Raw genomic sequence first — 115,343 nt, forward strand, 5'->3', positions numbered from 1 at the left:
ATATGTGGTGAGCCGGGTATCCGGAAAGCTCCGGGGTGTCGGCTGCGTTATTCGTAAATCTGGTCACCCGCCTACACCCCGCGTCCCTGAATCAGACGCAGAACAATCGCTATAATCGCAATTACCAGCAGCACGTGGATAAGGCTGCCCAGTCCAAAGCTGTTGAAGCCAAGGAAGCCTAAAAGCCAAATGATAATTAGGATCACAGCAATTGTATACAGCAGGTTTCCCATAACGTTTGTGAGTAAATCAGAATAACTTATCTCGCATCTGTCTTTCTAAGTAGAAAAAGTTGTGCCAAAGGTTGGTAACTCCTCTAAAAAGAACCTTTGTGGCCGGTATACGCTTGGAAATGAGGTTTAAATCAGTAACCTTGTTTTTAAGAACTAATAAAATCCACAGACTTTATAAATTATAAAGTGTAGAGTTTTTTCCACAGGTTGGTGAATAAACGTGGAAAAAAGACGCGTTCAAGCTACTGGCTCTCCTCAAACCGGAAAGGAAGTACAAAGAATGTATATACAGTTTAACGACTTAACTGATTCGTTGTTTGGCTTTTACTCTACAAAAAGGCTCATTTCAGCAGTTTACGTGCAGATTCGGCATTATATTTTATAGTAATACGCTATAAAGTTAAACAAGTAGAAATACTTCCGACCGTGGTAGGGACGATAACAGGCATTAACGCGGAGCAGCAATTCAGACCGGCCGTAATGAATACAGCACCAACTGTCAAGCGAGTATTAATTGTAGATGATGAAACAGATATTTGTCTGTTATTATCAGGATTGCTTCGGCGGTTAGGTTACCAGCCAACCTGCGCGCACTTTATTGAGGAAGGACGGCAATGTCTGAATACGCAGCATTTTGATGCTGTCTTTCTGGACCTGAATTTGCCCGATGGATTGGGCTTTGACCTTCTGCCTTACATCAAGCAGGACCAGGCTGAAGCTAAAGTTATTATGATCAGCGCATTTGATGGGCAGGCAGAACGGCGTCGGGCCACCGAACAGGGAGCAGACTTCTTTATAGGGAAACCATTTACCCGTCGTTCGGTGGAGCAGGCTTTGCAAACCATTTAGGTTTGAGTAACTTTGTTTACGCGGCCAGTTTGACCTTACTTCTTTAAACGTACGTCATTTGTCTGGCTTAGGTTACTCAAACCGGCTGCATCTGCTTCATGGAAAAGATTTTAATCGTTGACGATAATAATGACATTTGCCTGCTTCTTGAACGATTTCTCAGCAAGCAGGGGTATAAAACTGCGTCTGTACAACGGGGAGAAGATGGTCTTGCGCTGATTCGGAAAGAATCATTCGAATTGGTTATCTGCGATTTCAAACTGCCCGATATTGATGGACTGGAAATGCTGCGCCGGATTAAGGTACTTAACCCATCTACGGCTGTTATTATCATTACCGGTTATTCAGATGTTCGGGTGGCCGTGCAGACGGTTAAGCACGGTGCCTACGATTACGTAACCAAACCGCTTTACCCAGACGAGATTCTCTACACCATCAAGGGTGCCCTGGAGCGCCGGAGTCAGTCCCTGCACCAGGTGGTAGAATCCACGGGCGCGGCTGCTCCTGCCAAAACTACCGGAGCTAAATCGTCATCCAGTAAAACCATTCTGGCGCCCGATGGCAAACGGTTTATATTTGGTAAGAGCCGGGTAGCTGAACAACTCCAGAAACATATTGATCTGATAGCCCCAACGGATATGTCGGTCATTATTACCGGCGAAACCGGAACGGGTAAGGAGTTTGTGGCCAATGCTATCCACGTTAGAAGCAAGCGGGCCGATAAGCCGTTTGTCGCTATTGACTGTGGCGCCCTGAGTAAAGAACTGGCAGGCAGCGAACTGTTCGGTCACGTCAAAGGAGCTTTTACCGGCGCAATGGCTGATAAGGCCGGCAGCTTTGAGTTCGCTAACGGCGGCACTCTGTTTCTGGATGAGATTGGCAACCTGAGCTACGACAATCAGATTAAGCTGTTGCGGGTACTTCAGGAGCGTAAGATTCGCCGGATCGGTTCCAATCAGGATATTCCGGTTGATGTCCGCATTATTGTTGCTACAAATGAAGACCTGCGCGAATCGGTGCGCCAGGGCCGGTTCCGGGAAGACATTTACCACCGGATCGATGAGTTTGAGATTCATCTGTCGCCCCTGCGCGAGCGGAAAGCCGATATAATGATCTTTGCTGAACACTTCCTCGAACTGGCTAACCGGCAGTTAGAAAAAGATATCATTGGCTTTGAAGACGAAGCCAAAGAAAAACTAAAAGAGTATTTCTGGCACGGTAATCTGCGGGAACTGCAAAATGTGGTGAAACGGGCCGTGCTGCTTACTCAAGGCGAATACATTGAAGCCGACGTATTACCACACGAAATTATTTCGCCCCAGTACCTGAGTGCAGATGATGCTAGCGGCTCAGTTCAGGTAAGTTACGACCCGGCCCGACCCGGTATTCCCGTCCTTAGCCAGTCGGCAGCCAATCTGAAATCAGTGTCGGAGAATGCCGAACGGGCCGCCATCCTGAAGGTGCTCGAAAAGACCGGCTACAACAAAACGAAGGCGGCTGAAGTGCTTAATATTGACCGCAAGACGCTATACAACAAACTGAAAGCATACGACATTCATCTGTAAGCTGCAGTAATGCAACAAAATACGAATCGGGTGTACGGTATCCTCTGGATATATGTACACCCGATTTGCATTATCTCCGATTAATTGAAGCTGAAACCTACGGATACCAGTCCGGTACTGTTCTTGGCGTTTCCGAGTAACGTGCGGGCAGGACCACTGTCGGCAATACGTTGCAGCCCCTGCTCATAGCGTGCGCCGATAAAGGCCTTGCCAAAATAAATGTTCAGACCACCCGCCAGACCGTAGTCAACTTTGTTGAAGTTGTCACGATTGATTGCACTGGAACCGGTGCCAAAGTCGCCGTTTGAATTCACGTTTGAATTCAGCAAATAAGAGACGTAGGGACCGGCCTGTAATTCAACCGTTTCCCCTAATTTGAACGTCGCTAAAACAGGCAACTCTGCGTAATTAAGCTTGAATGTATTGCGGCCATTGATAAAGCCCAAAACGTTATAATCAGCAGCAGCCCCTTTGGTAATGTAAAGCAACTCCGGCTGAATGGCGAAAAATTCACCTAGTGGAGCCTGAGCAAATACACCAGCGTGGAAGCCGATTCGCTCGTTTTTATTGCTGGCGCCCTGTGTATCATAAAATAAGGAACTGGCACTCAAACCACCTTTCAGACCGGCCCGTACACGACCCTGCGCAAGAGTATCTGTAGAGGTTGCAACGAATGCACCAGCCGTTAACAGAGCTGCCGCAATTAAGGTTTTCATTGGTTGTTTCATAGCGTTGAATGTTGGATTAAACCCGGAAAATATCTCTGTTTGCTGGACTTACTGTAACAAATTCGTGCCAGAACACTGGCGATATAATAGAAACAGGCGCTGCCGACTGTGTACCAGCGTTTTTCGAGTAACTCAATTGATTTATTTACCCAGTCAATCATTATGTAAGTAGTCAAAAATTGCGGATTGATTTCCACATATTGAGGAATATCATTCAGGGTAATTTTAACTTTTCTTAGGTACTACCTTTCTGGCTAGTCGGAGCGTAGGTGATGCACTGAACAAAACAAAGTTTAGTTGTAACGGCTCGCTTTCAGACAATCAACGGGCATCAATACACATCTGTCATTGTTTTGTCAGACCGAATTTCTTTTCAGTTGATTTAATCCGGTATGAAGTTCTGCTTATACGAGAAGCATACCGCCAGTAAAAATGACCTATTTATTAGATAGATATACAACTTATCGGACTTTCAAGTATGCATTTAAACAACTTCTGTAATAAACCAACAATTGTTGTTGTAATGACCTTACAGGCAGTGTAGTTTCGGGCTTAATTGTTTAATTTTATCGTGACAATTGCTAAAAACAGCTCTGTAATTGAGTTTTGTGATTTGCAACTGGAGGCAAAGAATAACATACCATTTGGTAAGAATTGCCCAAAAATAACAACAGCCGTAACTTTTAAAGACCGTATGCACCGTAAGCTTACAGCCATGACTATTTTAATTGCCGACGACGACACGGATGATCGCATGTTTCTGGAACAGGCCATGCGACAGAATGGCTATACCCAGACAATCCGGTTTGTTGAAGACGGTGAAGAGTTAATGGAGTATCTGCGTCGCGAAGGACGTTATGCCGAAACGAGTGCACCCTGGCCAAACCTGCTGATCCTGGATTTGAACATGCCCCGTAAAAACGGCTTTCAGGCACTGGAAGAAATTAAGGACGACCCGAAGCTTCGCCGGCTGCCTGTTGTAGTTATGACAACTTCCTCCGCCGACGAAGATGTGATTAAAACCTATAACCTTGGGGTGAACTCGTTCGTAACGAAGCCTTTTAATTTCAATCGGCTGGTCGAAATGATTGGTGCTCTGAAAACCTATTGGATGGACACCGTAAAATTACCTTAAACCTGACTGAGGAATAGCCAGCCGACTGGCCGATCCGATGGCAAACGGCTGTTCAACAGTCCAGATGCCCCGCTAGTATTATCACAAACTACCTACTGTTATGATTCCCGCTACTGCGACACTCAACGTAACTGAAAAAAAGAATACGATTCGCGTCCTGCTGGTTGAAGATGACGAGGACGATTATATGCTGACCCGGGCATTGGTGTCGGCAAAGGAAAACGCCAATATTAAGCTCGACTGGGTAGATAGCTACGACCGCGCGCTGGAAGCCGTTCAACGTAACGAACACGACGTCTATCTGGTTGATTACCGGCTGGGTCACCATACCGGTATCAATCTGATTCAGGAAGCCTTTCAGATTGGTTGCCGGTCGCCGATGATTCTGCTAACGGGGCAGGATGACCTGACCGTGGACCAGTCGGCCCTTGAGCTGGGCGCGGCTGATTATCTGGTAAAAGGTCGTATTGATGCGCAGCTTCTTGGACGCAGTATCCGATATGCCCTTCGCCAGGCCAGCGTACTGGCTGAAGTTGCCGAAAAAGAGAACAAATACCGCTCTCTATTCGAGCGTTCAATCGACGCCATCTTTGTTGCGGATAACCAGCTTCGTTTTCAGGATGCCAATCCGTCGGTAGAACGGCTGTTGGGATACAGCCGAAATGAACTGCGTAAACTAAACCCGGCCCGGCTATTCAGCGATCTGAATTATTTGCGGGAACTGCGCTTCAATGTTCGTGAATACGGCCAGATCAAAGATTTCGAGACGACGCTCATCAGCCAGAGTGGCCGCAAACGAATTTGCCTGATTTCCGTTTGGGCCGTTGAAGATGGGGCGGGGCGCACAGAATGGTATCAGGGTATTATTCGGGATATTACGGATCAGAAGCGGGCGCAGCAGGATTTAATCCTGGCTGAAAAACTGACGATGACCGGTAAAATCGCCCGCAGTATTGCCCACGAAGTCCGCAATCCGCTCACGAATCTCAGTCTGGCACTGGAGCAGCTAAAAGATGAACTGGCGACGGACGACGAGTGCGTAACGATGTTTACGGACATCATCGGACGTAACGTCGATCGGATTGGTCAGCTGATTACGGAAATGCTTAATTCGTCGAAGCCCCGTGAGCTGGAACGCAGACGGCAGGATTTCAACGAAGTAGTGAAAGCAACCGTTCAACTGGTGAGTGATCGCATCAAGCTAAAGCGAATGCGGCTCATTACCAGTTATTCAACCAGCGACTGCCATGCGCTGCTCGACCGGGAACAGGTAAAAACAGCGCTGCTGAACATCCTGGTCAACGCCGTTGAAGCAATGGAAGAGGGGAAGGGCGTATTGATTGTCCGGACAATATGCACCGAAGACAGCCGGGTTTGCGTTGAAGTAACGGACAACGGCGGGGGGATCAGTGAAGCCGACCGGCAGCGGTTGTTTGATCCTTTCTTCACAGGTAAATCCGGCGGCATGGGGCTTGGCTTAACCGCCACTCAAAATATTATTAATAGCCATAAGGGCTCCATCGAAGTAGAAAGTCAGGTAAACCAGGGAACCACATTCCGGCTTTATTTCCCTAAATAATCAACTTTTTGGAGTATAATCTGTCTTTCAGATAGGTAAAATCCCAAAGCAGCTTCGATGAGGCTGCTTTTTGCATTGTAGTGGGTAAAAATATCTACAGTCGCCCGTCTGATTCCACAATTTATTAAGTAAGTCGACTTAGAACGGATGACCGTAAAGCAAATATGTGATTAGGTAAATTGTTGATAGGTAGGAGATTAAGTGCTGTCTGGATAATCCTCTATGGAACTGGCATAGTATCAGCATAACCTTGGGTATGATGACTGCAATGATGTGGACTACTACTCACTTTCCGGCGGCAATGCGGTCGCTCAACCCCAGTACGCGGGCTAAAGCGATTGAGATTGCTAATCATTTATTAGAACAGGGCCAGTTAGACAAACAACGTATAGTGGCAATCAGTGTTGATGAGGCCCGGCGATGGGCGCGTCAGATGCAGTCTGAATCCAGCATGGCTACCCGGCCTTATGCTTAATAATCTCCTAACCCTTACGCATTAATCGTTATGATCTGGAAGAAAAATATCTACGACTCTCTGACAGGCTGCGCGGCACTCTGCGATGAGTTTGCAACGGAGTGCTCCCGCTCGGAAGATATCGAATGCTGGTATCGCAGCATTTTTCTGAATCTGGATTGTGCCGATATGTGCCGTCAACTGGCCATGCTTTACGTTCGTGGTTCAGAAAACACGCGCCTGCTCGCCAAGGCTTGCATTGAAGTATGCGAGAAATGCGCCCAGGAGGTCAATCAATTTGATACCGAACGTTGCCAGCAGGTTTATGCTATGTGTCAGCAAACGATTGTTAGCTGCATCGGAATTCTAGATATGGCTCACCAGACTGAAGTTGGTAATAACAATCCAGTTACAACGCCAACTTCGCTGTTTTACGGCATTGACCTGCGCGAAACATTATATAATTAGCTTTAATTTGTTAAACAGTCGGTTGGCTGGGCAGGTTAAGAGTTAGTCGCTGAAGGCTAACCAACTGCCCAGCCAACCGACTGTTTTTAATTACACTACGTTATGGAAACAAAGCCCCAAAAAAACGCTCAGTTAGAAAAAATTCGTAAGCTAATAGGCGACATTCGGATCGCGATGATGACGACCGTTGATGAGGAAGGGCGTCTGATGAGCCGACCAATGGCCGCTTTGCAAATGGACGAAGATGGCACTATCTGGTTTTTTACAAATAAAACGGCCCCAAAAGTTGAGCAGATAGAGAATCACGAGCGGCAGGTAAATCTGTCGTTTGTAAACGTAAGCGATGCTGATTACGTGTCTATATCCGGTACTGCCGATGAGGTCCATGACCAGACTAAAATCGATGAACTCTGGAATCCGCAGGCGAAAGCATGGTTCCCGAAAGGTAAAGATGATCCGGAACTGACCCTTCTGAAAGTCCATACCCATATGGCCGAATACTGGAATGCCAGCGACAGCACTATGGTGCGTTTGTTCCAGCAGGCTACGGCCGCCATTACGGGAAACCCACCAAAAATGGGGGAAAACGAAAAAATTTATAATTAACATAAGGAATATTTTCCCTGAACGAGTGAACGGGTCTGGAAAGGCTTTTCACTCGTTTATTTTTTCAAAAAAATGATTGTAACCCAAACGGATACGGGCTGGCAGATTATTAATCAACAGGCTCATGGCCTGCTGGCCGTACAGGCGGCTATGCAGTGGCGTCAGGATAAGCGGCCTATACATTGGGTCGAAACGCTTATCGCGCTGACCGAACACGACGACGGGCAGGACCCCTGGACAGAACGTAATCATCTGACAAGTGCCGGCGCCCCCCTGCATTTTAAGATTCTGGACTATTCGGTCGAGCAGTGCAAGAACTTGATTCAGATTGGTTTGCAGAAAAGCCGCTGGAACGCCCTGATGATGTCTATGCATACGTCTTTTCTGTATGAACCAAAGCGCGGCAGCGATAAGGCGCTGGATGAATTTCTGGATCAGCAGGTTGACAACCAGAAGAAATGGCGTAAACAGTACGGGACCCGCAAAGCCGAAGCGCAGTATGCTTACGATTTTGTGCAGTGGTGCGATGCGCTGTCGCTGGTTCTGTGCCTGGGGCAGGTACCGCCCGAGGAAAGACGCTTGGAGGTAAGCGTTGGGCCGGATGGCATCTCGTATTTCATTCTTCAGCGAAAAGATCGTTCGCTGCTTATGGATCCATGGCCTTTCGAAGCTGACGGTTTTTCGGTTTACGTCGAAACGTTTCAGGTCAATCAGCTGATTTTCAAGGATGATAATGAACTTTACAACGCCATTCAGGATGCGCCGATCATCATCAGCGAATGGGTATTCAGGAAGTAAGCGGGTCTAGCCTCCTAATTTTCGGCATACTTCCAGCAGCGCGGTTTCGTCGCCAACATTGCCGGGAAAGACAACGTAAAGAATACCCGGAAATTTGCTGGCTGCGTCCATTTGCCAGACGGGTACACCCGGAATCACCGGACCAAGAACCATCGCTTTTTCGGTAGCAAGTCCCTTAGAAGCCAGATCACTGGACGTGATACCGCCTTTGGCTACAATAAATTTTGGCCGGACCGTAAGACCTTTCAGAATGCTGACCAGAAAATCAGACACTAGTGCGTTAATCATCAGGCTGCTTTTCGGGTCAGGACCCGCTTCCAGTCTGCGACTGGTATAAAGCACCACATCTTCTCCATTGGCCAGCCAGCCGTCGGTTTGTTTACCGATCAGTTCGGCCCGGTTCGCCAGTTCTTCGGAATGCAGGAGCTCACCGACGTTAACCTCAACAGTTCTGTAATGCCCATTTTCGAGAAGCCAGAAGAGCTGCCGGGTTGTTTTAGGCACGTGAGAGCCAACGATGACCAAAGCGCCCTGTGCCAAGCGTGTGTCTTCTTTTCGTGGCAAGAACATTCGGCTTGATTCCAGCCCGGCCCGTATGGGAACAAACGTAGCGGAACTGCGGTACAAAAACGTTTTTCCCTGTTTCTCGGCCAGCAGCAGGCCCATCACGACCACTTCCAGATCCCGGTAACTGGCGGCATTAACAACGCAGACGGTTCCGGCTGCACAGGTAGTAAGCTGCTCACTAACGGCCTGTGGCCCGCCAATCCGAATATCTTCAATCGAAATGGAGTTTACGTCTTCAGCGCGGATTCGGCCCGCTGTTTTTTCCTCAACCCATTGTTTCAGATTCGCCTGTTTATAGCCAAACACTACGTCGTGGGCAAAGGGGGTGTCTGAGACGGGCACCAGCGTTTCGTTCTCTACAATATAATGAACGTCATTAAGGGTGAACCGGCCTCCTTCAATAAACGCCGGGATGAAGACGATAACGGCCTCCTGCATGTTCATGGTCCTGGCAATGGCATCTACTTCGGCCGGGAAGTGTCCGCGTAAGGTGGAGTCACTGCGGCTGATAACCACAATCTGACGGCCGCTTTCCTGAGCTGCTTTGTTTACATTGCTACCGACCTCCAGCGTAAGATCAACCGCTTCCTGTTCCGGCAGGCTTCGCGAATTGGTGAGGATGTACAGAATAGACGGTTTTTTACGCAGCTCTTCCGCAATCAGCGCGACCCGCCACGACGTAAGCACGGTTACGTCATAACAGGTTTGGGTGCCGGTGGGGTCATCGTCGAGCACCACAATGGTTTTTTCACTCCGGATAAACTCTTCGCGAATAGCAGGAAGCAACTCTGTCTTATAATCGGGTGGGAGTTGTCTTAGTGTTTGGATAGCATTCTCGTGCATACTCGTCTAAACGATCTTTTGGTTGAGGATAAGTAAATAAACTCTTCTGAAAGCTATTGGATATGAAGCTGCGGCTGAAGGAGGTCATGGCTCAATGAAATCAAGAGAGAGATTAAATAGCTCTAACTACTTACGGCGGATTAGACTTCTATGCAAATAATCATTACGGGCGGAGCCGGATTCCTGGGTCAGCGGCTGGCCAAAGCGCTCCTGAACAGTTCGTTAGCGTTTGACGAGTTAGTATTAGTCGATGTTCTAATGCCCACCAGTCCGGGAGCTGATAGTCGGGTGCTTTGTCAGCAGAGCGATCTGTCGGCAGAAGGGGCCGCCCAAAACTTGGTTACGTCCCGGACCGGCCTTCTGTTTCATCTGGCTGCGGTGGTGAGCAGCCATGCCGAACACGATTTTGATCTGGGCTGGAACGTAAATCTGGATATAACCCGCCTGCTTCTGGAAGCCTGCCGCCATCAGCGTCCTGGTATCCGATTCGTGTTTGCGAGTTCGCTGGCTGTTTACGGCGGCAACCTGCCTGCCCTGGTTACGGACTCAACCGCCGTGACGCCCCGATCATCATACGGAACCCAGAAAGCCATGTGCGAACTGATGGTCAATGACTACAGCCGGAAAGGCTTTGTTGATGGGCGGGTGTTACGGTTACCTACCATCTGTGTTCGGCCCGGCCGGCCGAACCAGGCGGCCTCCTCGTTTGTGAGCAGCATTATCCGGGAGCCCATCAACGGCGAATTGGCAAGTTGTCCGGTACCGCCGGAACTCGCTTTATGGCTGTCGAGTCCGGCTGCCATCATTGAGAATATCATCAAAGGCGCAACGCTGTCGGGCGAGGACTTTGGCGGCTGGCGTACGGTAAACCTGCCGGGTATTGGCGTTACAGTGCAGCAGATGCTCGATTCGCTCGAACGGATTACGAGTCCGGAGACGCGCGCCCGGGTGCAGTTCCGGCCCGACCCGGCAATTGACGCGATTGTCAGCAGCTGGCCGGGTGCTATTGATAATACCCGCGCGCTGCAGCTTGGGTTCCGGGTAGATAGCCATTTCGATCAGTTTATTACTCAGTTCATCTCCAACAACCAGGCATAGGCCCAATGGCTCCTCTTTCTGTTCCCATCCTAGGGCTGGCTGTTGCCGTTTTTGTACTCATTTTCCTGGTATTACGAACCAGAGTACACCCGCTGATTGCCATGATCACGGCGGCCTGCATCGCCGGTTTAACCGGAGGTATGTCGGTCAATGAAACCCTCGATGCCATTACGAAGGGGTTTGGATCAACTCTGGGCACCATTGGTATTATCATCGGCCTGGGGGTAATGATGGGGCGTGTTCTGGAGGTTTCCGGGGCCGCTGAGCAAATTGCTTATTCGTTTATCCGGTGGCTGGGGGCTCGCAAAGAAGAATGGGCCCTTGCCCTGACGGGGTATTTTGTGAGCATCCCTATTTTCGCCGATTCGGCTTTTGTCATCCTGTTCCCAATTGCCAGAGCGCTGGCCCGGAAAGGTGGTCGTTCGTTGTTGACAATGGGCGTTGCCCTGGCGGGTGGCCTGGTCGTTACGCATACGATGGTTCCACCAACGCCCGGCCCATTGGGTGTAGCGGGCCTGTTTGGTGTCGAGATTGGCGCGATGTTGCTGTTAGGGATGCTGTTAGCTGTTCCCTGTACCATCGCCATTATTCTCTACGCGCAGTGGTTTGGCAGAAAGTATCCCTGCTTTTCTGATGCAATAAACCCTGGCGAAACTCCCAAAGAGGTGCACGATTCTGACGTTCGTGATAAAGTAGACCGGCCCATGCCGAGTTTAATTCGTTCTCTGCTGCCTATTGTTGTTCCAATCCTGCTCATTTTTAGTAAGGCGTTGATGACCGTGTTCCTTTCAACTGGAGAGAGCGAAGCATCGGTCTGGCAAGGGTTTGTGCAGGTTGTTCAGTTCACCGGAACGCCCATCATTGCCTTATGCATCAGTACTCTGCTCGCCGTGTATACCTTAGTGCCTTATCTTAACCGGCAACAGACGGCAGCGCGGCTGGAAGAAGGACTTCAGTCGGCGGGAATTATTCTGATGGTAACGGGCGCGGGCGGGGCATTGGGGTTTGTTGTCCGGGAAACGGGCACCGGTACGCAACTGGCGGCTCAGATTGCCAGACTGCCGTTTTCGCCCATCATGATTCCGTTTCTGGTCGCTACGCTGATTCGGCTTATTCAGGGTTCCGGTACGGTGGCAATGATTACAGCTGCGTCAATTACGGCTCCTATACTAACCCAGGTGCCCGGCCTAAATATGTTGTTTGCTGCCCAGGCCGCCGTCATTGGCGCTTTGTTTTTCAGCTACTTTAATGACAGCCTGTTCTGGGTTGTGAACCGGATGATGGGTATTGCTGAAGTGAACCAGCAGATCATGGCCTGGTCCGTACCGACCAGCATTGCCTGGGCGGTAGGTGGTGTGTTGATTGCCCTGATAAACCTTGCTTTTGGTTCCGGAGGGTCACTGCTTGATCCGCTTATCCCCCTAACGGGGCTTGGCATTATTAGTCTGATACTACGTAAAAACTAAACGCCTGCATCAGCAGGCGTTAGAAGGGGAGGAGCTACTGAAATCAGATGAATCAGGCAGCCAAACCGTAAAGCTGCCTGATTCATCTGCCGGTTCTGATTTACTTGATACGTAGTAAAACCGTCGAGCGGGCTGGAACTGTGAACTCGTGACCACCCGCAACGGGTTTCTGCTTTGGTTCAATCTCACCGCTTGCCGTATCAACCACGACTTCCCACAACGACTTTTTTCGGGCAATCTTGGGGAGCATGAACTGAATATCCTCCCAGTAAGAGTTCAGAATCCAGATCAATTGCTCGTCGCCAATATCCTGCCCGTCTTCCGTCTGCTCCGTTACGCGAACGCCGTCGATAAATAAAGCCAGACAGTGCGTATGCGGATTGTGTAGGTCATCGTTGGTCATTTCGCCCCCTTCGGCTTTCAGGTAAGCGATCTGTTCATTACCAAAAAACTTACGTCGGCTCAACAGGGGTATATCCCGGCGCAGAGCGGTCAATCGGCTTGTGAAGTCAAACAGGGCCTGCTGCTTCTCGTTCCAGTCCCAGTTCATCCAGCTGATTTCGCTATCCTGATTGTAGCCGTTGTTATTGCCATGCTGCGTGCGACCGCATTCGTCACCCATAACGATCATAGGTGTACCCTGGCTAAGCAGCAGGGTTGCCAGGAAATTACGTTTCTGCTTTTCGCGCAGTTCGTTAATGGCCGGGTCGTTGGTCGGGCCTTCGGCACCACAATTCCAGCTTAGGTTATCGTTGGAGCCGTCGCGGTTATCTTCACCATTCGCTTCGTTGTGCTTTTCGTTATAGCTCACCAGATCGTTGAGCGTAAAGCCATCGTGTGCCGTAATAAGGTTTACGCTGTTCGCTGGCGACCGACCGTCATTAGCGTACAGGTCCGGACTGCCCAGCAGCCGCAGGGCTGTTTCGGCAGCCTTGCCTTCGTCGCTTTTCCAGAAGGCCCGGAGGGTATCGCGGAATTTGCCGTTCCACTCGGACCAGCGTACCGGAAAGCCCCCAACGTTGTACGACCCAATATCCCAGGGCTCGGCAATGAGCTTTACCCGCGCCAGAATAGGGTCCTGCGCGATTGTATCCAGGAACGACGATACACGGCCAGCTTCTTCATCGGTACGAATCAGCGCCGAGGCCAGATCGAAGCGGAAGCCATCGACGTGCATTTCCGTTACCCAGTAACGCAGACTGTCCATAACCAGCTGGAGCACCCGCGGGTGGCTCAGGTTAAACGTATTACCCGTGCCGGTATAATCCATATAAAACTCGGGCGTATCGCCAACCTGGTGGTAATACGCCCGGTTATCGATTCCCTGAAACGAAAGGGTCGGCCCAAAATGGTTGCCCTCGGCGGTGTGGTTATACACCACGTCGAGAATAACCTCGAGCCCGGCCTTGTGCAGATCCTTGACCATCTGTTTGAACTCCGTTACCTGCTCACCCATCATACCTGACGATGAATAGGTGTTCTGGGGCGCAAAGAAGCCAATGGTATTGTAACCCCAGTAGCTTTCGTCCGTAAACTGATGAACCGGAAGAAGTTCGACCGCCGTAATACCCAATTTTTTTAAATACTCGATGCTTTCAGGAGAGCCCAGTCCTGCATAGGTGCCGCGTATGGCCGGGTCTATCGTTGGGTGCAGAAAGGTAAACCCTTTTACGTGCATCTCGTAGATTACTGAACGATGCAGAGGGATGTCGGGAGCCGTATCATCCTCCCAGTCGAATCTGCTGTCGTCCACCACAACCGATTTAGGCATGGTTGGACCGCTGTCGATTGAATTCATGACCATATAGCGGTCGTCAGATTCATCCTGCCAATCGTAACCCAGCCAGTCGTTGTTGTGCGTAACGGGGGCACTGATCGCTTTGGCGTAAGGGTCAAGCAGCAGTTTATAGGGATTGAAGAAATGCCCTTCTTTCGGGTCGTAGGGACCATCGACGCGGTAACCGTATAGTTGACCCGGCTGTAATCCATCCAGGTAAATATGCCAGACTAGTTCGGTGCGCTCGGTAATGGGAATCGCAACGGTCTCCTGACTGGGATCGGCCGCGTCATAGAGGCACAGGTAAACGGCCGTGGCATGCTCACTGAATAAGGCAAAATTAACGCCCTCGCCATCATACGTGGCACCGCGCGGATAAGGCTTGCCCGGTTTCGATTGGATAGAATCTGGGGAGGATACTGTGCTTATAGGTTTACTCATGGTCTTCCTGTAGGAAATTTTTTACGCTAAATGTGCGGCTGGTTACACAGAAAAGTAACCCTGGGTGAAATGAGATTGTTTTATGCAGTGAGGTAACGTGGTTCTTTGGTATGGCCAATAGAAAAAGTAGAGTAAAACAAAAAAGCCTGTCCCCAACGGAGACAGGCTTTCCGATCCCACCATTCACTACACTACCAAGGCCAGACGGGACATCGAAGCATGTGCCGATTCGATGCTTTGTTTCTGGCGCAGCAACAGTTCTCGTGTGCTGGCCATTAAGTCCGTTTCCTGCAGTACAGCATTGTAGTCGTTAAGGGCTTCCTGATCGCCCCGCTGACACTCCTGTACAGTTGCTTTATCGTCATTGCTGGAGAACGTTGATTTTACGTTGATCCAGGCTCGGTGCAAATCGGCAGCCAGGCTGGTCCCATTATCCGGATCTCCACCCAGTGTCCGCACTTCGCGGTCAATTTCCATTGCAAATTCGCTTCGCTGACGTGCCTGCGTCAGAAACAAGCTTTTCAGCTCGGTATCCTTAACATTTTCAGCAGCTTCCTGATATCCTTTTTCGGCATCGTGACTGCGCGTTAGCAAGCGGTTCAACTGATCGAGGATTTCGCCCCGTGTATCTTTAACATTCATAACGTTGTTCAGTTTGGTTGTGTGATGAATTTTAACGTTTCGTTGAGTAAATCAGAAAGTCACTTTTTGGTGGGGTCATGTCCCCAATTTTTCAAGGAATATTCCCAGTTGGAATCCTCCGGGTTGCGGGGTTCCTGAGCGCTGTGGCGTTTTATATAACTGATTACTTTCCGCATGTGGGCGTAGTCATCATCCGTTAAATCGCCGGTCTTTTTGCCCAGAATAGCAATGATCTTCTCGCCCGATTTGTGGCCGGTTGATTCATCTTCGCCGTCCTTCTTCTGGCCAACCGACCTAGATTCTTCTGTTTCAAGCCACTTTTCAATCTGTGAGGCCGACATGTTCACTAACTCGTCGAACTCTTTCTTCACATCCTTCTTCTCGTCTTGATCAAGCGCCGTGGTTGCCATGAGTGCGTTATTTTTTAGTGACCTCACTGGCCGACTTGACAATTTTTTTAGTGCCTTGTTTCAGCACGAGAGCTGGCTCTTCTTTTGAGCCTTTCCGCTTGGTAGTTGACCCCTGCGTTTTTCTGCTAATATCCTCTGTATGAACTTCGGCAACGGTGCCTTTGGCTTTCCCTTTCCCGTAGTTCCATTCAACCTCATCGCCTTTCTTCACCGTTGCCATAGTTCTATTGTTTTATCTGTTAACCTAGTTTACCTATAGATTGCTAATAAAGTTAGCAATCGGGCCAGCTAGTGCAAAATATGTTTAGTCATCCCCTAGTTTACCTTCTTTAGCGTCGCGTTGCATCTGCTTATTGGCAAATACGGCAATATCGACCCGGCGGTTCTGACGGCGGCCTGACTCCGAAGAATTATCAGCTACCGGCTGGGCTTCACCATATCCTTTTTCATCAATGCGTGACGTTTTTACGCCCTGTGCTTCCAGATAGCTGGCTACTGCATTAGCCCGTTCTCTCGACAGCTTCAGATTATGGTCATCCGAACCCGTCGCATCGGCATGACCTTCAATACGAATGTCGGTATCTTCGTACTTGTTCAGCGTTTGAGCAAACTCCGTCAGCTGACGTTTGGTCTCTGGTTTAAGCTGATAGGAATCGACATCGAACAGAATATCTGAGCCGAACGTAATTTTGATTCCTTCGCCAACCCGTTCAACGGTTGCATTTGGCATCTGCCGTTTCATTTCCTCAGCCTGCTTGTCCATGCGACGGCCAATGATAGCGCCAGCTGCACCACCCACGGTTGCGCCCAGAATAGCACCCAGGGCGGTATTTCCTTTTGCGTATTTTTTGCCGATGATACCCCCCACTACGGCTCCGCCACCGGCTCCAACGGCAGCGCCTTTCTGGGTTTTGTTCATACTCTGGCCTGATTTACAACCGGTCAGTACATTACCGGACAAGATGCCGGCCGTCAGCAAAACTGCCATTGACTTTGTACTCACTGATTTGAATGAATCGTTCATAGTGTTGTGAATAATTGGTACTGCTTATAGACAGCCAAACCTCGTACCAGTTTAATCAATAATTGTTTACTGACTGGATACTTTCAGGGTAAATTGTTAATATAGAGACGGTTATGGCCTTAAACGGCAGGTTATTGAGTTAATGTTTATTAAAAGGTAATCCATTAGTCGATCAGCTATAGCGGGAATAAGATACCAACTTTGTGGAGGGAGTTCTACAAAAATCACACTGAGTTGTTAGCTGAGGTATATACGTTTTCGAGCCTTCAAACCACTAATAAATTAGTGGACAGAAAATTTTTAGAATAGCTAGGCAAAGCCTTGATAAACAGTAGATAAAATTTATTGGGTGGGGATTATACGGCCCAGATGGCCAAACGAAAAATGGTTGATTTACGTTAGTTTTATAGCTGCCCAGGGGGCATTAGCCTATTCGTCTTTCTGCTACTTATGATTTTATTCAAATCTGTTTTTTCGCTGTTTTTGCTGGTTGGTATGTTATTGGTGGCTCCAACGGGTTGCCAGCAGGTTGCCAGTAGCGACCCAACTACGCCTGCACCCGCGCGGACGCTGGTTAACAGTTCGCTGATTGGGGAATATTCAACCGAGCAGTTGCGGGGGCGTTTCACCGGATCAAGTTCGTTGTTTCAATTCTTTATCCGTTATGGTGTTAAGGCGTATCGTCTGGAATACAATACAACTAACACCGACGGCAAAACTATTAAGGCGTCGGGTGCGCTGCTTGTTCCGAATGTGCCGACGGCCGCTCCTCTGCTTAGCATGCAGCACGGCACCATTGGCAGCGACAGTGAAGCCCCGTCTTATTTCAATTCGGGTAGTGAAGCCTATACCTTTGGGTCGGTGTTTGCGTCGCAGGGCTACATCATTGCTGCCCCGGATTACATTGGCTATGGAGCCTCGAAAGATCTTCCGCATACGTACGAGCAGCGTGAGGGGCTGGCGACAGCTTCGCTCGATATGCTGCGGGCTGCCCGTGAGTTCATGAGCGACAAGAATATCAACTGGGACAAGCGGCTGTTCATTGCGGGTTATTCGGAAGGTGGCTACGCGACGATGGCCCTTCAGAAGAAAATAGAGGAAGAAACCAGTAATGAATTTAATCTGGTGGCGTCGAGCTGCGGAGCCGGAGCGTACGACAAGCCGGCATTTATGCAGGAAGTGGTGAACGAAACCACCAGCGGAATCGCCAGCATAAACCGGCTTTATATCTGGGTGCTGCTGACCTATGACCGGATTTACGGTCTGAACCGCCCGATGACGTATTACTTTAAAGAGCCATATGCGTCGCAGGTAGCCGCCCAGGGGCGTAACGCGAGCATCGGCGTTAGCTTAAATACGGCCTTTACGGATACGTTTAAAAAGTCCGTTAATGAGGGTACGGATGCCGGATTTCTGAAGGCTGTTCAGGATAATGACATCCACGACTGGAAGCCGCGTACGCCGACCCGGCTGTACCACGGCGATGCCGACAACACGGTTTTTTATCTCAACTCACAGAATACTTACGATGCGATGCAGAAGCGCGGGGCCACCAACGTAAAACTATTCCGGCTAGCGGGTCGGACTCACGCTACCGGCATCCTGGATTTCATTACCGGCACGTACGACTTCTTCGGAACCGTTCAGTAGTATCAGTTGATTGTAACGATTGTATAAGCGGCCTGGTTGGGCTGCCGAACCCGCGACCCAACGCGGGTCCGCACGCGGTCGTCATCGTGAATCAGCAGAAGCCGGTTACGATCTAAAGGCGTCAGATCTTCGGCTTTATGATTCAGGTGTAGCGGTTGACCCTTTACGTCGCGGATAAGCTTAAACGGCTTGTTGGCATACAATTCGGCGGGAGTGGCTGTCCACAGATACGCGTCCAGTTTGCCTTCAACCTCCTGCGAGGTCAGCATCCAGAACCGTTTCCGATAGGGGTCGTACTCCAGACTCGACAACCCCAGGGGTTGTGGCAGGGCTGGCTCTGCCTTGGCGGGATTAAAATCTGCGATGAGTTTCCAGTCATCAGCTAATCGAATGCGTTCACCGTCAGGTTCGGACTCGATCCGGTAGGACACGCCAATGATTTTTGTGCGGTAGTCGAACTTGTCGAACGCCTTCCCTTCTTCCCGTATTCCAAACAATAGCTGACGATCTGTAGCGGCCAGACCTTCAATTTTAAAATAAGGCATGGCTCCCGGAAACTGAGCGTTAGCCAGTACTGTAGCAATCCGCTGGCGATAGCTGATCGACGTCCGGCTTGTGTCGGTAACGGCCAGAACGCGCGGATGCTGCTCGTCGCCTTTACGCCAGTACAGCACGGTATTGTACCCGTCCCAGTCGTGACTATTCGGCTTGATCCGGTCGAACGCGGTGGTCAGAAAAACGAACTTGCCATTAGGAGTTTGGGCAAAGTCCTCGTATTTCCGGGCAGCCGCGAACGTAGGCTGCATGAAATAGGTGGGTTTCTGGAGCGAATCGGTCAGTGCATCGATCGTATTTATAAACACCGGGCTCAGACTTGCCGGCATATCCTTGTCGTTGGCAACCAGAATGCGTTTCCCATCAAACAGCACCGCCGACGCTTCGCACCAGACCGGCTGGCCATTCAGCGACGTTTCGGGCGCGAAGCAGGTCAGCAAACCCTCTTTAGTAATGGTTGCCGTTGCAGGCGAACCAAAACGGTCAAATATGGGCTGGACAATTTTACAGGCGCCAACCAACAGCGCTAAAGCTAGTGTAATTGCGGATAGCCGAAGATTCATGCGAGAAACGTATTGGGGTGTGTGCCTGCAAGCTACACAAAAATGCTTCAGGCTTTGTCTATATCCGGATGAGATGGCAGACGAATGCGAAAGAGGGTTCCGCGGTTTGTCTGCGTTTCAATATCAATGGAAGCGTTCAGTAATTGACAAAGCGATTTAACGATGTAAAGACCAATACCCTCGCTGGCCGATGAGGCCCGCACGGCTCGGGGGGCAGCCGGCTGAAGAATTTTGTTCTCGTCCGGTGGTAGTTTGACAAAAACGCTGGGTGAATCAAGCGTAGGCTTGAGCGGCTTAGTCAATGATGTGGCAAAGTCATCCGGTAGCCCCGTTCCGGTGTCCTGAACACTGATAACCCAGCGATAATTGTCTTCGCTGGACCAGGATACAGAAATAAGTCCGGAATGCGTATGTTTCAGCGCGTTCATCAATAGATTCTGAACAATCCGCTGAATCATGATGGAGTCTGTTTCGACAATCAGTTCGCTGGGGCCATCGGCGCGCAGGGTTAGCCCGCGTTCGGCAGCCATGGGCTGTGTGCTTTCGACAATTGAACGGAGCAGCGCACTTACGTCAATAGTCTGAATCGAAACAGTTTCCTGACCGGCTTCCAGCCGTGCCAGACTAGTCAGTTCGCTCAGCATGGCCTCAACCGTCAACAGGTTTCGACGCAGCATCTGGAGTCGGCTGGTTTTCTCCTGATCGGTATTGCTGGGCTGGCTCAGCAGCGAAGCCGCCCCCTGTATGACGCCTAATCCGCTCCGCAGATCGTGGGAGGTCATCCGCAGAAACTCGCCCCGTTGTCGGGTCATTTCAGTAATATGATCTAATGTCTGCCGAAGTACCTCGGCCCGCTCGGCAGCCTGATTCCGCTGGAGTTCATCGTATTGAACGACGCTGCCGCTGGAAAGCTTGCTGCTGAATTTAACCACCAGTTCATACGCCTTGGTCATTACGGCATCGTCGGTCTCTGAATAAAGAGTTTTATATTCGGTGATCTCAGCGGCCAGGCACTGGTTAAAATGGCTCAGCTCAGCCAGCAGCTCCCGCAATGAATAGCCTTTGTGCCAACGGTGCAGTCCATGCTCGCTGGCCGTTAAGGCCAGGTCGAATTCCTGGTCTTCACCGCGCAGCTGCTGTTCAAACAAATTGAGGACAGTGGGTATCTGATCGTTGAACTCTTCGCGCGAAAGATTGACGCCAATGTGCAGGGATGTATCGAGTTTGCAGGCTGTCCGCCAGATGTGCAGAAGGGCATCCCGCCGGGCAAATAAATAATCGGGTAAGGCAAGAGAAGGGCGGGCTGGTAACGGGTTCTGCATGAGTAAAGAGTACGGCCTGGACAGGTATATCCGGCTCTGGTAATGGAAACAAGGCGAAAAATTAGTACTTTGTGAGCGTTTTTCCGACGATTTGTTTAATCCTTCGGTTGATCGCAGACGTCTGGACTTACTCCTGCCTGGAACAAACGGCTTTTCGACTTGTACGACTGCTAAGCTAATGAATTCTTCTAATCGCACAAATTCATCCCGGGGCCGCATGCTGGTCGTTGAAGACAACCCCGATCATTGGGAGTTGATTCAGGCCGCCAGTCGGGAAGCTATGCCTACCGTTGATGTGATCTGGGCCACAGATGCCAAGCAGGCGCTGGCGTATCTGCAGTCCTGTTTAGCTACTCAATTGCCAAAACTCATGTTGCTGGACCTATATCTGCCGGATGCAGAGCAGTCCTGGCAACTCCTCAAGACGCTTAAACAGCGCGAATCGGCTTACCAGCGGATGCCTGTGGTCGTGTTCAGCTATTCCGATCGGCGGGAAGATATCACCGATTTTTATTCATTTGGCGGGACATCTTATATTATCAAACCAACGAACTACGAGCAGTGGGTAACGTACCTACAAACCGTCTGGCTGTATTGGTGGGATACCGTTACGTTACCCACCACCCGCTAGTTCAGCTGACTATCAATATTTCATTTCGCCCCGGTCTTTTTCTACGGCCGTGCGGCCTTCTTTCATCCAGACTGGCATAGGCGCGTCTTTGAGGTAGTGGTCAAAGAACTGGTATAGCCGGATACTCAGGTCTTTCGCATTATGCCGCTGGGTCAGGTTGTGCCCCTCGCCATTATACACGAGCATCCAGACCGGCTTATTTAGTCGACGTAAGGCCGAGAACAACTCAATCCCCTGATACCAGGGAACCGCCCCATCGGCGTCGTTGTGAGTCATCATCAGGGGCGTCTGCACGCGGTTGGCGTAAAACAGGGGCGAGTTTTCGATATAGTTCATCGGCTTATCCCAGAGCGTACCGCCAATGCGGCTCTGCGTTTTCTCATACTGGAACGCCCGGCTCATCCCTGTTTCCCAGCGAATACCGCCATAGGCCGAGGTCATGTTGGCAACGGGAGCGCCCGCTTCTGCCGCCCGGAATAAATTGGTCCGGGTAATGATATAGGCCGTTTGGTAGCCGCCCCAGCTTTGTCCCTGAATTCCAATCCGGTCCCGGTCAACAAAACCTTTATCAACCAGGCTCAGAACGCCCGGCACCACGCAATCGTAGGCGTTCGGGCCCGGCTGCCCGGTTGTATAAACGATATCAGGTACGAAGACCAGATAGCCGTTCGAAACGCAGTAGGGAATGTTGATTGTCGAGCGGCTTGGAGCTGGAACCCGGTAGTCGTTGAGCGTTTCGGCGTTACGTTCATAGAAATACACCAGCATCGGGTATTTTTTGGCTGGATCAAACCCTTCCGGTTTAAAAAGAAGCCCTTCGAGTTTAGTGCCGTTGGTGCCCATCCAGTTTACCAATTCGACGCTGCCCCAGCGAATACTATCCTGCTGCAAGTTGGCGCGCGTCAACTGAACAGGTTTGGCCAGAGTCGTATCAGTCAGGAAGATATTGGTCGGTTCCTGGAAATTGCCCCGGTGAAACGTCATTGTCGGGGCGTTCCTGGCTTTGGTCAGACCAGCGTATCGGTGGGCGCTGTGACATAATAAGCTGGGTTCCGCTACCGACAGACCGTTTTTGTTTTTTAAAATGCCGGTCGTTTTATTGCTTTCCCAGATGCCCGTCATAAACAGTGCGTCCGCCGGATTGATCGCTTCCTGGTTGCGGCTGCGGGGTGAATCATCGGGCGTGATATCGGCCCGACGAAGCCGAACCTTATTTGTCCGACCCCAGCCAGCGGTCAGATTCAACGGCTTTTCCCGGCCGGTTGGGTCAATCTGCCAGATATCATAGCGGTCATAGATCCAGACGTAGCGGTCGCCAGTTGTCCAGCCAGCGGCTCCGTAGGCACCCGGCAGGTTAGGCGTATCGTGTTCTTCATCAAAGAATTTGCTCGGCAGGCCGCGCGTTAGATCAATGCGTTTGTTGTCGGCGATGGACCAGGCCCGCCAGAGCGAGTCCCGTTCGTCGAACCAATAAGCATATTTACCGCCCGGCGACAGGCCGGGGTCAGAAGCCATGACGTCATTCGCAATCCGTTTCTTCTCACCAGACTGGGCGTCGATCAGGTACAGGTCCGTATGGCCCGGGTCCCAGGAAGCCTGAACCTGATACGGGAGATCGCTCAGGCCAATCAGGTAGCGGGTGCTGACTTTGGGGTCAAAGTTAACCGTTGGAATTTCGCGATTCGCGAGGGGAACCACCCGGTCGGCCACAACGTCGTACACGGTCAGAAAGCCGCGCTCTTTTTCTTCCTTAAGCCGCCGTTGCTGCATAGGCTGCAGACGCGTATCGGTCCAGCTCCAGACGTCTATTTTTACTTTCTCGTCGTCGGGCGTTAGCGTATCTTTTGTCGGCTTGGGCGCAATAGGCGAGGTCGAAAAATACAGCCGCCTACCATCGTCGGCAAATTTGGGTTCGCGGTACTCATTCACCGACCAGCCTTTGGGCAGAGCGGTCGTCAACGTATCGGCAAGCACCCGGTAAGCCGCTGCGGGAGCGGTCGCTTTCCGCTTTCCTTTTGCGGGAGTTGCGGGTGCCAGGTTTTTGTAATACAATGAAAACACCCGAACGTCGGCGCCGGCGCTGTCGGCGGAGGCCATCCACGCCAGTTGCTGACCGGCTTTGTCGACGGCCAGACCTTTATAGATTTTTCGCCGGGAACTCGTATCAATCAACGTCGTCTGCCCGGTGGCCGTGTTGAGCACAAATACACCCGGCACGACAGGACTACCCGTCTTCAGCGAATCATTTGCCGATTCCTTGCTGTAGAAAATAGTCTGTCCGTTATCGGAGATAACGACATTCGAGACGTAACGTATGGTCCGGCGGGTGCCATCGGCCATGTTGAACAGCGTCAAGTCGTCGCCTTTTATTTTCTTCGTCGATTTTCTGGCTACGGTCGTTGTTGAGGATGGGGGAGTCGGATTCAGCGTATCGCCCCGGGGTGTCACTTTTGCTTCACTCAGCAGCTTTGGTGCATTGGCTTCCTGCGTCACGGCCAGCCATGAACCTGCTTCTTTTCCGAGTGTGTAGGCTTTTACGTTTGGTAGCTTTGTTACTGCGCCCGTTCCCAGGTTTAGCACGAGCAGGCTATCCTTAGGCATCTCGTCGGTCTTCTTCTTTTTCAATTTTGCCTTACGCGTGTCGGCAGCGGGGACTTTAAGCCTCATCACTAAAAACTTGCTGTCGGGCGTAAACTGCGCCATGTAGCCGCGCGGAAAGACGTAGCGTTTTGGGTTGCTGCCGGCAGCAACCGCTTCCAGCCGTCCGTCGCCGTCCTGAGGGTCGATCTGATAAGCTACCCAGCGGCCATCGTTTGAGATTTTCTCGTTTCTTACGCTTTGCCAGCGGTCATAATCGGCCGACGTAAGGGGGCGTTTGGTCGTCTGGGCCAGCAGCGGTGCTGAGACAATGAATAAAAAGAACAGATAAGAGAAGCGCATCATGCTAAAAATGGGTTAGCCAATGACGAAAATACTAAAAATTGGAGGCTCTTTGAGTTAACAACCCATTGTTTTGTAAAATCACAAAAAGGCTGCTAATTATTCTGATTTATGTGCCATTTTAGGCGGAAGCTAGGGCGAAGTCACTCCGAAACAGACCAAGACAATGGTCGCTGCCTGCTTAGTTACGCTGAAGTTCGGCAACGCCAACCCCGGAATCTGCTGCGCCATAATAAACCCATACCCGACCGTCGGGCCATTGCACCCAACCGTTAGTAAAAACCACGTTCGGAAAGAAGCCTTCGCGCTCCCAGGGAAGTTCGGGCACGAGCAGGGGGCGGGTAGAGCGGTCCAGAACCTTTGACGGATCCTCTTTATCCAGAAGCGCCAGGGCCAGGGCATAAGCATTGGTTGCATCGGCACCGTGGTAACAGATAAGCCAGCCCTCATCAGTCAGGATTGGCTCGGGGCCTCCGCCAATTTTGCCTCCTTCCCAGATGAAGGCCGGGTCATCGTGGCCCCGCCCTCCAAACAGAAACTTATGGTTTCCCCAGTGAACACCATCAATGGATTCGGCCAGCCAGATGGATGGTTTGCCAATTTCCGAAGCCATTGGCCGGTGTAGCAGCTTATACTTACCGTCGATCTTGGCCGGAAATAAAGCAACATCTTTGTTGGGGGGCGGCAGAATCAGTCCAATCCGGTCAACCGTCTTAAAATCGGTTGTGACAGCCATGCCAACAGCCGGACCCTGTTCAGACACGGCCGTGTAGGCAATCCAGTAGCGACCATCCAGATACGTAATGCGGGCATCTTCGATGCCATACGACTCATCCATCCGGGCGGGAAACAAAAACGGTTTTGTATCCACCACAAAGTGAATACCATCGATACTGCGGGCTAGCCGCAAATGGCTGAGCGAGGTCAGATACTGCCGGCCGCGGAGCGTCACAACGCGCGGGTCATAATCGCCATCCGGCTCATCGAACTGTTTGACGGTTAAGGTTGGAACCCCATCCCGGTTTTCAATTAAAGGGATCTGAATCTTACCCGGCTGGGGTTTAGGCGCTTCGGCCACGCGCAGCAATAAAATAATTTCGTCGCCAAACCGACAGGCCGCCGGGTTAAATGCGCCAAGGACCTCGAAGCCGTCGATGGATGGTTTCACATCCTGCGTGCTCAGAATGGGCTGATCCGACAGGCGCCGGAGCTGATAATTTTGCATTGAGTCGAAAAGTTGTAAGTTTAGGCTGGAGTTAGCTATTCGCAGGCCCATACCTGAATTGGCCCGATAACTCACAAACTTGTAGGAGGGTGACCCGGCTCAATTTCTTAACCTTAAACGCGCCCGGCTGTTAGTACCGTTTACTCAATTAGTCGAAAAACCTGACAACCTTCCACGATAGAGCCGGGTTATGAGGCTACAAAACCTAAAACATAACGTAGACTACTTACTACCATGATTACCCAGCCCCTGTTTGATCAAGATAACGATGTGCTGATGATGAATCCAGATCCGGAAACGGCCGCTCTTGACGATGACGACGATGATTTCGACGGCGGTGCCGATTTTGATGAGCTTGGTTCAGGAGCCACCAGCGGTTATGGCGAAGAGGACATCGACGATATCGACGCTGATGAGGCTGATTTTGATGACGACGATCTAAGCGAAGAGCTGGACGACGACATCAACGACGACCTTGATGACGACAGCATGGAATAAGTGAAGGTCACTGATGCGCCCGGCAGCTTTTGACTGCAACCGCCGGACGTAGCTATTTTTCACCCAGAGTAACCAGATAACCGATGACGCCATCAGAACCATTACAGGACTCAGAAGAAAACCGGGAGGCATCCAACGGCAACAACGGCCCCGACGGAACCGCTCCCGACAGCGAGACGCAATCGTCGGCTGCCAGTGAGGACGGTGGCCGCACGAGCGAAGACGGTTCGCGCGCGCCCAATGATCCGGCCGAGGGTGCTGATTTTTAATGTTCCGGCCATTTGCCTGTTCGCTAGGTAACGCTGAACAGGCAAACCCGCCAATTGCTTAAACTGCCAGACACCGTAACAGGGTCTGGCATTTCATTTCGGTTTCCTGCCATTCGTGCTCCGGGACCGAATCTTCCGTCAGGCCAGCACCGGCATAAAGGGTGGCCACCCGGCCTTCGAGTTTCATGCAGCGAATATGCACAAACAGATTGCTGGCCGCTCCCTCGTTATTGGTATTGATGTTGACGGGTCCCAGAAAGCCACTGTAAAATTCCCGATTATGCGACTCGTGGCTTCTAATGAAATCAAACGCCACATCGCGCGGGGTGCCGCATACGGCCGAGGTCGGGTGCAGTAAGCGGAGCATTACGGTGCCCAACTGCGGGTAATGCACAGCCTGCGTATCGACCGTAAAGCGCGTACCGAGGTGCATCAGATTCCCCGCCACGATGGTTTTCGGGCCTTCTTCCAGATACTCACGCAGCCGTATCTTCTTAAAGCACTCAATGATGTAGCGGCTGACCAGAGCCTGCTCTTCAATCTCTTTCTGCGACCACATCGCTTCGGCGGGACGTTTGAGGGTGCCGTCGGGTAAGTAAGCCGACTGCGTACCCGCCAGCGATGCGGTCTGGAATATGCCCTGCGGATCAACACTCACCAGACGTTCCGGCGTGGCGCTGATCCAGATCTGGCCTTTCTCGGGAACAGAAACCGCCGACACGAAGGCAGTTGGATAGGTCTCACAGAGTTTATCAAACAGCGCAACCGCGTTCGGCGCATCAGTAAACTGCACGCGCTTGATCCGGGAGAGTACTACTTTCCGAAACTCGCCCCGCTGCATGGCCTCAACCGCTTCCGCTACGTTCTGAACGTATTGGATTTCGGCATCAGGGTCCGGCAGCGATACCAGAACCGTTGGGGCCGATTCTGGACTAACCAATCGACCGGCTGCACTGGTCAGTGTTTCCTGAAACAGATCACTTGCCTGGCCGGCGGCATACGTAACCTCAGCGGGACCGTTCTGCGGAACCACCGCATGGACGTCGGCTCGCAGAAATAGCGTTCGGGGGGGCGTATCGGTGCCAAAATCCAGGTTGTCGAATGGACTAAGCGCAAAGCCGGCGGGAAGTTCTTCCAGATCAGCCGGCACGCGGGGCAGTACCTCGTCAAACGAGACAATCAGGTGTTTGTCGTGCTGATTAGGTAATCGCCAGAGCGCGGCCGGAAACCCTAAGGTTCGCGCTGTTTCCCACAAATCAACAGCTGTGGGTTGTTCGGTTATAACGTAGTTGATGACGTGATCAGATTGCATAGCCAATAGCCGACCATCTGCGGGGCGGCTATATTGGTAACAGTTTGGAAAAGAAATTTGTGCGATACCTGGCGTAAGTTCGGGTGTAAACTGAGTTTAAGTGGTTTTGAAGTGCATTCCCGAAGGCTCTAACCTGGCTTACTGATTGGTTATTACCGCAATCGTCAGCCGGCTTACGCAAACTGTGCGGCCCTGTTCGTCGGTGATGCGAATGTCCCAGACGTGGGTTGTCCGACCGACATGAATGGGTGTGCAGCGGCCATACACCCAGCCGTCGCGCACGGCGCGAATGTGGTTGGCGTTGATTTCAACCCCAACGGCCCGTTGTTTGGTGGGGTCATCGAGCATCATAAACGAAGCGACGCTGCCGAGCGATTCGGCCAGAACCACCGACGCTCCCCCGTGCAGAATGCCGAAAGGCTGGTGTGTGCGGCCATCAACCGGCATCCGGGCCGTCAGAAAGCCTTCGCCTGCCTCCGTAAATTCAATACCAAGGTGTTTGACGATGGAGTCAGCGTGCATGAACTGAAGGTTACTTAGGTCGAAGCCGCCTTTCATACTACCGTGATTTTTACGTATTTTTGCACCCGAATACAACGAAAGACAAAGCTACGGGCTTGCAGCAAAAAACCATATACTTAATCCGTCACGGCGAAACCGACTTTAATCGTCGGGGAGTCGTGCAGGGCAGTGGTGTTGACTCTGATCTGAACACCATGGGCCGGGCGCAGGCCATGGCGTTTTTTCAGGCGTATCAGCATGTTGGGTTCGACAAAATCTATATCTCGGGCCTGAAGCGCACCTTCCAGACAGTCGAGCCATTTATTGACCTTGGCATCCCGTTCGAGAAACTTACGGGACTGAATGAGATCAGCTGGGGCGTTATGGAAGGGAAGGTGCCCGGTAATATTGATAACGAATATTACCGCAACCTGATTGAGGCCTGGGCGTCGGGCAATACAGCCGTGCCGACCGATGGGGGCGAAAGTCCCGATCAGGTGGCAGCCCGCCAGAAAACGGCTATCGACGTAATCCTGTCCCATCCCGGCGAAACGACTGTGCTGGTTGCCATGCACGGGCGCGCTATGCGGATTCTGCTTTGCTGGCTAACGAAGCAGCCCCTCTCGGCGATGGATAATTTTGAGCACAGCAATCTCTGCCTGTACAAGCTCTGCTACGACTACGATTCGCAAACATTTACGATTGAACTGGCCAATGATACGGCTCATCTGCTAACCCTGGCGATGGCCTGATTACGGGCTGCGCATCCGGCATCCGCTGATCGCGTCATTCTGGCCTCGTAGCTTGCGAATCCATCCGTTCGTGTAGTTATCCCATCGATTTGCCCCAAAATCCCGTACATTCGTTTATTGCCCTGCAAAGGGTCGTTACTGGAATGGGTATTGAAAAACAGAAAATATACTGGTTTTGTCAGCTCTTTGGCTGGACGCTCCTCATTGCGGTGGAGTACATGGCTTATGTGCTGGAAGATGGATTTGTGGCCGACGCACTGTACCTGGCCATCGCCAATATCTTCCTGGGTATTACGCTGACGCACCTCTATCGCCTGATGATCCGGCGCTGGAACTGGGTTCGGCTGCCGTTTGTGCGGCTGGCTCCCCGGGTGCTGCTGTCCATCTTTGTGCTGGCCCTGATCATGACAATGGTCAACCTGCCTTTCGATCGGCTGATTGTGCCGCAGCACCTGATTGATGAGCCCTGGCCGGTTATCGGGTATCTGCTGAGTTGGGGGAAAACAATGCTGACGTGGGTACTGAGCTATACAGTTTACCATTATCTCGAACAGTCGCGGAACGCGGAGATTGAGAAAATTCTGCTCAAAACCAGCATCCGCGAAACCGAAGCCAAGGTGCTGCGGTCGCAGCTGAATCCTCATTTTGTGTTCAATGCGCTGAACAGCATTCGGGCGCTGGTGTACGAAAATCCTGAGAAGGCGCAGAAAGGCATCACGCAGCTCTCTAACCTGCTTCGTAACTCGCTGCTGGCCGACCGCCGTAAGACTGTTGAGCTACGTGAAGAAATCAAGACGGTCGAGGATTATCTGGCGCTCGAAAAAGTTCGCTATGAAGATCGGCTCAGCTGCAACTTCGAACTGGACGCCCGGACGCTGTTCTGGCAGGTGCCGCCCATGATGCTGCAAACGCTGGTCGAGAATGCCATCAAGCACGGCGTATCGAAGGCCGTTGGGGGCGGGTTTATTGAGGTGAAATCAACGATTGTCGCCGATAAGCTGCATATCATTATCCGAAATACGGGCGTACTGGGCGATAAAGAAGCATCGGGTGGCTTTGGCCTCGCCAACACGGCTCAACGGCTCGAACTGCTGTATGGGCCCGATGCTACGTTCCAGATTTTCCAGGAGGATGATAATATTGTCTGCGCGGATATCACTATTCCTGCTCAGTCGGAGGGTCTGTTCCGGCGGAGTGAAAAAGCAAAAACCAGTTGAGTGCGTGGCTACAGCTCTCCGCGCCGGTTCGCCTGCGTTCCGGACAGGTATCTCCATTCACTCGTAACCAAGTCCCATGAAAACCCTGATCATTGACGACGAACGCCTGGCCCGCAATGAACTGCGTCGGCTGCTCGACAACTTCCCGAAAATCCAGATTGTGGGCGAAGCCGCCAACGCCGACGAAGCTCTCCCGATGATTGATGAACTGGAACCAGACCTGTTGTTCCTGGATATTCAGATGCCGGGCAAAAACGGCTTTGAACTGCTGCAGTCCATCGAAGGCAAAACCCCGGAGGTTATCTTCACGACGGCTTACGACGAATACGCAATCAAAGCGTTTGAGTTCAACGCGCTCGATTACCTGCTCAAACCGGTTGAACTGGCCCGGCTGAGCGAAGCCATCCACCGCGTAGAAGAGGAACAGCATATTCCCGAGCCCGGCGCAACGCCAACCGGACCGGCTACGAAGATTCTGGGCGAAAACGATCAGGTATTCGTCAAGGACGGCGAAAAATGCTGGTTTGTGAAACTAGGGAAAGTCCGGCTGTTTGAGTCAATGGGCAATTACGTCCGGCTATACTTTGACGACCAGAAACCGCTAGTGCTCAAATCCCTGAATGCACTCGAGGACCGGCTGAATCCCGCTACGTTCTTCCGCGCCAATCGCAAGCATATTATTAATCTGCAGTGGATCGAAAAAATTGAGCCCTGGTTCAGCGGGGGCTTACTGGTTACGTTGCGGGGGGGCGATAAAATCGAAATAAGTCGTCGGCAGGCTATTCGGTTTAAAGATTTACTAAGTTTGTAGTATATAGGGAAAGTCGGTTTCTGGATAGAGTTGACAGAAGGTTTTGTCAACCAATATACGTGAATTGGCTCGTCCCTGAGAACTACCGGCAAGCGGTCCCTATAAGCCGCTTGCTTTCCTGCATGAAGTATTTTTTTGCGATCCTCTTTTTCGGTTCAACGTTCTTCTTTTCAGCCTGTAAGCACCGCCCGTCCGGGGCGCCTGCTTTAGACAGGCAACACTATGACTTTACCGGCGCGGGGCGATGCGACACGACCAGCAATAAAGGCGTGAACGTGTCGGTGTCGTCTTTTCTGTTGAAGGAAGATTCAGATGGCGCCCGCCTGATCAACGATAGTCTGCGTCGGCTCAGCGTGGGTAGCATTGTCGACTGGCTCGACAGTGCCACCGTAGCCAGCAACCCCGCGGCCCGCACAGACCTCAATAAAGCCGCTTCCCTTTTCGCGGCCGACTACGAAACCATGCTGAAAGACATGGGCGGGCTGGGCGGCTGCTGGGAACTTAAAACCCAGGCCGATACGGTCTATGCTGCGCCGAAAACGCTGACGGTTAGATTCGAGACGTATGCCTATACCGGTGGCGCACACCCCAACTCAAACATGGCTTATTATACCTTCGACCGCGAGACGGGTCGGGTGTTGACGCTGAACGAGCTGGTATCCGATACAACCGCCCTGCTTACAGTAGTCGAGAAGGCGTTTCGGCAAGAGCAGCAGCTGCTTCCTCAGTATAACCTTGAGGAGCGGGGCTACTTTCTCCGCGATGGGCGGTTCTTTCTGCCCGCTAACATTGGGTTGAGCCGGAAAGGGTTGATCTGTTATTACAATCCGTATGAAATTGCCGCCTATGCACTCGGCCCGATTGAGGTTACGGTTCCTTATGAGCAACTCAACGGCATTCTGCGCGAGGAATGGTTATAGAGAAGGGGGGAGAAGATAGCGTTCGAAAGACATAAGTTTTACGATAAACGCACTCTGTAATCCCTTACATTCGCTTATCGCTCTGTATCGCTTATGTTCTCCCGTTCTTCATTTTTGTTCGATCCGGCCAAAAGCGGCATCTTTTACTTTTTGCTGTTCAGCGCTCTGATTACGGTCGGCTTATCATTCTATGACAGCCTCAATGGGCATTACTCCATCATTGGCAGCGTCGCTTCGTTTCTGGCGTTTTTTGTCGCTTTTCAAAGCTGGAAAGCGGCCAGCGACGCATCGCGGAAGACCGACGAGGCAATCCTGCAGATTCAGGCCATTGCCGCTGAAACCCACCGGCTGGCTCAAACGAGCTACGAGATCGACCAACGTATTCAGATGGCCGTTACTACCATTTCGGATTCAACCCGCGAATTATATCGGGGCTACGGACCAATTCTGAATGAGATAAGCTGTTTTCTGGAGCAGTGCCCTCAAAGCGAATGCCTGTATATTATTTCAGATACGGCCGCGATCGGAAAGTTTCCCGCGCATTACGATCCTGCCCTGCATAGCTCGGCACCCCAGCTCGAAGCCCTCGCCGACCGGCTGCATGAGCTGCTGCTGGAGCGCGTTCGGGATTCGCGCGAATTTTACATCGCGACGCTCAGCGACGATGAGACCTCGACAAACGGCTCCCACACCAATAGTTTGTACCAACACTACCTCCTGCCAATCTGGCAAACACTACACAAGGAGTCATTATCGGAAGACTTCTGGCAGGAGCATCTGGCGCTGCATCAGGCTACAATTCGGCAGGTTCAGGATGCATTCGATTATTACGCTGGTCATCGTGAACAGCGGGAAGCCGGGGTGCCGCCCTGTCATGAATTAACCACCCTGCCGTTTCAGGCGTTTATTCGGGTGGACCTCGAACACCATGAGCCGTTCAAGGCGTTGATTATTTTTGTGGGACAATACAACATGAACCGCATTCAGGATGCCCGCGCTATGATGACGGCCGATCCGGAACTGGTTCGTACGTTTATCAGTATGTTCGAATCCCTAACGGGTCTCGATGTCAACCCAAACTATTTACGACTCCGCGAACAGCTACCGGTGTAAGACACAGTTTGTGAAGAAATCCGGCTGGCAGAAGACCAGTATTGAACGTATCTATTTCATTGTAAGTGAAGTGCCATGACCTTAGACCAATTTAACCAGTCGCTTACCCAGGCTCAGCCGCCAGCCGACGTGCATCCGGTGCTGCAGGCACTCTGGTACGATGCCAACGGCAACTGGGCGCACGCCCACGAAATCGCCCAAAGCCAGGAGGGCAACCAGCCTTATGATCATCTGCACGCTTATCTGCATCGCAAGGAAGGCGACCGCTTCAACGCCAATTACTGGTACCGGCGCGCTGGCGCCACATTTTTCAACGGATCGCTTGACGAAGAGTGGAAGCAACTGGTTCAGAACTACTGTCGGGGTTAAGTAATAGAAGCCGGTTTACCAACCTTTCGTTTCAGAGATCAGACAACAAAAAAAGGCCGCTCCCAGAAGAGAGCGACCTGCGTCTGTCGATGAATATATAATGAGTTAATTACTGCGTCAGTTCTTCTTCCCGCAGCACTTCGCTGACAGGCGTCAGTTCGAGCCCGAACGCATCGGCTACCCCTTTATAAACCACTTTACCGTCCACAACATTCAGGCCCAGTTGCAGGTCCTGGTTGTCGCGGCAGGCCTGCTGCCAGCCTTTGTTGGCCAGTTGCAGGGCGTAAGGTAACGTCGCGTTGGTCAGGGCCAACGTGCTGGTGTAGGGCACCGCACCGGGCATATTTGCTACGCAGTAGTGAACAATGCCATCAATAATGAACGTCGGATTTTCGTGGGTTGTGGGGCTACAAGTTTCAATGCAGCCACCCTGATCAACGGCTACGTCTACCAGAACCGTACCCGGCCGCATCAGCTTCAGCATTTCGCGGGTAATCAGGTGCGGAGCTTTTGCGCCCGGAATCAACACCGCGCCAATGATCAGGTCACAGACTTTAATCATCTCCCGGATGTTGTATTCATTGGACATCATCGTCTGCACGTTCGGAGGCATAATGTCCGACAGATAACGCAGCCGCGGCAGGCTTACGTCCATAATCGTCACGTGCGCGCCTAAGCCGGCCGCCATCTTGGCCGCCTGCGTACCAACAATGCCCCCCCCCAGAACAAGTACATTGGCCGGCTTTACACCCGGCACACCCCCGAGGAGAATCCCCCGGCCTTTCAGGGGTTTTTCGAGGTATTTAGCACCTTCCTGAATCGCCATCCGGCCGGCTACTTCCGACATCGGCACCAGCAGCGGCAGGCTGCGGTCAGGCCGCTCGACGGTTTCATAGGCCAGGCAAACCGCGCCTTTCGCCAGCATGGCCCGCGTCAGCTCTTCCGACGAGGCAAAGTGGAAATAGGTAAACAGCAGTTGATTTTCTTTGATGAGGTCATATTCGCTCGAAATGGGCTCCTTGACCTTCATAATCATTTCAGCAATGCCGTAAACTTCCTGGATAGTTGGAAGCATGATGGCACCGGCCGCAATGTATTCTTCGTCTTCGAAACCGCTGCCCTCGCCGGCGTTAACCTGCACGTAGACGGTATGACCATGCTTCCGTAGTTCGGTAACCCCGGCAGGCGTTAGCGCCACGCGGTTTTCGTTATTTTTTATCTCTTTCGGAACACCAATAACCATGACGTTTCGGGTTGATTAAGTTTGTTGACTTGTGCATACAAAAGTAGAAGGCCAGGACTTATTTTCTGACCGGTTCGCCTTAATCAGGAAATTAGGCGATAAAATGGCCTTTATGGAGGAAATAATCCGGATAATGCTGTATTTGCAGCCGGGACTGCCGTAAAAATTCCGTTATGGAAATTTTAGATAAAACCGATCGTAACCTTCTTGCTCTCCTGCAGGAGAACGCACGCCTGACAATTCAGGAAATCGGGCAGCGGATAAACCTGTCTAAAACACCCGTTCATGAACGCATCAAGCGGCTTGAACGGGAAGGGATTATTGACCGATACGTAACGATTCTGGACAAGAAAAAGTTAGGAAATCTCCTGATGGTGTATTGCCAGGTGACGTTGGACAAGCAGACCCGCGATACGTTCGCCGACTTCGACGCGGCCGTGCGCGAACTGCCCGAAGTGCTGGAGTGCAACCGCGTTTCGGGGACGTTCGATTACCTGCTCAAAATCGTCAGCCGCGATATGGAAACCTACAACCGCTTTTATCAGGAGCGTCTGTCATCGATTCCCGGAACATTGCACATCAGCAGTTTCTTCGTTATGGCCGAGGTCAAGAACTCGACGGTGGTGCCGGTGGACTAACGAGCCGGAACGGAAAAGAGCAATAGATCGGCAAAGCGGTTGTTAGCTGACCGGAATAACTTCCCCATGCGTCTGGCGCATGACCTCACGCAGCACGGGGGTAAAGTGTCCGAGCGTCCGCAGGGCCGCTTCGGTAAGCCAGGGGTGTCCGAATAGTCGCTGAACGCTTCGGCCTACCCATAGTCGCCGGGCAAATCGCTCCGACCAGTCGTGCTGATAGCAGTGTTCGAGCTGCGGGCGCGTCAGCTGGCCACGCAGAAACCTGTCCGACAGGCTACTGACCAGTTTCGCGCCGTGGATAGCCATAGCCATGCCGTTGCCGCAGAGGGGCGTAATGAGCCCCGCTGAGTCGCCCGCCATCAGTATATGATTTTCGACGGCCTGTTTGGGCGCAAACGATATTTCGTTAATAACCTCGGGTTTATCGTACAGAAAATCGGCCTGCTCAAAAACCTGCTTCAGATAAGGATTCTGGTGCAGAATGGCCCGTTCCATATCCGGAATGTTGCCGAATTTTCGCAGATTTTCGCGGGTTGTCAGGTAACAGACGCAATACCGGCCGTCTTCAATTGCCGACATGCCGCAGTAGCCGTCCTGAAAATTGTGCAGCGCAATTACGTCGTCGGGAAAATCCATCCGAACGTGGTATTTGACGCCGATATAGGGCGAAGGTTGGCGCATGAACGTCCGGTCAAGGGATTTATCGAGTTTCGACCGTTTGCCAAACGCGCCAATGACCAGGCGGCTCGTCAGGATCTGAGCGTCGGTCAGCGAAACGATAAACTGGTTACTGGCGAACGTAACGGCGTCAGCCTGCGTACCTAGCCTGAACGTAACGCCAGCCGCGACGGCGATCTGGTAGAGCGTATAATCCAGCGTGTACCGGCTGATGCCAAAGCCACCCAGGTCCAGCGCACTTTCGAGCAACCGACCTGACGGGGCCGAAACCTGAAACCGACGAATCGTAGCTGCCCCTAAACTCGCCAGATCAACGCCCAGCGATTCGACGTAAGGACGCACTTCGTTGGAAACATATTCGCCACAGACCCGGTGAAAGGGATACGATTTACGTTCAACGAGCGTAACGGCATGGCCCGCCCGCGCCATCTCAATCGCGCTGACCAGGCCCGCCAGTCCTCCACCAATGATAATAACGTCTGCTTGTCTGGTCATATCCGCGACGGGCTGAGTCCGTGGGTTCAGGACAGGGCGGTTTAAATTATTCGTCCGGTTAAATGACAAAAAAGCAGGCAGTTTGGTTTTAGGAAAACCCTTTTACATTTGCTCCATGCCTACCACCCTCACGGACCTGCAAGCCGACTGGCAGAAGAACTACCTGCTTTACACGGACGAATTTCAGTCGGGTCGCTCGTCGTTCATTCCCCGGCTGCTTCCGCAGACGGCCATTGGGTTTTCGGTGTATCAGACACTAGAAATGCTGTATAAACGTCTGAGTGGCAATACGCTACGGCGGGCACTCGACCCCGACGAAGTCATCGAGAGCCCGGTGAAGGCGCAGCCGAACGGCGACTGGCTGAAGCGCAGCAACATGGTCGGTATCAACGTTCGAACCATTGGTTCATTCTGGAAGGTAATCAATTATAATCTGACCCTGCCGGCCCTGCACGATAGTATCCATCTGTTGCCCATCTGGGAACCGGGCGTTGTCGGGAGCCTCTACGGTATGGTGAGCTGGCAGATTAACCCCGAGTTTTTTGACGTCGAACTGGCCCGTTACGTGCCCGCCCTCGATACGGTCGACAAACAGCTAAAGGTAGTTGTCAACCTATTGCACGCGCTTGGTCGCACCGTTGGTATGGACGTCATTCCGCATACCGACCGGTTTTCGGAAATGGTTATTGCCTGTCCGTCGCTGTTTGAGTGGGTGCATCGCGAAGGAGCGCAGATTAAAGACCATTCCAACCTGGTGTATAAATACGTTGAAGAAGCGGTATGGCAGTATCTGAAATATGCGGGGGCGGCCGATGGAACCCCGCTGACGTTCGCCAAGGAAGATTTTTTCTCGACGGACGTCGTGGTTCTGACCGACGACCAGCGGCTGCGGATTCTCTTTGGACAGGAGCATGACTATGGCAGTCGGCTCAGTCGGCGGCTGGCGCTGATTCGCCACCTCACACAACTGGGCTTCGAGACGCTGCCGATGACTATGGCTCCGCCTTACCGGGGAATCCACATTGATCCCGAAGATTTTGTGTACGATGATTCCGGCCAGATCTGGTATCAGTACGCGTTTGACCATCCACAGCCCATGTCGCGGGTGTTTGGTCCGCTGGCGCGGTATCGGTTCTATGAGTCAAAAGACAACAACCGGAATTGGGAACTCGACTTCGACCGGCCCAACTACCCGGCCTGGGCGTATGTCTGCCGGAAGGTTCACGATTGCCAGCGTACCTACAATTTCGACTTCATGCGGGGCGATATGGCCCATGTACAGATGCGGCCGCAGGGCGTTCCGAGTCAGCCCGATGATTTTTATGATCCGCTGCGGGCAATAAAAAAATACATACAGGCCAATGGAGCACCGTATTACGGATTCTTTGCCGAAACGTTTCTGGCCCCGCCTGATACGATGGGATATGGGAATGAACCTGACCACCTTGAAGCAATCGAAGCCGAATCGACCCTCGGCGACCTGCAGTCGATGGTAGTGGGCTCCGACGAATTTAACCGGCAGTTTGCGCTGTATTACAACTATCTGAAAACGCGCCGGTTCGCGCCGAACTTTACGGTGATGACGGCCGACAAAGATGATCCGCGTTTTGATACCTTTTATCAGTCGGGGAATCTGTTTCGCTATTTTACCGCCCTGTTCCTGACCGATATGCCCAGCTACGTGGGACTGGGGTTTGAAGTGCGGAATCTGCACGAGCAGCGCGGAGCCAATGAGGAATACTCAAAGTTATACGTCTTTCAGATTGGCGACGATAAGCAGCCTGACAAAGTGACCCACGAACCGTATCAATGGGGAGAGAACGGCGAACAGTTTGCGGTCATCGAACGCATGCGGTCAACTGCCGAGCGGCTCTGGCCAGCTATTGCCGGTCAGCCGACCCGCTGGCTGGTAGCGCCGAACGACCAGCGAACGCAGGCGGGGTATATTGCCTGGACACATGTTGAACCAACCAGCTACGTATTCGCGGCTGCCTGGTCGGGACCGCTTCCGGAATCCATACCTGGGGTGGAAACCGCAGAGCTGGTTAATGTGCTTTTTAAGGAAGCCGGCTGCTGCATCTGGCAGCTCAGTCAGTGAAGCTCCAGCATCTGCCGATCATCTGTTAATTCATTCACGCACAAAAATTAACCGTTCAATAATACAGTGCCTCCCTGCACTAAGTAGATAGTAATTATACGGTAGTTTTTGTTTAAGTTTGTTTCCGGCTTATAAATGGGGCCTACCGTTTCACACTCAACTTAATTGTAGAATGATCGCAAGATTTTCCATTCAAAAATTAAGTCGCACGGCTTTTGGTCTGTTCTGTATCGGGCTGACGGCCATTTTATTAGGGTATCAGACGGTACTGCTAAACGATACCACACCTTCTGTCACCGAAAAAATAATGACCTGGCTAACGAGCCGGGGCATCCTGATTATTGCCATTGGCCACGGCTATATGGTTGCGCTTCGCTACGATAAGCTTGTGGGCCGGCCGGGCTGGAGTGCTCTAGTGCAGATGGCCCTTCAATTATTGCTGCTCATAACAATCGGTTTAGGAATCTACCTGATTACGGGCGACAGTACGTTCTTTGGCCTGGCGCTCGCCGGACTGGTGCTGATCGGCGTGTGGCGGCTACGGGGGCGCTGGGTCGCGCTGGTCATTGTTGTCCTGCTACTGAACCTGCCCGTTCAGATTAGCCGCTGGTACCAGGCAAACCGGAATCTACCCCTGCCAACTTCTGAACAGGTAAACGATTACGAGCAAAAACAACGGCAGCTTCGCCAGCAGCGCGCTAACGAAACCAGATACTGGCTGGCACGGGATTATCCTAAACTAGCCGAATATCACGCGCAGGTTTGGCCACAGCGCCTGCTGAGCGACGTACAGACGGGGCGCTGGTCGTCGCTGGTTGGCATGGTGCTCCTGGGTATGATCCTTCGTCGCTGGCGGGGACTACTGGCCATTGTGCTGCGCCACTCGTTCATTTATATAGCCGGGGTTTGTGCTCTGACAACCCTGCTGGAACTTACCTCTGGCCGGACGTATGCAACGACGCTGCGGCTCTATTTTGATAGTTTACGTTATCCGGGATATTATGTATTCGATGTGCCGGATGCCCTGTATCTGACCGTTTCAGAAGCGGCCTGTCTCAGCACAGCCATGCTGTTTGGGATGGGTATCTGGCTGTTGTCGGGCTGGACTGTGCCCGAATGGATGCTGACCAAACGGCGGGCGTTTGTCAAACGGCTCTCTGTTCTGCGCCTGCGGTCGGCTGCCTGAACGGACACTTGGTCGGGGCATAATGGCTGCCTACCTTTGAGGTATGAATCGCAACCTGCAGGATGGTTTTAATTTCGCTTCCAAACTAACCCCCAGGCGCGTAGTCAATGCGCTGAAGGTAATCTCCAGTTACTACGCATCGAGACGGGTCGGTCGGCCCCTGCAGCGGGGACTACCCATGTCTGTTTCGTTTGAGCCAACCACGTCCTGCAATCTGCGCTGCCCCGAATGTCCCAGCGGTCTGCGGTCCTTTACCCGCCCCACCGGTATGCTGGGAGAAGATCTTTATAAGCGTACCATCGACGAACTCCACGAAACGTTGCTGTACCTGATTTTCTATTTTCAGGGGGAGCCTTACCTGCACCCGCAGTTTCTGGAACTGGTTCGTTACGCTACCGACCGGAATATTTATACGGCTACCAGTACCAACGCGCATTACCTTACCGACGCCAACGCCCGCAAAACTGTAGAATCGGGGCTGGACCGGCTGATTATTTCTATTGACGGCACCACGCAAGAAGTGTACCAGCAGTACCGGGTAGGAGGGAAGCTCGAAAAAGTGCTGGAAGGCACCCGCAATATCATCCGCTGGAAAAAAGAGCTGAAATCCCGGACACCTCATGTGGTGTTCCAGTTTCTGGTGGTTAAGCCGAATCAGCACCAGATAGCGGAGGTGCGTAAACTGGCCCGCGAACTAGGCGTTGACGAAGTCGGGCTGAAAACCGCCCAGATATACGAGTACGAGCACGGGTCCGACCTGATGCCGACCCTGGACCAGTATAGCCGATACGCCCCCCAGCCCGACGGTACATACCGGATCAAAAACGGCTTCGGCGATCACTGCTGGAAGATGTGGCATTCGTGCGTCATCACCTGGGATGGTCTGGTCGTGCCCTGCTGTTTCGACAAAGACGCGCATCACCGGCTGGGCGATCTTCAGCACCAGTCCTTCCGCGAACTCTGGCAGGGACCTCGCTACAATACCTTCCGCCAGACCCTGCTTCGGTCGCGCTCCGAAATAGAAATGTGCCGTAACTGCACCGAGGGCACTAAAGTGTGGGCTTAGGTAAAAAAATGAGGCTCTGGTGGGCTGGGCGCTAAGCCCTAATTTCGCTCATGCAGGCAATCCCTCATTTGTATTTTGTGAAACATTCCGTGAAACATGTCTTGGATTCGTGAAAACTATCCGGCATATTTGAAACTGCAACGCACAGACCCATGGGTAAAGTCATTGCTATCGCCAACCAAAAGGGGGGCGTCGGTAAAACTACGACAACGATAAATTTGGCCGCCAGTCTGGCCGCCCTCGAATTTCAAACGCTCATTGTTGACGCGGATCCGCAGGCGAACTCGACCTCCGGCCTTGGCTACAATCCTAAAGAAATCGAGAACAGCATTTATGAGTGCATGGTGGAGGGCGTTCGTCCGCACGATGCCATTATTCAGACGGATTTTCCGAACCTGAACCTACTGCCTTCGCATATCGATCTGGTTGGCGCCGAGATTGAGATGATTAACCTTCAGAATCGGGAGGATAAAATGAAGCATACGCTCGACAGCATCCGCGATGAGTATGACTTTATTATCATTGACTGTTCGCCTTCGCTGGGTTTGATTACGATCAATAGCCTGACGGCTGCCGACTCGGTCATTATTCCGGTGCAGTGCGAGTATTTCGCGCTCGAAGGGCTGGGTAAGCTGCTCAACACGATCAAGATTATTCAGTCGCGGCTCAATACCCGCTTGTCCATTGAAGGCATTCTGCTGACGATGTATGACCTGCGGGTTCGGCTGTCGAATCAGGTAGTCGGCGAAGTGACGAGCCATTTCCAGCAGATGGTGTTCAGCACCATCATCCCACGGAATATCCGGTTGAGCGAGTCGCCGAGTTTCGGCGTGCCGGCTCTGGCGCAGGATGCCGACAGCAAAGGCGCTGTCAGCTATCTGAACCTGGCCCGCGAGATTCTGGCTAAAAACGGAATGATGCCCCACGAAGTGTAATTTAGGTAAGCCTGATCAGGCTGTCGGAACGTAACCTGTTACGAGCTATCAGTACGGTTTCTGTCTGACAACGTGTATCATACATCATCCATACTTGCTCATGGACAACGCGAACACCAAAGCACCGAATAAGAAGATGATAGGATTGGGCCGTGGCTTAGGTGCCCTGCTGCACGACAGCGAAGCGGTTAACCGGCAGTCGAAGCCTTCGCCGTTTGAGTCCATCAGCACGATGACCGAGATCAGTTTGTCGCTGATCGAAACTAACCCGTTTCAGCCCCGGACACGCTTCGATGAAGAAGCGCTTCAGGAACTTGCTGAATCGATTCGGGTGCAGGGAATTATCCAGCCCATTACGGTCCGGCAGTTAGGCAAGGATCGCTATCAGCTGATTTCGGGCGAACGACGTCTTCAGGCTTCCAAGCTGATCGGGATGACCCATATCCCGGCCTACGTTCGCACAGCCAACGACCAGCAGATGCTGGAAATGGCGCTGATTGAGAACATCCAGCGCGAAAACCTTAATTCAATTGAAATTGCCCTCAGCTACCAGCGACTCATCACGGAGTGCAGTCTGAAGCAGGAGGAACTGGGTGAGCGCGTGGGTAAAAACCGCACGACCGTCAATAACTATATTCGCCTGCTAAAGCTGCCGCCCGTTATTCAGGCCGCTCTGCGCGATAATAAAATCTCGATGGGCCACGCCCGCGCCATCATCAACATCGACAATCCAGATTCGCAGATCCGGCTGTTTAACCGGGCTGTTGACGAGGAATGGTCGGTGCGGAAGGTCGAAGAAGCCGTGCGCAACCTGTCGGATAAAGACGATGACTCTGCCAGTACCCGTCGTGTAACGCTGCCCAAGCAGGAGATGCGGAGCCTTCAGTTCAAGCTATCGTCGTTGTTTGGTACAAAAGTTTCGATCAAAGCGGACGAGAAACACAAGGGCGAAATCAAAATTCCGTTTACCTCACAGGAAGAGTTAACCAAAATCCTGGAGGTCCTGAACTCGCAGGCGTAACGCATTGAAACGTACCGTTTTTTTCTTGTGGATGAGTGTGGGGTTGCTGGCTGGCTGTTTACCGGCTCTGGGTCAGAACCCTGCTCCGGCCATTGTTCCTGCACCAACCCCGGCCCCTGTCGACTCGACCAGGCAGGTACGTTCAGCCGCCGATACAATTCCGGCCTTCAACGGGCCAACTATCCGCATTGGTAATTCGGAACTGACCGCCGAAGGCGACTCACTGGTTCGGGCGGCCGATACTGTGCTGGTAACCCGGGGGCAACAGGACCGCATGCACAAAATCATACCCAAACAGGCTACCATTCGCTCCCTGATCCTGCCCGGTCTGGGGCAGGCCTATAACCGACAGTATTACAAAATACCGTTTATTTACGCCGGTTTTGGCGTGATGGGGTATTTGTTTGTCCGGTATAGGGGCCTGGCCAAACAGGCGGAGGATGGCTACCGGCTGTTGCTTTACGGCGATGAGAGCTCGGGAACGGCCCAGAAAGTGGAAGAGGTCGTGATTGGCACCCAGATTGTTCGCTCCTCGCAGACAGCCAAGGCATATTATGATCTCTTCCGCCGATACCGCGACCTCAATACGTTACTGTCGGTAGTGCTGTGGGGTGTTAATGCCGTTGAGGCCAACGTAGCCGCCCACCTGAAAACCTTTGATTTATCCGACGACATTTCCATGCGCCTTGAGCCGGCCGTAATTCCCATGCCGGGAACGGGGCTGGTGCCGGGCGTACGGGTGGCGTTAACTTTTAAATAACCGTTGGCGTTTGCTTCCGCAGATGAAGCGCAGCCGTCAACCTGCTATTACTATGAATATTCTTCTCCTTGGCTACGGTAAAATGGGTAAAACCATCGAGCAGACTGCGCTCGAACGCGGCCATCAGATTGCGGGCCGGATTGATGCCGATAACCACGCCGACTTAGACCATATTCCTCAGGAAAGCGTTGACGCCGTCATTGAGTTCAGCTCGCCCGAATCGGCCGTCGAGAACATTATGTATTGTCTCGAACGGGGCTGGCCGGTGGTCTGCGGAACAACGGGCTGGCTCAGCTATCGCCCCGAAATCGAAAAGATATGCCTGGAAAAGAAAGGCGCTTTTTTCTATGCATCCAACTATAGCATCGGCGTCAATCTGTTCTTTCGGCTCAACAAGACCCTGGCGCAGTTCATGCGGAATTATCCGTCGTACCGCGTCTCAATGACCGAAATTCACCATACGGAAAAAAAAGACGCGCCGAGTGGTACGGCCATTACGCTGGCGGAAGGAGTCATGGAACACTTGCCCAATAAACGTCGTTGGGTAAGTAAAGAATCAAACAGCGAAAGCGCCCGGATCGATTCGACGGATGCCGTTGAAATTGAGTCGTTGCGGGAGGGTGCCGTACCAGGAACGCATACCGTTCGGTATGACTCCGATGTTGACCGGATTGAAATCTCGCACGTAGCCTACAGTCGGCAGGGGTTTGCGCTTGGGGCTGTTGTGGCAGCAGAATGGATTGTCGGTCGCGAGGGTGTTTTTGGCATGGATGATCTGTTAGGAAGGGATGAGTAATGGACGATAGCTGATGAATGGTTGCGTTTAGGCCGTTCATCCTTCGTACCTTCGTAGTCTATTTCTATAGCCTGAGGCCATACATCGTTTTTCATTATATCGTAAGATACCGTGTCAGAAGTAAAAACCAGAGCCGAACGCGTACCGGCTAAACCCAGAAAATCACCCGTTCGCGAGTGGTTTGATTCCGTTCTGTTTGCCGTTGTGGCGGCTACGCTCATCCGTTGGCTCTTTATGGAAGCGTTCACGATTCCGACGCCTTCGATGGAGAACAGCCTGATGGTAGGCGACTTCCTGTTTGTCAGTAAGCTGCATTACGGTACCCGTACTCCACGGACGCCCCTGCAGGTGCCGCTGACGCACCAGAAAATCTGGGGAACTGACATTCCATCATACAGCACGGCTATTCAGTTGCCGTCTTACCGGCTGCCGGGCTTTACGCACGTTAAAAACGGAGATGTGGTGGTGTTCAACGTGCCGCCCAAGTACCTCAACGACAACATCGACTATCCGGTTGACCTGAAGACGAACTATATCAAGCGGTGTATAGGTATTCCGGGCGATGTGCTGGAAATCCGCCAGCGGGAAGTGTTTGTCAATGGCAAGCCGTTTTCAAAGCCACCCCGCTCGGAGCAGAAATATTTCATAAAAACGACGGAAGTGCTCGACGCTAACTTCTTCCGGAAGTATGAGATAGTTAACGACTATCGCGATCCGAGCCAGCCGACCGAAAACTGGAAGCCGCTGGAGCAGTATAACGACTCAACCAAAACTGCCTCGATGGTTGGTTACCAGGTCAACACGACCGAAGATGTAATTGCCAAGTTCAGAGAGTTTGACTGGGTGAAAGGCATTGAGCCGATGGTCGACAAGCCGGGCGAAATGTCGCCGGGTATCTACGGCACGCCGACCTTTAAGTGGAACCATGACAACTTTGGCCCCCTGACGGTGCCGAAGAAAGGAGCCACGATCCAGATTAACCCGCAGACGATCGCGCTCTACGGGCCGGTTATTGAACTGTATGAAGGCAATACAAACGTAGAGTTTACGTCCACGGCTATTAAAATTGGCGGACAGCCCATTACGTCATACACCTTCAAGCAGGATTATTACTTCATGATGGGTGATAACCGCGATAACTCGCTCGATTCGCGGTTCTGGGGGTTTGTGCCCGAAGACCACATTGTAGGTAAAGCGGTCTTTGTCTGGATGTCGCTCGACCCGAACCCGGCTAACATCTGGAATAAAATTCGCTGGAACCGCCTGTTCAGAACGATTGATTAACAAAGCGTAACGTAAAAGGCGCCGGGCCGTGAAAAGTAGCACTTCCCCGGCCAGGCGCCTTTTACTTATTACCAGTCAATCGGCTTCAGACCATGGCTTTCGAGGTACTCGTTGGCCTGGCTGAAATGCTTGTTGCCAAACCAGCCACCCCATTGCGCAGCCATTGGCGAAGGATGTTTGGATTTGAGTACCAGGTGCTTCCTGCTGTCAATGACGGCTCCCTTCTTCTGAGCGTAAGCGCCCCAGAGCATAAAGACAACGTTCTGTTTTTCGTCCGAAATCAGCTTGATAACCGCATCCGTAAAGGTTTCCCAGCCTTTGCCCTGATGCGACCCGGCCTGCCCCGCCCGCACCGTAAGGGTAGCGTTGAGCAGCATAACCCCCTGTTTGGCCCAGCGTTCCAGATTCCCCGATTTTGGGACCGGTTTGCCCAGATCATCCTGAATTTCCTTGAAAATATTGACCAGGGACGGCGGCTTGGTAACTCCATCGGCTACTGAGAAGGCGAGCCCGTTGGCCTGTCCTTCACCGTGGTAAGGGTCCTGCCCCAGAATAACCACCCGGGCTTCTTCAAAGCTGCATTGATTGAAAGCGTTAAAAATGAGTTTTCCGGGCGGGTAGACCCGTTGGGTGCTGTACTCCTGGCGAAGAAATTCGGCGAGTTGCCGGAAATAAGGCTTGTCAAATTCGGACTGTAACCGGCTCTGCCAGGATTCGGCGATAGAAACTTTCATATGGGGAACTGATACGGGTCGATGGGCATTATAGCCTACAAATACCGAAAACCACCTCCGAAAAATATTTTTTGAAGGTGGGTCTTGCGTAACAAAACTAATCAACCTAATTTTCGTTGTAAGGTTGCCAAACGACACTAAATTTATGGTTTCGTCAGTTACAGAGGGCGTAAAAGTTAGCGTGAAGACCGAATACCAGTCGGACTACTCCAGTCCGCTGCAGGCGCATTACGTCTTCACCTACCGGATCACAATTGAAAATGCCAGCGACTACACGATTCAGTTGCTTCGGCGGCATTGGCTGATCTTCGACTCCAACGGAACTGTTCGGGAGGTCGAAGGTGAAGGCGTAGTCGGTCTTCAGCCCGTGCTGGAGCCGGGCGAAGTGCACGAATACGTGTCGGGCTGCAACCTCCGATCCAGCATGGGTAAGATGGTGGGCACCTACCTGGTTGAGCGCATCATTGATGGAAAAACGGTTCGCGTCAGCATTCCGGAATTTACCATGGTGGTGCCGTACCGGCTAAACTGATTCGCTGGACAAACGGAGCAGACTGCTAATTTTGCGAAGAACCGCCAAGCTTCAGCGGCTACTTTACAACGCCTTATACATTGATTCTCGCTTACCTTCGTTACCTGAGTCGCGCCCGCGACGAACACTCGCTGCATTCGCCTTTCCTGTTTTCGCTGTACACAACCAGTATCCGCCCCGATAATCGGCGCGAACCGGCCTTTACGTCCTTTCGGGCGTTGCGTAACGAACTATGTCGTAGCCGCGAGACGATCGCGATCACGGATTTCGGCGCAGGCTCAAAAGTAAACGGGGCAAGACAACGGACGATCGGCGACATTGCCTGCCATTCGCAGAAGCCAGCGCGTTTCGGGCGATTGCTGTTCCGGCTTATCCGACACGCAAAAGCGAACGTAATTGTTGATCTGGGTACATCTTTGGGCCTGACTACGGCTTATCTGGCCGAAGCTGCCCGGCCGCAGCATGGGCAGGTGCTTACGTTTGAAGGCTGCCCGCAGACGGCCGCCGTTGCCCGCCAGAATTTCGACCGGCTGGGGACGCCAAACGTCGAGATTGTTGTCGGTAATCTGGACGAAACGCTGGCTTCCCGCGTGGCAAGGCTTAAACCAATAGATTTCGTTTTTTTCGACGCCAATCACCGCTACGAACCTACCGTTCGGTATTTCGAGATCTGTCTGTCGAACAGTCATAACGATACCCTATTTGTCTTCGATGATATCCACTGGTCCGATGAGATGGAGCAGGCGTGGGCCTACATCAAACGGCATCCGGCCGTCAGCGTAACGGTAGATTTGTTCTGGGTGGGGCTGGTGTTTACCCGCAAGGAGCAGCCGAAGCAGGATTTTGTGCTGCGGTTCTAAAGAAAATACCGGCGATTTCGTTACCTTTCTGCAAGCTCCTCATTAACGATTGGCTTCATGAATGTCTTGACTTATACCCGGTTAGGGCTAAGCATGGGCGTGTTGGCCCTGTTGCTGAATCTGCTCGCCTGCCAGAAAGCGCCTACAGAGCCGGTAGACCCAACCGGATTAGCCTCCTTTGATCTGATTCAGCAGAAAATCCTGACGCCTACCTGCGCAACATCGGGTTGTCATGCGTCTGAACAAGACCCGGCTTTCCTACAACATGGGTTAGTACTTGCCGAGGGCGTAGCCTATCAGAATCTAGTGGGCGTTGACTCGAAAAACAGCGCAGCTAAAGCCGATGGGCTCAAACGGGTTAAGGCATTTGCATCCCTGGAGAGCCTGCTGTATCACAAGCTGAGCGTGTACGCCAGTCATCATAGCGGCAAACAATACGGTAATACCATGCCATTGGGCGGAACGCCCTTGTCGGATGGGAAGATCGAGTTTGTGCGTCGGTGGATCGACGCCGGGGCCCCCAAAACCGGCAGTGTAGCCGATGCGAAGCTGCTGGACGATGAAACCGTGACGATTGCTCCGTTTGAACCGCTGCCCGTACCGGCAGCCGGAGCAGGTGTGCAGATGAGCATTGCCCCGTTTGATATTCAGCCGAATTTCGAACGCGAACTGTTCGTACGTAAAATGGTCGGGAATACGCAGGATATTTACGTGAATCGGTACGAGATCAAGATGCGTAGCGGCAGCCATCACTTTGTGGCCTACGACTTCCGCAACCGGAACGTACTGCCTAACCTCAATGACGTCCGCGATCTGCGCAATACCGATAATTCGCTCAATCTGGCAACGGCTCTCAGCATGTCGAACCATGTGTATCTGGCGGGTTCGCAGGCTCAGTATATGGATTACACCTTTCCCGAAGGAGCGGCCCTGCTCTTACCCGCCGGTTCGTCGCTGGATCTAAATTCGCATTACGTCAACAAAACCACTACGGTGATGAAGGGCGAGGCTCTGATTAACCTGTACACGGTCGATAAATCCAAGGTGCAGCGAATCATTCAGACGCTGGATTTGGGCAATACCAATCTGAACATACCGCCTAACGGCCGCGTGACGCTGACCAAGTCGTTTACGTTCAGCAAACCACGCCAGATTCTGACGCTGACGTCGCACATGCATAAACTGGGCGAAAAGTTTGTCATCAAAATTAACGGCGGCTCCCGCAACGGCGAAATTGTTTATACCTCCACCGACTGGGAACATCCCGATATCGTTACATTCAAAACACCGATTACGCTCCAGAAAGGAGAGGGGCTGACCTCGGAGATTACGTATAACAACACGACCAATAAAACCGTCAACTTTGGCCTGACGAGCGAGGACGAGATGGGAATCATTTTCGGTTATTACTACGAAGAGTAAACCGTTCTTACTTTAACGAACGGGTGGCGCTTGCTCCGCTAGATACGTTCAGGCTGGGGGTGGTAGTGATGGTTTCCAGCCTAGTCTTCTCTAATTCAATGCTGCCGACTTTTAGCTTAGTTAATTCAGGCAGAACCAGCCCGGCAATGATGAAAAGAAGCGACGCGAAAGTTATGAGGCCATAAAACCCTTCGGTTAAGAGTCGTTCGGGCTTCTGATCTGCATTTTCAATCCAGGCTCGTTCAATGCGAACGTTTTCTCCCATTAATTGCTCCCATCGGGCAATCAACGAATCCGGATGATTGAAAGACAAACGCGCAAAACGGGTTAGCTTGACATCCCCCGCCGAATCCAGTTTCAGCAGTGGTTGAATTCGGCTGGGCTGAATATAGCATGCGACATTGGGCTGGGTTATTGCTCTGACAAAGCTCGTTTCCCGGAAAAAGAAAACGATTTGGGTCGCTATAAGAATAAAAGCGGCCATCATCACAACCAACGTACCTTTCAGACCTCGGGTGCTGATCTCCCGAACAGGCGATGTTTGTTTTCGGTACTGATTCAACTGATTAACGGCTTGCCTAGCTTCAAACCCATTGTGAGCATATTTCGATTCTGTGATTTTCTTAAAATGAACTAGAGCCTTATCAATATATCTCTGGGACTCCTGCGCAAATTGGTAACGTTGCACCAGATTGCCTTTCTTCTCACGGGCCTGTATTTGTTTTATCTGACAATAGCCGTTAAGGTATCTGACGGTATGGCTTTCGGTCGGCGTAATTTTTCGGGAGTAATTTCCGTAGGTTTCAGCTCTTAAAGCTTTATCCAAAAACTCGACGGCTGCCCTATATCGACCTTCGGCTTCAACAGCGTCCTCATTTTCATGCGCTTTGTCGCCCAGCCGGGCGTAGAGTCTTCCCGACAAGATGAGCGCGTCGAGGTGGGTTTCGTCGGTTATGCGCCGAATAAATGCGAGGTGCTCCTCGGCCGGGTTGAACTGGTCGAGTTCAATGAGCATTTCGGCCATGCTAGCCCGGGTATTCAGGTCATTCGGATCCAGTCGGCGCGCCTGTTCAAAAGCTATCAGTGCATCATTCCATTTTTTTAATTTCTGGTACACAATCCCAAGGCCCGTGCGGCCCTCAACCAGATCGGGGTTTAGCTGGATGGCTTTCTGAAAGGATAGTTTGGCTTCCTCCAGACGTGACAAAAAACTCTGAAACTCGCCTTGGTATCGGTAATCGCCGTCGTTCCAGCTCGAACGGGGTTTTTTGGCGAGGAGTTCGATGCCTTGCTGAGCGTAATTGCCCAGCTTACTTTCCTCGTTCATTGTATCGCCATTCGCCGACGTATTATATTCGATCTGTTTCTGATACAACTGGCAAAGAAGCAGGATGAAAAGTGCGCTGCTTGGGTTTCGGGACAGGGATTCGGTCAGATGAGTTTCGGCAGCGCCGAAATCATAGTCTACTGAAAACAAAATACTCCCCAGATACGCTCTGAAATCATTGGGAACATAATTATTCGTTATCATGGCTGGCAGGTTAAAGCTGATTCTGGTAGTTCATCTTAGCCTCGTTCCATTCGGCTCGGGCGAGCGCATAACGGCCTTTCTTCTCGAGCACGTGCGCCAGATTGTGCCGGGCGTAGGCATGCTGCGGGTCTTTTTCGAGCGCTGCTCGGTAAAGTCTCATCGCTTCGTCCAACTCTTTAAAATCTAGGTAGATATTGCCCGTCAGATAGTCAATTTCAGCGGTGCGGAGTTTTTTACCTGATTCATCTTCTCCCACACCGGCGTACCGGGCGTACGCTTTCTGGCTAACTGCCAGTGCATCTTCTTTTTTACGCAGGGCAGAATAGCACAGTATTAAGCTTTCAATGACGAAGTATTCGTCCGGCTTTAGTCGAAAAGCGGTGTGGAAGTTTGACTCGGCCAGATCGAACAGGCGCTCATCTATATACGTATAGCCGAGGTAATAATGGGCAAGGTATTGATACTCAGATTCAATCCGGGCCGCTTCGGTAAACCTACTTCTGGCTTCAGCATAGTGGAACAGGTAATAATGACATAATCCTAGGTTTATGAGCACGTCCGCGTCCATAAAAGGCTGCGGCATAGCCCAGCTATAAGCGGTGTAAGCCCGCTGTGCTTTGTCCCATTGGCCTAGATTGTAAAACTCATCGGCTATTGATCGGGCATTGTCTGAACCAGGGGTAAGCTGGAGTGTTTCCTGCCAGTGCGTCCATACTTCCTCTAAATCGGTATCCTGCCGTAAAATTGAATTTCCAATTTCATAGTGAAGCCTTCCCAGCGTTTGGTTAACCGCCTTGATTGGGTCTGTCTGGCCAGTCTGAATAGCGTTTAAGGAATCGCTATCGGAGTGAGGGACTTGTGGTTTATCACGCAATTCATCGACTTGTTGTCGGGCAACGTCGATGGCCTGTCGGTAAAGTTGCCGGGCCTGTTTTTCTTGTTTCCTGTGCAGATAGGTATCGGCCTGCGCTTTGATGACAAAGGCATCCGTCGGATCGAGCAATTGGGCTCGTTTGTAGGCTTCTTCGGCCTGTTCGTACCGGGCAAGCTGAAACGCCATATCGCCGATCATCTTTTCTCTTTTGAAAGGAGCAATCAGATTGGGCTGCGCAACCAGAAAATCGATTACGTCCTGATGGGAGCGTAACGTATCTCCACCAATCCAGTACAAAACCCGTTCGGCCAAATCGGGCGATGGTGACTTTGTTAGGCTCAGCTTGTATTTCTCCAGTGATTCTTCCGGCCTTTTCAGACGATGCAGTACGTACCCCCAATCTGCGTAACTTTCGGCATGATGGGGATTGAGTTGGGTTGCTTTACTAAGTAATTGTTCTGCTAGATTAGGTTTATCATTTATCAGCTTACTTGCCTGATTATACAGATGCTGGGCAATGTCAAGGACCTTGAAGGTATTCAAACCCGGATTCTTACTAAGATAGGTTTCTATAACTCCAAGAGCTTCATCTGGCTTCTCACTGGCTATAAATTCATCGAACTTTTTCAGTTCGAGCACGACCGGTAACGTGTCGGCCTGCTGAATATAGACCTGCGCTTCGTTTTCCTTGTCGAGCTGAATCAGGCAACCTGCTATGGATAGTAATACTAGAGCATCGTTAGGGAAAGTTTTGTCTGTTTCTTCAAAGACCTGCAGTGCCTTTTCATAGTCTCCCTCTTGAAAATAAGTATTACCCTTGCCAAGCCAAGCATCCCGATTTAATGGCTCCTGCCCAATAATAGTATCAAACTCGACCCGGGCTTCTGCGTATCTCTTAGATTCATAAAGCTGATTAGCTTTGGTAAGCAAATCTTTAGCAGTAGACATAAATGTATGGTTAAAGAAAGGTAAGGGGCAAAATGGTAGGCCTGTAAAAAATGTCTCGTATAACTAAATTAAATAAGTTTACCTATAAGTATTCATGCAGATTCATCCTTTGAGTTAACGGTTATATCAAAGCCTAAATACAAGTACTCCAAAACAAAAAACCACCCGACGGGTGGTTTTTTATTATATAAACGAGTTTATGATCAGCGATTATTGACTATGAACATACTCGTTGATTGAAGTTTACCGTGCAATTTCGATATTCACCCGGCGGCCTTTGATGGTGTTGCCTTCCATGGCGTCAACAACCCGGTTAGCAACGTCCTTCGGAACGTCCACGTAGGTGAACTTGTCGAAAATGTCGATGCTGCCGATGCTATTGCCCGGAATGTTGGCTTCGCCTGCAATTGCGCCGACGATGTCGCCCGGCCGAACGTAATCCTTACGTCCGATGGTCACCATCAGGCGGGTCATGTTGGCTTCGCGTTCGCGTGGAGCCCGCTGTTCGTCACGATCAGCATACGGCTTCCGGTCGCCATCACGGCCAGCACCCCGGCGATCCTCAAACCGGCCTCCGCGGTCATCGCGGCTACCGAAAGACGGCCGCTCGTTGCGGTCGTTGAACCGGGGGCGGTCGCCGAAACGGCTGCCACCCCGATCGTCACGGTCGCCAAAGCGCGAACCACCCCGGCGATCCTCAAACCGACCTCCACGCTCGCTGCGGTCGCCAAATCGGTCGTTACCCCGGCGATCATCGCGCCGACGGTCGTCTTCCAGACCCAGGTTCTGATCGGCAAATTCGTTTTTCTCCAGACCCATGCTGCGCTTCACCAGTGCGGCTACTACCTGCTCGGTCGAAAAGCCGGTATGATGAAGCTGTGTCAGCAGGTCTTCATATAAGTTCAGGTCTTTGCTTTCCTGAATGGTCTGCTGCAACTGCTCGATAAAGCGAGCCTTGCGGACACCAACGATATCTTCGAAAGACGGAATTACGCCTTTTTCAACCTTTACTTTGGTGTAGGACTGAATTTCGCGGAACCGGTATTTCTCATCGCGGCCAACCATCGAGAACGCCCGGCCCGATTTGCCGGCCCGGCCCGTCCGGCCAATGCGGTGTACGTAATATTCTTCGTCGAGTGGGATATCGAAGTTGATAACCGCATCGACATCGTCCACGTCAATACCGCGGGCGGCTACGTCGGTTGCTACCAGAATGCTGGTCGTACCCGAGCGAAACTTGCTCATCACGTTATTCCGCTGTGCCTGCCGCAGGTCGCCGTGCAGACCCTCAGCCTGATAACCCCGAATCTGCAGGTCTTCGACGATCTCGTCAACCTTACGTTTCGTATTACAGAATACCAGCAGCAGTTTCAGGTCGTACATGTCGATCAGGCGGCACATTACCTCGACTTTCGCCTTGGGTTTTACCTCAAAATAGACCTGCTCGATGTTGGTGTTGGTCAGCTCTTTCTTAACCACCTTCACCAGGACGGGATCTTTCTGGAACTTCTGGGTGATCTGCATGATCGGCTTCGACATCGTCGCCGAGAACAGGATCGTCTGCCGCTCTTCGGGCATTTCCGCCAGAATGCTTTCGATGTCTTCACGGAAGCCCATATCGAGCATTTCGTCGGCTTCGTCAAGAATCATCATCTTCACGTTGTCGAGCTTCAGCGTATTACGCTCCATATGGTCCATGACGCGACCGGGCGTACCGATAACGATATGGACACCGTTGCGCAGCGACCGGATCTGGCGCTCAATCGAGTCACCGCCGTAGATGGCTTCTACCCGAACACCCCGCTTATATTTCGACAGCTTCTTAATCTCTTCCGCTACCTGCAGGGCCAGCTCCCGCGTGGGGCAAAGAATCAGCGTCTGCACCGAGCGATCCTGCACATCCACCAATTCGAGCGCCGGAATACCAAAGGCAGCCGTTTTACCCGTTCCTGTCTGGGCCTGACCGATAACATCACGACCGGCCAGAATTGGCGGAATCGCTTCGGCCTGAATCGGCGACGGGCTAATGAAGCCCATGTCGGTTACGGCCTGCAGCAGTTCGTCCGAAATATCCAGACTGGAGAACAGAATCTGATTGGGATCGGTCTTGGGCTGATCAGGCGTGGTTTCCTGCGGAGCAGAAGCTGCGGGAGCGTCGTCAACCGTAATGACTTCGTCAACGGCCTGCGCTACTTCGGTATTGGCGACGGGGGCTTCGGTGTCGATTGTGTCCACGGTCGAAACTTCCGTAGCTGCGTTTTCCATCGTCAGAACGTCGTCCTGACCATCGGTTTTAGTTTTTTTCGTTTTCATTAACTTGGAAAATATATGGATTAACCCTCCAAGCGAAGACGAGTGTGTGCCGGTGAACGGCGCGATACTGCGAGAATTGCCCAACAAACGATTGCCCAACGACCCAACAAGGACCACCAACCGATCCAACGACCCGGACCACCCTACAGGGAGACAACGAAGATTGACGACTAGCCCACGCGCAAGTGCTCCACCCGGGAGCGTCCACACAGAAAACCCATCCTGTACATCCGTACCTTGGCTCTGTCAGACCTAACTCAGCGTGTAAAAAGGAGAAAAACAGAGACGCGACGGATGTCGCTTGTAAAATCTGGTGCAAAACTAAGAATAATAGTTTTAAAAAGCAAGCAGAACCTAATTTTAATTGTATTTATTTGGGAAGAGACCTTTAGCCAGTTTTAGTACCGTCGGCACTGACCGAGACCGATGGCCCAATGAGCCGCGAGAGGAGTTAGCAGTCCAATAGCTGTTTTGAACGCATACGTTTTTCTCAAGAGCAGCCAGACTGAACGGGAGGCACTTTCGGGCTGATGGTCAATTTGTGAGCCTATCCTGGCTAAGTATTGTAAAATTGAACATTCCGCTTAAAAAATATACTTATTCTATTTGTGCTTGGTGATTACTTTGACTGCTGAATTGAGTATTCTGTTTATCTTGATTCCCCTGGAACATGCGCTTTACCTGATACAGGGTAGTCGTTACAGCCGGCAACTTGCTGAAGAAGCTGGGAGCGCGTAATCAGCTTACCACATGGAATACTTATGCCAAAGCTCGGCTGATGATGGGCTTACTGTACGAAAAAATGGTTGCTGCAAAAGCAGCGGGCACTATCTGGATTTGACTAGAGCCGATACTAACCGCCACGCGCCGGATTCACTTCACTCTTACTTTAGCGTCCGCGGTTCTCCTGGGAACGTAACTATGTAAGAATTGCACGGCTTCGAAATACCAGCTCATCCTGGAAGACACCATCAGCCATATGTTGCTGAATATAATGTTCCCCTCAGCATTGCCTTACTCAATTTCGCTGCATACCCTAAATCCGCTAGTCAATGATAAAATACTTCCAGTCCCGGTACTGTATCCGTATTCCGTTAAAGAGCACCAATACGCTGATGTATAACTCGCTTAGCGGTGCTTTTGCCATCCTGGACAAGCAGGATATGGCCCTGTTTGAGACCATCGAAGAAGGAAGGTATCTGGATGCTACCGACCAAGAGGTAAAGCAGATGGAACTAGGAGGGTTTATCCGGCGGGAACAGGTTGACGAGTTAACCCATCTTGAGCAACAGTACAAAGCGCATCGGTTCGATCCCAACACGATGATCCTGACTATCGCGCCCACCCTTGCCTGTAATTTTGGCTGCGATTACTGCTTTCAGGGAATTGACAAAGCCAAAGATACGATGAGTAGGGAGGTTCAGGATGCCATTGTAGCCCTTGTTGAACGGGCGGCCCCGAATATCAGGCATCTACACGTAGCCTGGTATGGGGGCGAACCACTCGTTCGGCTTAAAATCATTGAGGCACTGTCAGATCGCTTCATCGAACTCTGTGCGCAGCGAGGGATTAAGTACGATGCCATGATCGTTACGAATGGTTATCAGCTCACCCGCGACGTTGCCTTATCGCTGCATACCCGTCGGGTTGGTGGAGTACAGATAACGCTTGACGGCCCGGCCGAACACCATGATGTACGACGGGTCCTGTTATCAGGAAAAGGAACCTACCGGGCAATTATTGACAATGTGAAGACCTGGATTGACGAAGTGCCCCTTTCGGTGAGTGTACGGGTCAACATCGACGAACGCAACCGCAACGACATCCATAAATTGATTGACGACATGGAGCAGGACGGGCTGGCCGGAAAGAAAAACCTGAAAATGTATTTCGCCCCGGTTGAGGCCATTACGACGGGTTGCCATAGCATTGCCGATGTAACCATGGGGAAACTGCGGTATGGGCAGTTGGAAACCGAACTTTATCAACATGGGTATGAGGTCGGCCTGACAGCGCTACCCTATCCGCCCCGCTTTCGGGGTATCTGCTCCGCAGTAAGACCCAAAGGACTGGTGATTACCCCAAACGGCGATCTGCACAAATGCTGGGATACGGTGTCGTTCCCCAAACAAAAAGTAGGGACTATTTTCGACGTAGAGGCTCTAAATGAAGACGAACGAGTACTGGAGTGGCTCAGATGGACTCCCTTTACCAACCAAACCTGCCGGAACTGTAAGATTCTTCCGAATTGCACCGGCTCATGTGCGTATAAATTCATCCATCATACTGACACGCGGGGAGAAGCCGCCGTTTTGCCCTGTCCAAGCTGGAAATATAACATCAAGGAACGGCTCGTACACCGGGCTGAAAAAATGGGCTTCATAACGGCCGAAGATTATGACCCGGCCGATATACAGACTGACCCCAACGAACTGTGTACAACAGTTCTGGACGCGGGCGGCAACGACCTGCCCAGTGCTATGAAAGCCCTGTATCAACCGGCCTGATTACGTGCTTCGATTGCTAATTCACCTCCTAAAACCAAGCATGAACAGGTATGAAATATCTTGTCCTTCCTACGATAGCCGGATCGGTCAACGCACCAGGCCTGAATCCCAACAAACAGTACGTAATCGCTTCTGCCGACAGCACGAAAGTATTGACCGCAACAGTAGGTGGTATTAAGAATAAAGTAATTCAGCAGGAATGGAATGAATCCAGCCTTCAGCTTTGGAAATTCAAGGCGGGTGCGGACGGTTATCTGGAAATCGTTAACGTAGAGACCAATAACCCGATGTCAATTGACTTTGGTTCGACAGCTGAAAATTCGCTGGTGATTTTTTGGCCTGACCATTCCGGACTCGACCAGAATTTTAAGGTGCAGTTGTTGAAAAATGACCGGTACCGGCTATTGAATCAAAATTCAAATAAGGTAGTGAGCGTAAAAGCAGGTAGTGATGACATTGTCCAGCAGACATCGACCGGCGCGAGTACACAGCAATGGAGCATTATGACCGCTTCAGACTATAAAAAAGATAAAGGCTTCTCATCGTATGCAACCCTATATGAGGATATTAATTACGGCAGTAATGAACAAAAAGTAGGAATTGGCTCTTACGATACGGCCACATTGATTTTCGGGCATGATAAAATTAGTTCGGTACGGGTGCCGGAAGACCTGCGGGTAACGTTATTTAAAGACGCCAACTTTCGCGGAGATAAGCAAGTGCTTACACAGGATACGCCGGATCTTGTTCAGTTGAATTTTAATGACGTAGCGTCAAGCATTCTCATAGAACCCGTAGCAACGGTCTATCGGGATCCAAACTATACGGGAATTTCTCAGAAAATCGGCGTTGGCCGGTACAACATCCCTGATCTTGTGGTTGGCAATGACCATATCAGTTCGATCAAGGTGCCGCAGGGGCTGATCGTTACCCTATACAAGGATGCCCATTATAAGGGTGAGTTTAAGGTATTTACGGAGGATCATCCCGATTTAAGGGTTATATTAAATGATATGGCCTCCAGTATTGTGGTTAAGGCGATTGGCGTTTTCATGCCGCCGGAGGCCATTAAATTCGGGGAGAAAGTAATCCTTACGAACTCATTCAGGAACAAGTGCCTGTTAGATACGGCGGGTGGCGGGCTGGCAATCAGTGGTACTATTAGCGATGGCATTATCGAGTCAGAACAGTTTACGCTCGTCCGGTCGGGGAGTACCAAAAACAAAGACTATGTCAGTTTCGGCGATGTTGTCAGTTTAACCGATAAGAATGGGCACTACGTTGAAGTTTCTGCCAACAACTCCTTTAAGGCGGACAATAGTCAGTTAACGGAAGCTGCAAAATTTGTGCTGATCAAGAGTGGCGATTGCATGCACAATAATTTTGTTTCGCCCGGTGACACTATTTCACTTAAAACGTACAACGATGGGTATCTGGCAGGCGACCCCAAAACAGACAATGTCGTTCTGCTCAATAATGGGGCCATTGGCGCAACCGCCAAATTCGCGATCCGAACAAAAGAATTTGACCGTTCTACTTCGCCCAAAACCCAGCACCATGTTCCTAATTCTGTTGAGTCTGGTATCTGTGGGGCGGAGGCTTGCGGAGCTGATGCCTGCGGTGCTGATGCCTGTGGTGCCGACGCCTGTGGCGCGGCTGCCTGTGGTGCGGCTGCCGGCGGTCTTGCCACGTGTGGGGTAGCTGCGTCTGGGCTAGCCATCTGCGGGGCTGATTTTGCGGCCATAGCGGTGTGTGGGGCAGCGGCATCGGCGATTGGGGCCTGCGGTGCCGATGCCGCTGCAATGACCATTAGTGGCGTGGCGGCTGGGGGAGTGGGGGTGTGCGGAGCCGACGCCTGTGGGGCAGCCGCTTGCGGAGCGGCTGCCTGCGGAGCGGCTGCCTGTGGCGCGGCTGCCTGTGGTGCAGATGCCTGTGGAGCCGCAGCCGCTATAGTGGGTGCCGAATTAGCGAACGCCTGTAGTGTGGATGTGGCCGTTGCGGAGGCAAACGTAGTGGATGTGTGTGCGTCAGAAGCTAGTATAATTGATGTAGGGTTGGTTGATGTCTGCCTGGCAAACGCCTGTGCTATCAACCTCTGTGCTATTGATGCCTGTGTGGCCGACGCCTGTGCCATTGATATCATACCTATTATTCCCTTCTTTTAGATCAGGCTTTGTGAAAAGCGGAGCCAAAATGCACACCAGCATGGGGCCTTCTCCACGTGCCACAACCATACGCTTGCGCTGCCATGGAAATGGCAGCGCAAGCGTATTTTTACCGGGTTTTATTTTATCTGAAATGCGGAACGGTCTATTTGTCATCCAGGCCACTTCCGTAGTGGCGAATAGTAGAATGGGATTGGACTAACAGATTATGAACCCGACGATTGGCAAATACATCATCCTGATTGGAGCGGCCCTGCTGCTGATTGGTGGAATTATCTTTTTTTTCGGTGATAGACTCGGCTGGCTGGGCCGGTTACCGGGCGATATTCGTATAGAAGGCAAAAATGGGGGCGGCTTCTATTTCCCCATTGTGACCTGCATTGTCATCAGCCTTGTGCTGAATTTGCTTATCGTTCTGATCCGGCGCTTTTTCGGGTCGTAGCACTGGCGGGCGTAGCCGTTTTCGCGTCCTCGTTGTAGGTCAGCTTATTCAGATAGAAGACTTCGCGCTGGTTGGCGTAGTTTTTGGAAGGGGCTATCTTCTGAAAGCCGCAGGCCAGAAAATGCCGGTCATACCAGGCCATCAGGTTGTCCTGCGCTGAAAACGTCACTTTTTCGTTTTCAGCATTGGTTTGGAGCTTAAACTTTTCGGTTTCTTTCAGCACCTTACTGCCCTGAATGACCTCCGTTGTTATTTCTCCATCGTTGGGGTAGGCGAGAACCATCCGATTTCCCTGCTGCGACACCTGAACCATCTCGGTCAGATCTGGGCTAAGCAGCTCTTTAATGGGCAGGCAGTTATCCCACAGCAGCTGCCCCTGCCGGTCAAACCCGCAGATAAAGGCATGAGTATAGCGGAAGCCTTCGTACCGGTCGGCCCCGCGCAGGTAGCCGCCATAGGCTAAGGCAGCGCCCCGATATTGTGGGTAATACACTTCGGCGACCAGCGTCAGACCGTCGGGGGTTGGCTGAAGGTCATGAACCAGCAGCCGGTACCGGAACTTATAATCTTTGCCCTCTTCTTTCTTTTTCATAGCCCGCGCCAGGAGTTTTTGCTGGCGATGCGGCTTGAGGTAGTTAAAGAAGTTCTGCAGCTGCGAGAATTCAATGTACTGAATCCCGTTTACCGCAGCTTCGTCGGCCACATCAGCTGGTTCGTTGTGGCGGATGCGGGTTACGTAAATGCCCTGTGAATAAGGCGTACAATCGGTGGAGTAATTGCCAACCAGGAGCGATTCCTGCTCATTGACTGGCAGCAATTTACCCGAAATCAGACTGTTTTCAGCACCGTCGAAATTAATAGTGCGCAGGAGTTTGCTGTCGTAGTTATACGTGCGGATAGAGAACGTACAACGCCGTCGGGACGAATGAACCAGCACGTTAACTTCCTGTCGGGCCTCATCAATTTCCAGACTGCTCAGCTCCATCCGGTTGACATACATGCCCGGCAGCACTTTAACCGACTGATCAAAGAACGAGAACGCCAGAACAACGGGGCGGCTGTGGTGATAGCCGCCAATGTATGCCTGACTACCCATAATTTTGAAGTGCTGCACGTCGAATTGCTCAATCAATGATCCTTCGAACGTTTCGATATGGCCGTCTTCGAGGTGCAGGCGCAGAAACTGAAACCGGTTGGTGTCGTACGCCCGAAACAGATGATAAGCGTATTGATCCGTGTCGTAGGACAGCACGGGCCGGAACTTAATATCCTGCCTGAACTCTGTTCGCCAGAGTGGCTTCAGGTTGGTATTGAATTTCTGGAACTGATACCGGATAGGTGTATTATCGTATACGCTGCCCGTTCGGATCGTCATCAGAACGCCCCGATCGCCAAGGGGGGTTACGTCGAACGATTCAGCTTCGTTAGGGTCAGACGGAATCTCGATGCGCATGGACTGAGCCAGCTGCGCCCGGGCCGGGCGGGCCAGAAGGCTCAGCGTGAGCAGACCGACGATGAACAGAAAACGAAGCATACCTTATCAAATATACGGCCTTTTAGCCAATCCAGAAAGCGAAATGTACGGGGCCTGATAACTCCTTATTTCAGAAGAACTTTATACCTGCCAGCGTTTTTTCAGATAATCTTTCATAAATACGTTTACGTCCCACTGGCTAACGACGGGCTGCTGGGTGTAGGGCAACGTTGGCAGATAGCCCGGTGCGGGGCCAAACTCGCAGGTAATGGTCATCGCAAAGGCATTGGCGCGCTGGAGTCGGGTGCGGATAGCATCCCACCATCTGGCGTGCGTTTCGAGGGCCTCTTTCCACTCCGGGGCGCGGGGGTCCGATACCTGCGGAGCTTCGGGTTGACCAACCCGGCAGTGAACGTGGTCGCTGATGGCAATAGCCCGGCTAACATTCTCCGCCTGATCGTCAAGATAAGATTCCGCTACGTTAACCCAGTGCGAGTAATCGGCCGTCAGGCGCAGTTCGGGCAGTCTGAGCAGGTAATTTTGGATAGCCGGGGCGCTGTAGGAAAAGCGTCCCCGGTGCGTTTCGTGCAGAATACGAACGCCCGTCTGCTTCTGCACATCCAGCGCCGTCTGAATCAGCTCGGCATTCTGTTCAAACGTGAAAAAGTCCTTACCCGTATGCGCATTGATAAACAGGGGTTTATGGGCGGCAATGTCCAGCAGGTCGTCGCGGAAACGCTTTTTATGGTCCGCAAAGTCGCTGCCCCCGCTAAACGCCATCAGAACAAGATCAAGGCCATTATCGCGGGTTACCTGAACGGCTTCCTTGCGTTTGTCGGGGCCGGCGGCAATTTCCATCCCGTCGTAGCCTGCCGATTTAACGCGTCTGGCAGCTTCGGCATACGACAGATTTTCCATGCCCCAGAGCGGGCAGAAAAAGAGGGTTTTCACGGGCAGAAAAGGCTTAGGTTATTCGTCCAAAGTTTGCAGAAAAAACCATACCGCGAAACCTCAGCCGCTTTTTCTTAGGCTATCCACAGCATAACCATATTGACAACCCGCCACCCCGTTGGATACCGCTTCAACAGAAACAGATCACCCGTGCCGCACAGACCACCACACACCCGCGATCGATAACAGACAGCCTTGGTCTGATCGGCCGAGTAAACAACCGAGGAGAAATACAGGACCGCGTCGAAGTTGGGGAAATCATTCTTGATGTCCTGCAGGCTCCGGGTTGACCGGGGACCAAAATAATACTCCGACTGTTCCTGCGTCAGCATACGTAATTGATGACAGTCTGTCGGAATGGGTTCCGATAATGGATGAACCGTGAACTGGGTAGAGTCGATCTTACCGACAAACTGCTGCCAGGCCGGATCAGTCGTGACACTATCCGACTTGCCGCGCCGAAGGATGACCGCCCAGTCGTCAACCAGTGGCTTTGTTGTGTGATAATCAACCAGCAGCAGGTTGTTTTGTCGGGCCGGTGGGTTTATGCAATCCATATCAACAATCGCTTTATAGATTTGGTAATCCATTTCGTTCGACTGAGGAGTTGGGTTATTCGAGTCCCGGCAGTCCCACAATCCCGCCGAGATCATCAGACAAATGAGTACTAATTTTGCTGTTTTCATAACGAGAATGTTTTCTATATGAAACTGCATTGTTGCTCAAAGCGTTGGGCGGAATTAGTATTTTTTTTACAATATGCTCAACTTTGCTCCTGAATGACAGATAGTCCTGCCAGTCTCTATTTAGGCAAACTATTTCTTCAACCAATCCAAAAAATAGCCCAATCATGAGCGAAGTAGCCACCCGTTTTGCGCCTGGTGTTGTGACCGGCGAAGGTGTCAGCGAAATTTTTCGCCACGCCAACGAAAATGATTATGCCCTTCCTGCCGTCAATGTTGTCGGTACGGACTCTGTTAATGCTGTACTCGAAACGGCTAAAACAGTAAACTCGCCGGTTATCATCCAGTTCTCGAACGGGGGCGGCATTTTCTACGCTGGCAAAAGTCTCTCCAACGATAAGCAGCAGGCGGCCATTGCCGGGTCTATTTCGGGCGCGCTGCACGTTCATCACGTAGCCGGACTGTATGGCGTACCCGTGATTCTGCATACCGACCACTGCGCCAAGAAGCTTCTGCCGTGGATCGATGGTCTGCTTGATGCGGGCGAGAAGCATTTCGACCAGACGGGCAAACCCCTGTTTTCGTCGCACATGCTCGATCTGTCGGAAGAGCCGCTGGAAGAAAACATTGAAATCTGCGCGAAGTATTTCGAACGGATGGCCAAAATTGGCATGACGCTCGAAATCGAACTGGGCGTAACGGGCGGTGAAGAAGACGGCGTTGACAACTCCGACGTAGACGACAGCAAACTCTACACCCAGCCTTCGGAAGTGGCTTACGCCTACGAAGAGCTGAGCAAAATCTCGCCAAACTTTACCATTGCGGCAGCCTTCGGTAACGTACACGGCGTTTATAAGCCGGGCAACGTAAAGCTGTCGCCGATTATCCTGAACAACTCCCAGGAGTATATTCAGGAGAAGTTCGGTACGGGCCCATTGCCGGTAAACTTCGTCTTCCACGGCGGGTCGGGTTCGAGCCGCGAGGAAATCCGCGAAGCTATCCGCTATGGCGCCGTGAAAATGAACCTCGACACGGATATGCAGTGGGCTATGTGGGAAGGCATTCTGAACTACTACAAGTCGAAAGAAGCGTATCTGCAATCGCAGCTCGGCAACCCCGAAGGGCCGGATTCGCCGAACAAGAAATACTACGATCCACGCGTGTGGCTGCGTAAAGGCGAAGAAAGCATGGTGCAGCGCCTGAAAATTGCGTTCGAAGATCTGAACTGCATCAACCGCCTGGCGTAACGAGCGTAGGCCGATGGCGAATCTGAAGTGCCGGGTTTTCTAGCCCGGCACTTTTTTTATGAGTTTTTAACAGGGCTCCGAACCAACGCTACCCGACTTCCATGCATCTTGCCTACGGTAAAGCCGATTGGTAGCAACTGAAACGAGCCCCTGTTTTCGTTAGTTTGTTAGATTCAAACAATGAAGCCAACCCACTAATTGATGAAGCCTTTTCTGCTGGTTCTTTTCACGCTTCTATACATAGCTGCCCACGCGCAAACCGGAACGACCGGCCTGCGCGGACTGGTCAGAACGGCACAGGGCGACGCGCTGCCCTATGCGGCCGTCGTGGTTAAAGGGCCCGCTCCGGCTACCCGAACCACCGGCACGATCACCAATGCCGAAGGACGTTACGAAATCGGGCTGCAACCGGGACGTTACGAAATCGTGTTTCAGTTTCTGGGGTTTCAGTCGGTGCAGAAGCAGGTCGAGATAAGCAGCGGTTACGTAACCCTCGACGTAACGATGCAGGAGCAGGCGTATCGACTGGCCGAGGTACAAACCAAAGCGGGCAACGAAGACCCGGCTTACACCATCATGCGCCGGGCTATTGCCAAGAGCCGGTTTCACCAGTTGCAGGTGCAGCGGTTCAGGGCGCGGGTCTATACCAAATCGTCGTTTACGGTGCTCGATCTGCCGAATCTGGCCGAGATGGCGTTTCGCAAACAGCTGAAAGAAGCCGAACGGGATTTCAATTTTAAGGTGGGCGTGCCGGTGCTGAACGAAACGGTGGCCGAAGTAACCTTCAGCCAGCCCAATACGTACCGCCAGCGGATTATTGCCAACCGTAATTCGCAGGGTGATTTTCTAAGTCCGAACCAGTTTTATAACGCCAGCTTCTACAACCCGACCATTGCGGGGGCTGTGTCGCCCCTGTCGCCGAAGGCGTTTGCTTACTATAAATTCGAGTACAAAGGCACCTACCGCGAACCCGGCCCGGATGGCAAAAGCGTGGAGGTCAGTAAGATTCAGGTGATTCCGCGGCAGTACGGCGAGGGCGTATTCCGGGGGACGATTTTCATCATTGAAAACACCTGGGCCATTCACAGTCTGCAACTGGAAACGGTCAATAACATCGGCGTGTCCTTTACTGTCCGGCACGTATGCAGCCCGATTCAGGGCGTCTGGATGCCGACCAATCAGCGCTACAATGGCAGCGGCTCGTACCTGGGCGTGAAGGCAACCGGGCAGTATGTACGCAGTTTGACCTTCAGCGAGTTTGTGGTGAACCCGGCGTTTGTGGAAGACATTGAAGTTGCCGATGAGAAGAAAGGTCCACCCGCGCAGACGCTATCCAAAAGCGACATCAAAGGGCAAGAACTCGATGAACTGGTGAAAAAACAGAAAGAGTTCTCGACCAAAAATCTGCGTCAGCTCGTCAGGGAATACGAAAAGCAGGAGAAACAGGCGCGCAAGAACCGCAAGGAAGACGTAACGGTCATGCGCGACGATTCGCTGGTGGTTGACTCCCTGGCGCGTCGGCGTTCGAACGTCTTCTGGGATTCGCTGCGGTCGGTGCCGCTCACGACTGCCGAGGTGAAAAGCTACCGCAAGGCCGACAGTCTGGGCCTGATCCGCGAGATTAAAGCGCCCAACGACACGACCCGACGCGATAGTACACAACGCAAAAAATCACCGAACAAGTTTTCGCCGGGGCAACTGCTGAGCGGCTATACGTGGCGGCTGAACAAACATAGCTCCTTGATCTACACCAGTCCGATCTCGCGGGTTGAGTACAATACCGTTGAAGGCTATACGGCCGAGGGGGCGCTGAACCTGCGCTATCGGCCGCGAGTAGACTCGATCAGTCGGTACCGGCAGATTACGCTCAGCGAGTGGAACTTCGGCGGTACGGGGCGATATCAGTTTGGCCGGAAACAACTGGTTGGTTACGGTCTGGCCAGCTACCAGCACAAACAAACCCGGCTGGCGCTGTCGGGCGGACGGTATCTGTACCAGTTCAACCCCGACAACCCCATCAGCCCGTTCCTGAATTCGCTGACGACGCTGTTGTTCGAGCAGAATTTTGCCAGGCTCTACCAGAAAGATTTTATGAATCTGACGGTCAGCGCATCCCCCTTCCGGGAGCGGCTGACGCTGACGGGTGGGCTGGAAGTAGCGCAGCGGAACGAGTTGAGTAACTACAGAGAAGACATCCGGCCATGGATAGACTGGCGTAACCGCGCTTATCTACCCAACCGCCTGGAAAACGCCGAAATCGCCAGCACCGGCTTTCCAACGCATCAGGCCATTACGCTGAACCTGACGGCTGCGGCTAAAATAGGCGCAACCCAGTACGTTATCCGCAACGGTCGGCGCATTGCCCGGCGCGACAACGACGCTCCGCTGCTGACGCTCAACTACCGGAAAGGCATGGGCGATGTCGATTATGATTTTGCCCAGGCAACGCTCAGTCACTCGTTCGAAACGGGCATCCGCAGCCGATTGAACTACCAGCTTAGCGCCGGGGCGTTTCTGAACGACCGAAAACTGTATTTCCCCGACTTCAGGCACTTTGCGGGCAATCAGTTTTTCTTCCAGCAGGGCGACGTCGTGTCGAGCTTCCGCCTGCTGCCGTATTATCAGTACAGTACCGGCAAGCGGTTTGCTGAAGGGCATGTCCTGGCCGAATTCCGGAAGTTTGTGATCACCCAGTTTACGCTCGTCCGGCTGATCGGGCTGAAAGAGAATCTGTTTGTGCATTACCTCGCCACGCCGACTTCCCGAAACTATACCGAGCTGGGGTATGGTCTGGACGGCCTGATTCCGCAGGTGCTACCGTTCTTCCGGGTCGAGGTGATTTCGCAGTGGCAGGATGCGCAGTATAAAGGGCTGGGTTTCCGGATTGGAACAACGCTCAGGTTTGGGCGATAAGTCGTTCAGACAAAACGACCTGGCTCAGAAATAAAACTTTGGGGACGTAACGGCGTTTTGAACAAAAGCCTCGGAGAGTTGGCCTGATGGTTCCCTGTTCAATTAACTGCTTCTGAAGTAAGCCCCCGTTGCCCCATGCGCCGTCGTCTGTTCCTGCAAACCTCGCTTACGGCCGCTGCCGGGCTAAGCCAACTCACACCGGCCATCGCCGGGAACGTAAAGCCGCTGCCTGATCCAAAGCCGGGGAAGCTGCCACGCTGGCGGGGATTCAACCTGCTCGAAAAATTTGTGGCGGGCAAAACCGGCCCCGAACCGGCGGGACCGTATCAGGAGCGCGATTTCGAATGGATTGCTAACTGGGGATTCAATTTTGTGCGTCTGCCGATGTCGTACCACTGCTGGGCCACGCCCGATCCGGCGCACTGGACCGAACTCGACGAGCGGGTGTTGAAAGAAGTTGACCAGGCCGTTGACTTTGGCAAACAGCACAAAATCCACGTTAACCTGAATCTGCACCGGATTCCGGGCTACTGCGTAAACCCGCCCGCCGAGCCGCTGAATCTGTGGACGGATGAGCGGGCGCTGGAAGCCGCCGTTTTTCACTGGAAGCACCTGGCCGAACGGTATAAAGGCCGCCCTAACCGCGAGGTGTCGTTTGACCTGATTAATGAGCCAAACACCGACGAAGCCAGTTACGTCCGGGTCGTTACGGCTCTGGTCGAAGGGATTCGCTCAGTTGACCCTGACCGGCTTATCATTGCCGATGGGCTGCAATATGGTAACCATCCGGTTCCTAATCTGGCCGATCTGAAACTGGGCCAGAGTACGCGGGGTTACCTGCCGATGAACGTCAGCCACTACGGCGCGTCGTGGGTGCCGGCGCTCAAGGACGCGCCACCGCCAACCTGGCCTGCCAACTGGATGAACACTACGTGGGACGCCGATACCCTGCGCCGGGTAGAGATTGAGCCCTGGCAGAAGCTGCAAAAGCAGGGCGTGGGCGTACACGTTGGGGAGTGGGGCTGCTTTAACAAAACACCCCACGACGTTGCTCTTCGGTGGATGGAGGACCAGCTCAAACTTTGGAAGAGTGCGGGCTGGGGCTGGGCGCTCTGGAATTTCAGGGGCTCGTTTGGCATCCTCAACAGCGACCGGGCTGACGTAACGTATGAAGACTATAACGGCATGAAGCTGGACGCGAAGATGCTGGCCCTGCTGCGCAACTATTAGCGTCAACTTCTATAGCAGGCCGTAAGACACTGAGCGTATGCAGAATATAAAAGACCTGTTTGAGGTATTTCCCCGGCCGGGACGGATCGAGTGGATCGGCATACGTCCCGAACGGCGGGGCCCGGTCGAGGTGGTTCAATCCGTCGAGGTTTCCGAAAAGAAAGGTCTGCTGGGCGATCATTATAGCGGGCAGAGCGGCAATCGGCACGTTACGCTCATGCAGGCCGAGCATCTGCCCGTGGTAGCGGCTCTGACGAACCGCGATACGCTGGACCCGGCCCTGCTCCGACGTAATCTGGTTATATCCGGACTGAATCTGCTGGCCCTGAAAGATCACCACGTTCAGATTGGCGAGGTGGTTTTACAGATTACAGGGCAGTGCCATCCGTGCTCGAAGATGGAAACCGCGCTGGGGCCGGGCGGCTATAATGCCATGCGCGGACACGGAGGACTAACGGCAAAGGTAGTTCGGGGCGGAACGGTGCGGGTGGGCGACAGCGTAACGGTTATTAGCGCTGCTTCGGCTGTTCCGGATCGGCCGAAAGCCGACTTGGCCGGTTGAATCCGTACCGATAGCGGTTCCGTAGCTGCTGGATGGTGTTGATGAGGTCATAATCCGATGCGCGAAGCAGAAACTCATCGTCCAGGTCGCAGAAGTCAAAAAACCGGTCAATATCGTCGCCTTTGAGGTCGGTGGCCTGATCGACCAGCAGCCGGAAGCGTTCGAGCGCCAGCGCGTGCCGCCGATCCTGCTGCATGATGTAATACGCCTTCCGGTCCGACTTAGGCCGTTTTCCAAACATCTCGTACAGCAGCGTTACGCCCGCGCCATCGGCCAGCCGGTCGAACGCCTGTTCCCCGCTTACCTTTTTGGAGGCCGTCGGCTCGTCGAGAACCTGCTGAATCTCGCGCTTGACCTCTTCGTAGCGTTTCGCCGTAACGGTCACCTCGGCGAGGTCAACGACGCGGTAGGGCATGGGCGGCAAGGCGCGGGCCGTAATAGTTGGGTTCTCGGAGCCGTCGTAGCGGATGCCGGTGCGGCTGAAGAGCTGGCTGGTCAGAATGAGCGAGTCGCCGGGCTGTACCGTCATAAAGAAACGCCCGGCGGTGTTGGTGCGGGCGCGCTGGCGGGTACGCTGGTTAATGACCGTAGCGCGGTCAACGCCCTGCTTCGTCGTCTGGTCCACTACGGTCCCGACCACGTACTTCCCCTGCGCCCGGGCCTGACCCGACCAGCCAAAGACGATGAAGAGGAACAGCAGATAGACGAAAACAGCGCGCATGGAGGGAACGACCTGTGCCACACCGCTTCGATATGGCACAGCTAACTGCCAGTAAAATTACGGGATTCGGGCCAGTAACGCGTGAAACAGGCGTTAAAAAACGTTAAGTCAGCCCCTGAGTCATCACCCGCGAAACCACTCTGAACAGGCGGACTCACGCAGTTAATCGTAATAACAAATAGTTTGAGCAGGTAATTGTTTACGTGGGCATCATGCGTATACCTGATTCGTTGAGTAAGCTAAAAAAAGAATGTTCGTCGTTTCGTGGGACGTTGAATTGCAATATATATTCCAACTAGGTATTATTGTGCTTAGAGCGGTTACTTAAGGAGATCTTCCCAAAAAGGCTCGTAGAACTGGTATGCTTAGCTATGAAGTCTTAGCTATCTATGCTTCGGTGTTAAGCGTTCATGCGTAAAATACTCTGTTGGAAGTCGATAAAATGCGGAACTATAATCCGCTGATAGCCAATCGGTCATAAGCGAATAGTTCCGCGAAATCGCGTACAATACTATGTTGTACGGAGATGCTCCCTACCTCCCCTTGCTTTTGTCCTATTTTTGGGCTAGCTTGTCGGCGCGGGGAAGCTCGCTTACAAAGCTCCCGACAAGCTAGCCCAAAAATGCACGGCCAACCGCTTCAGCCCATCCCCCGGACTGGATGGGTGTAAACGGACAGTCAAGCTGTCGGTCGAGCCGGTCGACGCTCGTACAACATCGTGAGGGTGTAAGCCGCTGTCGCTACGCTCCCCGGCTTCACCCTCACGGTCGTTGTACGGAGATGCTCCCTACCTCCCCTTGCTTTTGTCCTATTTTTGGGCTAGCTTGTCGGCGCGGGGAAGCTCGCTTACAAAGCTCCCGACAAGCTAGCCCAAAAATGCACGGCCAACCGCTTCAGCCCATCCCCCGGACTGGATGGGTGTAAACGGACAGTCAAGCTGTCGGTCGAGCCGGTCGACGCTCGTACAACATCGTGAGGGTGTAAGCCGCTGTCGCTACGCTCCCCGGCTTCACCCTCACGGTCGTTGGGTGGCAGGAATAAGATGGGCGTCAAAGGCGGGTTATCGGCGACAGCGGAGCCGCCCCGACAGGCAGGCTGTTGGCTCGTTGGGCAGCTTCGGTTGACAGCGTGAACGCCCCGGCAGGCACGCTTTTATGATTCTATTTTCAGCTTTCGAGCGACAGAGAAATATGAATGGAGAGAAACTTTATAACCTGATCGACAAACAAGTCGAAAAGTCAGTCTTCCTATTTGCGGCTGATGAAGGGGTCTATGGCTTGTGGGAATTTGTACAAGAAGTAAACTTCGAGTTCTTGACCATTGCCGAAAAATATGCCATTGCCTACGATTTACTGAAGGAATTACTCTTGGATGAGTTATTAATTCTTGAAGAGTTCACAAGTACGGATTTAACTCAAAAAGTTAAGAACATTGAAGTAACGGAACTTGAATCCATATTGAGCCGCCCATTTTCTTGGTACCCAAGCGGAACACCAACCTATTCAGTCTCTATTACTCAAAGAGGCATCGATTATCTGGAAAAACTGAGTGAACTGGAAAGGCAAAACTTAAGCAACGGCTTTTTAGAAGTGCTTAATAGGGGTAGTTTTCCGTCGACAGGATGCACGTCCCGAAAGCGGGTTTGCAGCCCAACCTCCGCTGACTGCGCCTACGCAGACACGCACAAGAACGCATGAGACCAGCAAACGACCCCTTAGCCCTATCTTTGCAAAGCTATCAGTAGCCCCTTTGTGGGAAGATCGTCCCCTTTTCTGGTGCTAAACAACCCGGCCAACCTCCCGATCCGGCTATCGGCCATCGGCCTTTCTTCAGAAGGCCATGCCCTGAACACGCCACTGGTGGAACGGCCGCGCCGTTACCCCGTACATCCTACTTATTGTTTTTAGATGATAGCCCACTGGTAGCTTTTTTGTAAACCTGCTAACCCGTTTCGACCATGAACCAGCAGACACAAGACTATCGCAAAATGCCCATCGTTCACCAGCAGGTAGCGGGCGTGGACATCGGCTCTCAGTTTCATGTCGTGGCTATCGGCGACGACCCCAAGCAACACGTCCAGCAATTCGGCGTGTCCACCAAAGAACTGTTTCGGTTGGCCCAATGGCTGACTGACAACCAAGTGAAGCACGTAGCTATGGAAGCCACTGGCGGTTATGAACGACCCCTGGTCAACGTCTTACAGGAAGCCGATTTCGAGGTATTGGTCACTGCCGGGGCTAACACGAAAAACTATCGGCGGTTCAAATCCGATACGTCGGATGCGATTCACATTCGTACTCTGCATAGTCTGGGCTTATTACCCCCCATCTTTCTGCCCGACGAGTTCTCGACGCTCATCCGGCCCTTAGTTCGCTTGCGCCGGAGTCTGGTCGAGGATGCTGCCGACTACATTCGCCGTATCCAGAAGGCCCTGCGGGCGGGTAATGTGCGGCTGGATGCGGTGCTGACCGATACGAATTCGGTGTCGGGTTTGCGGATCATTGCCGCCATCTGTCAGGGCCAGGAAGACCCCCTTAAACTGGCCGAACTGGTTGATAGCCATTGTAAAAAGAAACCTGCCGAAATCATCGAATTGCTTGGGGGCAACTGGAACGGGGCTATGCGTTTTGAAGTGCGGAGCAATTACCGGCTCTACCTGAATCTACAAGCTGAAATTGCTGAGTTAGACAAGGAACTTGACCAGCACTTCACGGACCATACAAAGGGACTAAAACAGCCTACCGCCGTAACCGACCCGACGGTAGGTCGTCAGAAGTTGCGCCAATCCCGCAACACCCCCCGGTTGCCCATTGAGCAGTATGCTCATAAACTGTTGGGCGTTGACCTAAGCAATATACCGGGCTTTGGGCGGGATGCCTTACTGACGTTCATAGCCGAAGTCGGTGAGTCGATTAGCAAGTTTCACTCGGCCAAAGCCTTTGCCAAGTGGTTGGGTTTCACTCCGAACAACAAAGCATCAGGCGGTAAAGTGTTGTCGAAGAAGACCTTGAAGAACAAATCAACGTTGCCTAACACGTTTCGGATGGTGGCCAACTCGCTGGGCAACATGAAAAAGCCTAATCCGATGACAGCGTTTTTTCAGCGGATCGCTTACCGGGCGGGTCGGATCAAGGCCATCACCGCTACGGCGCGGAAGCTGGCGGTGGTCGTTTACAAAATGCTCACGACGGGGGAGGCTTATGAGCCAGCAAAATTAGTGCGGGACATCGCCCAGGTAAAGCAGCAACAAATTCGACAAATCAGGAAAAAGCTGGCCAAATTCGAGATTACAGGGCAGGATTTGGGTCTTTTTGCTACCTTAGGGGCAGCTTGAAAATGAGGGAGTTAGAAGGCATTCGTACATCAAACAGAGGGTGTAAAGGTGAAAACCGTTCGGGTTCAGGGTAGTTTTACCCTCATCCATCAGCCCTCTGGGGCGTTGGGTGGAGAAAATAGCCAGTAACGTAGCGGTGGGCTTGTGTGCGACAGGCAGCACGTCCCGACACAAGGCGGTTTTGGCGCGTTGTTCGGCTTCGGTCGACACGAGAATCGCCCCAATTGAACGAGTTTAGGCTTTCATTTCCGGGTTGCGGCTGACAGGGTGAACGCCTTAGTCAGGTATCTTAAGCAAGACAACATCTGACAAATTTAATTCCATCAAACGGGTCGAAATACTTAAAGAAAATGCAAACAGTTACAGAGATTTTGATTGATTTTTCCACGAGCATGAAAGAGAAGTTAGCTTTAACTAAGCAAGCTCTATTAAATGATATTATTCCTAACCTTGATTACTCTGCAAGAATAGGAATCAAAACTTTTTCAGCAGCTAATGATAAAAACCCTATTATAAAAACAATTTTACCGCTTTCTGTTACTAACAAAGAGCAGTTAACTCAGGCTGTTAATAAATTGGATAACCCAGATGGTAATACGCCTATTGCAGCAGCAATAAAGAGTGCAGTGGACAGCTTAAAAGAGTTTATGACCTATGACAAAAAAATAATTTTGGTCACCGACGGTGAGGAAAATTGTGGAGGTGATTATACAGTAGAGGTTAACAAAGCAAAAACAGAGGGTGTAAATTGCCAAATTCATATTATTGGAATTGGTCTTAGCCCTCAAGCTATACAACAGGCACAAAGTATTTCAAAAACTTCAAATGGCACATTTAGCCATATTCAATATGCAAAAGATACCGTTTACAGCCAAAGTACTATTAAGCAGAATTTAACTACTTTTTATGCATCTGTAAGGCCGCCAGTGCCACAGCCTGTTAATTTACCTAATGTACCGCAGCAAATCACAGTTCAACAGAATAACACGAATCCAGTAAAGGTAGCTGAACCTAAGCCGAAAGCAGAACCAATCCCACATCCAGTAAATGATAATACAGGCCCAAAAGATGATGAGCACGCCTTGAAAGATGAAGCTATAAAAACCTTGATTGATGACGTTCGAGAGATTAAAAATCAGCTACAAGAAATAAAAAGGAAAAGCGAAGCGGTTCCCGATGTCGTTGAAGATGCTGAATTGAACGAACGTATTCGTCAATTAAGTGAAGAGTTTATCTTTGAAATACTGAAGCGGAAATATGCTGATAGAGTTAAATGGCTAAACCAAAACGGCGAAGCTTATGAGGACCATGACTTTGAAATTATTGATATTGACGGTTCAATAGAGTATTATATTGAATGCAAAGGAGCAGCGAAAAACAACTCGACGTTTTACTTAACAAAAAATGAATGGCGGCTTTTTCTAAATCACACAAAAAATTATCAAATCTATTTTGTAAAAAGCACACTTAGTACCCCATCTCACATATTCATTGACAATCTAATGGATTGGTTATCAAAAGGTAAAGTTGTCCCTTATTTGAAGGAGCGGCAGGTAGTTAAATAAGAACGCGTTTTTTTAACCTTTGTTGAGTAATTCGCTTAGCGAAGGGTAGCTTTTCGGTGACAGGATGCACGCCCCGAGGGACGCTTTGCAGCCCAATCAAACGAGGGTGTAAAGGTTCAAGTACGATTGTTCAGTAACGTAGTGTCATCACCATCAGCCCTCGCGGTAGTTGGGTGGAGCAGCCAAGTAAGTGGCGTGGGCGGGTTCCGTGCGACAATGTAAACGCCCCGCGTGGGCAAGTTTTTGGCTTCCATTTTCGGGTCTCGTGTGACACAGTGAAGGCCCCGAAAGTCGGTGTTTGAATTTTTTTGGACAGGTTCCTTGCGACAGGGCGCACGTCTCGACAGTTAGAGTTTAACAAGACTTGATACAAAGGCTTGAGCGTGCGTTTTAATAAATCACCCAAAATTTTGACAGTAGATAATACAACTGTAGAAACTTAGATTATGGCAAGAAAGTGTTATATATCCTTCAAGACTGAGGATATTGCTTAGAGCGTGTTTTGGAATTGAGAAAGGCTGAGCGTCAGGGCATCTTTGTGTCGACCAAGACATGAAGTAATGACCAAACAGTGGACTCCACTGACTGACGCTCAGTGGACAGCAATTTCGCCTTTTTTGCCTATTCAGCGCAAACGCCAGCATGATCTTAGACGCATTGTCAATGCCATCTTGTGGCCGCTACGCACCGGATGCCAATGGCGTAATATGCCTTTTGAGGGCCTGCCCTGGCAAAGCGTTTGTTATTATTTCCATCGCTGGAAACAGGATGGAACCATTGAGCGATTGAATGCCGCACTCAACGAGTTGGATCGGCTCCGTAACGGACGGGCAGCCCTGCCCTCAGTGCTATGTATTGACACACAGTCCATTAAGTTAGCTCCCATGAGTGGTGAGTATCGTGGTCTGGATGCTCACAAACGCGTGAACGGTCGTAAACGCACGTTTGTGGTCGACACCCAGGGTCGCTTATGGGTGGCTGACGTAGGGGCTGCTAATGAAGCAGACGGGGCATTGGGGGTTGGCCTAATCGCTGATGTGGTATGGCGGGTGGGTGAACACTTGGAGAAGGTGTATGGCGATCAAGCTTACAACGGCGTGTTCGCCCATACACTGGCTGAGTGGAGTATTGAGTTTGAGAAGGCTTCCCGACCTGAATCGGCTCGAGGCTTCGTACCCGTAGCTAAACGATGGGTCGTGGAGCGAACAATTGCGTGGACCAATTTCTTCCGGCGTGTGGTCAAGGATTACGAGTACACCACATCTTCTTCGGTGAGTTGGCTATATTTAGCTAATATTCAACTTATGCTACAACGTATCTAGCCTCCAAGCCAAACATAATTCCAAAACACGTTCTTACAAAAATTACATACAAACGTACCTTAACATTGAGATGATTGATAAGTCATTAAATGAACCAGTAAATTCACTTGATGAAGACTATATAATGCGAGTTATAAGACAAAATTATTTATCTGACTCAACTGTAACAATTCATTTAATAGGTCTATATGGTGCAGAAAATAGAAGACAGTATGAACAAAGATTTATCAAAAGAGAGCTACAGGCTTCTTTGTATCATGGTTTAGGCAATACCCAAAATGGCGTTTTAGGAATAGTATTGCCTGATTTATATAATGCGGTTTATTGTGGTTCAGGAATTTGTCCTAAATGTGGAAACTCGCACAATTACGTTTACATAAACGATTCAACAACTATAAAAGAATTTAGTTACAACTACTATATTCCTAAGCTTAATAAATGCTCATGGGGTGAAGAAGATAGATTTTGCGTACTTGTAAAGTGGGAAGACTTTGTAAAAAATCCTGAGTTTTATATTGAACAGGCATTTCAGAAGCGAAACGCTGATATCTCTAATTACACACGGTTAAGACCTTAAATAATTAATATGACTGTGAATAGTCTACCAAAAATAGCAGAAAAAGACTTTACGAGTTTTTACGTAGCCTCTGATTCGGCTTCAAAAAAAGCGCAATCTGATTACGTATCCATAATAGCTGTAGATTTAATTTCAATGTTAATAGCTTCTGCGATTGCAACGTATAATTATCAATCCGAACAATCAAAGAAAATTTTGTATATTATTTCAGGCACTTTACTTCTATTAAGTTTAGTATTAACAGTTGTCTTGTTGTCTAAAAAATTTGAGGATATATGGTATCAAGGTAGAGCTTTAGCGGAATCTTGTAAAACACTTACATGGAGATTTATGATGCGCTCTGAACTATTTGAGGATACTGTTCCTTTGAACCAAGCAAAGCAAAAATTTATTGATCGAGTACAAGAATTAAGTAAAGAGTTTTTAGAATTAAATAAGATTTTGGATACAGAATTATTAAACAAGCCTGTAATTACACAAAGTATGATTAACGTAAGAAGTCTTTCACTTGAGAATAGAAAAGAATACTATATACAAAACAGAATTGAAGATCAAAAAAATTGGTATGCAACAAAAGCACAATTCAATAAAAATAGATATAATTCATGGTTCACTGTTATTATTATTGCTCAGTCAGTGTCATTAATTAGTATTGTTTATTTGATTAATAGCCCAAATTCTAACTGGAACTTTGTTGGGTTTTTCACTACTATTTCAGCTTCGGCAATTAGTTGGTTACAGTTAAAAAGACACCAAGAATTGAAACAGGCTTATACAACAGCTTCGCAAGAACTAAACTTAATAGTATCTTTAGCTGACGAGATTACAGGTGAAAACGAATTTTCCAAATTCGTTTTGGATTCGGAGAATGCAGTGTCTCGGGAACATACATTGTGGCTTGCTCAAAGGAGAAGATAGAAGGGGGCTTATTTTTCTTGTATTCTGAATAGGAAAGTCACCGGTGGCAGGCTTGTAAAAGCTTCTACGTTGCTATTAACCCCCTGCGGTCATTGGTAATCCGAAGTAGTATAAAGTGTGCACTTCTTATTTTGATAGAAAAGCTTACGAACTGACAAACCAGAATTAACTATAAAGGAAATGGCGAAAGCAACAGCAAAAGTAGTGGAAGAACAATCTAAGATAAACTCTGAGATAGTTAAGCCAAAGTGCTTTGTAATAATGCCATTTGGAGGTTGGTTTGACAAATACTATTTAGAAATTTATATTCCAGCTATCGAAGCTGCTGGCTTTGATGCCAAAAGAGCAGACGATTTATACAGACCAGGTAATATAGTGAACGACATTTGGGCTTATACAAAAGAAGCAACAGTATTACTTGCGGATTTGACTAACAAGAATCCAAATGTTTTCTATGAACTGGGGCTTGCTCATGCTATTACTAAACCTGCAATTCTGATAACGGCTTCTATGGAAGACGTCCCATTTGATTTGAGGAGTCTAAGAGTTATAGAGTACGATAAAAACAGCCCTAAGTGGGGCGAAGTATTACAGGGAAGAATAACTAAATCATTAACAGAGACTTTAAAAAATCCTAAAGACGCTATACCACCTACCTTTTTTGAAGTTGATAATACCGAAAAAATTAAAATTACCCCTGAAAACAAAGAATTATTAGAGATAAGAAATGAACTTGATTTACTCAAACGTGAAGTTAGGTCAAGTGATTTAAGGCGAAGAAGGAAAATTGGAGAAGAAATTCATCCAGATGAAGCAGAACTACTCATTAGGAGTTATCTTAAAAAAGGCCTCGATGAAGCAGTAATAGCAGAAAAACTTGAGCCGCTGGGTCCACCGAGAGAATGGGTGTATCGGCAAATTGAAAAAATAATAAAAGAAACGCCGAAAGATGGAGAATAAATTTCTGAATTTCCTATTATGAATAGTTGATATGAAAAACTTTGACAGATTGCCTCCGACACGATACACGTCAGAATTTGACAGGTTTTACGATGGTTACGTGTGACATCGAGCAACCAAGCGTTTGGTCAACCAAAAGCAGGGTAAGTTTCGGATGACATTCGGCACTCTGGAGTTAACGAGGTTTAGCAGTTTTGACCGTATGTTTTTGATTCACTCCGCGTGGGCAAGGTCACCGCTGACAGGATGCTCGCCGGATGCGCAACGTTGGCAGCCCAACCGGCAAAGGGTGAAAAGGCGCAGCCTGGTAGCTCAACCATAATTGCTTATTCACCATCAGCCCTTTGGGTCGTTGGGCGATCAGTCCATGAAGTGTATTCGGCGGCTTTTGTTGATAAGTCGCAATTGACTGACAGTAAAGCTATTAACTCTCAACACAGGCGTCGATCGATAGGTCAAATGCCCTAGTGAAATAACTTGACAAGGGGCAGGTTACGGGTAGCAGAAGATGACCGCTTGGTCACAATGATAAGGTAAAATGTGCTAGCTTTTCCCACTTTTGTATAAGTTGAGATCAGCGCTCTTGGGTCAACTTTGTCTCATAATTTTTAGCAGAAAAAATAATGAGCAAAACTATTTTAATTACCGGAGCATCGCGAGGATTTGGCCAATTGTGGACTAAGGCCTTTCTACAACAGGGCTATAGCGTAGCCGCCACCGCCCGAAACCTAACTAGCTTAGATGAGCTGAAGGCTCAGTTTGGTGACCAACTGCTGCCCATTCAATTGGATGTGACCGACCGTGGGGCGGCTATTCAGGCAGTGCAACAAGCCTACAATGAGTTTGGGCGCATTGACGTGCTGATTAACAACGCGGGTTATGGCTTGTTTGGCTGCGTAGAAGAAACCTCAGAACAACAGGCCCGCGACTTGATGGAAACCAATTTCTTTGGTCTGCTTTGGCTTACCCAGGCTGTCTTGCCGATTATGCGCAAGCAAAGCAGTGGCCACATCATTCAGGTATCGAGTGTGCTGGGCCTGATCACCTGGCCAAATGTAGGTCTGTACAATGCCTCCAAATTTGCCGTTGAAGGCTTGAGCGAAACGTTGGCCTCGGAAGTAAAAGGGTTTGGTATCAACGTCAGCCTAGTAGAACCCGCCCCGTATGCCACTGACTACGCCGGTTCCTCGGCTGTAATTACTCAACCACTATCCGCTTACGCTCCCTTAAAGGCGAGTCTGCAGGCCAACTATGCCACCCTCTATATGGGCCAGCCCGAAGCCACCACCGCAGCGATGCTCCAATTAATCGAAAGTGAACAGCCTCCACTACGGCTCCTGCTAGGCAAACTAGCTTACCCCCTGGTTAAACAGGCATACAACAGCCGGTTTGCTGAGTGGGACGCTTGGGCCGAGGTCACTATGGCCGCCCATGAGGGTTAATCAACTAACCGTGACGGGATAAATCTATACCGTTTTTGGCTGTAGATTTATCCCATTATTACTGCCGTATGCTTCATTTCAGTACCCTTAGCGCCATGCGCCGTGACCTGGGCTTACGCCCACCCGAGCACCCTCAACTAGCCATAGAGAGGGGTCTGCAAAGCTGCCCCCTGGATGGGCAAGCCTTCACTACCGATTGCTATGGAATAATGTTCAAAAAGGTCAAGGCTGGCGTTATGCTGTACGGTCGTACCGCTTACGACCATACCAACGGCTCGTTGTCCTTTGTTAAACCCCGGCAACGAATCGAGTTCAGGAATCTGGAAGTGGAAGAGGACAGTTTTTTGTTATTCATGCATGAAGATTATCTGAATGGTCATCCTCTCCACAAGCAGATTCAGCACTACACTTATTTTGATTACGAAGTGACCGAAGCGCTGCATCTCTCCCCGCGGGAAGAACAGGTCATATGGGATCTGTACTCCAAGATTGAAGCTGAGTATTACAGTAATCCAGACGAGTACACTCGCCTGATTATACTGACCCATATTGATTCTCTGCTGACGTATTGCCAGCGCTTTTACAAACGTCAGTTCATCAACCGCGCCGAGCTGTCAGGCAAAACGGTGTCTAAGTTTCGGGAAGCACTAGCAGCCTGTTTAAGGGATGAATCAGAGCAAACTAACGGATTACCTTCGGTTCACCAATTAGCCAACCAACTCCACTTATCCCCGCGCTACCTGAGTGATCTGCTCAAGCAGGAGACTGGCAAAACGGCTATCGAGCTGATTCATATTTTTCTCATCAACGAAGCCAAAAACCGGTTAAAGCAAAACGAACTGAGTATTTCTGAAATCGCTTATAGGCTTGGGTTTGAGAACCCTTCTTATTTTTCACGGCTATTTAAGAAAGAAGTTGGTCTCAGCCCGAACCTCTTCAAGAAGCAGTTGTCTACTTAGCTGTATGCATTAGTGGTTTTGACAACCATACTTCGGCTAGATGCGTGGCTATACAGCTTAAAAGTGTGTTCGGCGGCACCAGTCGACACGCCATACTGTATCGACAAGTAGTCTTTATATAGTTGTCGGCTCCGGTTGACAGGATGCAGGCCACTGGAAATAAGTTGAGCAGCCCAACAGGCAGGGGATGTAAAGGTGCAAGCATCTCGTATTCGGCCAAGTAAATTGGTAACCATCAACCCCTTGAGCCATTGGGTGATATGGCTATTATGTGTGGCGTGGGCGGGTTCCGGGTGACAGGATGCAGGCCGCAGAGGTCAGGTTTTTTGTCCGTTTAGCGGGATTTGGGCCGATAAGCCAACCGCTCCGACAGTCCGAGTTTGGGTTTGCAGTGTGATGTCTTGGTGATAGGGTAAACGCCCCCTGAGTCAGGCTTTGGTTGATTAGGTGGGTTTCGTCCGACAGGGCAAAACGCCCCGGTTAGGAAACTTGAGAAAGCCTACGAAAAAACAAACTCGTAAACCAATGAAAGAATACAAAGTTGAAGCCCTGATTTATTACTCGAAATTAACGCTTGATTCAGAACACATCGTTAAGAAGTCCAAAGAAGAAATTCAGACAAAGTTGGATGAATACGCTTCACAAGGTTACAGATTAACTTCTACGTCGTCCACTAATTTTGGATCTGCCGTATATATTTATCTGTATTTTGAGAAGGATATTTAACGGTTTTTCGCTCTGCGTGGTAGGCTTTCTGGCGACAGGCTGCACTTGTGTAGGCTACGTACCTCAGCCCAACCGCCACCGAGTTCGCGGGCGAACAAACTCAGAAGAACTGTTAAATTATCCTTTGGATAACGCTTGATTATCAGCGAACTGCAGTTTAGCGGTACATCCAAATGGGTAAGTGTAGAGACACGTTTGTTCCCTCTTGTGCGCCTTCCATCAACACTTTAGCGTTGAGTGAGCTAACCACACATACTATTTACGCAGCTGCGTTTTAACGAACAATGCCCCTGCTTATAAGCAGAGGCATTGTTCGTTAAACAACGTTAACCAGCCGCTGGAGCCGGTCGAGGCTCATTTCGGTAAAATCCCGGATGGCGTCGTCCACAAAGGGAGCCAGTTCGTCGGGCGTTTGGGTTGTCGCTACGCCGATGACGTGCGCACCCGACGCCCTGGCGGCCCGGATGCCGGTCATGGAATCTTCAAAAATCACGCTGTCGGCGGGGTCAATGCCTAGTGCCGCCATTGCTTTCTGGTAGATTTCCGGATCGGGTTTGGGGCGGCTGACCATGCTTTCATTCAGCAACGCGTCGAAATAGGGACGTAATTCCAGCGCATCGACGACAAAATCCAGGTTTTCGACGGGCGCGGAAGTCGCTACGGCCGTGCGGATGCCAGCGGCTTTCAGGGCCTTCAGGAACGTAACTAGTCCCGGAACGGGCGTAATGTTGGGGCGGTAGAGTTCGCGGAACAGAGCTTCTTTCTCATTGCCCAGCCGCAGCACTTCGTCGGTCGTCAGGGTCTGGTTGGCGAATAGATGCGCGACGATATCGGTATTGTGTTTGCCTGAAACGTGCTGCACAAAATCATCATCGCTCAGGGTCTTTCCATACCGCTGGTAGTACTGCCGCCAGGCGGTGCGGTGATGCGGGTTCGTGTCGACGATCACCCCATCCATATCAAAAATTACTGCTTTCATAAAAATAGATTACACACTGGCGGGGTAGATAAAAGCATTTACCCGGCCCGTGTGTGGTTAGAATAAGTTGACAAGTCGGGCCAAGCCAGCCGAAATGAGCAGGATAACGGCGACAAAGCCTAAGCCAAAGTACAGGCCAAAGGCTTCGGCGACGAAGCCAATGACGGGCGGACCCGCCAGAAACCCGATAAAGCTGAACGAAGCAAAGGTTGCCAGACCCGCCACGGGCGGAATGCCCGGCACCCGTAACGCGGCACTATACAGAATAGGCGCACCCAGCGAACAGCCCGCGCCCAGCAGGGCAAACCCAACCAGCGCAACGGCGGGGTAGGGAAAAGCGATAGCAATTATCAGACCCAGCGTACCCAGCACGGCACCAATCTGAAGCCAGCGTTTAGAGCCGATTTTCGGAATGATGGCATCGCCCAGAAAACGGAAGCTCGTCATGGTCAGCGAGAAGCTGGCAAAGCCCAGGGCGGCAATCTGGCTGCTGGCCCCGAGGGTTTCGCGCAGGTAAACAGCGCTCCAGTCGAAAGCGACCCCTTCGCCCATAGCCACGGCCAGACCAATCAGAATCATCAGCAACAGGTCCCGATTCGGGCGTACGAACGATGATCCGGCTTTCTCGCCCGATTCAGTGCGGCTGCTGGAAGGAATCTGCGCCAGCATGGGTTGTAAAAGGACCGTCAGTAACAGAATCAGCGCGGCCATGCCCATGATGTGGACCGACGGCGATACGTGCAGCGCAATGACGGCTCCGGCAATGCCCGATCCGAGCAGTCCGCCCAGACTCCACATGCCGTGGCAGGAAGACATGATCACGATGCCCCGCTCTCGCTCCAGATTGGTGGCGCTGGTGTTCATGGCGACGTTGATCAGGGCCGCGTTCAGGCCCATCAGGAATAAGCCAAAGACCAGCACCGCCGGGTTGGGCGCATTGAGCGGGATGCAGACGGCCAGCGACAGACCCACCGCCGACCAGAAACAGGCCCGCGCTTCGCCAAGCCGGGAAATGATCCAGCCCGTCAGCGGGTTCATGAGCAGCAGTCCGGCAGGCATCGCAAATAGCGTTAAGCCCAGTTCCGCGTCGGAGAGGGCCAGCTTTTGTTTTACGTAGGGAATATGCGCTACCCAACTGCCGAACAGGATACTGTCTGACGCGAAGACCAGGCCAACCGCCAGGGCTTGCCGGTTCAGGAAAAACGTCATCAGGTTCCTGACAAACAGCGTACGATAGGAGTTGCCTAACGAAATTGAAGATTGTTGTCCGGTTGTATTCATAAAGCAAAAATAGCCGGTTCGAACCGGCTATTTTGTCAATATATTATCCGCTACCAATGCTGTATTGATTAATTTTTGGCAACGGCTATTCATTCATTGTTAACGAGGTACTATTTTTAAGGTGGCCCGCCATCGCTTTACGTAGCTTCTCGACCTTAGGCAGCGATACACGCTGGATATAGGGCTGGTCGGGGTGCAGCGCGAAGTAATTCTGGTGGTAATTCTCGGCGGGGTAGAAGGCCGTAATAGGCGTTACCTCCGTGACAACCGGGTTGGCGTAATGTTTCGACTCGTTGGTGCGTTTGATGGCGGCCAGAATTTCGGCTTTCTCGGCAGGCGTGCGATAAAAAGCTACCGAGCGATAATCGCGGCCAACGTCGGGCCCCTGCCGGTTGAGAGTCGTGGGGTCGTGACCGGCGAAGAACGCGTCGAGCAACTGGGCGTAACTGATTACTTTCGGATCGTAATACACCTGAACGGATTCGGCATGGCCGGTTTTATCGGTGCCCACCTGCTCGTAAGTCGGGTTTTTAACGTCGCCACCCGCGTAACCGGAAATGACTTCGCGTACGCCTTTCAACTGGTTCATGCCTTCTTCCAGGGCCCAGAAGCACCCGCCCGCAAAGGTGGCTACGGCCTCGCCGGGTTTGGGCGTGGGTAGTTTGGCGAATGCATACTCGTTCGACTGGCCCTGTGCACATCCGGCCAGCAGGAGCAAACTAAAGACGTATAAATGAAGTCGTTTCATGCTGATTGTCATTAAAAAAGCGCTTACTATACTAACGTTTAAAAGACATTCCCGGTTTCTTTGTCGGTAAGTTATGCCCCGTGTTAGATGAAACTCCAGTTTGAGAAAATAGAACCCGAAGCAGGCAGTTCGTTTCGGGTCATGCACCATACCGAAGCCGAAACGTGCCGGGTGTACTGGCATTATCATCCGGAATACGAAATTGTCTTTATTCCCTCGGGCGATGGGCAACGGCGGGTTGGCACGAACGTATCGCGCTACGAAGCGGGCGAGCTGATCTTTATCGGGCCGAATCTGCCGCACCTGAATTTCAGCTATGGCAAAGAAGGACAGTATGAGGAGATTGTCGTGCAGATGCGCGCGGATTTTCTGGGCGATACGTTCCTGCAAAAACCTGAGTTATCGCTCGTTCGTCGGTTGTTTGAGCGGGCGCACCGGGGCCTGGCGTTTGGCGCCGGCACCAAGCAGCGCGTTGGGCCGTGGCTGGCTCAACTGCCCGCTCAGCCGCCCTTCGAGCGGATGCTGATGCTGCTGCGGGTGTTGCAGCAACTGGCCGATGCGCCGGACGCCGAACCGCTCCATGCCGATGGTATTCAGTTTGATTTGAACCCGAAAGAGCAGGAGCGCATCAGCCGAGTGTGTCGGTACGTGGAGCAGCATTACGCCCAGGCGATTGACGTGCGGGCCGTCGCCGATTTATCCAGCCTGACCGTTCCGGCGTTTTGCCGTTATTTCAAGCGCATGACCAACCTGACGTTCACCGATTTTGTAAATGAATACCGCGTCAATCAGGCTCGTCGGCTGCTACAGTCGTCCCGAACCGTTGCGGATGTTGGCTTTGCCGTCGGGTTCAACAACCTGTCGCACTTTAACAAGACGTTTCGGGTCGTAACGGGCCAGACCCCCAGCGCCTACCGCAAAGCACTAGTCGGGTGAGAGCTAGCGAATACTGGCCTGAATGGCGATATTTGAAAAAATCTGACGACAATGAGTTTGCAAATTATTCATGACGGCAACGGGCAACCAGCAGGCGTTTTTATTCCGATGCAGGATTGGAATGAACTTAAAAAACAGTACGCTGACCTGGAGCAATATGAGTATGAAGAGCCTTCCAAAGAGCAACTCATTGCCGAATTAAAAGAAGCCGTTCAGGAACTCAAGGCGATCGAGCAGGGTGAAAAAAAGCCAGGATCGCTAACCGACTTGCTGAATGAGTTATGAATAATTAGTATCGTTTCTCATCTTTTGCATCACTCAGATTCAGCAGATAATCGCCCAGAACACGTAAGGGGTCAGTTGGTTCAGGTGTCCAGCGAACCACGAAGTAATACCCATCGGGCCGGTGTGTCTCCAGAATCCATTCGGAACCATCCGTACCAAACGAATTCCGAAAGCCTAAGGGAGAAATGGCCAAAGCATTTTGCTCCTGCAGTAGTTGGCGAAACCGGTTGAACGTATTTAATGAAACTGGACGGCGACTATCAATCCGAAAAGGTATCGTAACCGATGTGTCGGTTATATGCAGGTTACCCGCCTGATCCATGTAACGATGGCCTGGAAGTTCTGGAATGCGGCTCAGTACCTTAGTAATCAACTGCACTTTATTACCTTCTTTTTCCAGCCTCACAACAACCGGCGGATGAAACGACCGAATCCAGGTAAGTCGATACACTTCTTTTGGCAACGGATAGTTAGACAAGACGGGCTCGCCAAGGCGAAACAAATAATATGAGAACCACTTTAGCCTGAATGTATCAACGCGCGTTTGGATACGCCGTTCAAGAATTAATGTGTCAAACATTACCGTATACTTAGGGTCAGTGCGCATGGATGGTGTAATGCGCTCCTTCGGTACGCGTTCCATCTGATACGTGCTGTCAATAAACCGTTCGGCGGGAAAGTACCAGGTAGCTGCGTTAACAGGCTTGCCTGCTTCGCTCGAAATAAGCGGTGAGCGTTTATAGGGAATACGGAAATCGGGTTGCCCATTACTAAAATGAGGCCATAGAAGCAGGATTGTCAAGGCAATACGCAGAACCGGCAGACGTAAAAGGCTTGTAAATACCATATTACCTGGTTTGATTAGACCACTGTTTCGTCAGTATACTTTCGGCCATTCGCCCCTGCGGGCTATACTGATCGCGTTCGCGGTGGCGTAGATCGTTGTCTATGAACCACTTCCAGATAAAGCCACCCGCGAACCAGGGCTTCGGCCAGACGGCCTGGGTAAGGGCTGCGTACGCGTTGGCTTGAGCAGTCGGATTCGGCGTACAGTCTGTTTCGGATTCCCAGGGACGACGCGCGGCATGGTCGCAGGCCCGGTAACCGAACTCGGTGAACAGAATAGGTTTCTGAAGCTGGCTGCTGAAGGCTTCCAGCGCGCTCAGGTGCGGTTCCCAGCCTTTGGTTAAGTCCTCAACGGAGGGTTCGCGGGCCTCCGAGAGCGGAAAGTAAGCATCGACGCCAACGTAATCGAGCTGGCTCCAGAACGGAATCCGCTCGTATCGGTCCCAGTTGGCTGCGTAGGTCAGCTTGCCCTTATACACCTGCTTCACCTGCTCAATCAACTGACGCCAGAACGCGGGCCGGGCAATGGCAAAGCGGTCGAGTTCAGTCGTAATGCAATACAGATCGACGTCCAGCGAATCGGCTATCCGGGCGAAATGCAGGACATATTGCGCGTAGTCGTGCTCGAAGGTTTGCCAGTCGGCTTCGCGGGTAAACTCCAGGTCGAGGTGCGAGCCGCCCTGCATCCAGACGTGGGGCTTGAGCATCGTTTTCAGGCCCTGCCTGCGCGCCATCCGGATGGTGCCGGCAACGCCCTCGGTGGTTTCGCCCCACCATTGCCAGTCGCGTTTTTCTTTCCGGTTTTCGCTGAAAAAGAAGTGCGGATCGCCTTTTCGGCAGAAGCCATACGGAACAATGGCGACCCACTCGCCACCCACCGACCGCACCGGGGCCAACGCCGACGAATCGGGCTGGCGCGGAGGAGCCACCAGGTTGACGCCTTTCAGCCGCGAGCCAGTATAGTGAAAGGGCAGAGACGTCTGGCAGCCCGAAACCACCAGTAAAAACAGGACGATACGGCTAATCATTTGCTCTTTTCTACAGTGCCGGTAAGGTACGGGAAAAACACATTCGCTATACCCGCAAGCCGGGGCGCAGTCCGTTTGTCGGCGCTCAGGGTACACTAAACCCGACTGGCAATGGATAGGCAGACAGTATGTTAACGCAGCCGGTGACTTTTTGCAGGGAAGTAACACCTAATGCGTCGCTGAGATTCTGACCCCGTCTGAATCGATACGCCGTTCCGTTGCCTGCTGATCTGTATGAAGTACTCTATTCTCTGCCTGGTATTTGCCTTACTCAGCAATGGTTCGGATGAAAAAGCCGAGCCTGCGTTTCGTAAGTATTTCGTTGCCGCCGAAAGTTATGAATCAGTCGCCGTGTTCGATGTTGACAATAACGATACCCTCGACATCGTATCGGGCGATTTCTGGTACGAAGGCCCGCACTTCCGGCGTCGGCACCTGATTGGTAACCAGGCGCGTCAGGATCAGTATTACGATGATTTTTCGACTATCCCGCTCGACGTAAACGCCGATGGCCGGATGGACTTTGTGACGGGCGGCTGGTTCAACGGCACGCTGCGCTGGCTGGAAAACCCCGGCAAGACATCGGGCAGTAACAGCCGCTGGCCCAGCCACGACATTGCCGGCGTCGGCAATGTTGAAACGACCCGCTCCTGGGACATAGACGGCGACGGTCCGCCCGAAATCGTACCCAACAACCCCAATAAGCCGCTGAAGTATTTCAAACTCACCAGCCCCGGTACGTTTAAGCAGATCAACGTAGCGCCGACGCAGGGCCACGGCCTTGGCTTTGGCGATATCAACGGCGATGGACGTGGGGATTTTATCGTGAGTGACGGCTGGCTCGAAGCGCCCGCCGACCGGACGAACGGCTCCTGGAAGCTGCACAAAGAGTTTGCACTCGGTACGGCCAGTGTGCCCATCATCGTAACCGACGTAAACGGCGACCGACTGAATGACCTGATTGTTGGGCAGGGGCACGGCTACGGGCTGCACTGGTATCAGCAGAATCGAACGGCTGGCGGGCAGCGTTCCTGGACGAAGCACCTGATCGACGATAAGAACTCGCAGTATCACTGCCTGGAATGGCTCGATATCACCGGCGATGGCCGCCCCGAACTTATCACGGGCAAGCGATTCCGGGCGCACAACGATGGCGACCCCGGCGCTTATGACCCCGTTGGGCTATACTACTTTACGTGGGACACGGCGGCAAAACGGTTCGTCAAACACGATATCGCTTACGGCCCGGCAGGCGTTGGTAAAGGAACGGGTATTTATTTCGCCGTGGCTGATTTGCACAAAACCGGCCGAAAAGACATCGTAGTCGCCGGTAAAGATGGCCTTTTTGTCTTTTTCAATCAGGGAACGCTTAAAAAATAATTAGCCTTACTCCATCTGCGAAGCAGTTTAAAGCGTATTTTTATTGTTCATCTATTCCTCTTTACGTAACTACTTGATTTATGCAGCGTGCTCAATTAAAGGAGTTTTACGGCTATGGCCTCATTCTGGTTGTCCTGATTGCCGTACAGGTTTATTCGATCTACGTCGCCACCACCACCGATTTAACGCTTACGTGGCAGCATTATCTGGGTTTTGGAGCCACCTTGCTGGCGGGCATTCTGTGGGCGTTCCGCAAGCCGCAATACCTGTTTTATGCCCTCGGCCTGACGTTGATACTGGGTTATGAAAATCTGGTGGGGTTTACCCCAACCCTGGACTTCACCTCGACCCGGTACTATCTTAACAACATCGCCCTGCCGGTTTCCTACCAGGATTTTTCGATGTATATGCTGCTCATCTGGGCTTACGTTGCCCATGAGCGTTTGCGAATGATAGCACGGTCGCTGTTCATGCGGAGAGCATCGTAACGGATCTTTTACTTCTGCCTTGCTGTTTTTGCGGACGCTTGCCTGTGTCTGGTCCGGGAAGTCATCCAGAAGCTGAAAGACTCCTTATGCGGGCTGTGTATCCCTATGCAGAAGGCCCGTTAGAGCTTGTTATCGCGATCTTGAGGTAAAATGCAAAAACCGCCTTAGGGGCGGTTTTTGCATTTTGAGAATATCAGAGACTAGGCCGTCAGTGACCAGCCCTCGCGGTATTGACGCTTAACAAACTGGTTCGCTTGGTCGAAGTTGGTGATCTTCATGTTCTTGCCATCCCACGCCAGCTTTTTACGACCTGGATAGGTAAATCCTTTGCCGTCGGCCTTGGGTGAGCGGAGCGTGTAGCTGCGAATCGCCAGGTTACCCATCAGCACCGATTCAGTCAGCGGACCGGCAAAGTCGAACGACGAGGTCAGGGCTTTGTGCTCTTTGCTGTTGAAACCGGCTTTACAGGCTTCAGTCCACAGCACCTGGTGACCATTCTCCGGAATGCCTCTCCCGTTTTCGCCCTTGGGTTTCGGAGCCGCTTCCATTTTCTGGCCGCTCTTGGTATAGAGCTTCGGATCGTCGCCATACATACCGCAGGCAATCAGACCTTTGTCGCCAATCAGGAATACGCCGTTTTCACCGTTTTCGGGGAAGGGTTCGCCTTCCGGCAGCATCTCCGGCCGGAACGGACGCAGACCGCCATCGAGCCAGACCATCTTGACATCCGATTTGTTCTTGGACGAGGCCGGGAACGACAACTCGACGTGCGACGACGGCGGGCAGCCTTCGGGAATGTACTCGGGCGTCCAGTCTTTCAGGAATACCTGACCGATGCTGGTTTCCACTTCCGTCGGGTAGCCCAGTCCCAGCACCCGGAACGGAACGTCCATGATGTGGCAGCCGATGTCGCCCAGAGCGCCCGCGCCGAAGTTCCACCAGCCGCGCCACTTGAAGGGGTGGTAGGCAGGCGTATAGCCGACTTTCTGCGCTGGTCCGAGCCACAGATCCCAGTCCAGATCGACGGGTGTATTTTCGGCTGGCTGCGGCACCGGAATACCCTGCGGCCAAACGGGACGGTTCGTCCAGAGGTAAACCGTGTGGACGTTGCCAATAAGCCCTTTGTCGAACCAGTCGACCATCTGCTTCTGCTGCGGGTTGGACGACCCCTGGTTGCCCATCTGGGTTACCACCTTATGCTTCCGGGCGGCTTCGGTGAGCATCCGCGCTTCGTAGATGTTGTGCGTCAGGGGCTTTTGCACGTAAACGTGTTTGCCGCGCTGCATGGCGGCCATGGCGACTACCGCGTGAGTATGGTCGGCCGTCGATACCGTAACGGCATCAATCGTTTTGCCTTCCTTATCGAGCATTTCGCGGAAATCCTTGTAGCGTTTTGCGTTCGGGTGTTTCGTGAAGTTCTCTTTCACGCGGGGAAGCCCCCAGTCTACATCACACAGTGCCACCATGTTGTTGGCGCCGTTGTTGTAGGAGTTGTTGGTATCGCTAAAGCCTTTACCCCCAAAGCCGACGCCAGCGATGTTGAGTTTGTCGCTTGGGGCAATGAAGCCTTTACCGCCCAGCACGTGTCGGGGGACGATCAAGAAACCCGCCGTAGCTAAGGCCCCGGCCTGGATGAAACCGCGACGGGTCGTGGTCGGGTTCACCGGATCGGGAGTCGGCGTTGAGTTGTCTGACTGGTTCATGATAAAATGTAAAATGGGGTTTTTATAGATAAAGGCAGGTCGGTAAAAATTTACCCAAAAGGTAGTGTGATTTTTACGTTCGTCAGCTTTCTAACTTTACTACCTTTATGCGTTTAAGAAACAGACGCTTTGTCTGTATATAACGAACCCACTCTATATGACTATGTACCAGTCAGAAAAAATGACCCGCCAGCAGTTTCTCAAACTCGGCGCGTTGGCAGCCTCGGCTGCTCTGCTGCCAAACCTCGACGCGTTTGCGCAGTCGTCGAAGAAGGTTGGCCTGCAATTGTACACCCTGCGCGATCTGATGGCCAAAGACCCGGAAGGAACGCTCAAAAAAGTGGCCGACATTGGCTACAAGGAGATGGAGCTGTTCGGTTATGCCGACGGTAAATTCTTCGGCAAGACACCCGCCGAATTTGCCGCTCTGCTGAAAAATCTGGGACTGACGGCTCCCAGCGGACACTACACGACGGGCAAAACGATGCCTACTGTTAAAGGAACGCTTACCAATGACTGGAAACGAGCCGTTGACGATGCCGCTGCTATCGGGCAGAAATACATGGTTTGCGCTTATCTGTTTCCGAACGAACGGACTAAGCTGGACGACTACAAACAGTTTGCCGACCTTTTCAACAAATCGGCTGAGGTGGTCAAGGCTGCCGGTATGCAGTTCTGCTACCATAACCACGACTTTGAATTCCAGTCGCTGGACGGGCAGATGCCGTATGATGTGCTGCTGAAAGGCACCGACCCGAACCTGGTGAAGCTCGAACTGGATCTGTACTGGGCAACCTTTGCCAAGCAGGACCCCGTAGCGCTGTTTAAGAAACACCCCGGCCGGTTCCCGCTCTGGCACGTAAAAGACATGGAAAAGACAGCCGAACGCGCCTTCGCGCCGGTCGGAACCGGCTCGATTGATTTCCAGCGCATCTTCGACGCCAAAAAGATTGCGGGCATGACCCATTACTTCGTCGAGCAGGACGTCTGCAAGCTGCCGCCCCTGGAGTCCATTGCCATCAGCTACAAGAACGTTCAGAAACTGAGAGTATAAAGATGAGCCCTACAAACGCCCGGCGGGAAGATTATCCCGCCGGGCGTTTGTATTAGTTGTAAATACGGTTTATAGCTACGTATATGAACAGAAAGGTTTTCGTCATCAGATACTCCGGAGGAGAAGTAGCATTATACGTAAAACCTAACTGGTACGGCTATGTATATTGACTGTGATCTTTGTGTTATCCGTTCCTGGCAACGGGACGATGAACAGACTCTGCCTAAACACGCCAACAACAGAGAGGTCTGGCTAAACCTGCGCGATCGCTTTCCCCACCCCTATACGCAAGCCGATGCTCAACAATGGATTGAGTCTGTAGTGGGGGCTTATCCAGAAACGGGCTTTGCTATCACGGTTGAGGGGGAGGCCGTAGGAGCCATAGGCTTAGTGCTCCATGACGACATTGAGCGTTGCTCCGCCGAAGTGGGTTACTGGTTAGGGCAAACCTATTGGGGCAGGGGCATAATCACGGCCGCGTTAAAAGCCTTTACCCGCTACGTCTTCAGTGAGTTTGAGTTAACCCGCCTTTACGCCGTTCCCTTTCTGCGCAATCCGGCTTCGATTAAAGTGCTCGAAAAAGCAGGCTACCAATGTGAAGGAATCATGCGACGCAGTGCGATCAAAGACGGTCAAATAATAGACCAGGCTTTGTATGCCTGTATCGCAGGCGTTTAACGGTTTCCCTATATCTGCCCAAACCGTTCGAAGGCCTGCCGCTCCAGTTCGTCGCGGTGGTCGGGATGCGCAATGTTGATGAGCGCACGGGCACGCTGACGAAGGTTTTGGCCGTAGAGGTCGGCGATGCCATATTCCGTAACGATGTAATGCACGTGGGCGCGGGTGGTCGTTACGCCAGCGCCTTCTTTCAGAAAAGAAACAATCTTGCTCAGCCCTTTGCCCGTTACGGACGGCAGCGCAATGATAGGCTTGCCCCCTTCCGACAGCGACGCGCCCCGCACGAAATCCATCTGGCCGCCCACGCCGGAATATTGATACGTGCCGATGGTGTCGGCGCAGACCTGCCCGGTCAGGTCAATCTCAATGGCGGAGTTGATGGCCGTTACTTTCGGATTACGTCGGATGATGGACGTATCGTTGGTGTAGCTGGCCTGCTTCATGGCTACGCCGGGATTGTCGTCGATGAAATCATAGACCCGCTGACTGCCCATGACAAAGGCCGACACGATCCGGTAGGGTAAGACGGTTTTGTGTTCGCCGGTGATAACGCCCCGCTCCACGAGGTCGATGACGCCATCGGAAAACATCTCGGTATGAATGCCCAGTCCTTTGTGATGAATCAGCTCGGCCAGCGTAGCGTTCGGAATGCCGCCGATACCCAATTGCAGCGTAGCGCCGTCCTCAACCAGACTCGCTACGTACTGTCCGATTTTGCGGTCTTCTGCGCTGATTTCACCCGGAAGCACCTCGTAGATCGGCTCATCGACTTCCACGGCCGCGTGGAGCATACTGGCCGGAATCAGCCCGTCGCCGTGCGTACGGGGCACGCGCGGATTGATCTGGGCGATAACGTATTTGGCCGACCGGATGGCCGCCAGCGATACGTCAACCGAGGGGCCGAGGGAGCAGTAGCCATGCGCATCGGGTGGCGACACCTGAATAAGCGCTACGTCGACCGGCAGCACATTCCGCTGGAACAGCAGAGGCACTTCGCTCAGAAAGACAGGCACGTAATCGCCAATGCCCTGATTCAACTGCTTGCGCATGTTGGCCCCAATAAAAAATGAGTTTGGCCGGAACGAGTCGCGGTATTGCTCCTCCAGATAGGGCAGGGGCCCCTCGGTATGAATATGGCAGACTTCGACGTCTTTCAGTTCGGAAGCTCGCGCTACCATGGCCCGAATCAGAACATGGGGCGTCTGAGCAACGCTATGAATGAATACGCGGTTGCCCGACTGGATGGCGGAAACGGCTTGTTCGGGTGTGGTAAGCGGTAGTATGGCTGGCATAGGATATAAAAAGCGAGATTCTGCTGTTTCGCTAACCTGTACGGATTAATGAAACAGCAGAACCTGGTTACTGTATCGGATATATAGGTACTTTTGCTAGACAACCGAATGAGTACGGATGAGGTTTGAAAAAGAACCATTCTAGATGGGGTTGTGTAACTTGCTTTGATGGGCTAGTTGCCCGGCCAGCATCTGCTGGAACCAGCGCCCCGACGCTTTGATGATCCGCTGCTGCGTTCGGAAATCAACATAAACCAGCCCGAAACGCGGCCGGTAGCCTTCGGCCCATTCGAAGTTATCCAGAAAAGTCCAGACAAAATATCCGTCCACGGGCAGTCCTTCCTGTTTAGCCCGCAAGATGTTCTGCAGGTAGCTCCGGTGGTAGTCAATCCGCGCCAGGTCGTTGACGGCCCCGTTTTCGACCTGATCGTAAAAAGCAGCTCCGCTTTCGGTGATAAGAATTTTCCGGACGCCTTCATACTGGCTGAACTGCCGGATGATACGGTACATACTTTCCGGGTAAACTTCCCAACCCATTTCGGTGATGGTCTGCACACCCCGGCGCAGGGGCGATACATCTCTGGCCCACAAATACGGCATGAAATAGGAATGCTCAACTACCGCCCGGAAGTAGTGTTGCAGCCCAATAAAGTCGAAGTCAAATGCCAGCCGTTCGCTGTCGCCGGGTTTAGCCACCCGTTTCATAATACCTTCCAGAAAGGGCAATTCCTGAGTAGGGTAACCCAGGCCGAGGGCGGGTTCGATAAAGAGCCGGTTCATGAGTGCGTCCACGCGCCGGGCAGCCGCCTGGTCCCGGGCCGACTCCGTAAATGAATCGATGGGCGAGCACGAAAAGGTCGTTCCGACTACCGCATTGGGTACGTTCCGGCGAACCACTCGTCCGCCCTCGGCCTGCGCCAGTGCCGTATGGTGAATAACGGGCAGCAGATTTCGGAAGCTGCGTCGGCCGGGTGCATGCTGACCCGTAAAATAGCCCAGGACGGAAAACGCCAGGGGTTCATTGAGGATTATCCAATGCCTGACTTTATGGCCAAACGCCTTTGTGCAGACGTCCACGAAGCCCGCAAACCAGTCTACAATCTGGCGGTTGGGCCAGCCACCCCGGTTTTCGAGCGCCTGTGGTAAGTCCCAGTGATACAACGTAATCCAGGGCGTAAGGCCGAGCGAAAGGCAATGATCAATGAGTCGGTCGTAAAAGGCGAGTCCGGCTTCGTTGATGCGCCCGCCCTGATCGGGACCAGTGCCGTCCGGCAGAACGCGCGACCATGAGATAGAGAACCGGAAATGATCGAGCCCCATAGCCTTGTGCAGCCGGAGGTCCGACTCGTATCGGTCGTAGAACTCGCAGGCAATGTCGGCATGTTCGCCGGTTTTTATCCGGCCTTTCTGGTGGCAGAACGTATCCCAGACCGACGGACTGCGCCCGTCGCGGTCAACGGCACCCTCGATCTGATAAGCGGCCGTGGCGGTTCCCCAGATAAAGTCCGGGCCGAAGTCATAGCGATGTATATCCGGAAGGCCGGACAATTGCGTGGATAAGCTGGCAGACAAGATACTTGACAGATGTAACGTCAAACGCCGACGTTCGGCAGCAAAACAAATTCCCCAATCCGGGAGAATAACTCACCGGATTGGGGAATGTTGCCTGAACGCTGAATAAACTAGCCCCGGCGACCGTAGGGCGTGTGGCGATTACGCTGGTTGTATTGCTGCTGGGCGAACAGACGCTCGCGCTGTTTTCGGGTCAGGACCGACAGCATGGCCTGCTGTTTCTGCTGCTGCAGCTGGCGGTAACCGGCGGGCGTCGTACGCGTTCTGGCCATCTGCTGGTCATACTGGTCTTCGATGCGGTGTAGTTCGCGCTCCTGGCGGTTCGACAACCCAACAATTGCGTCGAGCCGCTCGATTTTCAGTTCATCCTGGAACTGATCATTATCGTAGCGGGAGCCGTACTGCGGTGGGCGATTATCATAAGGAGCCGAATAAACGCGTTGAGCCATGGCTCCTCCGGCGGTCAGGGTCAATAAAGCAAAGGCGGCAATGAGTGACTTGTTCATGATCAGTTCGTTTTTATTACGTTTAACTGACCGTTAGAAGCTTTTGGGGAGGCTGCGTTTAACCGGCCTGTAGGACCTTCTGGCGGAATGCCGGATTCCGCTTTCCGAACGGGCTAGACACGCTGTTGAACCGTCTCTGACGCTTTCCGTTGCCGATGCGCCATCGCCTGCGCCAGGATGCTGGCGACTATGAGCTGAAGGGCATGGTACATCATGATTGGGAGTAAGGCCACGCCAGCAAGGCTGCCAGGAAACAGAACGTTCGCCATAACGCTGCCCTGCACCAGCGATTTCTTGGAGCCGCAGAACAGCGCCGTGATACGGTCTTCGCGGTTGAACGTCAGCAGGCGGCTCACCAGCGTAACGAAGCCAAAAATCAGAAAGAACAGCCCCAGCATCAGGCCTGCCAGCGCCAGCAGATCGCCGACGGAATAATCCCGGAACAGGTTCAGCGTAAACGACTCGCAGAAGGCCGTGTAGACAATGAGCAGAATGACAACCTGGTCGAAATAGCGCAGGGCGGTCCGGTTTTTTTCGGCGAACCAGCCCAGTCGCCGGTTGAGCAGAAGCCCCAGCACGACCGGAGCGATAACCTGTAGCGTCAGCTTGCCGATCACGCTGCTGAGGTCGTACTCTCCGCCACGACTGGCCAGAAGAAAACTCATCCACAGGGGCGTAATGAATACGCCAATCAGGCTGGAAATGCTGGCGTTGAAGATAGCCGCCGGAATGTTGCCTTCGGCAATAGACACCATCACGACTGAGGAAGAAACCGTTGAGGGCAGGGCAGCTACGTAATAAATTCCCAGCCAGAGCAGGGTGGTATCCGGCGTCATCAGGAACGAGCGGGCCGTCAGCACTACGGCCGGGAAAACGATGAAGGTTGTCAGGTGAATAACCAGGTGCAGCCGGTAATTACGCAGGCCGGCCCGTAGCTGGCTGAAATTCAGCCGCAGCCCATAAAAGAAAAAGATCAGGGAAACGCCGTAGTTGGCCAGCGCGGACAAAGACAGCGGCCCTTCCTGAACACCCGGCTCCGGCCAGATACGGGCTAAACCGATCATGGCGAGTAACGCCAGAATAAACCAGTCGAGCCCAACCCGGGCCAGTAGCGAACGTAACGACGTTTTTGCCATATGGACAGTTAACCCGGCAAGGCATCTTTTCGTTTGAACCGATCAGGCAGACAGTACCCTGGTGCGTCCGATTCCACAGAAAGGTTCGGAAACAGGAGTGAGGCTGCTCAGCACGATCGTGCTGAAATGGCCTTTGGAGAGACTGGCCGTAAAACAAAAAATACGCAAAAGGACTGATCGAGAAATTTAATCGTAATGTAACGCAAGCATTAATAGAATCCCCTGAATTATCGACTTGACCGGTTGTTCATTTGTTTTTACCGGTTAATCAAAAGTAACTATCTCCAAACGGTAACTCGTATACCTTTAAAGCGAAGTTAGCTATGGGCTAATTTCTGATTAAAGTTAGTTTCTGCCTGGCTAAATCAGGGCGTCGCTACTTCTTGAAGTGGCAATCTGATGCTGCCTGAAGGTAATAAATTTAACGAAGTTCACCCGGCTAAGGGTACTGTCGTTGCTGTTCACACCAGAGCTGTTTTAACGTAACTATTCCTGCTCGATTAAATGTATTGACCGCAGATGAAAATGGTGGTGCTATCAAAGTATGTTATTTTGTTAGATCGATAAAGTCTGATGTTATTATCGAAACGCTTAACCAACACGATTATGGTGGAAAGCTTGGTTTTAATCGAAGGGAAGAACGTAAAGGAGGAGAGCCTCTGGATTTCGTTGGGCAACGCTAAGCAGCTGATTGTGGGGAGCCAGCTTGGTTTTGGGGTGGTTCTGCATATTGCCGCTACCACACCCGACGACCTTAGAAACGCGTTAATTGACTTTGCAAAAGTTAAAAACGTTAGTGGTGTTGTGACTCTGATGATGCGTTCACAACGTTAAGTACCGGATAAAAATAGTAAGAAATAAACAGGTTGCCGACAGGCAGAAAAATTACACGTATCTGCTTTTAATAATCTACAGTTTAGGTGAAAATTGTGACATGATTGTTCTGCTTTTTGCCTATAGCTTTTTTTGAAAAGTTAGGAAAGTCTTATTCGCTTTCTAGGATTTTTTAATAACCAGCGTTGAATTAGTTGGACAGGATTCGTTCTGGAATTTAACGTAAATAATCAGTACGGTATTGCTTCTGAAAACGCCTGCTGGCTGCAGGCGAGAAGCTTGCTTTTTGCTTATTTATTTGTGTAGGGCAATGGCGGTTATTTCAGCATAGCTATGAAAATTGTTGGCTTTTCGTTAGAGCAGGGCAATAAGTATTTTGGGAGGATAGATGGTGCCCGCTTCTTTATTGGCAGCCGCGTTCCGTTTGAAGGCGGCAAAGGGCTGATGAATATTGTTGGCACCGCCGTTCAGAAATATAACCGGGCCGACTTCAGATCGACGTATGGTTTCTGGGCCGATTTCATTCATCCGACGGCTATGGCTGAGGGGGCACTCTATCACACCTTAAATACGTATGACCGGGCTCGCTTTACGTTTTCGTTCCTCCAATACGCTGCCCATGTTCCGAATGGCGATTTTGTTACGTATGTAAAGGCGCTGCTCCAACTCCCTATGGCGTCTGAATACTTTCCGGACTTACGGATCGAAGATGGCCGAATCGTTCGGATAGCTAACGAAGGCATTATTATCCTTGAATCGGACACGTCGACCGAGAGGTTGCTGGACTACTTTAATCCGAGTTTGCGGGAGATAGAGGACACCGAAGTGATTCAGGCGGCCAAGCTGGTGCACTGGGCTCAGAATGACCCGGCTAACCGACTGGCGCAGGTAGACATCGGTATCCGGCACTTCCAGACGAAGATGGTGGAATACGCGGCCCGTTACGCTCTGGATGGCCAACCCGACACCGTATGCCTGGTCATTGCCGATATCCGGCACCAGGGCCGCGCGACCAGTGCCACTATTCTGGCGGCCCTGCAAAGCGCAAACCCGTTGAAAGCGCTGCTCGATATCGGCGAACCCCGCTTTCACCAACGGCTCCTGGTTCTGCGACGGGAGATCAACCGGTTGATTGAAGAAGGCATACTGGGTACGAAAAAATACAGTACAGCCAAAAAGGATTTTGTGAATCTGTAAGTCGGGGGCTGTCCAATGCTCCCGAAGTTCATTAACCAAACCGAACTATGTTAAGACCGGCGCTTGAAGGAATCCGTACCGAACTGAATGCGTTCCTGGAAACCAAGATCGCTAACGGGAATAACGGGCCAATTGTCCGGCTGATGAATATTGCCGGGATTGACCAGAACGGTGGAACGGCGCCAACCGATGCGGTGATCATGTCTCTGGTGAATGTGGAGGAAGAAACCACGCTGAAAAATGGCTCCATCTATAAACAGCCCACCATTTCGACGGTAGTCCGGGTAAATCCGCCCCTGTTTCTGAATTTCTATGTGCTGTTTGCGGTCAACTCAACCACTGAGGTTACCTATCTGAACGCCCTGCTGCTGGTCTCAAACATCATTGCCTTTTTTCAGCGCAAAGCCGTGTTTACCCACGACAATACGCCGACGCTTGACCCCGGTATTGAAAAGCTCGTCGCGGAGCTGTACTCGGCCAACTTCGAGCAGTTGAATCACCTCTGGGCCATGCTGGGGGGCAAGTATATGCCCTCGGTTCTGTATCGGATTCGCATGCTGATGATTGAGGATACGGAGTCGGAACCAGGCTCACTAGTTACCAGCATCGAACTGAGCAGCCATTTGTTATGATCCAGGCAATCTACGATATCCTGTTTTCGATCCGTTGCCAGCACGACTATTTCGGTGGCTCCTGTCCGGATATGGCCCTGCTGCCGACTGCCGACTGCCAGAGCGCCTTACGCAACAATGGTCTCCGGTTCAAAGCCACGGAGGAGGGGGGCGTCGTCCTGTTTTCGTCGAACGAACAGGGGCAGGTGCTTCGGAAAATCAATTCGCTTACCTCGTTTACATTCCTGCTTCAGCTTCAAAATCCGGTATTTGACAATTACACCCGATTGACGTACCCGGCCGGTAAGCTCGGTAAGCCGTTCTACTATTTCGCCAACCTGACCGGCGCGGGTGCCATCGATCCATCAAATGCCGTTATCAAAACGAGCGGGGGCAAGGTAGGGGAGAAGGATTTCGGCTGGCTGGTTAACCGGGTGCTGACCATTCCCCTGAGCGCCGATTTCAATCAGGTAGAGATTAGCCGGATTGAGCCCGGCACCGGTAAAAAAGTCATTAAGACCTTTGTTACAGGGCCTGCCGGCACGCTAACGATCAACCTGTTACAGATCGAAGACGCGCCGGGGCATTTCGTCTCGCTGAGGCCCGGCCGCTATTTCCTCCAGTTTTCGGGAGCGGCTCCCACGCGAACCGAAGCGATTTATTTTGACGAGCGACTCCGCGAGCCGAATGGCTGGGGCCTGCTGGAAATCTTCGCCGACAAGACATTTGATTACGCTGCCAAACCAACTTATACGCTCAGCTTCCGGTCGGAGCTGTGGAAATACTTTCTGATTGATTCCGCCGACAAGGTAACCGTTAACAACAACGCTTTAACCAACCTGACTACCAGCACCACCGGCCTGTCGGGGCTGTCCCTGACCTGGGTTCCGGAGCCTGACCTGGAGCCGGACTCCTACGAACGGCGTCAGTATGTCCTGCTGAAACAAAAGGCAGCCGGGAAACCTGTTTTTCTGCTCCGCTCCAACCGGAGTATGACCAAAGAAGCCGAAGCGGCCGTACAGGTCAAACTGACGGTTGCCGGTGCCGAACGTAACCTGCCGACGCCTAAAGCAAACCAGTCAAAATTAGAAGTGGTCCAAACTCTTTAACGCAGATGGAAGATTTCAAAACCCCCGGTGTGTACGTGAGGGAAGTGCCTAAATTCCCTCCGTCGGTTGCTCAGGTTGAAACGGCCATACCGGCTTTTGTCGGTTATACCGGGACGATAACGTATGAAGGTGAGACGCTGCAGAACAAGCCGGTTCGCATAACGTCGCTGTCGGAATTTCAGCTGATTTTCGGCGACGCGTATTCCGTGCCGGTCGGTGGGCTGACGCTCGACAGTCAGGGGAAAATAACCGCAGGACTAAACGATCTGAACGCCCTCCTGCGGTTCCGGATGTTTCAGAGCCTGCAGCTGTATTTTGCCAATGGCGGAGGAGCCTGTTATATCGTAGCGGTGAACAATTACTTCTCGGCCCCGAATACGCCCCGGACGGTAAGCTCTGCCGAACTGATTGCGGGGGTTAACGCACTCAGTCAGGAAGATGAACCCACGCTGCTGGTCATTCCCGATGCCGTCGGCGTAGCGGATTCGGCCCAGTACCATGCGGTCCTGAATGCGGCCCTGCAGCAGTGCGCTACGCTGAAAGACCGCTTCCTGATTGCCGATATTCAGACGGCTGGACAGGCTAATCTGGCCGCTGCCGTGGGTAATTTCCGGGATAACATCGGCACGAACAATCTGACCTATGGCGCGGTGTATCATCCTTACCTGCGAACGATTCTCACCTTCGATTATGACGAAGCGGCTATTACCATTACCCAAACGGGCTCTGACTTCAATGGCTTTACGCTGACTGAGTTAAAGACGGGCAAGACGGTAGGCGGCAAAGTCCAGACGAACACGACGCTCTACGAAGCAATCCGGAAAGAAATCGGTAAACAAACCGTCATTCTGCCACCCAGCAGCGCCATAGCGGGCGTGTACGCCAGCGTCGACCGGACGCGCGGAGTCTGGAAAGCCCCCGCCAATGTCAGCCTGAATTTTGTGAAGGAACTGACGGTCAAAATCGACGATCAGACGCAGCAGGACCTGAACGTGCACCCGACGGGCAAATCGGTGAATGCCCTGCGGTTCTTCGAAGGAAAAGGGAATCTGGTGTGGGGTGCGCGGACGCTGGCCGGCAATGACAACGAGTGGCGCTACGTCTCGGTCCGGCGGTTTTTTATCATGGTCGAAGAGTCGGTTAAGAAAGCGACGGAGCCGTTTGTTTTCGAGCCCAACGATGCCAACACCTGGGTGAAGGTAAAAGGGCTGATTGAAAACTTCCTGTTTCTGCAGTGGCGGGCCGGTGCGCTGGCCGGTATGAAACCCGAACACGCGTTTTTCGTACACGTCGGCCTGGGCGAAACCATGACGGCGCTGGACGTGCTGGAAGGCCGGATGATCGTCGAGATTGGCATGGCCGTCGTCAGACCCGCCGAGTTCATCATCCTCCGATTCTCCCACAAAATGCAGGAATCCTAACGCGCGCTACGCACTAACCTTTTCCTCTTATGGCTACGACGTATAGTACCCCCGGTGTATTTGTCGAGGAGCGAACTTTGTTTCCACCTTCAGTGGCTGCGGTCGCTACGGCGGTTCCGGCGTTTATCGGCTACACGGCCAGGGCGCAGGACGATTCCGACAACAAGCCACTCGGGTTTGTGCCGGCGCGGATTTCGTCGCTGCTCGAATATGAACTTTATTTCGGGGGCGATTTTCAGCCATCCTCCTATGAGGTGACCGTAACCAATACAACAATCGCGGCCATTAACGCCAAGACGGGTCCCGATAACCGGCGCTATCATCTGTATAAGGCCGTCCGGCATTTTTTCGACAACGGGGGCGGTCCCTGTTACATCGTGTCGACGGGCCTTTTTCCGGCGCCGGTTAAACTGGGCAATCTCACCAACGATCGGCAACTGCTGGCGGGCTTGGATAGTATCAGAGCCGTTGACGAACCAACAATCCTGCTGTTTCCGGATGCCGTGGAGCTGACCGAGGCCGAACTGGGGAGCATCCAGGTAGAAGCCCTGCGTCAGTGCGAAACCCTGAATGACCGCTTCGTGCTGATGGACATCCGCGAGGGGTTCCGGAAAGCCGCCGTTGGCAATGACCCGATTGCCAAATTCCGGGATAACGTTGGCACCGAAAACCTCAAATACGGAGCGGCCTATTATCCCTGGCTGTACACGACCTACGCCCCCGATCTGTCGTTTGATCTGCTGACGTTGAAGAAACCGGACCCCGGCAATGCGAATAACCTCATCAATCTGACACAGGGCGATCTGGATGCGCTCAGCAGCAACCCTACCGAAGCCGCTCTGGTACAGCGCGTAACACAAACGGGTGCTGATACTAAGGCGTTTGTAGACGCTCTGGCTGCCGCCACCTCACCGGCCCTGACCCGGGCGACCATCAGTCCGCTGAAGACGCATTTTGACCGGCTGACGGCTACGTTTCTTAATGCGACCCCTAACAGCACCCGCGAGCAGTTTACCGCCATTATCACCTTTGTGCGGACGCTTGCTCTGTCCCTGCAGACGCTGGATGCGGCTACGCTCGACGCTACGTTACAGGCTTCGCTCGATGCACTGAAAGCTGACGCTACGTTTATCGGTAGCCTCACCAACCTGATAAAAATCGAAAAGAATGCCGCGCTGCTGACCGATCTGATGCCAGCCGGCCGGAATGCCGCGGCCGTCGATACCGACTATGCCAGTCTGAACAATACCGTCTGGGTAGGGAACGTAGCGGTGAGTACGCTGACGGCTGATGCGAGCATAAACATAGGGGCCAACGGCGCGACCTCCATCAAGGCCAAAGGAGCGAATGTGTTGTCGGCGGAGCTGTTTGCCAATGCGGCACAGCGGCTCATCAATACCGTCGATAACCTATTCAAGTCGTCGCTATTGAGCAAGACCTCGGCCGAGCAGCAGTTGTTTGCGCAGCATCCGTGGTTCAAGGGATTGGCGACCCGATTCAAACGGGATATGGCGCTGGTGCCGCCCTCGGGGGCCGTCGCGGGCGTATATGCCAGCGTTGACCGGACGCGCGGGGTCTGGAAAGCCCCCGCCAACGTCAGTCTGAACGCCGTTATTGGTCCGGCGGTTCGGCTGGAAGACAAAGAGCAGGCCGATCTGAACGTCCACGGCACGGGCAAATCGGTGAATGTCATCCGGGCCTTTACGGGCAAAGGGATTCTGATCTGGGGGGCGCGGACGCTGGCCGGTAACGATAACGAGTGGCGCTACGTACCGGTGCGCCGGTTCTTTACGTTCGCCGAAGAATCCATCAAGAAAGCGACGGAGCCGTTTGTCTTTGAGCCCAACGATGCCAACACCTGGGTTCGGGTGAAGGCTATGGTCGAGAATTTTCTGACGCTGCAGTGGCGGGCCGGTGCGCTGGCCGGTGCCCGACCCGAACAAGCCTTTTACGTAAAGGTGGGCCTGAACGAAACGATGACGGCGCTGGATGTGCTGGAAGGCCGCATGATCGTCGAGATTGGCATGGCCGCCGTCAGACCCGCCGAATTCATTATCCTTCGATTCTCCCACAAAATGCAGGAATCCTAAAATCAGGTATCTTCTAAATTTTTTTCCCTATGGCAGATTATCCACTACCCAAGTTCCATTTTCGCGTGGACTGGGACGGCATCGCAAACGCCGGTTTTACGGAGGTGACGGGCCTTGAAGTAACCACCGAGAAGATCGAGTACCGCGACGGGGTCAGCCCCGAATACTCCAAGATCAAAATGCCGGGTATGCAGACCTTCGGCGACATTACGCTCAAGCGGGGGGTGTTTAAAGGTAATAATGAATTCTACGACTGGTGGAACTCGGTTGCCCTGAATACGATCACGCGCCGGAACGTAACGATCAGCCTGCTCAACGAAGCCCACGAGCCGATGGTGGTCTGGAAGGTCAAGAACGCCTGGGCCTTGAAAGTAACTTCGTCGGACCTGAACGCCGGCAGCAACGAAGTAGCCGTTGAAACGCTGGTTCTGGCGCACGAAGGAGTAACGATGGAACATACCTGATCACTGAGCTATGGATTTGAGCTATCCGCATGTCGGGTTTCATTTCTCAGTCGTCTTTGAGCTGTTCCCTCAGTTTCCCAACGACATCCGGTTTCAGGAAGTGTCGGGACTGTCGGCGGAGGTTGAGATGGAAACCTTCAACGAAGGGGGCGAAAACCGGCTGGTGCATCAACTGCCCGTTCGTACCAAGTACGGCGACCTGACGCTGAAGCGGGGTAAATTTCTCGGCTCGGGTATCCTGCACTGGTGCCGAAAGGCGATTGAGAAGCAGGAATACTCCCCGTCGAACCTGATGATCTCGCTTTTAGACGAAAACCATCTGCCGGTCTATAACTGGTACGTGGTGCACGCGCTGCCCAAACGGCTCGACATCGGCGCGTTCAACGCCGAGCGGAACGAGATCGTGGTCGAAACGATGGTGCTGCAATACCATTACTTCAAATACTACGATCCGGCCAGCGTAGCGATGGACCTGGCGGGCAGCCTGACGGCGTCAATCAATGTGAACATCGGCTTCTGAACTCCTGCCGCTATGCCGATTGAAATACGTGAACTGGTTATCCGGGCCCGGGTCGATGAAACCGAAACGGCCAGTCAGACGGATTCAGGAAACCGTCGGGGCGGTACGCTGACCAGGGCTGACCGCGAAGCCATTATTGCGGCCTGCGTGGAGCAGGTGATGCAGATGCTGGAAGACAAACAGGAACGATAACAACCCAACGACTCCGCCATGATTCTGGATACGTTACTGGCCAAAGGAAGCCTGACCAAGATGACCATTACGGCCCTGGAAGCCGACCCGGCTCCTGATAGTCCGCCGGTTCGGTCGTCCAATCCGGATGATACCCTGACGGTGCTGGTCAACCCCAATACGTACCGGATTAACTACGCCCTGAATTACAATCGCCAGCCGCCCCAGGGGGCCAGCAGCACCTCGGCGCAGTACGTCAGTTCCGAGCCGATCAGTATTGATTTTGAACTGCTGTTCGACGGGACCGGCGTCATTCCGAAAATGCCGTCGAATAATCCGCTGGAAGGGGTGCCGGTGGCGGGCGCTATTGCCGGAGCTATTGCGAGCCTGACGGGTGGTGATGAAGAGGAATACGACGTAGCGAAGCAGATTCTGAAGCTGAATAACATCGTCTACACTTACGAGGGTGAGCAGCATCAGCCCCGGAAGGTGCAGATCTGCTGGGGCAAGCTCGTCTTTTTCGGGGCGCTGAAAAGCCTGAGCTATCAGTTTAAACTTTTTAAGTCAGATGGTACCCCGCTCCGGGCAACGGCCAATGTCAGCTTTGAGAATCACCGCAATGACTTTCTGCGCGAAGCGGTGCAGCAAACGGCATCGCCGGACCTCACTCACCGACGGACCGTGCAGGAGGGCGATACGCTGCCGCTGATGTGCTACCGCATCTACGGCGATTCGTCGCTATACCTGCAGGTTGCCGAGGCCAACAAGCTGCTCAACTTCCGGGCGCTGACCGTTGGACAGGAGCTGTTCTTTCCACCCGTTGATAACTTCAAAAAATGACTGCATCGCGACTGCTGCCCATCGACCGGAATACCGACCTAGTTACGTTCACCATCCGGGTAAACGGCGAAGCTCTCTCGCGCACAGTCGGGGTGCTGTCAATTGTGGTCAGTAAGGAAGTCAACCGCATTCCAACTGCCCGGCTGACCTTGGCGGATGGCGATCCGGCCCGGAGCGAGTTCAGCCTCAGCAACCAGGATACGTTCGTGCCGGGTAACGAGATCGAGATTACGGCGGGCTATCATTCGCAGGAAGCGCTGATTTTTAAGGGAATCATCATTCGGCATGGTATAAAGATCCGGAATAATTATTCGCAGCTGCTGGTCGAGTGCAGGGATGTAGCGGTCAAAATGACGGTTGGCGAAAAAAGCCGGCTGTTTGCTGACAGCAAAGACAGCGCGGCTCTGGAAACCATCCTGGCGGATTACCCCGACCTGACGGCCACCATCGACGATACCACCGTTGAACACAAAGAACTGGTGCAGTACCAATGCTCCGACTGGGATTTTATGGTGAGCCGGGCCGATGTCAATGGCCTGGTTTGTCTGGTCAGCGACGGTACGCTAACGGTGACCAAACCGTCGGTCAGTGGCGAGGCCCTGGCGACTACGCTCTTCGGGGCGACCATTCTTGAGTTTGATGCCGAGATTGACGCCCGAATACAGGACAGGCAGGTAAAAGCCCTGGCCTGGGATGTCGCCAGTCAGGACCTGGCCGAAGCGACTGCCGCCGAACCCGACTGGACCGAAAATGGGGATCTCAGCAGCAGCCAACTGGCCGACGTAATCGGTCTGGAATCGCATGACTTCTTTCATACGGGTCAGCTGCCGCCCAATGAACTGCAAAGCTGGGCCGACGCCCAACTGCTGCGCAACCGCATGGCGAAAACGCGGGGGCGGGTCCGGTTTCAGGGCATGGCAACCGTCTTGCCGGGCACGGTGCTGGAACTGGCGGGCGTAGGTAACCGGCTGAACGGCAAGGTTTACGTATCGGGTGTTCGGCATGAACTGTCGGGCGGCAACTGGGTCTGTGATGCGCAGTTCGGTATGAATCCCGACTGGCACACCAAACAGTTCAACACGTCCATGCCTCCGGCCGCGGGCTTACTGCCCGCCATCCGTGGCCTGCACATTGGCGTGGTGTCGCACCTGCAAAATGACCCGGCGGGCGAAAACCGGATTCAGGTCAAAATTCCGACCATCAGCACCACCGATGAAGGCATCTGGGCGCGGGTGGCTACGCTGGATGCGGGCAACGAACGGGGTACGTTTTTTCTGCCCGAGGTAGGCGACGAAGTCGTGGTGGGTTTTCTGAACGACGACCCCCGTTTCCCGGTCGTGCTGGGCATGATGAACAGCAGCAGTAAGCCGGCCCCCATAACGGCCGCCGACAAAAACCCCGAAAAGGCGTATGTGTCGCGCGAGAAGCTGGCCCTGCGGTTCAACGACGACAAAAAGAAGATTACGCTCGAAACACCCGGCGGCCGTACCGTTACGCTGGACGACGACAAAAAGAAGATCAGCCTGACCGACAAATCGGGTAACAGCATCTCCTTATCAGGGAGCGGTATTGTCATTGAAAGTGCGGGCGAATTGACCTTTAAGGCCAAAAAAGCAATCAAGGTAGAGGGAACGATGGACGTAACGCTGAAGGCTGGCCTAAACTTCAAAGTCGAAGGAACCGCCGGTGTCGAGGTATCGACCAGCGCGATTGCCGTACTGAAAGGGTCTCTGGTGCAGATAAACTAACGACAACGAATATGGGCATGGCGGCACGAATTGGCGATATGCATGTGTGTCCGATGGTAACCGGGGTTGTGCCGCATGTGGGTGGCCCCGTATTGCCGCCGGGAACAGTAACCGTGTTGATTGGCGGTATGCCGGCAGCCTGTCTGGGTGATTTGTGTACCTGCGTCGGTCCGCCCGATACCATCCTAATGGGTTCGGCGACGGTGCTGATTGGCGGTAAACCCGCGGCCCGCATGGGTGATCCTACCGCGCATGGAGGCACCATCATCGTCGGTTGTCCGACCGTACTGATCGGCGGTTAACGCATTAACGCTATGGCAGAGCTATTCTTAGGCAAAGGCTGGAGCTTCCCGCCGACGTTCGATAACCGCACGAAAGAAGTCGTGATGACCGAAGGTGAAGACGACATTCGGGGCAGTCTGGAAATCCTGCTGGGTACCCGGATTGGCGAACGGATCATGCGTCCCGGCTACGGCATGAGCCTCGACCGGCTGATGTTTGAAGGTATCGACACGTCACTGGTCGCTACGCTCGAAAAAGACCTGGAGTTCGCAATTGCGCTTTACGAGCCCAGAATCAAACTCACCGAACTGGCGGTCATGCAGGATCGGCAGGAGGCAGGACGGCTGCTCATTCTGGTCGAATACGTAGTTCGCAGCACCAACACTCGTAACAACTTAGTCTATCCGTTCTACATAAACGAAGGGACAGAGAAATAGAGCCACCCGATATGTCGCAGGATTTCAGACCCAACGAGCTTCTATGGAACGATGGCATCAACCAACTGCAACGGATGCTGCCCTCGCTGGACCCGGCTTTTGCCAAGGTCGATGAACGCACGTTGGCCGATTTTCTGAAATACGCGTATCAACTGGCTAAAGAAATCCGGTACTATAACCCGCAGAACCAGCCGGAAGGGGACTGGACGCCTTTTTTTGATCAGTTTCTGCTCGATGCGGCTACGGGACAGATGGCGAGTACGGCGCAGATACACCAGCAACTGGCTGGCCGGACGAACCTGCCCCCGCATTTGGTGCTGTTTCTGGCGTTCCTGAAACTATATGAACACGCCCAGCAGGACCTGAACGGTCTGACCCAAAAGCATCTTGACTACTACTACCGCGATATTCTGGGGATTAAGGCCAAACCTGCCGTACCCGACAAAGCCCATGTTGTCTTTGAACTGGCCCGCAACCTGACCGGGTTTCGGCTGCCTGAAAAGACGCTGCTGGATGCAGGCAAAGACAAGGACGGCAAACCGATCCGGTTCAGCACCAGCCGCGAAATCATTATAAATCAGGCCAAGGTAGCCGGGCTCAAAAGCCTGTTTATTGAAGAAACCAGCACGCAGGGTACGCTTTTTCAGGCTGCTTCGGTGGCGAACTCGGCCGATGGACGGGGGAAACCGTTCGAGGGGCCGGCTTCCTGGCGACCGTTTGGGGCGGCTCAACTGAAAAGGGCAGGCAGCGAGCAGACCATGACCCCGGCCGACATCGGGTTCGCCCTTTCGACACCCATGCTGCTGCTGAACGAAGGCACGCGCAGCCTGACACTGACCCTGTCGCTGAACAACCCGGGCCTGGCGGCTGCTGCGCTGCCCAACGCCTTTCGGCTGTACCTGTCGGGAGCGAAAGGCTGGATAGAACCCGACGCGGTTTCCGATATAAGCCTGCAACTAATCAAAAATCGGCCGACGCTCTTCATCAGTGTTACGTTATCGGCTGCTCAACCCGCTGTTGTTGCCTACGACGACAGTGTGCTTGGCGCGGGCTTTGTTACATCGTATCCCGTTCTGAAAGTGGCCCTCAACCAGTCGTTTAGTCAGTATGAGACTCTTAAGTTGCTCAGGGTTAGAGATGTTACGGTTCGGACATCGGTGCAGGGCGTAAAGAGTCTGATCGTGCAGAACGACGAGTCGGTGGTTGATCCGGCCCGACCATTCGCGCCGTTTGGGGCGCAGCCCGGAATTGGTGCCAACTGCTATATCGGGTCGGAAGAGGTATTCACTAAGCGGCTCACCTCGCTGCAGCTGCATATCGACTGGCATAAGTTACCGCCCGACCTGAGCCAGTATTACGAAGGTTATTTCCCACCCTTCAGCAATCAGGTTACGGTGAGCAGTTTTGAAGGCGTACTATATTTTCTGTCGGAGGGACAATGGCAGTTTCTGGCGAAGAACCGCCTGTTCACCGGCCCAGACAATCAGGAGGGCACCTTTGTTGCCAACAGCGACCCGTTCCGGAACTTCGGTCAGCATCGCACCACTCTCGACGAGCCGCTGAGCCGCTTCGATACGCGCGTGCGCAACGGCTTTATCCGGCTCGAGCTAACGGCCCCCCGTTACGATGAATACGGCTTCGAGGCATTCGGGCACACGATTTTCCCGATTGTTTATGCGCAGAAAGCCGTAGCCATGAGCCGGGCTCTGCCGACCGATCCGCCCGTCGTACTGCCGAATCCGCCCTATACGCCCCAGATTAAGTCGCTGACGCTCGACTACGATGCCGGAGAAACGTTTGTTCCGAGGGTTGATGATCCGGCTAATCTATTCTGGTTTCTTGAACCGTTTGGCCATCGCCAGTTACTGCCTTCCGAATCGGTAGCGGTCTTACCACCCGTTTCCGGCGCGGCATTCAGCTTTATTGGCCTGTCCGACTTTACGCCACCGGGCAACATCAGCCTGCTGCTGCAGACTGAAGACGGCACCGCCATTGCACTTACGTCCGACGACCTGCTCAGTAGCCGTGACCTGACCTGGGGATATCTGGCCGGCGACCGATGGATCGACCTCGATCAGTCGGCGGTGCTGGCCGAAAGTACCGAGGGCTTCCAGAAAGCCGGGATAGTGATGCTGGCCATCGGGCGCGATGCGACGCAGCAACATACCCTCATGCCCGCCGGGCTGCACTGGATACGGGCCAGCGTACCCTCAGCCCGTAAGGCCAACGGAGCCAGTAACCTTCAGTCGGTGCAGACGCAGGCCGTTGAAGCCGTATTTATTCCTGCCGACGATAAGCAGGTAGTAACAAGCGTAGCGGCAGGGACGATCAAAAAGCTGGTTACGCCCCTGACGGCCATTCGCAGGGTTGATCAGCCGTTTGCGTCCTTTGGCGGGCAGGCGACAGAAGACAATACCGCTTATTACACCCGCGTCGCCGAACGGCTCCGGCATAAAAACCGACTGTCGGGTTCGTGGGACTATGAGCATCGGGTGCTGCAGGCGTTTCCGGAGCTGTTTAAAGTGCGCTGCATGCCTCATCGTCAGCCGGGACAGGTGCAGTTGATCGTCGTGCCGAATCTGCGGAACAAAAACGTTGGGAATCCGCTCGAACCCCGGAGCAGTACGGTGCTGCTCCGAAGCATTGAAGACTATATCCGTCAGTACGTCTCCGCTTTCGCGACCGTAACGGTCCGTAATCCGGATTACGAGCAGATTCTGCTGGATTTCAAAGTGGCGTTCCGGGCCGGTAAAGACGCCGGGTACTATGCCGGGGTGCTGAACGAGGAGATCAAACGGTTTCTGTCGCCCTGGGCGTATGAAGAGGGGCGCGACATTCCGTTTGGCGGTAAGGTCTATAAATCGGACCTGCTGGCTTTCGTTGAAAACCGCGACTACGTGGATTTCGTCACCGACTTCAACCTGTATCACCTGTATCCGGGGCCGCCCAGGGGGGGCGTCGGTGCCATGATGATCGGTAAAGATTTTTTGATCAAGCAGGCGGTTCCGGCAACCATCAGCGGGCATTCGGGCGGCACCATCGGCCTTGATTTCGTGATTGGCGAGCCCGTGGACAGCACCAGCCTCTCGCCCGATGGGGCGGCTATTCTGGTATCGGCCGGGCAGCACCGCATTACGCCCCTGATGCCGGGCGAACGAACGAGCGACGGGATTGACCTGCTGAGCGGCATTGGGTACATGGTCATTGGCCTGGACTTCGACGTAACAGTATAACTGATTCACTTACAAAATCTAACGAGTTATGGAACAGACACGTGCCGATCTGAAAATTAAATTCGACAACGGCAAACGACCTTCGGGCCCCGATTTTGCGGATCTGCTGGACTCATTCGTCAATCCGAAAGACGACAACTTTCGCAAAGACGGCAGCGGCAATTTTGTGGTTACGCTGGGGAATGCGCCCGATGTACCCGCGCCAGCCGCCGGTACGTTACGGTTCACCGCCGGCAAAGTGCAGTTCTCAACCGGAGCCGCCTGGCAGGACGTAGGGGCAGGGTCGGGGGGCGGCTTTCAGTCGGTGGGTGGCTCGGCCAACATTGCCTATAGCAACGGAAATGTGGGCATCGGTACCGCAGCCGCCCAGCCTACCGCCAAGCTGGAAGTGGCGCTGGCCATTGGCGAGCAGGCCAAAATTGGGAATGTATCCGTCGGCAACAGCGCGGCCCCGCTGAACGGCTTTATCCAGATGAGCCACGTCAACCGGGCCAACGCCACCGATTTTGCCCTGCGGCAGGGACCAAACGGCAACGTCAACGTCAACGCACCTGCCAACCAGAAGCTGATTCTGTCGAAAGGGGGTAACCAGTCGCGGCTAAGCGTGATTGAAAACGGATCGGTCATTGTTGGGGGCGAAACCGACATCAGCGGCACCGGAGCCGCCCTCCAGGTAAACGGGGATCTGTTCATCAACGCAAATGCCATCAAGCCGGGCGGTGGGCCGTGGCAGGCTCCATCGGATGCCCGACTCAAAAAAGACATCCGCCCCTTTACGGATGGCCTGGCTAAGGTACTTCAGATCAACCCCGTCAACTTCCGCTATAACGGTCTGGCGCAGACCCCTGACAATAGTGAACAGGTAGGGATTCTGGGGCAGGAAATGGCCAGTATACTGCCCTATACGGTCTCGACGGCCAGGGCGCAGCTAAAACCCGAGGAGACGCCGACGGACATTCTGATTTTCGACCCCAATGCCCTCGTCTATGTGCTGATCAACGCGGTCAAGGAACTGGCGGGTAAAGTACAGTCGCTGGAGCAGCAACTGGCTGGTCAGTAGCCCGTTGCGGACTACCCGACTACGTACACCACCAACGGCTTTTGATCAACTGTCTCAGTAACCCCTTACCATGCGCGACCCGGTCACTATATCGAAAGCGAAGCCCGCTGCCAAAAGTCAGGATTATGCCGGGCTGGTTGAAGAGGGCATAACCTGCATTCAGCAGTGGGCCAGCGATACCTGGACCGACCACAACGTCCATGACCCTGGCATTACGTTGCTGGAAACCCTGAGCTACGCGATTACGGATCTGGGGTTTCGGGGACAGCTCCCCATTAGCCAACTGCTGGGTAAACAGCTGCCTCCCGAAAAAATGTCCCTGTTTGCGCCCGACCGGGCTCTGAGCGGCAATGCTATTACGGCCGAAGATTTTCAGAAACTGCTCATTTCGCTGCCAACGGTGAAATATGCCCGGCTGAAACCCGCCGAAAACCGGGTGAAGGGCCTGTATAACGTTCTGGTGGAGTGGGAGGACGGTACGCTCAACGACAGTCTGGTGCTGGAAACCATAACCGCCAACGGCAAAGCCTTTGCTGTGGAGTTCGCTTTTCCCTATTGGGACGAAGCGGTTGTATCGGTCTGGGGCGCGCCCGCTACGCTCAATCAGGTAACGGGTGCTGGAGGAGCCCCGCTCCAATTGATTCCGTTCACGGAAGACGAACTGAACGATTATTTTACCATCGTCGAGGTTCGCTACAACACCAGCCAGACGCTGCAACTGACCCTAGTGATCCGGCTGGGTTCCCAGCCCAGTCCCACCGACCGCCCGGCGCTGGAACAGGCCATTGTGAACCGGCTTACGCAGACGGGGCCCGGTTCGGCCATTGAAACGTTTCGGGCGCAGGTAGCGATGGTCTTTCAGCAGATGAACGACGTTCGGAACCTCTTACGTCAGAACCGGAATCTGGCCGAAGACTTCCTGCAGTTTCAGTCAGTGCGTATCCAGGAAATAGCGCTGCGGGCCACGGTCGAGCTGGCGGCTGATGCCGACGCCCGGCTGACGCTGACCAATATGCTCTCGGCCATCGACCTGTTTATCGACCCGGTCGTTCGGTTTTCGTCGTTGGCTGCCTTACAGATGCAGGGTATGCCCATCGAGCAAATTTACGAGGGACCAATGCTATCCGCGGGCTTTCTGCCGAAGATAGACGAGCCTCAGCAGCATCAGCTTTATGCCTCGGATATTCTCCAGCAGATGCTGCAAACGCCCGAAGGTACGCGGAACAACGCCGTCATTGCGGTCGAGAATTTTTCCATGAGCAGTTACGTCCGCAACCGGCTGACGACCGTGAACGCGCAAAACAGCCTGACGCTGCTGGCCGACGAGCAGTATCAGCCCCGACTCAGCGTAACCAAAACCGACATTACGTTTTTCCGGAATGGCGTGGAGGTCAAATACGATAAACAGCAGGTAATGCAGGGCGTACTGGCGAAGCGGCAACAGGCGTTTGCGGCTTCTGTCGTACCGGCATCGCTGCCTGCACCCGCCCAAACAGTTGATACGCTCACCCAAGCCGACATTGCTCAGTATCAGTCGATTCAGTACGATCTGCCGCTGGTCTATGGCCTGAAAGCGGGTACGCCCGACAGTGCATCACCGCTCCGTAAAGCGCAGGAAAAGCAGCTAAGGGGCTATCTGCTGTTTTTTGAACAGATTCTGGCGAATCACCTGAGCCAGTTGGCCAATACGGCTACGTTTTTCAGCATCGACGCCGATAACCCGAATACCTACTTCTATCAGCCGCTCTATAATACCCCTCAGATTGACCAGTTGCTGCGGGCGTTTAATCCGGTAACGACCGACCCGCTGGCTGAGTGGGCGGCTTTTGTGCAGGACCCTACAAATGCCTATAGGCAGCGGCTGCAGGCTGGAGCCGAAACCGCAACTGACCGACTGCTCCGTAAAAACAAGGTGCTGGAACACCTGCTGGGGCGGTTTGGCGAGGAACTGTCGGAGCTGAGCCGGATTGA

General features: G+C 52.3%; 105 protein-coding genes (1 of these 105 cut by a window edge). 71 read left to right on the forward strand and 34 right to left on the reverse strand.

The window, feature by feature from the left end; translation table 11 throughout:
- Positions 1-71: 71 nt before the first annotated feature.
- Entirely contained in the window at positions 72-233 is a 162-nt protein-coding gene (locus tag HNV11_RS06390) for a lmo0937 family membrane protein (RefSeq protein ID WP_171738881.1), read from the reverse strand.
- A 480-nt stretch (positions 234-713) separates the two neighbouring features.
- On the opposite strand from HNV11_RS06390, the gene HNV11_RS06395 reads away from it, so the two are divergent.
- Together HNV11_RS06395 and HNV11_RS06400 are read left to right on the forward strand one after the other, a co-directional pair.
- Positions 714-1,082 (forward strand): response regulator, encoded by a 369-nt coding sequence (locus tag HNV11_RS06395; protein ID WP_171738882.1) that lies wholly within the window; start codon positions 714-716, stop codon positions 1,080-1,082.
- A gap of 98 nt (positions 1,083-1,180) precedes the next feature.
- A complete protein-coding gene (locus tag HNV11_RS06400; RefSeq protein WP_171738883.1) occupies positions 1,181-2,647 on the forward strand; it encodes a sigma-54-dependent transcriptional regulator in 1,467 nt (488 codons plus the stop codon).
- 80 nt (positions 2,648-2,727) lie between these two features.
- Here the strand turns inward: HNV11_RS06400 and HNV11_RS06405 are convergent, their stop codons facing one another.
- Entirely contained in the window at positions 2,728-3,375 is a 648-nt protein-coding gene (locus tag HNV11_RS06405) for a porin family protein (protein WP_171738884.1), read from the reverse strand.
- Positions 3,376-4,090: 715 nt separating this feature from the next.
- Here HNV11_RS06405 and HNV11_RS06410 point away from each other — a divergent pair.
- From HNV11_RS06410 to HNV11_RS06435, 6 genes are all read left to right on the forward strand, one after another.
- Complete coding sequence (locus HNV11_RS06410) at positions 4,091-4,510, forward strand: response regulator (protein ID WP_171738885.1); 420 nt, start codon at positions 4,091-4,093, stop codon at positions 4,508-4,510.
- Positions 4,511-4,610: 100 nt separating this feature from the next.
- Positions 4,611-6,089 (forward strand): hybrid sensor histidine kinase/response regulator, encoded by a 1,479-nt coding sequence (locus tag HNV11_RS06415; protein ID WP_171738886.1) that lies wholly within the window; start codon positions 4,611-4,613, stop codon positions 6,087-6,089.
- Positions 6,090-6,345: 256 nt separating this feature from the next.
- Complete coding sequence (locus tag HNV11_RS06420) at positions 6,346-6,564, forward strand: DUF2188 domain-containing protein (protein ID WP_240163803.1); 219 nt, start codon at positions 6,346-6,348, stop codon at positions 6,562-6,564.
- 30 nt (positions 6,565-6,594) lie between these two features.
- Complete coding sequence (locus HNV11_RS06425) at positions 6,595-7,011, forward strand: four-helix bundle copper-binding protein (RefSeq protein ID WP_171738887.1); 417 nt, start codon at positions 6,595-6,597, stop codon at positions 7,009-7,011.
- Positions 7,012-7,113: 102 nt separating this feature from the next.
- On the forward strand, positions 7,114-7,617 hold the full coding sequence (locus HNV11_RS06430) for a pyridoxamine 5'-phosphate oxidase family protein (protein WP_171738888.1): 504 nt from the start codon (positions 7,114-7,116) through the stop codon (positions 7,615-7,617).
- A 72-nt stretch (positions 7,618-7,689) separates the two neighbouring features.
- The gene (locus HNV11_RS06435) at positions 7,690-8,415 is read left to right on the forward strand and encodes a DUF3891 family protein (protein WP_171738889.1); all 726 of its coding nucleotides are present in this window, start codon (positions 7,690-7,692) and stop codon (positions 8,413-8,415) included.
- A 6-nt stretch (positions 8,416-8,421) separates the two neighbouring features.
- On the opposite strand, the gene HNV11_RS06440 is transcribed toward HNV11_RS06435, so the two are convergent.
- Positions 8,422-9,768 (reverse strand): four-carbon acid sugar kinase family protein, encoded by a 1,347-nt coding sequence (locus HNV11_RS06440; protein WP_240163805.1) that lies wholly within the window; start codon positions 9,766-9,768, stop codon positions 8,422-8,424.
- Between the two features lie 207 nt (positions 9,769-9,975).
- Between HNV11_RS06440 and denD the strand changes: the two genes are divergently transcribed.
- Together denD and HNV11_RS06450 are read left to right on the forward strand one after the other, a co-directional pair.
- Positions 9,976-10,923, forward strand: coding sequence for a D-erythronate dehydrogenase (gene denD, locus HNV11_RS06445; protein ID WP_171738891.1), 948 nt, complete (start codon positions 9,976-9,978; stop codon positions 10,921-10,923).
- Positions 10,924-10,928: 5 nt separating this feature from the next.
- Positions 10,929-12,389: a GntP family permease gene (locus HNV11_RS06450; protein ID WP_171738892.1), complete on the forward strand. Its 1,461-nt coding sequence runs from the start codon at positions 10,929-10,931 to the stop codon at positions 12,387-12,389.
- A gap of 100 nt (positions 12,390-12,489) precedes the next feature.
- Here HNV11_RS06450 and glgX read toward each other — a convergent pair whose 3' ends face one another.
- The 5 genes from glgX to HNV11_RS06475 all read right to left on the reverse strand — a co-directional run bounded on the left by glgX (position 12,490) and on the right by HNV11_RS06475 (position 16,683).
- On the reverse strand, positions 12,490-14,607 hold the full coding sequence (glgX, locus tag HNV11_RS06455) for a glycogen debranching protein GlgX (RefSeq protein WP_171738893.1): 2,118 nt from the start codon (positions 14,605-14,607) through the stop codon (positions 12,490-12,492).
- 186 nt (positions 14,608-14,793) lie between these two features.
- On the reverse strand, positions 14,794-15,249 hold the full coding sequence (locus HNV11_RS06460) for a ferritin-like domain-containing protein (protein ID WP_171738894.1): 456 nt from the start codon (positions 15,247-15,249) through the stop codon (positions 14,794-14,796).
- Between the two features lie 59 nt (positions 15,250-15,308).
- Complete coding sequence (locus HNV11_RS06465; protein ID WP_171738895.1) at positions 15,309-15,659, reverse strand: DUF3140 domain-containing protein; 351 nt, start codon at positions 15,657-15,659, stop codon at positions 15,309-15,311.
- Positions 15,660-15,666: 7 nt separating this feature from the next.
- A complete protein-coding gene (locus HNV11_RS06470; protein WP_171738896.1) occupies positions 15,667-15,879 on the reverse strand; it encodes a hypervirulence associated TUDOR domain-containing protein in 213 nt (70 codons plus the stop codon).
- Positions 15,880-15,963: 84 nt separating this feature from the next.
- Complete coding sequence (locus HNV11_RS06475) at positions 15,964-16,683, reverse strand: OmpA family protein (RefSeq protein WP_171738897.1); 720 nt, start codon at positions 16,681-16,683, stop codon at positions 15,964-15,966.
- A gap of 450 nt (positions 16,684-17,133) precedes the next feature.
- Between HNV11_RS06475 and HNV11_RS06480 the strand changes: the two genes are divergently transcribed.
- Positions 17,134-18,333, forward strand: coding sequence for an alpha/beta hydrolase family protein (locus HNV11_RS06480; RefSeq protein WP_240163807.1), 1,200 nt, complete (start codon positions 17,134-17,136; stop codon positions 18,331-18,333).
- 2 nt (positions 18,334-18,335) lie between these two features.
- Here HNV11_RS06480 and HNV11_RS06485 read toward each other — a convergent pair whose 3' ends face one another.
- Both HNV11_RS06485 and HNV11_RS06490 read right to left on the reverse strand, forming a co-directional pair.
- Positions 18,336-19,451: a hypothetical protein gene (locus HNV11_RS06485; protein WP_171738898.1), complete on the reverse strand. Its 1,116-nt coding sequence runs from the start codon at positions 19,449-19,451 to the stop codon at positions 18,336-18,338.
- A gap of 47 nt (positions 19,452-19,498) precedes the next feature.
- Positions 19,499-20,773, reverse strand: a complete 1,275-nt coding sequence (locus HNV11_RS06490) for a sensor histidine kinase (protein ID WP_171738899.1) — start codon at positions 20,771-20,773, stop codon at positions 19,499-19,501.
- A gap of 178 nt (positions 20,774-20,951) precedes the next feature.
- Between HNV11_RS06490 and HNV11_RS06495 the strand changes: the two genes are divergently transcribed.
- Complete coding sequence (locus tag HNV11_RS06495; RefSeq protein WP_171738900.1) at positions 20,952-21,404, forward strand: response regulator; 453 nt, start codon at positions 20,952-20,954, stop codon at positions 21,402-21,404.
- A gap of 12 nt (positions 21,405-21,416) precedes the next feature.
- Here HNV11_RS06495 and HNV11_RS06500 read toward each other — a convergent pair whose 3' ends face one another.
- Together HNV11_RS06500 and HNV11_RS06505 are read right to left on the reverse strand one after the other, a co-directional pair.
- Complete coding sequence (locus HNV11_RS06500; protein WP_171738901.1) at positions 21,417-24,347, reverse strand: S9 family peptidase; 2,931 nt, start codon at positions 24,345-24,347, stop codon at positions 21,417-21,419.
- 178 nt (positions 24,348-24,525) lie between these two features.
- On the reverse strand, positions 24,526-25,569 hold the full coding sequence (locus tag HNV11_RS06505; RefSeq protein ID WP_171738902.1) for a glycoside hydrolase family 130 protein: 1,044 nt from the start codon (positions 25,567-25,569) through the stop codon (positions 24,526-24,528).
- A 234-nt stretch (positions 25,570-25,803) separates the two neighbouring features.
- Between HNV11_RS06505 and HNV11_RS06510 the strand changes: the two genes are divergently transcribed.
- Both HNV11_RS06510 and HNV11_RS06515 read left to right on the forward strand, forming a co-directional pair.
- Positions 25,804-26,067 carry an adhesin gene (locus HNV11_RS06510; protein ID WP_171738903.1) on the forward strand — a complete coding sequence of 88 codons (264 nt, stop codon included), beginning with the start codon at positions 25,804-25,806 and terminating at the stop codon, positions 26,065-26,067.
- Positions 26,068-26,150: 83 nt separating this feature from the next.
- A complete protein-coding gene (locus HNV11_RS06515) occupies positions 26,151-26,336 on the forward strand; it encodes a hypothetical protein (RefSeq protein WP_171738904.1) in 186 nt (61 codons plus the stop codon).
- Positions 26,337-26,394: 58 nt separating this feature from the next.
- Here HNV11_RS06515 and HNV11_RS06520 read toward each other — a convergent pair whose 3' ends face one another.
- A complete protein-coding gene (locus tag HNV11_RS06520; protein WP_171738905.1) occupies positions 26,395-27,648 on the reverse strand; it encodes a chorismate-binding protein in 1,254 nt (417 codons plus the stop codon).
- Between the two features lie 138 nt (positions 27,649-27,786).
- Positions 27,787-28,206 carry a hotdog fold thioesterase gene (locus tag HNV11_RS06525; RefSeq protein WP_171738906.1) on the reverse strand — a complete coding sequence of 140 codons (420 nt, stop codon included), beginning with the start codon at positions 28,204-28,206 and terminating at the stop codon, positions 27,787-27,789.
- Positions 28,207-28,265: 59 nt separating this feature from the next.
- Between HNV11_RS06525 and HNV11_RS06530 the strand changes: the two genes are divergently transcribed.
- The 6 genes from HNV11_RS06530 (at position 28,266) to HNV11_RS06555 (ending at position 33,331) form a co-directional block, all read left to right on the forward strand.
- Positions 28,266-28,901, forward strand: a complete 636-nt coding sequence (locus HNV11_RS06530; protein WP_171742082.1) for a histidine phosphatase family protein — start codon at positions 28,266-28,268, stop codon at positions 28,899-28,901.
- Positions 28,902-29,050: 149 nt separating this feature from the next.
- Positions 29,051-30,118 (forward strand): sensor histidine kinase, encoded by a 1,068-nt coding sequence (locus HNV11_RS06535; protein ID WP_171742083.1) that lies wholly within the window; start codon positions 29,051-29,053, stop codon positions 30,116-30,118.
- A 76-nt stretch (positions 30,119-30,194) separates the two neighbouring features.
- Positions 30,195-30,929 carry a LytR/AlgR family response regulator transcription factor gene (locus HNV11_RS06540; RefSeq protein ID WP_171738907.1) on the forward strand — a complete coding sequence of 245 codons (735 nt, stop codon included), beginning with the start codon at positions 30,195-30,197 and terminating at the stop codon, positions 30,927-30,929.
- A 122-nt stretch (positions 30,930-31,051) separates the two neighbouring features.
- The gene (locus HNV11_RS06545) at positions 31,052-31,849 is read left to right on the forward strand and encodes a DUF3298 and DUF4163 domain-containing protein (RefSeq protein WP_171738908.1); all 798 of its coding nucleotides are present in this window, start codon (positions 31,052-31,054) and stop codon (positions 31,847-31,849) included.
- 93 nt (positions 31,850-31,942) lie between these two features.
- Positions 31,943-32,962 (forward strand): hypothetical protein, encoded by a 1,020-nt coding sequence (locus tag HNV11_RS06550; protein ID WP_171738909.1) that lies wholly within the window; start codon positions 31,943-31,945, stop codon positions 32,960-32,962.
- Positions 32,963-33,037: 75 nt separating this feature from the next.
- A complete protein-coding gene (locus HNV11_RS06555; protein WP_171738910.1) occupies positions 33,038-33,331 on the forward strand; it encodes a hypothetical protein in 294 nt (97 codons plus the stop codon).
- Between the two features lie 109 nt (positions 33,332-33,440).
- Here HNV11_RS06555 and ald read toward each other — a convergent pair whose 3' ends face one another.
- The gene (gene ald, locus HNV11_RS06560) at positions 33,441-34,574 is read right to left on the reverse strand and encodes an alanine dehydrogenase (protein ID WP_171738911.1); all 1,134 of its coding nucleotides are present in this window, start codon (positions 34,572-34,574) and stop codon (positions 33,441-33,443) included.
- A 173-nt stretch (positions 34,575-34,747) separates the two neighbouring features.
- Here ald and HNV11_RS06565 point away from each other — a divergent pair, with 173 nt between their 5' ends.
- A complete protein-coding gene (locus HNV11_RS06565; protein ID WP_171738912.1) occupies positions 34,748-35,212 on the forward strand; it encodes an Lrp/AsnC family transcriptional regulator in 465 nt (154 codons plus the stop codon).
- A gap of 42 nt (positions 35,213-35,254) precedes the next feature.
- Here HNV11_RS06565 and HNV11_RS06570 read toward each other — a convergent pair whose 3' ends face one another.
- Positions 35,255-36,385: an NAD(P)/FAD-dependent oxidoreductase gene (locus HNV11_RS06570; RefSeq protein WP_171738913.1), complete on the reverse strand. Its 1,131-nt coding sequence runs from the start codon at positions 36,383-36,385 to the stop codon at positions 35,255-35,257.
- Positions 36,386-36,500: 115 nt separating this feature from the next.
- On the opposite strand from HNV11_RS06570, the gene HNV11_RS06575 reads away from it, so the two are divergent.
- The 8 genes from HNV11_RS06575 to lepB all read left to right on the forward strand — a co-directional run bounded on the left by HNV11_RS06575 (position 36,501) and on the right by lepB (position 45,531).
- Entirely contained in the window at positions 36,501-38,483 is a 1,983-nt protein-coding gene (locus HNV11_RS06575) for an alpha-amylase family protein (protein ID WP_171738914.1), read from the forward strand.
- 172 nt (positions 38,484-38,655) lie between these two features.
- Positions 38,656-39,669 (forward strand): hypothetical protein, encoded by a 1,014-nt coding sequence (locus HNV11_RS06580; RefSeq protein WP_171738915.1) that lies wholly within the window; start codon positions 38,656-38,658, stop codon positions 39,667-39,669.
- A 43-nt stretch (positions 39,670-39,712) separates the two neighbouring features.
- The gene (locus tag HNV11_RS06585) at positions 39,713-40,735 is read left to right on the forward strand and encodes an SPASM domain-containing protein (RefSeq protein WP_171738916.1); all 1,023 of its coding nucleotides are present in this window, start codon (positions 39,713-39,715) and stop codon (positions 40,733-40,735) included.
- Positions 40,736-40,887: 152 nt separating this feature from the next.
- On the forward strand, positions 40,888-41,670 hold the full coding sequence (locus tag HNV11_RS06590) for a ParA family protein (RefSeq protein WP_171738917.1): 783 nt from the start codon (positions 40,888-40,890) through the stop codon (positions 41,668-41,670).
- Positions 41,671-41,770: 100 nt separating this feature from the next.
- Positions 41,771-42,691 carry a ParB/RepB/Spo0J family partition protein gene (locus tag HNV11_RS06595; RefSeq protein ID WP_171738918.1) on the forward strand — a complete coding sequence of 307 codons (921 nt, stop codon included), beginning with the start codon at positions 41,771-41,773 and terminating at the stop codon, positions 42,689-42,691.
- A gap of 4 nt (positions 42,692-42,695) precedes the next feature.
- Complete coding sequence (locus HNV11_RS06600) at positions 42,696-43,451, forward strand: DUF5683 domain-containing protein (RefSeq protein ID WP_171738919.1); 756 nt, start codon at positions 42,696-42,698, stop codon at positions 43,449-43,451.
- 52 nt (positions 43,452-43,503) lie between these two features.
- On the forward strand, positions 43,504-44,247 hold the full coding sequence (gene dapB / locus HNV11_RS06605; protein WP_171738920.1) for a 4-hydroxy-tetrahydrodipicolinate reductase: 744 nt from the start codon (positions 43,504-43,506) through the stop codon (positions 44,245-44,247).
- Positions 44,248-44,358: 111 nt separating this feature from the next.
- Positions 44,359-45,531, forward strand: coding sequence for a signal peptidase I (gene lepB / locus HNV11_RS06610; RefSeq protein ID WP_171738921.1), 1,173 nt, complete (start codon positions 44,359-44,361; stop codon positions 45,529-45,531).
- Positions 45,532-45,599: 68 nt separating this feature from the next.
- Here the strand turns inward: lepB and ung are convergent, their stop codons facing one another.
- Positions 45,600-46,265, reverse strand: coding sequence for a uracil-DNA glycosylase (gene ung / locus HNV11_RS06615; protein WP_171738922.1), 666 nt, complete (start codon positions 46,263-46,265; stop codon positions 45,600-45,602).
- 145 nt (positions 46,266-46,410) lie between these two features.
- Between ung and apaG the strand changes: the two genes are divergently transcribed.
- From apaG to HNV11_RS06630, 3 genes are all read left to right on the forward strand, one after another.
- Positions 46,411-46,797, forward strand: a complete 387-nt coding sequence (gene apaG, locus HNV11_RS06620) for a Co2+/Mg2+ efflux protein ApaG (RefSeq protein WP_171738923.1) — start codon at positions 46,411-46,413, stop codon at positions 46,795-46,797.
- A gap of 80 nt (positions 46,798-46,877) precedes the next feature.
- Positions 46,878-47,657: an O-methyltransferase gene (locus tag HNV11_RS06625; protein ID WP_171738924.1), complete on the forward strand. Its 780-nt coding sequence runs from the start codon at positions 46,878-46,880 to the stop codon at positions 47,655-47,657.
- Between the two features lie 57 nt (positions 47,658-47,714).
- Positions 47,715-49,079 carry a monooxygenase gene (locus tag HNV11_RS06630; protein ID WP_171738925.1) on the forward strand — a complete coding sequence of 455 codons (1,365 nt, stop codon included), beginning with the start codon at positions 47,715-47,717 and terminating at the stop codon, positions 49,077-49,079.
- A 7-nt stretch (positions 49,080-49,086) separates the two neighbouring features.
- On the opposite strand, the gene HNV11_RS06635 is transcribed toward HNV11_RS06630, so the two are convergent.
- The 3 genes from HNV11_RS06635 to HNV11_RS06645 all read right to left on the reverse strand — a co-directional run bounded on the left by HNV11_RS06635 (position 49,087) and on the right by HNV11_RS06645 (position 54,745).
- Positions 49,087-50,610 (reverse strand): tetratricopeptide repeat protein, encoded by a 1,524-nt coding sequence (locus HNV11_RS06635; protein ID WP_171738926.1) that lies wholly within the window; start codon positions 50,608-50,610, stop codon positions 49,087-49,089.
- A 10-nt stretch (positions 50,611-50,620) separates the two neighbouring features.
- Positions 50,621-52,432: a tetratricopeptide repeat protein gene (locus HNV11_RS06640; RefSeq protein ID WP_171738927.1), complete on the reverse strand. Its 1,812-nt coding sequence runs from the start codon at positions 52,430-52,432 to the stop codon at positions 50,621-50,623.
- A gap of 243 nt (positions 52,433-52,675) precedes the next feature.
- Positions 52,676-54,745, reverse strand: a complete 2,070-nt coding sequence (locus HNV11_RS06645; RefSeq protein ID WP_171738928.1) for a DEAD/DEAH box helicase — start codon at positions 54,743-54,745, stop codon at positions 52,676-52,678.
- Between the two features lie 1,052 nt (positions 54,746-55,797).
- Between HNV11_RS06645 and HNV11_RS06650 the strand changes: the two genes are divergently transcribed.
- The 3 genes from HNV11_RS06650 to HNV11_RS06660 all read left to right on the forward strand — a co-directional run bounded on the left by HNV11_RS06650 (position 55,798) and on the right by HNV11_RS06660 (position 59,859).
- Positions 55,798-57,252, forward strand: a complete 1,455-nt coding sequence (locus HNV11_RS06650) for a TIGR04463 family radical SAM/SPASM RiPP maturase (protein WP_171738929.1) — start codon at positions 55,798-55,800, stop codon at positions 57,250-57,252.
- 50 nt (positions 57,253-57,302) lie between these two features.
- Positions 57,303-59,417: an RICIN domain-containing protein gene (locus HNV11_RS06655; RefSeq protein ID WP_171738930.1), complete on the forward strand. Its 2,115-nt coding sequence runs from the start codon at positions 57,303-57,305 to the stop codon at positions 59,415-59,417.
- Between the two features lie 208 nt (positions 59,418-59,625).
- Positions 59,626-59,859 (forward strand): DUF2905 domain-containing protein, encoded by a 234-nt coding sequence (locus tag HNV11_RS06660; protein WP_171738931.1) that lies wholly within the window; start codon positions 59,626-59,628, stop codon positions 59,857-59,859.
- Here the strand turns inward: HNV11_RS06660 and HNV11_RS06665 are convergent.
- The 3 genes from HNV11_RS06665 to HNV11_RS06675 all read right to left on the reverse strand — a co-directional run bounded on the left by HNV11_RS06665 (position 59,825) and on the right by HNV11_RS06675 (position 62,970).
- Positions 59,825-61,393, reverse strand: coding sequence for a hypothetical protein (locus HNV11_RS06665; protein WP_171738932.1), 1,569 nt, complete (start codon positions 61,391-61,393; stop codon positions 59,825-59,827). The two genes, HNV11_RS06660 and HNV11_RS06665, sit on opposite strands and share 35 nt — an antisense overlap.
- 81 nt (positions 61,394-61,474) lie before the next feature.
- The gene (locus HNV11_RS06670) at positions 61,475-62,284 is read right to left on the reverse strand and encodes a sugar phosphate isomerase/epimerase family protein (protein WP_240163809.1); all 810 of its coding nucleotides are present in this window, start codon (positions 62,282-62,284) and stop codon (positions 61,475-61,477) included.
- A 74-nt stretch (positions 62,285-62,358) separates the two neighbouring features.
- Positions 62,359-62,970 (reverse strand): hypothetical protein, encoded by a 612-nt coding sequence (locus HNV11_RS06675; RefSeq protein ID WP_171738933.1) that lies wholly within the window; start codon positions 62,968-62,970, stop codon positions 62,359-62,361.
- A gap of 164 nt (positions 62,971-63,134) precedes the next feature.
- Between HNV11_RS06675 and fbaA the strand changes: the two genes are divergently transcribed.
- The 4 genes from fbaA (at position 63,135) to HNV11_RS06695 (ending at position 68,919) form a co-directional block, all read left to right on the forward strand.
- Complete coding sequence (gene fbaA, locus HNV11_RS06680) at positions 63,135-64,214, forward strand: class II fructose-bisphosphate aldolase (RefSeq protein WP_171738934.1); 1,080 nt, start codon at positions 63,135-63,137, stop codon at positions 64,212-64,214.
- Positions 64,215-64,415: 201 nt separating this feature from the next.
- Positions 64,416-67,127 (forward strand): DUF5686 and carboxypeptidase regulatory-like domain-containing protein, encoded by a 2,712-nt coding sequence (locus tag HNV11_RS06685; RefSeq protein ID WP_171738935.1) that lies wholly within the window; start codon positions 64,416-64,418, stop codon positions 67,125-67,127.
- Between the two features lie 135 nt (positions 67,128-67,262).
- A complete protein-coding gene (locus HNV11_RS06690; protein ID WP_171738936.1) occupies positions 67,263-68,357 on the forward strand; it encodes a glycoside hydrolase family 5 protein in 1,095 nt (364 codons plus the stop codon).
- Between the two features lie 37 nt (positions 68,358-68,394).
- Positions 68,395-68,919: an MOSC domain-containing protein gene (locus HNV11_RS06695; RefSeq protein ID WP_171738937.1), complete on the forward strand. Its 525-nt coding sequence runs from the start codon at positions 68,395-68,397 to the stop codon at positions 68,917-68,919.
- On the opposite strand, the gene HNV11_RS06700 is transcribed toward HNV11_RS06695, so the two are convergent.
- Positions 68,867-69,640 carry a hypothetical protein gene (locus HNV11_RS06700; protein WP_171738938.1) on the reverse strand — a complete coding sequence of 258 codons (774 nt, stop codon included), beginning with the start codon at positions 69,638-69,640 and terminating at the stop codon, positions 68,867-68,869. The genes HNV11_RS06695 and HNV11_RS06700 overlap by 53 nt on opposite strands.
- A 1,190-nt stretch (positions 69,641-70,830) precedes the next feature.
- Here HNV11_RS06700 and HNV11_RS06705 point away from each other — a divergent pair.
- The 10 genes from HNV11_RS06705 (at position 70,831) to HNV11_RS06750 (ending at position 81,443) form a co-directional block, all read left to right on the forward strand.
- Positions 70,831-71,337 (forward strand): hypothetical protein, encoded by a 507-nt coding sequence (locus HNV11_RS06705; protein WP_171738939.1) that lies wholly within the window; start codon positions 70,831-70,833, stop codon positions 71,335-71,337.
- Positions 71,338-71,597: 260 nt separating this feature from the next.
- Positions 71,598-72,974: an IS110 family RNA-guided transposase gene (locus tag HNV11_RS06710; protein WP_171738940.1), complete on the forward strand. Its 1,377-nt coding sequence runs from the start codon at positions 71,598-71,600 to the stop codon at positions 72,972-72,974.
- Positions 72,975-73,324: 350 nt separating this feature from the next.
- Positions 73,325-74,539, forward strand: a complete 1,215-nt coding sequence (locus HNV11_RS06715; protein ID WP_171738941.1) for a VWA domain-containing protein — start codon at positions 73,325-73,327, stop codon at positions 74,537-74,539.
- Between the two features lie 560 nt (positions 74,540-75,099).
- On the forward strand, positions 75,100-75,861 hold the full coding sequence (locus HNV11_RS06720) for an IS5 family transposase (protein ID WP_171738942.1): 762 nt from the start codon (positions 75,100-75,102) through the stop codon (positions 75,859-75,861).
- A gap of 70 nt (positions 75,862-75,931) precedes the next feature.
- Positions 75,932-76,438 (forward strand): TIR domain-containing protein, encoded by a 507-nt coding sequence (locus tag HNV11_RS06725; RefSeq protein ID WP_240163810.1) that lies wholly within the window; start codon positions 75,932-75,934, stop codon positions 76,436-76,438.
- Between the two features lie 15 nt (positions 76,439-76,453).
- Positions 76,454-77,356, forward strand: coding sequence for a DUF4231 domain-containing protein (locus HNV11_RS06730; protein ID WP_171738943.1), 903 nt, complete (start codon positions 76,454-76,456; stop codon positions 77,354-77,356).
- Between the two features lie 180 nt (positions 77,357-77,536).
- Complete coding sequence (locus tag HNV11_RS06735; RefSeq protein ID WP_171738944.1) at positions 77,537-78,316, forward strand: hypothetical protein; 780 nt, start codon at positions 77,537-77,539, stop codon at positions 78,314-78,316.
- 623 nt (positions 78,317-78,939) lie between these two features.
- The gene (locus tag HNV11_RS06740) at positions 78,940-79,758 is read left to right on the forward strand and encodes an SDR family NAD(P)-dependent oxidoreductase (protein WP_171738945.1); all 819 of its coding nucleotides are present in this window, start codon (positions 78,940-78,942) and stop codon (positions 79,756-79,758) included.
- Between the two features lie 68 nt (positions 79,759-79,826).
- The gene (locus tag HNV11_RS06745; protein ID WP_171738946.1) at positions 79,827-80,717 is read left to right on the forward strand and encodes a helix-turn-helix domain-containing protein; all 891 of its coding nucleotides are present in this window, start codon (positions 79,827-79,829) and stop codon (positions 80,715-80,717) included.
- A 525-nt stretch (positions 80,718-81,242) separates the two neighbouring features.
- Positions 81,243-81,443, forward strand: coding sequence for a DUF4177 domain-containing protein (locus HNV11_RS06750; protein ID WP_171738947.1), 201 nt, complete (start codon positions 81,243-81,245; stop codon positions 81,441-81,443).
- A gap of 316 nt (positions 81,444-81,759) precedes the next feature.
- Here HNV11_RS06750 and HNV11_RS06755 read toward each other — a convergent pair whose 3' ends face one another.
- The 3 genes from HNV11_RS06755 to msrA form a co-directional block, all read right to left on the reverse strand.
- Positions 81,760-82,422 carry an HAD family hydrolase gene (locus tag HNV11_RS06755; RefSeq protein WP_171738948.1) on the reverse strand — a complete coding sequence of 221 codons (663 nt, stop codon included), beginning with the start codon at positions 82,420-82,422 and terminating at the stop codon, positions 81,760-81,762.
- A gap of 57 nt (positions 82,423-82,479) precedes the next feature.
- Positions 82,480-83,703, reverse strand: a complete 1,224-nt coding sequence (locus HNV11_RS06760) for an MFS transporter (RefSeq protein ID WP_171738949.1) — start codon at positions 83,701-83,703, stop codon at positions 82,480-82,482.
- An 85-nt stretch (positions 83,704-83,788) separates the two neighbouring features.
- Positions 83,789-84,451, reverse strand: a complete 663-nt coding sequence (gene msrA, locus HNV11_RS06765) for a peptide-methionine (S)-S-oxide reductase MsrA (RefSeq protein WP_171738950.1) — start codon at positions 84,449-84,451, stop codon at positions 83,789-83,791.
- A gap of 87 nt (positions 84,452-84,538) precedes the next feature.
- Here msrA and HNV11_RS06770 point away from each other — a divergent pair, with 87 nt between their 5' ends.
- Both HNV11_RS06770 and HNV11_RS06775 read left to right on the forward strand, forming a co-directional pair.
- The gene (locus tag HNV11_RS06770) at positions 84,539-85,387 is read left to right on the forward strand and encodes an AraC family transcriptional regulator (protein ID WP_171738951.1); all 849 of its coding nucleotides are present in this window, start codon (positions 84,539-84,541) and stop codon (positions 85,385-85,387) included.
- A gap of 51 nt (positions 85,388-85,438) precedes the next feature.
- On the forward strand, positions 85,439-85,672 hold the full coding sequence (locus HNV11_RS06775) for a hypothetical protein (RefSeq protein ID WP_171738952.1): 234 nt from the start codon (positions 85,439-85,441) through the stop codon (positions 85,670-85,672).
- Between the two features lie 4 nt (positions 85,673-85,676).
- Here HNV11_RS06775 and HNV11_RS06780 read toward each other — a convergent pair whose 3' ends face one another.
- The gene (locus HNV11_RS06780) at positions 85,677-86,519 is read right to left on the reverse strand and encodes a hypothetical protein (RefSeq protein WP_171738953.1); all 843 of its coding nucleotides are present in this window, start codon (positions 86,517-86,519) and stop codon (positions 85,677-85,679) included.
- A 1-nt stretch (position 86,520) separates the two neighbouring features.
- A complete protein-coding gene (locus tag HNV11_RS06785) occupies positions 86,521-87,546 on the reverse strand; it encodes a glycoside hydrolase family 113 (RefSeq protein ID WP_171738954.1) in 1,026 nt (341 codons plus the stop codon).
- A gap of 234 nt (positions 87,547-87,780) precedes the next feature.
- On the opposite strand from HNV11_RS06785, the gene HNV11_RS06790 reads away from it, so the two are divergent.
- Entirely contained in the window at positions 87,781-88,926 is a 1,146-nt protein-coding gene (locus HNV11_RS06790) for an FG-GAP repeat domain-containing protein (RefSeq protein WP_171738955.1), read from the forward strand.
- Positions 88,927-89,006: 80 nt separating this feature from the next.
- The gene (locus HNV11_RS06795; RefSeq protein WP_171738956.1) at positions 89,007-89,414 is read left to right on the forward strand and encodes a hypothetical protein; all 408 of its coding nucleotides are present in this window, start codon (positions 89,007-89,009) and stop codon (positions 89,412-89,414) included.
- Positions 89,415-89,614: 200 nt separating this feature from the next.
- Here the strand turns inward: HNV11_RS06795 and HNV11_RS06800 are convergent, their stop codons facing one another.
- Positions 89,615-91,117 carry a Gfo/Idh/MocA family protein gene (locus HNV11_RS06800; protein WP_171738957.1) on the reverse strand — a complete coding sequence of 501 codons (1,503 nt, stop codon included), beginning with the start codon at positions 91,115-91,117 and terminating at the stop codon, positions 89,615-89,617.
- 163 nt (positions 91,118-91,280) lie between these two features.
- Between HNV11_RS06800 and HNV11_RS06805 the strand changes: the two genes are divergently transcribed.
- Complete coding sequence (locus tag HNV11_RS06805; RefSeq protein WP_171738958.1) at positions 91,281-92,171, forward strand: sugar phosphate isomerase/epimerase family protein; 891 nt, start codon at positions 91,281-91,283, stop codon at positions 92,169-92,171.
- A 159-nt stretch (positions 92,172-92,330) separates the two neighbouring features.
- Positions 92,331-92,849, forward strand: a complete 519-nt coding sequence (locus tag HNV11_RS06810; RefSeq protein ID WP_171738959.1) for a GNAT family N-acetyltransferase — start codon at positions 92,331-92,333, stop codon at positions 92,847-92,849.
- 8 nt (positions 92,850-92,857) lie between these two features.
- Here HNV11_RS06810 and HNV11_RS06815 read toward each other — a convergent pair whose 3' ends face one another.
- The 4 genes from HNV11_RS06815 to HNV11_RS06830 form a co-directional block, all read right to left on the reverse strand.
- Positions 92,858-94,141, reverse strand: a complete 1,284-nt coding sequence (locus tag HNV11_RS06815; protein ID WP_171738960.1) for an acetyl-CoA hydrolase/transferase family protein — start codon at positions 94,139-94,141, stop codon at positions 92,858-92,860.
- Between the two features lie 141 nt (positions 94,142-94,282).
- On the reverse strand, positions 94,283-95,713 hold the full coding sequence (locus HNV11_RS06820; RefSeq protein ID WP_240163811.1) for a GH1 family beta-glucosidase: 1,431 nt from the start codon (positions 95,711-95,713) through the stop codon (positions 94,283-94,285).
- Between the two features lie 110 nt (positions 95,714-95,823).
- A complete protein-coding gene (locus tag HNV11_RS06825) occupies positions 95,824-96,219 on the reverse strand; it encodes a hypothetical protein (RefSeq protein ID WP_171738961.1) in 396 nt (131 codons plus the stop codon).
- 113 nt (positions 96,220-96,332) lie between these two features.
- Positions 96,333-97,355 (reverse strand): bile acid:sodium symporter family protein, encoded by a 1,023-nt coding sequence (locus HNV11_RS06830; RefSeq protein WP_171738962.1) that lies wholly within the window; start codon positions 97,353-97,355, stop codon positions 96,333-96,335.
- A gap of 606 nt (positions 97,356-97,961) precedes the next feature.
- On the opposite strand from HNV11_RS06830, the gene HNV11_RS06835 reads away from it, so the two are divergent.
- The 16 genes from HNV11_RS06835 to HNV11_RS06910 all read left to right on the forward strand — a co-directional run.
- The gene (locus tag HNV11_RS06835; RefSeq protein ID WP_171738963.1) at positions 97,962-98,189 is read left to right on the forward strand and encodes a hypothetical protein; all 228 of its coding nucleotides are present in this window, start codon (positions 97,962-97,964) and stop codon (positions 98,187-98,189) included.
- 333 nt (positions 98,190-98,522) lie between these two features.
- A complete protein-coding gene (locus tag HNV11_RS06840) occupies positions 98,523-99,386 on the forward strand; it encodes a hypothetical protein (RefSeq protein WP_171738964.1) in 864 nt (287 codons plus the stop codon).
- Positions 99,387-99,433: 47 nt separating this feature from the next.
- The gene (locus tag HNV11_RS06845) at positions 99,434-100,018 is read left to right on the forward strand and encodes a DUF4255 domain-containing protein (RefSeq protein WP_171738965.1); all 585 of its coding nucleotides are present in this window, start codon (positions 99,434-99,436) and stop codon (positions 100,016-100,018) included.
- A complete protein-coding gene (locus HNV11_RS06850; RefSeq protein ID WP_171738966.1) occupies positions 100,015-101,106 on the forward strand; it encodes a hypothetical protein in 1,092 nt (363 codons plus the stop codon). Before HNV11_RS06845 ends, HNV11_RS06850 begins: the two co-directional genes overlap by 4 nt.
- Positions 101,107-101,111: 5 nt before the next feature.
- Complete coding sequence (locus HNV11_RS06855; RefSeq protein ID WP_171738967.1) at positions 101,112-102,527, forward strand: phage tail sheath family protein; 1,416 nt, start codon at positions 101,112-101,114, stop codon at positions 102,525-102,527.
- Positions 102,528-102,556: 29 nt separating this feature from the next.
- The gene (locus HNV11_RS23900; RefSeq protein WP_171738968.1) at positions 102,557-104,617 is read left to right on the forward strand and encodes a phage tail sheath C-terminal domain-containing protein; all 2,061 of its coding nucleotides are present in this window, start codon (positions 102,557-102,559) and stop codon (positions 104,615-104,617) included.
- A gap of 29 nt (positions 104,618-104,646) precedes the next feature.
- A complete protein-coding gene (locus tag HNV11_RS06865; RefSeq protein ID WP_171738969.1) occupies positions 104,647-105,081 on the forward strand; it encodes a phage tail protein in 435 nt (144 codons plus the stop codon).
- 10 nt (positions 105,082-105,091) lie between these two features.
- Positions 105,092-105,601 (forward strand): phage tail protein, encoded by a 510-nt coding sequence (locus HNV11_RS06870; RefSeq protein ID WP_171738970.1) that lies wholly within the window; start codon positions 105,092-105,094, stop codon positions 105,599-105,601.
- A gap of 12 nt (positions 105,602-105,613) precedes the next feature.
- On the forward strand, positions 105,614-105,793 hold the full coding sequence (locus tag HNV11_RS06875; RefSeq protein ID WP_171738971.1) for a DUF5908 family protein: 180 nt from the start codon (positions 105,614-105,616) through the stop codon (positions 105,791-105,793).
- Between the two features lie 18 nt (positions 105,794-105,811).
- Positions 105,812-106,612, forward strand: a complete 801-nt coding sequence (locus HNV11_RS06880; RefSeq protein ID WP_171738972.1) for a CIS tube protein — start codon at positions 105,812-105,814, stop codon at positions 106,610-106,612.
- Complete coding sequence (gene vgrG, locus HNV11_RS06885; RefSeq protein WP_171738973.1) at positions 106,609-108,360, forward strand: type VI secretion system tip protein VgrG; 1,752 nt, start codon at positions 106,609-106,611, stop codon at positions 108,358-108,360. Before HNV11_RS06880 ends, vgrG begins: the two co-directional genes overlap by 4 nt.
- Before the next feature lie 11 nt (positions 108,361-108,371).
- On the forward strand, positions 108,372-108,662 hold the full coding sequence (locus HNV11_RS06890; protein WP_171738974.1) for a PAAR domain-containing protein: 291 nt from the start codon (positions 108,372-108,374) through the stop codon (positions 108,660-108,662).
- A gap of 12 nt (positions 108,663-108,674) precedes the next feature.
- Positions 108,675-109,079 (forward strand): GPW/gp25 family protein, encoded by a 405-nt coding sequence (locus HNV11_RS06895; RefSeq protein WP_171738975.1) that lies wholly within the window; start codon positions 108,675-108,677, stop codon positions 109,077-109,079.
- Between the two features lie 11 nt (positions 109,080-109,090).
- Positions 109,091-112,312: a baseplate J/gp47 family protein gene (locus HNV11_RS06900; RefSeq protein ID WP_171738976.1), complete on the forward strand. Its 3,222-nt coding sequence runs from the start codon at positions 109,091-109,093 to the stop codon at positions 112,310-112,312.
- Positions 112,313-112,340: 28 nt separating this feature from the next.
- Positions 112,341-113,372 carry a tail fiber domain-containing protein gene (locus HNV11_RS06905; protein ID WP_171738977.1) on the forward strand — a complete coding sequence of 344 codons (1,032 nt, stop codon included), beginning with the start codon at positions 112,341-112,343 and terminating at the stop codon, positions 113,370-113,372.
- Positions 113,373-113,442: 70 nt separating this feature from the next.
- Positions 113,443-115,343 carry the 5' portion of a hypothetical protein gene (locus tag HNV11_RS06910; protein ID WP_171738978.1) on the forward strand. It continues 1,003 nt past the right edge of the window, so only the first 1,901 of its 2,904 coding nucleotides appear in the window; it begins with the start codon at positions 113,443-113,445; its stop codon lies off the right edge, out of view.

This window comes from Spirosoma taeanense, from assembly GCF_013127955.1.
Taxonomy (GTDB): Bacteria; Bacteroidota; Bacteroidia; order Cytophagales; family Spirosomataceae; genus Spirosoma; species Spirosoma taeanense.

Coding starts and splice junctions, on each gene's coding strand:
- HNV11_RS06390 (WP_171738881.1), bottom strand. CDS start 233: ATGGGAAACCTGCTGTATACAATTGCTGTGATCCTAATTATCATTTGG.
- HNV11_RS06395 (WP_171738882.1), top strand. CDS start 714: ATGAATACAGCACCAACTGTCAAGCGAGTATTAATTGTAGATGATGAA.
- HNV11_RS06400 (WP_171738883.1), top strand. CDS start 1,181: ATGGAAAAGATTTTAATCGTTGACGATAATAATGACATTTGCCTGCTT.
- HNV11_RS06405 (WP_171738884.1), bottom strand. CDS start 3,375: ATGAAACAACCAATGAAAACCTTAATTGCGGCAGCTCTGTTAACGGCT.
- HNV11_RS06410 (WP_171738885.1), top strand. CDS start 4,091: ATGACTATTTTAATTGCCGACGACGACACGGATGATCGCATGTTTCTG.
- HNV11_RS06415 (WP_171738886.1), top strand. CDS start 4,611: ATGATTCCCGCTACTGCGACACTCAACGTAACTGAAAAAAAGAATACG.
- HNV11_RS06420 (WP_240163803.1), top strand. CDS start 6,346: ATGATGACTGCAATGATGTGGACTACTACTCACTTTCCGGCGGCAATG.
- HNV11_RS06425 (WP_171738887.1), top strand. CDS start 6,595: ATGATCTGGAAGAAAAATATCTACGACTCTCTGACAGGCTGCGCGGCA.
- HNV11_RS06430 (WP_171738888.1), top strand. CDS start 7,114: ATGGAAACAAAGCCCCAAAAAAACGCTCAGTTAGAAAAAATTCGTAAG.
- HNV11_RS06435 (WP_171738889.1), top strand. CDS start 7,690: ATGATTGTAACCCAAACGGATACGGGCTGGCAGATTATTAATCAACAG.
- denD (WP_171738891.1), top strand. CDS start 9,976: ATGCAAATAATCATTACGGGCGGAGCCGGATTCCTGGGTCAGCGGCTG.
- HNV11_RS06450 (WP_171738892.1), top strand. CDS start 10,929: ATGGCTCCTCTTTCTGTTCCCATCCTAGGGCTGGCTGTTGCCGTTTTT.
- glgX (WP_171738893.1), bottom strand. CDS start 14,607: ATGAGTAAACCTATAAGCACAGTATCCTCCCCAGATTCTATCCAATCG.
- HNV11_RS06460 (WP_171738894.1), bottom strand. CDS start 15,249: ATGAATGTTAAAGATACACGGGGCGAAATCCTCGATCAGTTGAACCGC.
- HNV11_RS06465 (WP_171738895.1), bottom strand. CDS start 15,659: ATGGCAACCACGGCGCTTGATCAAGACGAGAAGAAGGATGTGAAGAAA.
- HNV11_RS06470 (WP_171738896.1), bottom strand. CDS start 15,879: ATGGCAACGGTGAAGAAAGGCGATGAGGTTGAATGGAACTACGGGAAA.
- HNV11_RS06475 (WP_171738897.1), bottom strand. CDS start 16,683: ATGAACGATTCATTCAAATCAGTGAGTACAAAGTCAATGGCAGTTTTG.
- HNV11_RS06480 (WP_240163807.1), top strand. CDS start 17,134: ATGATTTTATTCAAATCTGTTTTTTCGCTGTTTTTGCTGGTTGGTATG.
- HNV11_RS06485 (WP_171738898.1), bottom strand. CDS start 19,451: ATGAATCTTCGGCTATCCGCAATTACACTAGCTTTAGCGCTGTTGGTT.
- HNV11_RS06490 (WP_171738899.1), bottom strand. CDS start 20,773: ATGCAGAACCCGTTACCAGCCCGCCCTTCTCTTGCCTTACCCGATTAT.
- HNV11_RS06495 (WP_171738900.1), top strand. CDS start 20,952: ATGAATTCTTCTAATCGCACAAATTCATCCCGGGGCCGCATGCTGGTC.
- HNV11_RS06500 (WP_171738901.1), bottom strand. CDS start 24,347: ATGATGCGCTTCTCTTATCTGTTCTTTTTATTCATTGTCTCAGCACCG.
- HNV11_RS06505 (WP_171738902.1), bottom strand. CDS start 25,569: ATGCAAAATTATCAGCTCCGGCGCCTGTCGGATCAGCCCATTCTGAGC.
- HNV11_RS06510 (WP_171738903.1), top strand. CDS start 25,804: ATGATTACCCAGCCCCTGTTTGATCAAGATAACGATGTGCTGATGATG.
- HNV11_RS06515 (WP_171738904.1), top strand. CDS start 26,151: ATGACGCCATCAGAACCATTACAGGACTCAGAAGAAAACCGGGAGGCA.
- HNV11_RS06520 (WP_171738905.1), bottom strand. CDS start 27,648: ATGCAATCTGATCACGTCATCAACTACGTTATAACCGAACAACCCACA.
- HNV11_RS06525 (WP_171738906.1), bottom strand. CDS start 28,206: ATGAAAGGCGGCTTCGACCTAAGTAACCTTCAGTTCATGCACGCTGAC.
- HNV11_RS06540 (WP_171738907.1), top strand. CDS start 30,195: ATGAAAACCCTGATCATTGACGACGAACGCCTGGCCCGCAATGAACTG.
- HNV11_RS06545 (WP_171738908.1), top strand. CDS start 31,052: ATGAAGTATTTTTTTGCGATCCTCTTTTTCGGTTCAACGTTCTTCTTT.
- HNV11_RS06550 (WP_171738909.1), top strand. CDS start 31,943: ATGTTCTCCCGTTCTTCATTTTTGTTCGATCCGGCCAAAAGCGGCATC.
- HNV11_RS06555 (WP_171738910.1), top strand. CDS start 33,038: ATGACCTTAGACCAATTTAACCAGTCGCTTACCCAGGCTCAGCCGCCA.
- ald (WP_171738911.1), bottom strand. CDS start 34,574: ATGGTTATTGGTGTTCCGAAAGAGATAAAAAATAACGAAAACCGCGTG.
- HNV11_RS06565 (WP_171738912.1), top strand. CDS start 34,748: ATGGAAATTTTAGATAAAACCGATCGTAACCTTCTTGCTCTCCTGCAG.
- HNV11_RS06570 (WP_171738913.1), bottom strand. CDS start 36,385: ATGACCAGACAAGCAGACGTTATTATCATTGGTGGAGGACTGGCGGGC.
- HNV11_RS06575 (WP_171738914.1), top strand. CDS start 36,501: ATGCCTACCACCCTCACGGACCTGCAAGCCGACTGGCAGAAGAACTAC.
- HNV11_RS06580 (WP_171738915.1), top strand. CDS start 38,656: ATGATCGCAAGATTTTCCATTCAAAAATTAAGTCGCACGGCTTTTGGT.
- HNV11_RS06585 (WP_171738916.1), top strand. CDS start 39,713: ATGAATCGCAACCTGCAGGATGGTTTTAATTTCGCTTCCAAACTAACC.
- HNV11_RS06590 (WP_171738917.1), top strand. CDS start 40,888: ATGGGTAAAGTCATTGCTATCGCCAACCAAAAGGGGGGCGTCGGTAAA.
- HNV11_RS06595 (WP_171738918.1), top strand. CDS start 41,771: ATGGACAACGCGAACACCAAAGCACCGAATAAGAAGATGATAGGATTG.
- dapB (WP_171738920.1), top strand. CDS start 43,504: ATGAATATTCTTCTCCTTGGCTACGGTAAAATGGGTAAAACCATCGAG.
- ung (WP_171738922.1), bottom strand. CDS start 46,265: ATGAAAGTTTCTATCGCCGAATCCTGGCAGAGCCGGTTACAGTCCGAA.
- apaG (WP_171738923.1), top strand. CDS start 46,411: ATGGTTTCGTCAGTTACAGAGGGCGTAAAAGTTAGCGTGAAGACCGAA.
- HNV11_RS06630 (WP_171738925.1), top strand. CDS start 47,715: ATGAATGTCTTGACTTATACCCGGTTAGGGCTAAGCATGGGCGTGTTG.
- HNV11_RS06635 (WP_171738926.1), bottom strand. CDS start 50,610: ATGATAACGAATAATTATGTTCCCAATGATTTCAGAGCGTATCTGGGG.
- HNV11_RS06640 (WP_171738927.1), bottom strand. CDS start 52,432: ATGTCTACTGCTAAAGATTTGCTTACCAAAGCTAATCAGCTTTATGAA.
- HNV11_RS06645 (WP_171738928.1), bottom strand. CDS start 54,745: ATGAAAACGAAAAAAACTAAAACCGATGGTCAGGACGACGTTCTGACG.
- HNV11_RS06650 (WP_171738929.1), top strand. CDS start 55,798: ATGATAAAATACTTCCAGTCCCGGTACTGTATCCGTATTCCGTTAAAG.
- HNV11_RS06655 (WP_171738930.1), top strand. CDS start 57,303: ATGAAATATCTTGTCCTTCCTACGATAGCCGGATCGGTCAACGCACCA.
- HNV11_RS06660 (WP_171738931.1), top strand. CDS start 59,626: ATGAACCCGACGATTGGCAAATACATCATCCTGATTGGAGCGGCCCTG.
- HNV11_RS06665 (WP_171738932.1), bottom strand. CDS start 61,393: ATGCTTCGTTTTCTGTTCATCGTCGGTCTGCTCACGCTGAGCCTTCTG.
- HNV11_RS06675 (WP_171738933.1), bottom strand. CDS start 62,970: ATGAAAACAGCAAAATTAGTACTCATTTGTCTGATGATCTCGGCGGGA.
- fbaA (WP_171738934.1), top strand. CDS start 63,135: ATGAGCGAAGTAGCCACCCGTTTTGCGCCTGGTGTTGTGACCGGCGAA.
- HNV11_RS06685 (WP_171738935.1), top strand. CDS start 64,416: ATGAAGCCTTTTCTGCTGGTTCTTTTCACGCTTCTATACATAGCTGCC.
- HNV11_RS06690 (WP_171738936.1), top strand. CDS start 67,263: ATGCGCCGTCGTCTGTTCCTGCAAACCTCGCTTACGGCCGCTGCCGGG.
- HNV11_RS06695 (WP_171738937.1), top strand. CDS start 68,395: ATGCAGAATATAAAAGACCTGTTTGAGGTATTTCCCCGGCCGGGACGG.
- HNV11_RS06700 (WP_171738938.1), bottom strand. CDS start 69,640: ATGCGCGCTGTTTTCGTCTATCTGCTGTTCCTCTTCATCGTCTTTGGC.
- HNV11_RS06705 (WP_171738939.1), top strand. CDS start 70,831: ATGAATGGAGAGAAACTTTATAACCTGATCGACAAACAAGTCGAAAAG.
- HNV11_RS06710 (WP_171738940.1), top strand. CDS start 71,598: ATGAACCAGCAGACACAAGACTATCGCAAAATGCCCATCGTTCACCAG.
- HNV11_RS06715 (WP_171738941.1), top strand. CDS start 73,325: ATGCAAACAGTTACAGAGATTTTGATTGATTTTTCCACGAGCATGAAA.
- HNV11_RS06720 (WP_171738942.1), top strand. CDS start 75,100: ATGACCAAACAGTGGACTCCACTGACTGACGCTCAGTGGACAGCAATT.
- HNV11_RS06725 (WP_240163810.1), top strand. CDS start 75,932: ATGATTGATAAGTCATTAAATGAACCAGTAAATTCACTTGATGAAGAC.
- HNV11_RS06735 (WP_171738944.1), top strand. CDS start 77,537: ATGGCGAAAGCAACAGCAAAAGTAGTGGAAGAACAATCTAAGATAAAC.
- HNV11_RS06740 (WP_171738945.1), top strand. CDS start 78,940: ATGAGCAAAACTATTTTAATTACCGGAGCATCGCGAGGATTTGGCCAA.
- HNV11_RS06745 (WP_171738946.1), top strand. CDS start 79,827: ATGCTTCATTTCAGTACCCTTAGCGCCATGCGCCGTGACCTGGGCTTA.
- HNV11_RS06750 (WP_171738947.1), top strand. CDS start 81,243: ATGAAAGAATACAAAGTTGAAGCCCTGATTTATTACTCGAAATTAACG.
- HNV11_RS06755 (WP_171738948.1), bottom strand. CDS start 82,422: ATGAAAGCAGTAATTTTTGATATGGATGGGGTGATCGTCGACACGAAC.
- HNV11_RS06760 (WP_171738949.1), bottom strand. CDS start 83,703: ATGAATACAACCGGACAACAATCTTCAATTTCGTTAGGCAACTCCTAT.
- msrA (WP_171738950.1), bottom strand. CDS start 84,451: ATGAAACGACTTCATTTATACGTCTTTAGTTTGCTCCTGCTGGCCGGA.
- HNV11_RS06770 (WP_171738951.1), top strand. CDS start 84,539: ATGAAACTCCAGTTTGAGAAAATAGAACCCGAAGCAGGCAGTTCGTTT.
- HNV11_RS06775 (WP_171738952.1), top strand. CDS start 85,439: ATGAGTTTGCAAATTATTCATGACGGCAACGGGCAACCAGCAGGCGTT.
- HNV11_RS06780 (WP_171738953.1), bottom strand. CDS start 86,519: ATGGTATTTACAAGCCTTTTACGTCTGCCGGTTCTGCGTATTGCCTTG.
- HNV11_RS06785 (WP_171738954.1), bottom strand. CDS start 87,546: ATGATTAGCCGTATCGTCCTGTTTTTACTGGTGGTTTCGGGCTGCCAG.
- HNV11_RS06790 (WP_171738955.1), top strand. CDS start 87,781: ATGAAGTACTCTATTCTCTGCCTGGTATTTGCCTTACTCAGCAATGGT.
- HNV11_RS06795 (WP_171738956.1), top strand. CDS start 89,007: ATGCAGCGTGCTCAATTAAAGGAGTTTTACGGCTATGGCCTCATTCTG.
- HNV11_RS06800 (WP_171738957.1), bottom strand. CDS start 91,117: ATGAACCAGTCAGACAACTCAACGCCGACTCCCGATCCGGTGAACCCG.
- HNV11_RS06805 (WP_171738958.1), top strand. CDS start 91,281: ATGTACCAGTCAGAAAAAATGACCCGCCAGCAGTTTCTCAAACTCGGC.
- HNV11_RS06810 (WP_171738959.1), top strand. CDS start 92,331: ATGTATATTGACTGTGATCTTTGTGTTATCCGTTCCTGGCAACGGGAC.
- HNV11_RS06815 (WP_171738960.1), bottom strand. CDS start 94,141: ATGCCAGCCATACTACCGCTTACCACACCCGAACAAGCCGTTTCCGCC.
- HNV11_RS06825 (WP_171738961.1), bottom strand. CDS start 96,219: ATGAACAAGTCACTCATTGCCGCCTTTGCTTTATTGACCCTGACCGCC.
- HNV11_RS06830 (WP_171738962.1), bottom strand. CDS start 97,355: ATGGCAAAAACGTCGTTACGTTCGCTACTGGCCCGGGTTGGGCTCGAC.
- HNV11_RS06835 (WP_171738963.1), top strand. CDS start 97,962: ATGGTGGAAAGCTTGGTTTTAATCGAAGGGAAGAACGTAAAGGAGGAG.
- HNV11_RS06840 (WP_171738964.1), top strand. CDS start 98,523: ATGAAAATTGTTGGCTTTTCGTTAGAGCAGGGCAATAAGTATTTTGGG.
- HNV11_RS06845 (WP_171738965.1), top strand. CDS start 99,434: ATGTTAAGACCGGCGCTTGAAGGAATCCGTACCGAACTGAATGCGTTC.
- HNV11_RS06850 (WP_171738966.1), top strand. CDS start 100,015: ATGATCCAGGCAATCTACGATATCCTGTTTTCGATCCGTTGCCAGCAC.
- HNV11_RS06855 (WP_171738967.1), top strand. CDS start 101,112: ATGGAAGATTTCAAAACCCCCGGTGTGTACGTGAGGGAAGTGCCTAAA.
- HNV11_RS23900 (WP_171738968.1), top strand. CDS start 102,557: ATGGCTACGACGTATAGTACCCCCGGTGTATTTGTCGAGGAGCGAACT.
- HNV11_RS06865 (WP_171738969.1), top strand. CDS start 104,647: ATGGCAGATTATCCACTACCCAAGTTCCATTTTCGCGTGGACTGGGAC.
- HNV11_RS06870 (WP_171738970.1), top strand. CDS start 105,092: ATGGATTTGAGCTATCCGCATGTCGGGTTTCATTTCTCAGTCGTCTTT.
- HNV11_RS06875 (WP_171738971.1), top strand. CDS start 105,614: ATGCCGATTGAAATACGTGAACTGGTTATCCGGGCCCGGGTCGATGAA.
- HNV11_RS06880 (WP_171738972.1), top strand. CDS start 105,812: ATGATTCTGGATACGTTACTGGCCAAAGGAAGCCTGACCAAGATGACC.
- vgrG (WP_171738973.1), top strand. CDS start 106,609: ATGACTGCATCGCGACTGCTGCCCATCGACCGGAATACCGACCTAGTT.
- HNV11_RS06890 (WP_171738974.1), top strand. CDS start 108,372: ATGGGCATGGCGGCACGAATTGGCGATATGCATGTGTGTCCGATGGTA.
- HNV11_RS06895 (WP_171738975.1), top strand. CDS start 108,675: ATGGCAGAGCTATTCTTAGGCAAAGGCTGGAGCTTCCCGCCGACGTTC.
- HNV11_RS06900 (WP_171738976.1), top strand. CDS start 109,091: ATGTCGCAGGATTTCAGACCCAACGAGCTTCTATGGAACGATGGCATC.
- HNV11_RS06905 (WP_171738977.1), top strand. CDS start 112,341: ATGGAACAGACACGTGCCGATCTGAAAATTAAATTCGACAACGGCAAA.